At 34.4% G+C, this 115,343-nt stretch carries 85 protein-coding genes, 1 tRNA gene and 2 pseudogenes (1 of these 88 running past the window's edge); 39 read left to right on the forward strand and 49 right to left on the reverse strand.

The window, feature by feature from the left end; genetic code table 11:
• Positions 1 to 140: 140 nt before the first annotated feature.
• Complete coding sequence (locus H0Z29_05365; GenBank protein ID MBO8130932.1) at positions 141 to 482, reverse strand: hypothetical protein; 342 nt, start codon at positions 480 to 482, stop codon at positions 141 to 143.
• A gap of 64 nt (positions 483 to 546) precedes the next feature.
• A complete protein-coding gene (locus H0Z29_05370; protein MBO8130933.1) occupies positions 547 to 909 on the reverse strand; it encodes a hypothetical protein in 363 nt (120 codons plus the stop codon).
• A 211-nt stretch (positions 910 to 1,120) separates the two neighbouring features.
• Here H0Z29_05370 and purE point away from each other — a divergent pair, with 211 nt between their 5' ends.
• Entirely contained in the window at positions 1,121 to 1,591 is a 471-nt protein-coding gene (gene purE, locus H0Z29_05375) for a 5-(carboxyamino)imidazole ribonucleotide mutase (protein MBO8130934.1), read from the forward strand.
• Positions 1,584 to 2,612, forward strand: coding sequence for a phosphoribosylaminoimidazolesuccinocarboxamide synthase (locus H0Z29_05380; GenBank protein MBO8130935.1), 1,029 nt, complete (start codon positions 1,584 to 1,586; stop codon positions 2,610 to 2,612). Before purE ends, H0Z29_05380 begins: the two co-directional genes overlap by 8 nt.
• A gap of 196 nt (positions 2,613 to 2,808) precedes the next feature.
• Here the strand turns inward: H0Z29_05380 and H0Z29_05385 are convergent, their stop codons facing one another.
• The 9 genes from H0Z29_05385 to H0Z29_05425 all read right to left on the reverse strand — a co-directional run bounded on the left by H0Z29_05385 (position 2,809) and on the right by H0Z29_05425 (position 15,865).
• Positions 2,809 to 4,449 (reverse strand): glycosyltransferase family 39 protein, encoded by a 1,641-nt coding sequence (locus H0Z29_05385; protein MBO8130936.1) that lies wholly within the window; start codon positions 4,447 to 4,449, stop codon positions 2,809 to 2,811.
• A gap of 3 nt (positions 4,450 to 4,452) precedes the next feature.
• Entirely contained in the window at positions 4,453 to 5,205 is a 753-nt protein-coding gene (locus H0Z29_05390) for a glycosyltransferase family 2 protein (protein ID MBO8130937.1), read from the reverse strand.
• 927 nt (positions 5,206 to 6,132) lie between these two features.
• Positions 6,133 to 6,750: a class I SAM-dependent methyltransferase gene (locus tag H0Z29_05395; protein ID MBO8130938.1), complete on the reverse strand. Its 618-nt coding sequence runs from the start codon at positions 6,748 to 6,750 to the stop codon at positions 6,133 to 6,135.
• 10 nt (positions 6,751 to 6,760) lie between these two features.
• Complete coding sequence (locus H0Z29_05400) at positions 6,761 to 7,927, reverse strand: esterase (GenBank protein ID MBO8130939.1); 1,167 nt, start codon at positions 7,925 to 7,927, stop codon at positions 6,761 to 6,763.
• Positions 7,928 to 7,944: 17 nt separating this feature from the next.
• The gene (locus tag H0Z29_05405) at positions 7,945 to 8,787 is read right to left on the reverse strand and encodes an MBL fold metallo-hydrolase (protein MBO8130940.1); all 843 of its coding nucleotides are present in this window, start codon (positions 8,785 to 8,787) and stop codon (positions 7,945 to 7,947) included.
• A gap of 10 nt (positions 8,788 to 8,797) precedes the next feature.
• On the reverse strand, positions 8,798 to 11,311 hold the full coding sequence (locus tag H0Z29_05410) for a glycoside hydrolase family 3 C-terminal domain-containing protein (GenBank protein ID MBO8130941.1): 2,514 nt from the start codon (positions 11,309 to 11,311) through the stop codon (positions 8,798 to 8,800).
• Between the two features lie 327 nt (positions 11,312 to 11,638).
• The gene (locus tag H0Z29_05415) at positions 11,639 to 12,838 is read right to left on the reverse strand and encodes a glycosidase (protein ID MBO8130942.1); all 1,200 of its coding nucleotides are present in this window, start codon (positions 12,836 to 12,838) and stop codon (positions 11,639 to 11,641) included.
• Positions 12,820 to 14,043 carry an AGE family epimerase/isomerase gene (locus H0Z29_05420; protein ID MBO8130943.1) on the reverse strand — a complete coding sequence of 408 codons (1,224 nt, stop codon included), beginning with the start codon at positions 14,041 to 14,043 and terminating at the stop codon, positions 12,820 to 12,822. Before H0Z29_05420 ends, H0Z29_05415 begins: the two co-directional genes overlap by 19 nt.
• Positions 14,030 to 15,865, reverse strand: coding sequence for a hypothetical protein (locus H0Z29_05425; GenBank protein MBO8130944.1), 1,836 nt, complete (start codon positions 15,863 to 15,865; stop codon positions 14,030 to 14,032). The genes H0Z29_05420 and H0Z29_05425 overlap by 14 nt, the downstream gene beginning before the upstream one ends.
• A gap of 306 nt (positions 15,866 to 16,171) precedes the next feature.
• On the opposite strand from H0Z29_05425, the gene H0Z29_05430 reads away from it, so the two are divergent.
• The 4 genes from H0Z29_05430 to H0Z29_05445 all read left to right on the forward strand — a co-directional run bounded on the left by H0Z29_05430 (position 16,172) and on the right by H0Z29_05445 (position 21,419).
• Positions 16,172 to 17,275, forward strand: a complete 1,104-nt coding sequence (locus H0Z29_05430; protein ID MBO8130945.1) for a cellulase family glycosylhydrolase — start codon at positions 16,172 to 16,174, stop codon at positions 17,273 to 17,275.
• 26 nt (positions 17,276 to 17,301) lie between these two features.
• A complete protein-coding gene (locus tag H0Z29_05435; GenBank protein ID MBO8130946.1) occupies positions 17,302 to 18,123 on the forward strand; it encodes an RraA family protein in 822 nt (273 codons plus the stop codon).
• A gap of 499 nt (positions 18,124 to 18,622) precedes the next feature.
• Complete coding sequence (locus H0Z29_05440) at positions 18,623 to 19,651, forward strand: hypothetical protein (GenBank protein ID MBO8130947.1); 1,029 nt, start codon at positions 18,623 to 18,625, stop codon at positions 19,649 to 19,651.
• Positions 19,652 to 19,721: 70 nt separating this feature from the next.
• A complete protein-coding gene (locus H0Z29_05445) occupies positions 19,722 to 21,419 on the forward strand; it encodes a peptidylprolyl isomerase (GenBank protein ID MBO8130948.1) in 1,698 nt (565 codons plus the stop codon).
• Between the two features lie 35 nt (positions 21,420 to 21,454).
• Here the strand turns inward: H0Z29_05445 and H0Z29_05450 are convergent, their stop codons facing one another.
• The 4 genes from H0Z29_05450 to H0Z29_05465 all read right to left on the reverse strand — a co-directional run bounded on the left by H0Z29_05450 (position 21,455) and on the right by H0Z29_05465 (position 31,097).
• A complete protein-coding gene (locus H0Z29_05450) occupies positions 21,455 to 24,178 on the reverse strand; it encodes a T9SS type A sorting domain-containing protein (protein ID MBO8130949.1) in 2,724 nt (907 codons plus the stop codon).
• An 86-nt stretch (positions 24,179 to 24,264) separates the two neighbouring features.
• Positions 24,265 to 26,823 carry a T9SS type A sorting domain-containing protein gene (locus H0Z29_05455; GenBank protein MBO8130950.1) on the reverse strand — a complete coding sequence of 853 codons (2,559 nt, stop codon included), beginning with the start codon at positions 26,821 to 26,823 and terminating at the stop codon, positions 24,265 to 24,267.
• A 21-nt stretch (positions 26,824 to 26,844) separates the two neighbouring features.
• Positions 26,845 to 29,922, reverse strand: a complete 3,078-nt coding sequence (locus tag H0Z29_05460; GenBank protein ID MBO8130951.1) for a TonB-dependent receptor — start codon at positions 29,920 to 29,922, stop codon at positions 26,845 to 26,847.
• A gap of 188 nt (positions 29,923 to 30,110) precedes the next feature.
• A complete protein-coding gene (locus tag H0Z29_05465) occupies positions 30,111 to 31,097 on the reverse strand; it encodes a LacI family DNA-binding transcriptional regulator (GenBank protein ID MBO8130952.1) in 987 nt (328 codons plus the stop codon).
• Positions 31,098 to 31,373: 276 nt separating this feature from the next.
• On the opposite strand from H0Z29_05465, the gene H0Z29_05470 reads away from it, so the two are divergent.
• From H0Z29_05470 to H0Z29_05485, 4 genes are all read left to right on the forward strand, one after another.
• Positions 31,374 to 32,729, forward strand: coding sequence for an AGE family epimerase/isomerase (locus tag H0Z29_05470; protein ID MBO8130953.1), 1,356 nt, complete (start codon positions 31,374 to 31,376; stop codon positions 32,727 to 32,729).
• 31 nt (positions 32,730 to 32,760) lie between these two features.
• Complete coding sequence (locus H0Z29_05475; GenBank protein ID MBO8130954.1) at positions 32,761 to 35,256, forward strand: glycoside hydrolase family 9 protein; 2,496 nt, start codon at positions 32,761 to 32,763, stop codon at positions 35,254 to 35,256.
• A gap of 57 nt (positions 35,257 to 35,313) precedes the next feature.
• Positions 35,314 to 35,386, forward strand: a tRNA-Asn gene (locus H0Z29_05480).
• Between the two features lie 273 nt (positions 35,387 to 35,659).
• Positions 35,660 to 35,758: a helix-turn-helix domain-containing protein gene (locus H0Z29_05485; protein MBO8130955.1), complete on the forward strand. Its 99-nt coding sequence runs from the start codon at positions 35,660 to 35,662 to the stop codon at positions 35,756 to 35,758.
• Here the strand turns inward: H0Z29_05485 and H0Z29_05490 are convergent.
• Genes H0Z29_05490 through H0Z29_05505 form a run of 4 tightly spaced genes read right to left on the reverse strand, consistent with a single transcriptional unit; the run spans position 35,738 to position 42,309 of the window.
• Positions 35,738 to 38,260 (reverse strand): N-6 DNA methylase, encoded by a 2,523-nt coding sequence (locus H0Z29_05490; protein MBO8130956.1) that lies wholly within the window; start codon positions 38,258 to 38,260, stop codon positions 35,738 to 35,740. The two genes, H0Z29_05485 and H0Z29_05490, sit on opposite strands and share 21 nt — an antisense overlap.
• A 20-nt stretch (positions 38,261 to 38,280) precedes the next feature.
• Positions 38,281 to 41,325 carry a DEAD/DEAH box helicase gene (locus H0Z29_05495; protein ID MBO8130957.1) on the reverse strand — a complete coding sequence of 1,015 codons (3,045 nt, stop codon included), beginning with the start codon at positions 41,323 to 41,325 and terminating at the stop codon, positions 38,281 to 38,283.
• A gap of 48 nt (positions 41,326 to 41,373) precedes the next feature.
• Positions 41,374 to 42,081: a DNA repair protein RadC gene (gene radC, locus H0Z29_05500; GenBank protein ID MBO8130958.1), complete on the reverse strand. Its 708-nt coding sequence runs from the start codon at positions 42,079 to 42,081 to the stop codon at positions 41,374 to 41,376.
• Positions 42,082 to 42,084: 3 nt separating this feature from the next.
• Positions 42,085 to 42,309 (reverse strand): helix-turn-helix domain-containing protein, encoded by a 225-nt coding sequence (locus H0Z29_05505; GenBank protein MBO8130959.1) that lies wholly within the window; start codon positions 42,307 to 42,309, stop codon positions 42,085 to 42,087.
• Positions 42,310 to 42,602: 293 nt separating this feature from the next.
• On the opposite strand from H0Z29_05505, the gene H0Z29_05510 reads away from it, so the two are divergent.
• The 7 genes and pseudogenes from H0Z29_05510 to H0Z29_05540 all read left to right on the forward strand — a co-directional run bounded on the left by H0Z29_05510 (position 42,603) and on the right by H0Z29_05540 (position 48,037).
• Complete coding sequence (locus tag H0Z29_05510; GenBank protein MBO8130960.1) at positions 42,603 to 43,238, forward strand: hypothetical protein; 636 nt, start codon at positions 42,603 to 42,605, stop codon at positions 43,236 to 43,238.
• A gap of 3 nt (positions 43,239 to 43,241) precedes the next feature.
• Positions 43,242 to 44,054 carry a nucleotidyl transferase AbiEii/AbiGii toxin family protein gene (locus tag H0Z29_05515; GenBank protein ID MBO8130961.1) on the forward strand — a complete coding sequence of 271 codons (813 nt, stop codon included), beginning with the start codon at positions 43,242 to 43,244 and terminating at the stop codon, positions 44,052 to 44,054.
• A gap of 49 nt (positions 44,055 to 44,103) precedes the next feature.
• Positions 44,104 to 45,002: pseudogene (locus tag H0Z29_05520) on the forward strand (branched-chain amino acid ABC transporter permease).
• A gap of 136 nt (positions 45,003 to 45,138) precedes the next feature.
• Positions 45,139 to 45,546 carry a four helix bundle protein gene (locus H0Z29_05525; GenBank protein ID MBO8130962.1) on the forward strand — a complete coding sequence of 136 codons (408 nt, stop codon included), beginning with the start codon at positions 45,139 to 45,141 and terminating at the stop codon, positions 45,544 to 45,546.
• Positions 45,546 to 46,415, forward strand: a complete 870-nt coding sequence (locus H0Z29_05530) for a branched-chain amino acid ABC transporter permease (protein ID MBO8130963.1) — start codon at positions 45,546 to 45,548, stop codon at positions 46,413 to 46,415. Before H0Z29_05525 ends, H0Z29_05530 begins: the two co-directional genes overlap by 1 nt.
• Positions 46,416 to 46,442: 27 nt before the next feature.
• Positions 46,443 to 47,249: an ABC transporter ATP-binding protein gene (locus H0Z29_05535; GenBank protein ID MBO8130964.1), complete on the forward strand. Its 807-nt coding sequence runs from the start codon at positions 46,443 to 46,445 to the stop codon at positions 47,247 to 47,249.
• Between the two features lie 11 nt (positions 47,250 to 47,260).
• Complete coding sequence (locus tag H0Z29_05540) at positions 47,261 to 48,037, forward strand: ABC transporter ATP-binding protein (protein MBO8130965.1); 777 nt, start codon at positions 47,261 to 47,263, stop codon at positions 48,035 to 48,037.
• A 126-nt stretch (positions 48,038 to 48,163) separates the two neighbouring features.
• On the opposite strand, the gene H0Z29_05545 is transcribed toward H0Z29_05540, so the two are convergent.
• Entirely contained in the window at positions 48,164 to 48,415 is a 252-nt protein-coding gene (locus H0Z29_05545) for a hypothetical protein (protein MBO8130966.1), read from the reverse strand.
• Between the two features lie 391 nt (positions 48,416 to 48,806).
• On the opposite strand from H0Z29_05545, the gene H0Z29_05550 reads away from it, so the two are divergent.
• The 8 genes from H0Z29_05550 to H0Z29_05585 all read left to right on the forward strand — a co-directional run bounded on the left by H0Z29_05550 (position 48,807) and on the right by H0Z29_05585 (position 54,236).
• Positions 48,807 to 49,025: a hypothetical protein gene (locus H0Z29_05550; GenBank protein MBO8130967.1), complete on the forward strand. Its 219-nt coding sequence runs from the start codon at positions 48,807 to 48,809 to the stop codon at positions 49,023 to 49,025.
• Positions 49,026 to 49,166: 141 nt separating this feature from the next.
• Entirely contained in the window at positions 49,167 to 49,616 is a 450-nt protein-coding gene (locus H0Z29_05555; protein MBO8130968.1) for a hypothetical protein, read from the forward strand.
• Positions 49,617 to 49,700: 84 nt separating this feature from the next.
• Positions 49,701 to 50,258 carry a hypothetical protein gene (locus H0Z29_05560; protein ID MBO8130969.1) on the forward strand — a complete coding sequence of 186 codons (558 nt, stop codon included), beginning with the start codon at positions 49,701 to 49,703 and terminating at the stop codon, positions 50,256 to 50,258.
• A 9-nt stretch (positions 50,259 to 50,267) separates the two neighbouring features.
• A complete protein-coding gene (locus H0Z29_05565) occupies positions 50,268 to 50,576 on the forward strand; it encodes a hypothetical protein (GenBank protein MBO8130970.1) in 309 nt (102 codons plus the stop codon).
• Between the two features lie 87 nt (positions 50,577 to 50,663).
• Positions 50,664 to 51,029, forward strand: a complete 366-nt coding sequence (locus tag H0Z29_05570) for a hypothetical protein (protein MBO8130971.1) — start codon at positions 50,664 to 50,666, stop codon at positions 51,027 to 51,029.
• Positions 51,030 to 51,230: 201 nt separating this feature from the next.
• Complete coding sequence (locus H0Z29_05575; protein MBO8130972.1) at positions 51,231 to 52,256, forward strand: hypothetical protein; 1,026 nt, start codon at positions 51,231 to 51,233, stop codon at positions 52,254 to 52,256.
• 342 nt (positions 52,257 to 52,598) lie between these two features.
• Entirely contained in the window at positions 52,599 to 53,282 is a 684-nt protein-coding gene (locus H0Z29_05580) for a hypothetical protein (protein ID MBO8130973.1), read from the forward strand.
• Positions 53,283 to 53,435: 153 nt separating this feature from the next.
• Positions 53,436 to 54,236: a hypothetical protein gene (locus tag H0Z29_05585; GenBank protein MBO8130974.1), complete on the forward strand. Its 801-nt coding sequence runs from the start codon at positions 53,436 to 53,438 to the stop codon at positions 54,234 to 54,236.
• Positions 54,237 to 54,757: 521 nt separating this feature from the next.
• On the opposite strand, the gene H0Z29_05590 is transcribed toward H0Z29_05585, so the two are convergent.
• The 4 genes and pseudogenes from H0Z29_05590 to H0Z29_05605 all read right to left on the reverse strand — a co-directional run bounded on the left by H0Z29_05590 (position 54,758) and on the right by H0Z29_05605 (position 57,641).
• Positions 54,758 to 55,444 (reverse strand): DNA methylase, encoded by a 687-nt coding sequence (locus tag H0Z29_05590; GenBank protein MBO8130975.1) that lies wholly within the window; start codon positions 55,442 to 55,444, stop codon positions 54,758 to 54,760.
• A complete protein-coding gene (locus H0Z29_05595; GenBank protein MBO8130976.1) occupies positions 55,434 to 56,120 on the reverse strand; it encodes a DNA modification methylase in 687 nt (228 codons plus the stop codon). Before H0Z29_05595 ends, H0Z29_05590 begins: the two co-directional genes overlap by 11 nt.
• 3 nt (positions 56,121 to 56,123) lie before the next feature.
• On the reverse strand, positions 56,124 to 57,473 hold the full coding sequence (locus H0Z29_05600; GenBank protein ID MBO8130977.1) for a hypothetical protein: 1,350 nt from the start codon (positions 57,471 to 57,473) through the stop codon (positions 56,124 to 56,126).
• Between the two features lie 47 nt (positions 57,474 to 57,520).
• Positions 57,521 to 57,641, reverse strand: a pseudogene (locus H0Z29_05605) (helix-turn-helix domain-containing protein).
• 433 nt (positions 57,642 to 58,074) lie between these two features.
• Here H0Z29_05605 and H0Z29_05610 point away from each other — a divergent pair.
• The gene (locus H0Z29_05610; protein MBO8130978.1) at positions 58,075 to 59,910 is read left to right on the forward strand and encodes a bifunctional homocysteine S-methyltransferase/methylenetetrahydrofolate reductase; all 1,836 of its coding nucleotides are present in this window, start codon (positions 58,075 to 58,077) and stop codon (positions 59,908 to 59,910) included.
• Here the strand turns inward: H0Z29_05610 and H0Z29_05615 are convergent.
• Together H0Z29_05615 and H0Z29_05620 are read right to left on the reverse strand one after the other, a co-directional pair.
• Complete coding sequence (locus tag H0Z29_05615) at positions 59,907 to 60,050, reverse strand: hypothetical protein (protein ID MBO8130979.1); 144 nt, start codon at positions 60,048 to 60,050, stop codon at positions 59,907 to 59,909. The two genes, H0Z29_05610 and H0Z29_05615, sit on opposite strands and share 4 nt — an antisense overlap.
• Positions 60,043 to 60,606 carry a phosphatase PAP2 family protein gene (locus H0Z29_05620; GenBank protein ID MBO8130980.1) on the reverse strand — a complete coding sequence of 188 codons (564 nt, stop codon included), beginning with the start codon at positions 60,604 to 60,606 and terminating at the stop codon, positions 60,043 to 60,045. Before H0Z29_05620 ends, H0Z29_05615 begins: the two co-directional genes overlap by 8 nt.
• A 165-nt stretch (positions 60,607 to 60,771) precedes the next feature.
• Between H0Z29_05620 and H0Z29_05625 the strand changes: the two genes are divergently transcribed.
• From H0Z29_05625 to H0Z29_05670, 10 genes are all read left to right on the forward strand, one after another.
• Entirely contained in the window at positions 60,772 to 61,191 is a 420-nt protein-coding gene (locus tag H0Z29_05625; protein MBO8130981.1) for a YjbQ family protein, read from the forward strand.
• A 13-nt stretch (positions 61,192 to 61,204) separates the two neighbouring features.
• Positions 61,205 to 62,182, forward strand: coding sequence for a Gfo/Idh/MocA family oxidoreductase (locus tag H0Z29_05630; GenBank protein MBO8130982.1), 978 nt, complete (start codon positions 61,205 to 61,207; stop codon positions 62,180 to 62,182).
• Entirely contained in the window at positions 62,179 to 62,337 is a 159-nt protein-coding gene (locus H0Z29_05635) for a hypothetical protein (protein MBO8130983.1), read from the forward strand. The genes H0Z29_05630 and H0Z29_05635 overlap by 4 nt, the downstream gene beginning before the upstream one ends.
• A gap of 5 nt (positions 62,338 to 62,342) precedes the next feature.
• Positions 62,343 to 62,990: an SGNH/GDSL hydrolase family protein gene (locus tag H0Z29_05640; protein MBO8130984.1), complete on the forward strand. Its 648-nt coding sequence runs from the start codon at positions 62,343 to 62,345 to the stop codon at positions 62,988 to 62,990.
• Positions 62,975 to 63,721, forward strand: a complete 747-nt coding sequence (locus H0Z29_05645; GenBank protein MBO8130985.1) for a glycosyltransferase family 2 protein — start codon at positions 62,975 to 62,977, stop codon at positions 63,719 to 63,721. Before H0Z29_05640 ends, H0Z29_05645 begins: the two co-directional genes overlap by 16 nt.
• On the forward strand, positions 63,681 to 63,875 hold the full coding sequence (locus H0Z29_05650) for a PIG-L family deacetylase (protein MBO8130986.1): 195 nt from the start codon (positions 63,681 to 63,683) through the stop codon (positions 63,873 to 63,875). Before H0Z29_05645 ends, H0Z29_05650 begins: the two co-directional genes overlap by 41 nt.
• On the forward strand, positions 63,848 to 64,366 hold the full coding sequence (locus H0Z29_05655) for a PIG-L family deacetylase (GenBank protein MBO8130987.1): 519 nt from the start codon (positions 63,848 to 63,850) through the stop codon (positions 64,364 to 64,366). The genes H0Z29_05650 and H0Z29_05655 overlap by 28 nt, the downstream gene beginning before the upstream one ends.
• A complete protein-coding gene (locus tag H0Z29_05660) occupies positions 64,363 to 65,376 on the forward strand; it encodes a hypothetical protein (GenBank protein MBO8130988.1) in 1,014 nt (337 codons plus the stop codon). Before H0Z29_05655 ends, H0Z29_05660 begins: the two co-directional genes overlap by 4 nt.
• 107 nt (positions 65,377 to 65,483) lie before the next feature.
• Positions 65,484 to 65,975 carry a hypothetical protein gene (locus tag H0Z29_05665; GenBank protein ID MBO8130989.1) on the forward strand — a complete coding sequence of 164 codons (492 nt, stop codon included), beginning with the start codon at positions 65,484 to 65,486 and terminating at the stop codon, positions 65,973 to 65,975.
• Positions 65,976 to 65,985: 10 nt separating this feature from the next.
• Complete coding sequence (locus tag H0Z29_05670) at positions 65,986 to 67,881, forward strand: T9SS type A sorting domain-containing protein (GenBank protein ID MBO8130990.1); 1,896 nt, start codon at positions 65,986 to 65,988, stop codon at positions 67,879 to 67,881.
• Positions 67,882 to 67,927: 46 nt separating this feature from the next.
• On the opposite strand, the gene eda is transcribed toward H0Z29_05670, so the two are convergent.
• Complete coding sequence (gene eda, locus H0Z29_05675) at positions 67,928 to 68,563, reverse strand: bifunctional 4-hydroxy-2-oxoglutarate aldolase/2-dehydro-3-deoxy-phosphogluconate aldolase (GenBank protein ID MBO8130991.1); 636 nt, start codon at positions 68,561 to 68,563, stop codon at positions 67,928 to 67,930.
• Positions 68,560 to 69,558 carry a radical SAM protein gene (locus tag H0Z29_05680; GenBank protein ID MBO8130992.1) on the reverse strand — a complete coding sequence of 333 codons (999 nt, stop codon included), beginning with the start codon at positions 69,556 to 69,558 and terminating at the stop codon, positions 68,560 to 68,562. Before H0Z29_05680 ends, eda begins: the two co-directional genes overlap by 4 nt.
• Before the next feature lie 168 nt (positions 69,559 to 69,726).
• Between H0Z29_05680 and xylA the strand changes: the two genes are divergently transcribed.
• Complete coding sequence (gene xylA / locus H0Z29_05685; protein ID MBO8130993.1) at positions 69,727 to 71,064, forward strand: xylose isomerase; 1,338 nt, start codon at positions 69,727 to 69,729, stop codon at positions 71,062 to 71,064.
• A 30-nt stretch (positions 71,065 to 71,094) separates the two neighbouring features.
• Entirely contained in the window at positions 71,095 to 72,657 is a 1,563-nt protein-coding gene (xylB, locus tag H0Z29_05690) for a xylulokinase (GenBank protein ID MBO8130994.1), read from the forward strand.
• Between the two features lie 84 nt (positions 72,658 to 72,741).
• On the opposite strand, the gene H0Z29_05695 is transcribed toward xylB, so the two are convergent.
• The 8 genes from H0Z29_05695 to H0Z29_05730 form a co-directional block, all read right to left on the reverse strand.
• Entirely contained in the window at positions 72,742 to 74,667 is a 1,926-nt protein-coding gene (locus H0Z29_05695; protein MBO8130995.1) for an alpha-N-arabinofuranosidase, read from the reverse strand.
• A gap of 129 nt (positions 74,668 to 74,796) precedes the next feature.
• On the reverse strand, positions 74,797 to 76,077 hold the full coding sequence (locus tag H0Z29_05700) for a T9SS type A sorting domain-containing protein (GenBank protein MBO8130996.1): 1,281 nt from the start codon (positions 76,075 to 76,077) through the stop codon (positions 74,797 to 74,799).
• A gap of 107 nt (positions 76,078 to 76,184) precedes the next feature.
• Positions 76,185 to 77,321, reverse strand: a complete 1,137-nt coding sequence (locus H0Z29_05705; GenBank protein ID MBO8130997.1) for a T9SS type A sorting domain-containing protein — start codon at positions 77,319 to 77,321, stop codon at positions 76,185 to 76,187.
• A gap of 51 nt (positions 77,322 to 77,372) precedes the next feature.
• Positions 77,373 to 79,943, reverse strand: a complete 2,571-nt coding sequence (locus H0Z29_05710) for a glycoside hydrolase family 9 protein (protein MBO8130998.1) — start codon at positions 79,941 to 79,943, stop codon at positions 77,373 to 77,375.
• A 10-nt stretch (positions 79,944 to 79,953) separates the two neighbouring features.
• Positions 79,954 to 82,299, reverse strand: a complete 2,346-nt coding sequence (locus tag H0Z29_05715; protein MBO8130999.1) for a hypothetical protein — start codon at positions 82,297 to 82,299, stop codon at positions 79,954 to 79,956.
• A 66-nt stretch (positions 82,300 to 82,365) separates the two neighbouring features.
• Positions 82,366 to 84,126, reverse strand: a complete 1,761-nt coding sequence (locus tag H0Z29_05720) for a peptidyl-prolyl cis-trans isomerase (protein ID MBO8131000.1) — start codon at positions 84,124 to 84,126, stop codon at positions 82,366 to 82,368.
• Between the two features lie 155 nt (positions 84,127 to 84,281).
• Positions 84,282 to 86,015 (reverse strand): T9SS type A sorting domain-containing protein, encoded by a 1,734-nt coding sequence (locus tag H0Z29_05725; protein MBO8131001.1) that lies wholly within the window; start codon positions 86,013 to 86,015, stop codon positions 84,282 to 84,284.
• 38 nt (positions 86,016 to 86,053) lie between these two features.
• Positions 86,054 to 89,101 carry a TonB-dependent receptor gene (locus tag H0Z29_05730; protein MBO8131002.1) on the reverse strand — a complete coding sequence of 1,016 codons (3,048 nt, stop codon included), beginning with the start codon at positions 89,099 to 89,101 and terminating at the stop codon, positions 86,054 to 86,056.
• 184 nt (positions 89,102 to 89,285) lie between these two features.
• Between H0Z29_05730 and H0Z29_05735 the strand changes: the two genes are divergently transcribed.
• Positions 89,286 to 91,673, forward strand: a complete 2,388-nt coding sequence (locus H0Z29_05735; protein MBO8131003.1) for an endo-1,4-beta-xylanase — start codon at positions 89,286 to 89,288, stop codon at positions 91,671 to 91,673.
• 83 nt (positions 91,674 to 91,756) lie between these two features.
• On the opposite strand, the gene H0Z29_05740 is transcribed toward H0Z29_05735, so the two are convergent.
• From H0Z29_05740 to H0Z29_05800, 13 genes are all read right to left on the reverse strand, one after another.
• Positions 91,757 to 93,700, reverse strand: coding sequence for a glycoside hydrolase family 127 protein (locus tag H0Z29_05740; GenBank protein ID MBO8131004.1), 1,944 nt, complete (start codon positions 93,698 to 93,700; stop codon positions 91,757 to 91,759).
• 163 nt (positions 93,701 to 93,863) lie between these two features.
• Positions 93,864 to 97,022 (reverse strand): T9SS type A sorting domain-containing protein, encoded by a 3,159-nt coding sequence (locus tag H0Z29_05745; protein ID MBO8131005.1) that lies wholly within the window; start codon positions 97,020 to 97,022, stop codon positions 93,864 to 93,866.
• A 20-nt stretch (positions 97,023 to 97,042) separates the two neighbouring features.
• Positions 97,043 to 98,944, reverse strand: coding sequence for a T9SS type A sorting domain-containing protein (locus H0Z29_05750; GenBank protein ID MBO8131006.1), 1,902 nt, complete (start codon positions 98,942 to 98,944; stop codon positions 97,043 to 97,045).
• A gap of 19 nt (positions 98,945 to 98,963) precedes the next feature.
• Entirely contained in the window at positions 98,964 to 102,005 is a 3,042-nt protein-coding gene (locus H0Z29_05755; GenBank protein ID MBO8131007.1) for a TonB-dependent receptor, read from the reverse strand.
• Positions 102,006 to 102,186: 181 nt separating this feature from the next.
• On the reverse strand, positions 102,187 to 103,218 hold the full coding sequence (locus H0Z29_05760; GenBank protein MBO8131008.1) for a uroporphyrinogen decarboxylase family protein: 1,032 nt from the start codon (positions 103,216 to 103,218) through the stop codon (positions 102,187 to 102,189).
• Positions 103,219 to 103,232: 14 nt separating this feature from the next.
• Positions 103,233 to 105,347 (reverse strand): alpha-glucuronidase, encoded by a 2,115-nt coding sequence (locus H0Z29_05765; protein ID MBO8131009.1) that lies wholly within the window; start codon positions 105,345 to 105,347, stop codon positions 103,233 to 103,235.
• Between the two features lie 9 nt (positions 105,348 to 105,356).
• Positions 105,357 to 107,891, reverse strand: coding sequence for a hypothetical protein (locus H0Z29_05770; protein ID MBO8131010.1), 2,535 nt, complete (start codon positions 107,889 to 107,891; stop codon positions 105,357 to 105,359).
• Positions 107,892 to 107,912: 21 nt separating this feature from the next.
• Positions 107,913 to 109,733 carry a glycoside hydrolase family 3 C-terminal domain-containing protein gene (locus tag H0Z29_05775; protein MBO8131011.1) on the reverse strand — a complete coding sequence of 607 codons (1,821 nt, stop codon included), beginning with the start codon at positions 109,731 to 109,733 and terminating at the stop codon, positions 107,913 to 107,915.
• Positions 109,734 to 109,748: 15 nt separating this feature from the next.
• Complete coding sequence (locus tag H0Z29_05780; protein ID MBO8131012.1) at positions 109,749 to 110,978, reverse strand: carbohydrate kinase family protein; 1,230 nt, start codon at positions 110,976 to 110,978, stop codon at positions 109,749 to 109,751.
• 58 nt (positions 110,979 to 111,036) lie between these two features.
• Entirely contained in the window at positions 111,037 to 112,110 is a 1,074-nt protein-coding gene (locus tag H0Z29_05785) for an endo-1,4-beta-xylanase (GenBank protein ID MBO8131013.1), read from the reverse strand.
• 77 nt (positions 112,111 to 112,187) lie between these two features.
• Positions 112,188 to 113,303, reverse strand: a complete 1,116-nt coding sequence (locus H0Z29_05790) for an endo-1,4-beta-xylanase (GenBank protein MBO8131014.1) — start codon at positions 113,301 to 113,303, stop codon at positions 112,188 to 112,190.
• A gap of 16 nt (positions 113,304 to 113,319) precedes the next feature.
• Complete coding sequence (locus H0Z29_05795) at positions 113,320 to 114,678, reverse strand: MFS transporter (protein MBO8131015.1); 1,359 nt, start codon at positions 114,676 to 114,678, stop codon at positions 113,320 to 113,322.
• Between the two features lie 11 nt (positions 114,679 to 114,689).
• A protein-coding gene (locus H0Z29_05800; protein ID MBO8131016.1) for a hypothetical protein crosses the window boundary here: on the reverse strand, positions 114,690 to 115,343 show its 3' end. 933 nt of this gene lie beyond the right edge of the window; the window shows 654 of its 1,587 coding nt (coding positions 934-1,587); its start codon lies beyond the right edge, outside the window; the stop codon is at positions 114,690 to 114,692.

Below are 115,343 nucleotides of genomic sequence, written 5' to 3' on the forward strand. Positions count from 1 at the left end.
GCAAAATGAAGATTGCAAAGTGTAAAAGTCAAATTTATTTCTGTCTACATTTTGAGTGCAAAAGTCAAATCTGGCAAAAGGCGATTTTGCATTTTTCAATTTGCATTTTGCATTCTGCATTCTGCATTGAGCCATTGCGCTTAACGCTTTGGGAGTTTTATTTCTGTCACTGCTCCATCTTTTAACTTCAACGAAATCTTATTATTATTTCTATTTATACTGAAAATTTCGTTATAACTGATAAAATCCTTGTCATAAAAACCAGTTTTGCACCCTCTTATATAAATACCATTATTATCTGATTTGAAAATATATAAGGGTAAATTCCTGTAATACAAATACCCCATAACAATAGCTATAGCAATAAAAATAGGCGAATAAATATAACCATTATCCACTCTAAAAATTAAAACCAATGAAATTAGGATTATTGGAAATATAAATAGAATTAAACTTATTAGTCGATTTCTTTTTATTTCCATGTTATACACCCCTATTTTTTAAATAAACCACAGGGATTAAAGATTGTTATTTTTTCAGAAAAAATTATAAATATTTACAGGCATCTAAAATTTGCTTTTTGTGATGTTCAATTATGTGCTCCGGTGTCCCCCATGCCTTTGAGATCTTTGCCATCTCATTAACCACTTTACAAATACCTTCTTTTGTAGGATTATCAAAATCCTCATTGAATCTCTTAAACATCATCTTCACCATATTATACACACTGCTTCTAATACTTTCATCATCAGGTTGTTGTCCCAGTTTTTGTTTGGTAAAAGCAATTGTTTCTTTCTGAGCATGAAAGAAACATTCCAGAATTAAATCTCTAAGCTTTACTGGTGTCAGATCATCAAGGCTCTTTTTGGGAATATTCCACAATTCGCGTGAACCAACGTTCTCTGACATATCCCCTACCATAAAAATGTCAGACTTAAATAAGCAAAATAAATAAAAAAAATCAATAAATATTAGAATTTTTGTAACTATTGCTTTACATAAAATTGGCTGTATCGTATATTGAAGGAACCGTAAAATTATCATTGCTACTAAATCCCAAATTATGGTTTAAAACTTACCTGAGATTTTTTTAAATTCCCGCAGCAAACATGGAGGTATTATGTCTGAAGTAATAATATTAATGGGATCAAAAAGTGATATTGAATGGTCTAAGAAAATAGCAAGTTCATGCGAGAAATTTGGAATAAAGGCAACCTTAAGAGTTGCTTCCGCTCATAAAACCCCTCTAAAATGCCTCGAGATAATAAAAGAATATGAAAATAAAGACGTTGTCTTTATTACTGTTGCTGGTAGAAGTAATGCATTGAGTGGGTTTGTAGATGCTCAAACTGACAAACCTGTTATTTCCTGTCCTCCCTATGGTGATAAGTTTGCTGGTGCCGATATATTCTCTTCTATAAGAATGCCATCAGGCGTTGCACCTATGCTCGTTTTGGAACCAGAGAATGCTGGCCTCGCAGCTGCTAAGATTCTGGCTTTAACTGATTCAGATATAAAAAAGAAAGTAATCGAATATCAGAGGAAAATGAAAGAAAAAATTCAAAAAGATGACGAGGAGATAAATGGGTAGCGTAAAAGATTTAATAGTCAAAAAAAGCCCAACTCAAAATGAAATGGGTGTTGGGCAGTTTATTTTCTCCGATAGGTATTCAGTTTTCGATTGGGGAGAAATGCCAGATCATATTCCTGATAAAGGAAAATCTATAGCCATTCTTTCAGCATATTTTTTTGAAAAACTTGAAAATATGGGAATGCAAACTCATTTCATCGGCATTGTAAATGAAAACAATAAGCCGTTAAAATTAGAAGAACTAACCTCGCCTTCCAATATTATGGAAATTAAACTCTTGAGAGTATTAAAACCTAAATATAAAGATGGCAAGTATGATTATTCCATTTACAAATATGAAAAAGGAAATTTTCTCATACCGCTTGAGATTATTTATAGAAACTCTTTGCCTAGTGGAAGCAGTGTCTTTAAGCGGTTAAAAGAAGGGAAAATTGAACCAGAGGATTTAGGTCTCAGCAAATACCCTGAGCCCGGCGAAAAACTAGATAAACCCATCCTTGATGTATCTACAAAACTTGAAGCCTCAGATAGATATATTACCTGGGAAGAGGCATCTCAGTTAGCCTGTCTATTCGACAAAGAAGTTCAAAAAATCAAGGAAATGACTAACACAATAAACAGTCTAATAACCAAAGAATTTGAAAAAATTGGCTTTGTAAATGAGGATGGGAAGATTGAAGTGGGTTTTAACGTAGATCGACAGATCATGCTTGTGGATGTACTTGGAACGCTTGATGAGTGCAGATTCACTTATAAAGGAATACCAATGAGCAAAGAGATAGCCAGAATATATTATAGGAAAACACCATGGTATGAAGCTGTAAACGAAGCAAAATCGAAATATGGACCAGAATGGAAAAAACATTGTAAGATCAATCCCGAACCATTGCCAGAAGAGTTAAAAAACTCTATTGCCGATATTTATAGATACTGTACTAATATAATAACAGGCAAAGAATGGTTCAAACTAACAAATAGCTTGGATAAAAACCTGAGCACAATTGAAAAATATTGTAACTAATTGAGACTGTTTCATTTTGAAATATTACCATACTTTTTAGTCTTCTTTACTCTTCTTTTATCAATTTTTCAAAAACATTATTCGTCCCATATAGATCATTATGGGATATAAAAATAATTCCTGATTTCTATGGGTAAGAAATAAAATAAAAGTTGTGTAAGCGAGAGATTTATAAGAAAATAGAATATTTATAATTTTATGGGAAAGGATTTTTATTAAGTGAATTAGAATTAATAAGATTTTTTGCCCCGCTTTTATTGAATAATAACACATAAGTATCCGGATTTTGTAATCTTAGAACTGGCTTGAATAAAGTGGGATTCTTTTTTATAGCGGGTAGAAGATATATATATGTTGAACTATATCCCAATTGATCCAGAACTACATAATCAACATCTTTATCTACAAGATCTTTTATCAACTTCTTGTCATCACTCGTAAATAAATAATTGTAAATATACCTTTTACAATAGAAATATAAAATCCAAGGTTTTCTTGCACAAATAATCGCACCTTTTGGTGAGTTTTTTTCTAAATACTGAGCGGCTAAAAAATAATTCCTGTATGAAGGAGGATAGGAGCTCTTTGCCTGTAATCGAATCTCTTTTAGTGAGTTTATCATAAACGGTACTAAAATTAGAAACAAAAAAGGTAGGTAATAAAATTGTTTATTTGATGTAGTTACAATTTGTAATAATTTAAAAATACCAAAGTAAAAGCATAAAGATATAAATGGTGCTAACGGGATCACATATCTGGGCCCATTACCACCATGCCATAAGATTAAAATGCCTAAATTGGTAATTAAATAGAATAATAAGAAGAGGTTAATCTTTTTTACTTTTATTGCCCCGTAAAAAATTACGAATAGGACAATAAAGCCAGCTAATATTCCCAAAGCGCTATTGGTGTTGTAATTTATTTTTATAAATGGAAAGATAACATCAATAAAACCCTTTAGTGCTATTTCATTGAAATTATTAACAATTTTGTTTAGGAAATCGGTTATTGTACTGACTTTGCCTGTTTCAGGTCTCCAGGGGTTTGAGATAAAAATAACATTGAAATATCTGGACTTTATTCCAAATATAAAATTTCTTATCATCCATGGTAAATATAGCAATAAAAAACCTGCTGATGCGATAACTGCCAATTTCAGCCTCTTTTTAAATAACAAAAATAATATGATGGAAACTAATAACGAAAGCCCTACTGGTCTTATATAAAATGCTAAAATTGAAGTTACTATAATTAAATAAAACTGTTTTGACCTCTCTGGTCTTTCTTCTGTAACAACTTTATTTAAAATAAAAATGGAAAGCAGTGTAAAAAATAAATAAGGAATCTCAGACATTAAGATAGTAGAAAAACGGCATAAAAATTTATTCAATAGTAAAAGTATAGAAATAACAAAAGATAAATTAGGGATTCCAGTTAATTCTTTGATTAATAGAAAAGTTATCAAAATTGACCCTAAAAATAATAAGCCATTTAATACTTTTAATAATACTACACTATCACCAAAGAGCTTTAACACAAGAGCAATAATTACAGGGTAGCCAGGAGGAAATTTTTTTGCTGGAGGATTATCCGGTTGTAGTGGCACAGTATATCCTTTACCACTTGCTATTTGTTTACCAAGGAAATAGTATACAAAGTTATCTCCATTAAGATCAAACTTTGAATCAAAAATATATGAGTAGATAGCAATAAACACAAAAATCAGGACGAGGAATTTAAAATATTTATTTATATTACTAAAATAGAAAGGTTTATTCTTATTGTATGAGATATTTTTTATTTTGCCTTTTTTTGCCTTTTTTCTTTTATTAGACATTAATCAGTGCCTTAACTTTCTGAAAATTTTGGGTTTAATTATACTCCATTTACTTAATCTATATTGAATAGAGGTTAATAAAACACCAAATGCATAAACAACACTTCTGGAGAAGTTTATGGAGGAGGCTTCTTTAAAATATCTAGTTGGGCATGTTATCTCTGCTATTTCATAACCCATGTAAAAAATTTGACACAGCATTTGATTATCGAACAAGAAATCATCTGAATTTGTTTCAAAGTCTATATTTTTTAAGACTTCAGAGGAAAATGCTCGATATCCTGAATGATACTCTGATAGTTTCTGGTTCAGCAAAATATTTTGTATAAAAGTTAAAACTCGATTTGCAAAATACTTTACTTTTGGCATGCCCCCTTTTATTGCTCCTTTACCAAGAGTTCTGGAGCCTATTACAACTGGATATAAACCGCTTGCTATGATATGTGCCATAGCAGGGATTAATTTTGGGGTATATTGATAGTCTGGATGAAGCATTATTATAATATCAGCACCTATTTCTAATGCTTTCTTGTAACATGTTTTTTGATTTGCCCCATATCCCTTATTTTTATCATGTATTAGAATATTTTTTATATTTAACTCTTTAGCAATTTGAACGGTATTGTCTTTACTACCATCATCTGTTAAAATTACATCATCAACCACATCAAAAGGAATTTCACTATAGGTTTTCCTTAAGGTAAGTTCAGCATTATATGCTGGCATTATAACTACAATTTTTTTCCCGTTTATCATATCAAAAATAAATATTATAACCCAATTATGTAAACAAACTAATACTAATTATCATAATATATAATAATGTAACTACTATTTCAATTATAAAGTTTGATTGTGTCAATAATTTTGTTTTAAAATGTTAATCGAGATGAAAAAGAGACATACCTCCCTTACGTTAAGAGAAAAAATACGTCAAAAGCAAAGAAAGGAGAAAAGGACAGCAAAGAAATCAGTATAAGTTAGTTTAGTGAAGCGAAGAGATTATGAAGTAATTAATACAGAGGGACGTACTTTATGTTTGTAGGAATGATATGTATGGAGTATAGAGAGTACTTACAAAGTGGAAGATGTTATTTTAATATGGGAGATAGCGAAATTGATGAAATATCAAATATGAGGCTGGAGTTTTGTAATGCAGTGTAACCTTCATTCCACTACATTCCATTACGGTTACACTGCATGCTTGGTGTTAAGGAGGGTGAATTTACATAACATCTTTGACTTGACTCTAATACATCATCCTATATTATTGATATAACATTCCTTACATGGATTTAATATATTACATTTGCAATGTTTTTTAGAAATTAGCTTCTCAATCCTGTTTATTACTTTCAGGTCTTTTCCGTTTGCTGTTTTTTCTTTTATCTCACCTGTTGCAATATTAAGACAGAAACACATTAATGCGTTATTTCCCTTCTAATTCTGTTCCAACACTAATCCTCAAACTGTAAAGGCTTATAGCCCTCTCTGACCTGATGTTTAAGCAAACAACCTTACAATCCCGGTCTGGACACCATTCAAACATGATTAATAGAATTAACTCCGCCTCTTATCTTGTCTTCTATAAATACCATAATGGTACTCTTTTTTAATAGTTAATCCATCATTCCTACCAAAACAAGCATAAAGCTTTCTGTTCTGCTATACAAGAGAAATGATTCATGATCTATATTTTTTTAACACCGTATAATTATAAACCCACCTCTTCCTCTTTTCTACAATGGTGAAGTTATTCGATTCAAATAAAATATAAAATTCTTTTTCAGTAACATTATACCCTATTTCCCAATGATGATGCTTTTCAATAATTTTACCTCTTTTTATGGCAAAATGAATTGTTTTTTGACCAACCCTTGGAATGTAAAGCTCCAAATGCAGAATTACCTTTTCATTGTATGGTACACTAACTATTAGAAAATTCCTGCAAGATTTACTAATCTTTTTTATCACATTTTTAAAATCCTCAAAAGGTATATGTTCAAAAATCTCGAAGGCAAGTATAGTATCGTAAATATCAGTAAAATTATACTCTACAACATTAGCAACAATATCCGGATTTTTATTTCTATCAATATCAAGAGTAGTTACTGAATATCCCCTGGATATAAGATAGTTTGAAATAAACCGCGATCCACATCCAATCTCCAGAATTCTGTCCTCTTTTTTTACATACTTCTCTATTAACTTAAGCTGAAACCAGTACTGCCTCCAATGAATCTCTGACTCGAGCTTGTTGATCCAATCACTACTATATTGGTATTTCTTTTCAGAAACCATTTTAATCCCACTATTTGAAAAGTAACAGAACAAAATCTCTTAAATACCTTCTCCAGTTAATCCAGGTATGGCCTCCCTCAGTTTCAACATATGTAACATTAAAGCCATATTTTTTAAACATATCCACTGTAGCTCTTGTAGTTTCTATTAGAAAATCGTCCTTACCAGTTGCAAACCAGAAAACATTTAAACCCTTCTTTAAATTTTTGTTCATCAGAAATCGTCTGTTTATATCTTCAAATTTTGCTCCTTCTTCTGTAAAAGTACTACCTTCTCCTGTAATACCAAATATACCGGAGCTAAAAACTCCAATATAACCGTATTCATCAAGATTCGGAATTGCTATACTTAAAGTCTGATATCCTCCCATCGATAGTCCAGCTATGGCAGTATGGACCCTATCTAATTTTATTCGGTAATGCTTTTCAATGTATGGTTTAATATCGTTATTAAAATCTTCAATAAAAGGTTTAATTGAAAAAGACTCAGGAGGCATTCCAAAATAGAAAGGACCTGTGTGCCCCGCAGGCATCACAACTATCATCGGGGCAGTTTTACCTTCAGCGATTAAATTATCAAGGATAAATCCGGCTCTTCCGACACTTGGCCATGAATCATCACAATCAAATGCTCCATGCAACAAGTATAGCACAGGGTATCTTCCTTTTCCATTCTCATATCCAGGAGGAGTATAAACATGCATCCTCCTGAACCTCTTTAGGGATTTAGAATAGTAATACACCTCAGATATTTGCCCATGTGGTACATCCTTTAGATCCATAAAACTTTCGCCCTGAACGTAAAACAAGCTCCACAAATTCATATTTGATTCACTAGTAGAAGTATTTTTTGGATCAAGTGTAAATACGTTATCGATTAAAAAAGCATATCTATAAGCTCCAGGTGTTACTGGACCAACTTTTATTTCCCACACTCCATCATCTCTTTTTTCCATTTTTGCTGCAAATTCAACACCAGGTATATCACTCCCTATTAACAAAACCTCTTCAGCCCCTGGAGCATATACCCTCAATATAACAGAATTGTCCTCTAAAATCTGGATAGATTTTAAAGTATCGCCTGGTGTAATATCCCGTCTGAAATTTTGAGCGATGAGACTAAAATGCAAAATACTAAAACAAAGCACAAGCAATACAATTATTGAATAATTCCTCATAACAACACCTCTTTTCTTTACAAAATTCTCACAATATTTTTTGATACTTTTTCAAACAGTTCCATTACCCTTTTATCATGGCCAGGTATTATAAACTTGCTATTATTAACTAACCTCTTCATTCTTCTTAAATTCTCCACATATTCCTTTTTACAAAAACACAATGTTACAGAAGGATTATTCCCCCAATTGTAATAATACCAACAGGCATCTGAAGTAATGATCACGGATTCAATTTTACCAGTATGAATTCTAGTGAATACTCTGACATATTGATTTTTAAAGGTATGTTTTTCGCCTGTAAAAACCCATATCCCGGGAATTATTTCAAGACTATCACCATCAATTAAATTTAGTCTATCATTCAGGTTTTCCTTTAAAATTTCAATAACATTACCTTTAATAAATACTAAATTATTTCCACCAGCCTGCCATGCATCACCGACAAAATAGTAATAATCTACTCTCTGCATCCATAATTTTGCTTTTTTGAAAAGTTTTATACCACCTATATGATCCCAATAGGGGTGTGTTATAATTATGTCAGAAATATCGTTAGGACTTATACCAATTTCTAATAATGCACTATCCGGTCTGATATAATTCGCATAATATTTATTAACAGAAACTATTCTCCTGGTATAACCTGCATCAACAAGTATTTTCTTACCATTTTCACCTACTAAAAGCCATATAAAAAAAGAAGTTTGAACACTATTCACCTCATTCCCACCATACGCAACTGTAACTGCTGATACTTTCTCATCAGTACCAGCAAATTCTATTGCATAAACACCGTAAAGATTCTGAGAATAAACACAAATACTGTAAGCTATTAATAAAAAAATTATTTTATTCAATTTTTTAAATCTACTCCATTATTATTTTTCTCCTTAGCCTGATATCATCTGATGAACTACCCACTAATACCTCAAATTCACCCGGTTCAACCATCCATTCATCAATATCTGGATTATAGTAAGCAAAGGCATCTTTACCAAGGCTGAAAGCTACCCACTTTTCTTCACCCTTTTTTAAAAACACTTTTTCAAAACCTTTCAACTCCTTCACTGGTCTTGGCAATGTGGACTTCTTATCAGCTATGTAAAGCTGAATTATCTCTTTACCATTCCATTCCCCCATATTTTTAACCAATACCTTCGCAATTACATTTTCACCTATTTTATACCGTTTCTTATCAGTTTTTATCTTTTTGTAATCAAATTTAGTATAAGAAAGCCCAAATCCGAATGGAAACATCGGTCTTTTATCGCTCTTATCCCAATATCGATAACCAACAAATATTCCCTCTTTATAATAGACTCTTTTATCACCATCTTCATCAAAATAACTATTATAACATGGATTATCCTCTAATCTATATTCAAAAGATGCAGGTAACTTCCCTGAAGGATTTATAATTCCGAATATTGCTTCAGCAACCGCAATATTACCTTCCTGACCGGGATACCATGCCATAATCAAAGCTTTTACATTATCAATCCAATTATTCATATCGACATTTCCACCTGCATTCAGCACAACGACACAGTTTTTATTTACTTCTGCAATCTCTTTAATTAGTTCGTCTTGCTTATAAGGCATTTCAAATGTTCTATCAAATCCTTCACTTTCGGTTTCTCTATTGAATCCTACAGACAAAATAACGAAATCTGCATCTTCTGCAATTTTTTTGGCTTTAGTGAGATATTCCTCTGGACCATGCTCTACCTCGGATTTTTTAATCCCAAATCTTATTCTGGCATCTCCACCTCGCTGGTAGTACTCAATAACTATCTTATACTCTTCCCCCTTTTCTAGGAAACAATCATATTGAGCAGGTGTATCTGCCTGATCTCTCCAGTTCTCGATCACCTCTTTATCATTTAAATAAACTCTATATCCATCATCCCCTGATACTCCCAGAATATGCCAACCCGATTCAGCAGGTATAAAGTAACAGGTATACCTGGCTGAATAATTCTCATCAGGGATATCTGGATCATCCCACATGTCGTTATTTATCAACTTTAATTTTTTATATGTTCTTCTGGCAATCGGTTCTCCCTTAAGTTCTATGTTACTAAAATACTCCGCAATTACTCCGCTGTTTTTCCTACCATTCAGATAATAGTAATAATTTACTGATTCAAATAAATCTTCTTCCCATCTCAATCTTGTGAATAAACCAACTTCATATGCTACCTCCACGTTATCTCCGGCAATTTTTTTTACCGCATCGAAAAGAGAAACAGGATGAAGAGGTTGAACAAATGAACTACCGCCACCCCCAGACACGATAGGGTTACCATTTGGTCCAATAATGGCTATTTTTCTAATTTTATTTTTATCTACAGGTAGAAAATTTTTCTCATTCTTCAATAAAACTATACCACCCCTCGCTACATCTATAGCCGTCTCCCTAATAAAACTACTATCAACTAAATAGTCCTTGCTTAAGTCAGGATTTTCAAAGAATCCAAATCGATTATATAGCGAAAGAATCCTCTTTACTTTTGTATTTATTAAATCTTCAATAATAATTCCCTGTTCTATAGCCGGTATCAGGGTTTCTTTATTCATCATTCTACCGGATGGCATCTCCAAATCAAGACCAGCTTTCGCACATTCAATACCGTCATAAGTTGATACCCAATCCGACATTACAATGCCATCAAATCCCCACATATTTCTCAATACTTCTGTCAATAGATAATAATGTTGTGATGCGTGTATACCGTTAATGAGGTTATAAGAACTCATTATTGCACCGACTTTACCTTCCTTTACTGCATATCGAAAAGCTGTTAAATATATTTCATGCAGAGTCCTTTCATCCATATCGGAAGAAACATTATGTCTATCATATTCCTGATTATTAGCAACAAAATGTTTTGCCGTGGCTACTACCCCTTCATCCTGCATCCCTTTTATATATGAGGCGGCTATTTTTCCAGCAAGGAAAGGATCTTCGCCAAGGTATTCAAAGTTTCTACCACAAAGCGGCATCCTGTATATATTCATACCTGGTCCAAGCATAATATGTACATTTTTAGCCCTTGCCTCCATAGCAATAGCTTTTCCAACTCTGTATGCAAGTTCTTTATCCCAAGATGCTGCAAGACAAATGCTTGCTGGAAATGCAATTGCTTTCCCATAGTTCCTTACTCCGACCGGTCCATCTGCCATATGTATCTCAGGAATACCACACTTTTTATATCCACGAATATTAAAATTCTCATACCCACCTATAATATCAATCTTTTCCTCAAGAGTCATTTGATCTAAAAGACTATCTACATTAACAGCCGGAGATTTAGAGAAAATTATAAAGCCAATGAAAAAAGCAATACTTATTAATCTGCAAATCTGACGACATTTCATCTTTTAACTCCTTATATTATCACTTGAATACTTTATCTCACTAAATGGAATTTTAAAAAATGAAAACAAAAGTATCAATAAAAATACAATTTTAAATATTTGCTCTATATTTTTTACAATCTTAGAAGAATTGTAAATAATCAAATTATCTTACTTTCGGTTCTGGAAAACTACAATATTTTTGGGGCATCTCTGCAAAACTTATAATAATTCGACCAATAACCAACCCTAGGTCAAATGTATAAATTCTCAACCTTGGTATCCAGTCTTTCCTGTTTTTTACTGAATCTTCCTTAAACCCCCAATTCCCATAATATTATATGCGACTTATTCCTTCATCAATTCCAAATTTTTCTCTATTAGCTGGATCCTTTGTCTTAAACATTCATTTGATCTCAATCCGTCTGGAGGCGTATTTTTTGCATAATCAAGAAGTTTTTCAACAGTGGTAGTAGCAACATGTAGGCGTGTATCACTCGAACCATAATAAATATATATAGTTCCATCATCATCCGCTATCCATCCATTACAGAAAACTACATTTGACACATCACCTACTCTTTCTTCATCCGTCGGCGCTATCAGGTAGCCACCAGGTTTATAGATTACTTTCGTCGGATCATCAAGAGATGTAACATAAAGATAGAGAACATATCTCATACCAGCTGCTGTATTTCTTACACCATGAGGTAGGTGTAACCATCCTTCAGGAGTCTTTATCGGAGGTGGCCCCTCACCATTTTTGAGTTCTTTAATCGTATGATACTCTCTTCTTTCAATAATTACTTCTTCTTTTATAACAGGATTCTCTATATCATCTACAAATCCGAATCCTATACCACCACCTCTCCCAGCTTCTATAAAATCATCTTGAGGTCTGGTATAGAATGCATATTTACCGTTTATAAATTCTGGGTGTAATACTGCGTTTCTTTGTTGTTTTGAAGGCGTCTTTAAATCTGGCAGTCTCTCCCAGTTTCTCAAGTCTTTCGTCCTGAGTATCCCGGCTTGTGCTTCTGCTTTTGTAGTATCCCATTCAGGAGCATCAGGATCCCTTCTCTCAGTACAGAATACCCCATATATCCACCCATCTTCATGCTTTGTGAGTCTTATATCATAAACATTAACATCGGGCCTATCAAACTCGGGAATTATTACTGGATAGTCCCAAAATCTGAATCCATCGATCCCGCTTTCACTCTCAGCTATTGCAAAGAATGACTTTCTATCCACTCCTTCAACTCTCACCATTAGATAATATTTATCACCCAGTTTAATTGCTCCCGCATTAAACGTAGAATTAACACCCATTCTTTCCATTAAATGCGGGTTAGTTTGATAGTTCAAATCATATTTCCAAAATGGTGGTATGTGATCTCTTGTCAATACAGGATAAATATACCTATCGTATATACCGTTATAGAACTCGCTCTTTTTATTCTTTCGAGTAATTATCTCTTCATATTCATTAAAAATTTCTTTTAGCCTTTTATTAAACTCTTCCCTACTCACTTTGGATTCCTCCATTCCCTCAAAATTTTATCAACTCTTAATATAATATTCACACAAGCCCTAACATTGTGATAAGGTCCTTTCCACTCTTCCACTTTAAGCTTCTTGAGATTTGGCTTTCCATCCTTTGAAACTTCATAAAACCACTCTCCATAATTCCAATCAACTAAAAAACTTTCAATGAAATCCCATGCAAGCAAAGCCTTCTCAAGATACCTATTATCTCCTGTCAACTGATACGCATTTATAAGGCCTACAACTGCCTCAGCCTGTGTCCACCACTCAACATCATCTTCTAACTCTCCCGTTTCCCTCTGTTCTCTATAAATTGAATTCCTCTCATTGAATGCACTATTTAAAGTGGTTTCTGCAAGTTTTAGTGAAATTTTCCTCAGGTTTTCATACACTTCAGAGCCCAGCACTCCCATAGCTTCCGTCAATAACCAGCTGCATTCAATATCGTGACCAAATGATATATTATTGGATTTTAAATCCCACTTCGAATCAAAAAATAACCCAAGATGTCCTGAGGGCAAAATAATATATCTTTGAAGTAATTCTAAAATATTAATTAGTCGACTTTTAACACTCTTCGCCCTGGTAACCCTATATAGATTAGTATACGCCTCCATCATATGTAGATGTGAATTCATAGACTTTTCTGCTTCCATATCCCTGTCACTTATACGCATCTCAGCAGGTTTTGACCAGTCACGATTAAAGGTTTCAAAATAACCATTATCTGCCACATCAAGGAATTTCTCCTCAATTAATGAATAAAAATTATTTATCAGTTCCAGTAGTTTATCATTACCTTTGATCTCATAGTACTCACTTAATGCATAAATCAGAAAAGCATGCCCATATATTTTCTTTGCTTCGACATTAGGTCTACCATACTTATCTAAAATCCAGTATGCACCACCATATTCTCTATCAATAAAATTTCCCACTAAATAATTATAAGCGGTATCGGCCAGATTTTGATATTTGTCTTCTTTATACATTTTATATAAATAAGAAAATGCCCATAAAATTCTCGTATATAAAATCAAACTTATTCTTGCATCCCGTATAGGATTGCCAAAATTATCTACAGCACCGTAAAATCTATTATTATCTTTATCAAAACATTTTTCAATCCAGAAAGGTAAAATATTTTCAAATAATACCTTTTCAGCTCCCTCTTTTAGTCGACTCATCTGGTTATTCATACTCAATTTCAACCCTCCCGATCTGGCAATCTGTCCTTGCCTCAATACATAAAAATGAAAAGCTATCGTTTAAACTATTGGATATAATATATGGCACACAATATTTGTAATCGAGTTTACCTGCAAAAAAATCAATTATATCAAAGTTACATTTATTGTAATTTTTTCCATCCTTCGATAAACTCAAAATGACAGGAATTTTTATAGGTTTTTCTGTAAAGGCAATAATCTTGAAACTCTTAATATTACCAGGAAAACCATATACAATCTCTTCTCCCTTTTCGAGTCTAAACCGATGGAAATCCTCTTTATATCTCCTCGCATCATCACTTACAATTTTTACCTTCGATGACTTAAAAAACATCTTCCCATAACTATCGCAATTATCAATTAGAAATTTTGACTTTACACAAATGGGACCTACAGTGTTAGAATATTCCGATTCACCCCATTGATTAATTGCTTTTATCCTATAGTAGTAAGATTTTCCTACCTCAACAGTTTCATCTGTAAACTGTGGGTAATAAGGTATTGAGGCATCATCAATATTAAAAGCCACAACCTCCCAGTTATCTTTATTTTCCTCCCTTCTTTCTATCACATAATATTTTGCTCCGGCACTACCCTGCCAGTTTATAAACGCGGGATGATCAAAATGCAATAGTTTTGGTTTATTAGGTCGACTTTTAACACCCTCATCCAAACCATTTATAGAGATCATATATTTTGCAAAAGTATTTAATATACCAATTTCATTATATAAATTGCCCGAGTGGAAACCTGGCCAGTGATAAGCTTTATACAAGCCTCCTCCGCCTGGTTCACTATGCCAGTAAAATCCACCGTCCCTATTATGGAATCTCAAACTCCATAACAACGAACCAGAAACGTTTTTATTATCCGACAAATAATCCATTAATAATTTTATTGCTGAGGTACTAACAAATCCAAATTCACCAATATAATATGGTTTTCTCCCATTTATCAATTTCACATTATTTCTAATGTGATCTATCATATCAATTGGATTTGGTTCATAATGATGTGTTGACAAAATGTCGATATACGGACTGTTTATTACATCATCTTTTATAAAAAATGTCTGCCTGCCATCATTCACAAGATGGTTAGAATCTATAGACTTTACAAAACTTGCCATTTCCTCAATCCACTCAATTGGTGCATTCCAGATTTCATTTGCCAGTTCCCACGCCAAAATCGCTTTATCCTCTTTGTAGATCGTTCCAGTAATTGTATTTTTTCTATTTAAAATAAATCCTATAGTCCTTTTAAAATCTGCTTTTATTTCAGGATCAGTCCAGAATTCATCCCCTCTCTTACCTCTAAACCTCGTATAATCTTCCTTCCCACCCATCCATTTCCAGTTATCAACAAAAGGAATGATCAATCTTACTCCAACCTCGTTGGCTATTGCCAGGACAGTGTCAAGAACCAGAAATGCTTCTTCATTAAAAATCCCCGGACCAACAACATGCTTAGGAGTATTTTTTAAATCTACATTTCTTCTTACTGTAATTGCATAGGTACGCGCTACATTCCCTCCCATCAATCTAATTGTCGATAAAGCATCCTTAATCTCATAAAAATTTGGCAATCTCCAGGCATTGGGATTATCAATCTGCATATTGTCTTCAATCATTAGTAAATTTGGAATATTAAATGAGACAAAACGAAACTCTCTTTTACCATCATAGAGCTTACCATCTTTTACATAAATGAAATCATCAAATACACTTTCCTCAGCATATAGCTTATAATAAAATAAAATTAAAGATAACGATAGAATCACATATTTTTTAAATAACATTACTAAACAATTCTGAGCATTACCGAACTAACATTTCAAATATTTTCGTAAAAAAACGAAATATTTCGAACTAAATATAAGCATAGTATAAACTTTTTTCAATAACATTTTCCGACAATAATTAATTTAAATATCAATTCGAGCAATTCAGCACTGATATAAAATCTTTTCAGGCATCATAAAATTAAAATACGCCCTGATTTTTACGAAAATAGCGAAATTTATAGAAATATTTATTGCTTGTTTGAACTTGTTTCATTATAATTCATAAGTTTAAATTCAATATTTCTATTAAACAGAGGTAATATGAAAAGGCGTGATTTTTTAAAAAGTGCAATAATAATTAGCCTCGTTAGTTCTTCTGGAGTATCTCTTCTCTCCTCACTAAAAAAACAAACAAAAAAGATTACAATACCAAAGTACTATGGATTTAACTTACTGGAAAAATTCACAAATTATGGTGGGAGAAAAAAATTTGAAGAGAAGGATTTCGAAATAATGGCTGAGCTGGGATTCAACTTTGCAAGGATACCAATGTCCTATTGGTGCTGGTCATCTCCGGATAACTGGTATCAGATTGACGAGAAAATTCTAGAAGATATTGATGAGTGTATTGAGTTTGGAAAACAATATGGAATCCACATTAATCTAAATATGCATCGAATCCCGGGTTATTGCATCAATGGAAGAGACAACGAGCCAATGGATTTATTTGATGATACCAAAGAAAATATGCAGAAAGCTCTCGACGCAGCAATTTATCACTGGAAAATATTTGCAAAAAGATACAAGGATATACCTAACAGAATATTAAGCTTCGATTTGATAAATGAACCACCACATATGAAAAATGAAAGCAGATATATAGAAGTCGTAAAAGCACTTGTCAAAGGAATAAGAGAGGAAAGTCCTGATAGATTGATTTTTGCCGATGGAATTAATGTCGGTAGAACCCCCGTGTTTGGTATTGTTGACCTGGGTCTCGTTCAAAGCACACGTGGATATGATCCGATGAGTTTAACTCATTATAAAGCAACGTGGGTTCCACCAGAGGCATTTCAAACAAAATCTCCTCCAACCTGGCCATTAAAAGCAGATAACGGAGAAATCTGGAATAAAGAAACCCTGAGAAAAAAATTAATTGATCCATGGAAACCGATAATGAAAAAAGGTGTCCCGGTTCATGTTGGTGAATGGGGTTGCTATAATAAAACCCCGCATGAGGTTTGTTTAAAGTGGATGAAAGATATTCTTTCTCTATGGAAAGAAGTAAACTGGGGATTTGCATTATGGAATCTAAGAGGAGCTTTCGGAATTTTCAATAGCAACAGACCGGATGTAAAATATGAAAACTATAAAGGATGGAAACTTGATAGGAAAATGCTCGAATTAATAAAGGAATATATGTAAAAACTTTTTCAGCGGGAGGTATAATTATGTATCGAATCTTTATAACAATAATACTTCTAAAATTGGCGATCTTCCCACAAAACTACTCTAAAGAAGATTTGGAAAAGGGGATCAACTTTATAGAAACCAGGGTATATTCCGAAAAGGAAAATCAGGAATTGCTAAAACTATTTGAAGGACTCAGGGTAGCTGATGTATCTGATGCAATGGATATGGTAGGTTTACCGGATAAAGGGCTTGTTGACCCGACAATACATCCCTTATGGCAGGATTTTAAAAACCTTAGCCATCAGATAAGAGGCATAGCAATTACTGTTCGCTATGTCCCGACTCAAAAACCCGACAGACCGGCACCCGGTCAAGACTTCCATGAATGGGAAGGAAATTTTTACTCTAAATATTCCCACGAAGCATTTATGGATATTATTTTCCCGGGTGCTGTTATAGTTATTGACGATGTCGAGGAAGACGATATTGGTAGTATTGGTAGTTATAACATAATGGAGTGGCACAGAAGAGGTGCAGTTGGAGTTGTAACTGATGCTTCTGCAAGAGATACAGATGAGATAACCATTCAAAGAATCCCGTTATATCTAAGGAAAAAAGGCAGAGGCATAAGACCAGGAAGAAATGAAATAGAATCTGTGAATCGTCCTGTAGAGATTGGTGGAGTCCTGGTATGTCCAGGAGATGTAATAGTAGCGGACGGAGATGGTGTTATAGTTGTTCCCAGAGCAGTTGCGAAAGAGGTTGCGAAATATGCTCGTGAAATATTAGAGAAAGATAAAGAAGGCAGAAGATCTCTTTATGAAAAATTAAATCTACCCCTGGATAAAACTGTAAAATAATGTGGTAAAATTATTAGTAAAAAATAAAAAAATAACAATTACATTTGGTATAAAATTAGAAGTAAAACAGATAGTTGCAAAGTCATTTAGTAGTGCAAGTAACGATTTAAAATAAACAAGAATATGAAATTATTGAATATAGATGTGTTTATCTATTTAAAAAATGTGAATGGAAAAGGCATGAATTTTCACTTTTCTAATAGTTGCAAAAATAAAATCAAAATCAAAAAACTATATTTATTACCAGTTTTAATAAAATAGAATGTGAAAAATTTAAAAGGATAATCAGAAGTGAAACCGAAAGAATATAAATAATCTTATAAAACAGACAAGAGGAATCAAATATGAAAATCCCATTAAAACTTCTTATTTCAATTTTTTTATATCAGTTTTTTCTTTTTCCAATGCACAGTTTATAGATGATTTCGAAGACACTTTAAAAATCGATCCCACAGCTCTTAATGGCTGGACCTTTTTTTCAGGTGATGGAAATGTTTCGATGAATTTTGTTAAAAAAGATGGATATGCATCTATTTACGTAGACGCCACAAAGGATAAAATGGGTATCTGGTGGGCACTTATTAGAAGGTGCATATCTAATAATATGGATTTAAGTTTGATACAAAAGAATGAATACGAATTCAGAGTCGAAGCAAGAGTAAGAGTAAGCTCAGCTCCAAAACGAATAAATCTCCACTTGAATACTCAAAGAACAACTGATTTTCACACTCATCTGATGGAATATGATATACCTGACACTACCAACTGGCACGTAATAAGTATGACAACAAAAAATTTCGATGCCAGACCGGGCGATCATGTTTTCGGACAATTAGCACTGATGGATTGGGGATTAGAAAAATACAGAGTGGATATAGACTATTATAAGGTAGATATTGTAAGAATTGATACAATAGTTCCAGATAAAGGTAATCCATTACCCTATCATCCCAAAATTCCAGATCTCAAAACATTTGAATATAAAATACCAGTTTCAAGAGATGGATTAATAAATTTAACTTACCCGGAATTAAAACTTTACGATTGGAAACTGTTCTATAGAAATAAAGAAGTACCCATTTTATCAGTTTCAAACGATCAATATGCAACCCTTGAATGGGATTTAAACAGATTTAAAGGTAAAAAAGTTAAGGGTTTTGGAGTTATTGAATTAACAACTCATAGTGTTATTAAACTTAAAAGAGATTTAAAAGACTTTGGTATAATCAGAGTATCTGAAGTATATAATAATTATTGTCAACATGAAGATTCATTAAGTCTTGAAAATTTTTGTGGGAACAAAAACTTATATGATTTAATAAATTCACAGATGATTATTGATGTTGAAGTAAAAAAGAAAGGGAAAACTCTGATTGCAATTAATAATGCTGTGTTAACAAGAATGATAAATGGAATAACTAAAGGTATAGCTTTAAAACCACTTGGAGCAATAATATATTCGTTCTATCCGCATGAGTATAAAAATGGAAGATATCAACCCTATTTATATCTCAATCTTGAGGAATAAAATTATTTGTGAATTCAATTATTTTATATTTAATTGAAAATTATATTGAATAACCTCTGGAGGTAACCAAATGAGGAAATTAATTCAATACCTATTCTTATCATTCCTATTAATACTAACATCGTGTGCAAAAAGACCTGAGCCCGCTAAAAATATCCTATTGTCAACATCCTTTAAAAATTTTACCATGGAGGATTTTTATAATTATTTTCCTGAAAAATCTTTCAAAAACCTCAAAAAACACCAAAAGAAGGATTACATAATAGAATTTTGCAAAAGAGAACTTTTTTATAAAGATGCACTCGATAAAAATTATGACAGAATACCAGAAATAAAAAATGACTTGGAAATACGCAGAAAAGAAATTCTTTTCAATTTATACTATCAAAAAGTGGTAATTGATACTATAATTAATGATGAGAAATTAAAAGACCTGTATGAAAAAATGAAAAAGGAAATCAATATGAGACAAATATTCATAAAGATTGGGGGAAAGAATGGAAGATCAAAAAAAGAAGCTTATAATCTCGCAATGAGTATATACAACAAGCTTAAAAACGATGCTGACTTTCAAAAGCTGGCAAAACAATACTCCGATGATAAAGCTTCTGCTGCCTATGGCGGAATATTACCACCCAAAAAGTGGGTACGCCTACCAAAAAGCTATCGAGATATCATATACAACATGAAAGAGGGAGAAATTACAGAACCCATTTTCTATAATAATGGTTACTATATTTTTCAAGTCATAAAAGTAGAATTCAAAAAACTTATTCCATTTGAAGAATATAAAGAAACATTAAAACAAATTTATATTATGGACAATCAAAGCTATGTTCGAAATATTCGCAGTAAAATGATTAATAATATTATTAATACACACAAAATAAAATTGAATAAAAATAATATCAAAGTTATTGCAAACTACTATAGGACAAAATTAAGAGAGCTAAAAAATCAAAAGATAACGCCTGAAAAGAAGGTTGAAATCCTAAAAACTTACCCAAAAAACATAGTTTTGGCCGAATGGGATAGTGGTAAATACAGGCTTAAAGATTTACTCAGTGATTACGAATACAAAACCGAAGCATTACTTTATAATGTTCAAATCGAATCCAACTTAGCATACCTACTCAGGGACATAATAATTCGAAATATAGTCGAGAAGGAAGCTGTAAAATTCGGGCTGGATACTACAAAAACCTTTCTAAAAACATTCGAGAGCTATAGTAAAAACGTAATACTAAAAAAATATAAGAAGGAAGAGATTGAAAATAAGATAACAATAAACGACAATGAATTACTGGAATATTATAATAAACACAAGGATTCTTTATACATTAACCCAACAATGGTTCAAACATGGTCAATAGTGGTTCCATCCAGAGATGATGCAAAAAGAATCATTAATATGCTAAGAAATGGGAGTGATTTTGATACACTTTTTAATAACTATTCGAAAAGATTTCAAAAAATCAAAGGATATCTTGGTTATATCAACAAAAACCAATACAGTGTTATAGGACAAATAGCGACAAGAATGAAACCAAACACCATTTACCCGGAACCGGTCTCCTACAGAGGAGATTGGGCTGTTATCAAAGTTGGCAATATAATTCCTGAAGGTCCTTCCCCCTTTGAAGAAGTTAAGGGAAAAGTTAAAATTGATTTAATTAGATGGAAGACAAAAAATACTGAAAATCAGCTCTATATAAAGCTAAAAAATAAATATAGTGCTAAAATAAACTGGGCTTTAGCTGGCTTATAAAAGATGATATTTTATATTTCAACAGCACCGTAAATTTATTTCAACAAAATCATCTTTCTTGTAATTCTCTTATTCGCAGTTATCAATTGATAAAAATAGATCCCGGAGGGCATATTATCCATATCAATTCGAACAGAATAATATCCAGGTTTCACTTTACAATTTAGCACTTCCTTAACTTTTCGACCAACCAGATCGTATACTATCAGTTTGACATTTTCTTCTTCTGGTAAAGTAAAACGTATTACAGTATAAGCATTAAAAGGGTTAGGATAGTTTTGTAGTAATTCATAGTCCAGCGCAACATATTCTTCTTGATTCTCTATAGACTGCTCATACTTCTTATAAATATTAAAAATTTCCTCATCAGACAGTGCTCTGCTATATATTCTAATCTCATCTACCCTTCCTTTAAAGAAAGCATCATTATAGGGAGAATTTATCCCTATACCTAGGTAATCATCATTAATAGATAATAAACCGCTATAGATATATATTGTATCCAAAAGTCCATCTATAAAATTCCTAATGTTATCTCCATCATAAACAAAGCCAAAGTGGTGCCATGATCCTGTCATTTCATCTTTATTAATAGTGTATGGAAATATCCTCCACTCCTGATATCTATCTGAATAAAACACATTGTAAATTCTTGAATTATTTTCTCTTAGTTCAAAGAAACCGTAATTTTTACCTTTTTGAATTAAATTCTGGTTTCCAGACGCATCTTCCAGCATGACCCACGCACATATTGTTATTTGATCAGAAATATCCAGACTGAAATCATCCTCAATTAAGCAATAACTACTACCGTTGAAACTCAAAGCATTCCCTTCTACACCTTCTACAATTTCTGTATTGTATAACTTACCGGAATTTCCTGCACTGGCATCTTTTACAATTGTACTTGTATCAGCAAGCTCATCAAATGTAAAATAAGCAACAAGATCCTCTTCCAGAGTCGTTCTTAAACCGATAATATAAAAATAATCAAAGAGTGTCCACCCCCAGAATGCAACTATTGATAGCGTATTCTTTCCTTTTTTTACAGGAATCATTCCAGCATCTACTATTGACCATTCCTGCCCTGTCTTCGGGAAAAAAATCTCTCCAATTCTATCACCATTTACATATAGAAAATTGTATTTTTCAGTATCATAAGGATTCGAATACCCTATTTTTAGTGGGAAATTTCCTTCCAATAAAGAGTAAAATGTAATACATATACTATCTTCTGGAGGCTCATGGTCCATAAAAACATACCCACTCCCTGAATATCCTTGTTGATCAGTTTTTACCACTGCATCTCCAGATAACTGACCGGACTCCGCTTCTATCTTTACACCTCCAACACCTACATTTATATTTACTTTTTGACTTTCTCTATAATTTCCAACAGAATCATAAGCAACTGCAAAAACAGTGTAAAATCCAGATGGTACTTTTTCCAACAGAAATATGTAGATAGAATCACTATCATCCTCACTATATACAGAATCCACTCCAACTAAACTATCGTTTACATAAAATTCAACAAATGCAAGATTTCCATCTTCATCCCACGCTTTTGCCTTTATTTCGATATCACTACTGTCTTTATATACATATCCTTCTTTTGGATTTAATAAATTAATTTTAGGCCATTGTCCCCATTTACCTTTAATATCCACTTCATCCCTATAATTATTCCAGATATCAAACATATTGTATCGCATAAGTTCTCTTGAAGAAGTTTGCAAATCAGTCCATGACCAAGCAAGTGCACCAGCATAGCCCAGTTTATACAATCTTCTAAATAGAGTGTCGGGTTCGCTGTATCTTGATTCTCCTGTACGATATGCCTTAGTATGAAACTCCGCAATCACCAATGGCTTATCAATCTGCCAGTAGGAAAATGGTCTATAAAAAGGTGAATCAGGATAATAGGGATAATCATAGTAATGAAGACAGTAAAAATCCATGTATCCCAAACTATCACCACCAGCCCCCATTAACTCACTATCTTTATAATAATTTTTACTTACATTCTTATAGTCGCTTGTTTGTAGAACTACATCTGTTAATGCAAATAGCGCCCACGTCCCATTTGTAACTTTTGCATCAGGATCAGTTCGATGAATTGCACCTGCACAGAGATTTACAAACTTTTGTATATCAGCCATTGGAACATGCTCCGTAAAATCCCATCCAAACTCATTACTCATGCCTTCTGCTTCATTAAATATCTCCCAAGCAATAACTGCAGGATGATCTTTTAGTGAATCTACCATTGGAACCAAACAATTTTCTATATAGGAGCTCACATACTCATCATTGGTTAATAATTTCTTATTCCTTTCTTTTATATAATCAGGTAAGTTTTCTCTCAACATATCAAAAGACCATAAACATAAAATAATTCCCACTTCTCGTCTCCAGGCTATATCAAGTATTTTTCTTAAATCTGATATTGCACTATCTCCGGGACCAATTACATATCCATTCTCATCGAACTCAGGTGTTTCCACACCATTTGTATGCAACCATAATCTGACTGCATTTCCTCTATGATCGTGAATATCAAGAAACATATCAGCAAAGGCTTTAAAATCAGTCGGACTTGGTCCGATATCACGAGCAAAGTTTATCCATGCAACATTTACACCATTTAAGAATAAATCTTGATCATTAAATCCAATCCTGTTTAATTGCCCATATATATTTACTGTATGAATTATTAATATAGAAATGATAATAAACCTCAATTCCTTACACAACATAGTTACCACCTCTTACCTCAACAAATAAAAAAGCCAGCAGGTGATTTCTCACCTGCTGGCTTATATAATACAAACCGAAGCATAGCTTACTTCAATACAACCATCTTTCTATTCAGCTTAACTTTTCCAGCTTCCAGCTGATAAAAGTAGATCCCAGAGGGTAAATTACCTGCATCAAAATTAATAGCATGATATCCAGCATTCATATGCCGGTTTAACATAGTAGCTACTCTCTGTCCAAGCATGTTATAAATATTCAGTTTAACATGCTGTGGTTTTTCGATATAGAATCCAATAGTTGTTGTTGGATTAAATGGATTAGGATAGTTCTGGTCAAGTCTATACTGTTTTGCAAGATTATTGTCTTCTTTAATACCAACTTCAATTTCCGTCTTACTTATGATCTGGATAAGGTCTATCTTTGTGGAACTACCGGTAATTGCAATTTCATGGCTTCCAGCATCGGCAGAGAATGCGCCAGTCGTTAAATCTGTCCCAGTTGTATCATACTTAAATGTAACATTTTCAATTACAGTCCCGTCAACTGATATACTACCAGTCGCATCAGCTCCACTGGAATTACAATAGAATACACGAACTTTATATTCTCCCGCATTTTCCAGATTTACTGTAAATGAGACAGTGCCATTTGTACCTAAATCAACAGATTTGAATGAGGATGGTACCCACGCACCTGAACCTCCTGGGGTAGCATTGTAACTAACAGCATCTTTTGCATCTAAGTGAACTATTAAATTTTCTGTGCCTGGTTCGTAAAATTCCACCCACTGAAATGAAATTGGATTCCAAGAATACTGTAATTTTAGCGTATTCTGTCCAGAAACCAAAGCAATATATTCACTTCCATCAAAACAATGTAGTTCAGCTGTCGCATAAAAAGCTTCATAAAATTCATCCGTACTTTTTCCGGTCCAGAATGTCTGTGGATCATCCGAGCCTGTCCATACAACAAGTTGCCCCCATTTACGAGCGGCATCAACAATATTGTGTCCATTTAAAATAAAATCAAAGCCTATATTTACTCCATCAGCCCTAGCTTTCATTTTCATATCTATAGGACCCTCATAATCCGAATCGAAAGTCCACTCTATTGAAGAACCAGGTTCTAATGTATACCATGCTTCACCTTCAAAAGTAGCAACCTCGGCTCCATCACTAACATTACCATCTTCTGCTTCTATTGTGGCAATTGGTTGTTCTATAATTTTATTACCAGGTAGCGCTTCTATCCATGCCACATATGCATCTTTATTTGCTTCCCAATCAGCTTTTTTATCAGGGAACCAGTTCAAATCACCAAGTGGTAATCCATCTGTTCCCTTTGTTAATAATTCGGCTGGCTGAGTGTAATGAAAGTCTTCAGGTAATGGCCATAGTATATCAGTATGTATTACATCACCAGCCTCATCAGTAGGTATCCCCCATGCCCATTCAGTCGATGGAGAGATTCCCTCTCTTAAACCCTCAATACATGCTATCATTGAATCAACTACCCAGTCGTCAACATCGGCATCAAAATTGGGTTTCTCAGCAAGCCATAATGTATCAAGCACCCTCCTCTGTATATATTCTTCACCAAAGTACCATTTTCTTGTGAAATTAGACAGAAATGGTTGTGGCTTATATGGTCCATCAGCTACCCCCTCTTTTGTATAGTATTCTGCAAATTTTGGATCTCTCCAAGCTGCTACAGGACCAAAAAGAATTCTCCTACCTTCTTCTGTACCATATCTGCTTGGTAGATCACCAACAGTGAAGAACCCAACCGCATCTACCCAGTCATCCCTCTCAGGATCATAATTGGTCTCACTTGTATACTCAGTCTTGGTCTGACCATGCCAGAATGGGTTTATCAAAAGTAAATTTGTAAAATAGGCTTCTTTCCACCAGGCTCCTGCATTTAACGAACGTCCCATGTTGACTATAGTATTATGGTTAAATCTCACGTAATTGCCAGCACCACCCTCAAGCTGAAACGGAGTGAACATTATATTAAGATAGGTACAGTTTTCCACAATCACTGTATCCTGGTCTGTTGTTATCCTGATTGTCTGACCAAGCCATTGCTGATCCGGAAACATATCCCCAAAATGCCTGAACTTACAATCTTCGTAGATTATATCATTGTTTTTCCCAGCGTACAGAATAATTCCAAATTTCTCTCTTTCAAATATTACGTTTTTCATATAGAACTTACAATTCTCTGCACTTACATCAATTGGGAAATAATAAGTCTGCACGCCATTTTCATCACAACCCAAGATTGCAACATTCATCAGAGTAAGAGAATTACTTACATTCATTAATTGACCAGCAATTGAACCATCTTCTCTTGAAACCATTTGAATTATCGCAGGATGTAAATCGCTAGTTGGCTCTTCACCTACTATCACCAATGGGAAATCAATATTCATAGTCTCTGTAATCCAGTAGTATCCACCTGCCTGCAATTTGTAAATCTTTGCATCTCCGTATTTCTCAATAGCCTTTCTTAAAGTGTCCACGAAAATTTGCGTCCCATCCGTCCAAGGTACAAGTAGTGTGTCAGCAGCATTAGCCTGTTCTGGAATCATTGTTAAAAACATACAGACTAACAGGGTTAAAATTAAGTAACCTCTCCTCATAATTTACCTCCTTTTTATTTGTTAAAATTTATACCTTAGCCCAACATCCATAGAAAAACCATAATATTCAATGTAAGATGGTCTTGTGTAGTCAGCACCTAAATAAGTTTCATCGGGTTTTTCATTTAAATTGTTAAAATTAGCGTATAGTTCAATCCTATTATTTAGCTTTTGCCTAAAAGTCAAATCCCATCTATAGTAAGGTCCTGTCCTACTATCAAATTCAGGGTATTCGGCAATATAGGTTACTTTGTCAGTCTGATATAGAAATGATAATCTTACAGAAAATCCTTTGTAATCATACCCTAATGTTAAATTTGCAATATATTTCGGCTGATCAGTGATCCTCGATGTCCTGGTAGTATCATATAATGTGTACTCTTTATGTGGCGGTGGAGGAAAAGCAACAACTTTTGACCTTACTTTCCATAACTCCTTTTTTATACTTGAAGTAATATAAGTGAAATTTACATTCAGCACGAGTCCACTAAACATCCCTCTCAAATACCAGAAGTTAGTCTGCCATTCAAATTCAAACCCTCTATAATATCCAGGATATTTATTATTAAGATATGTATCAATCTGTGGTCCCTGTTTTAGCCAGACCTCCGGTATGTTTAAACCTGAAAGGTCTACATCACGAGTCTGGAAATATTTTGAATAATACCTGAAAGATGTAAATAAGATTAGATCATATATTTCCTTATAAAACCCTGAAATTGATAAATATCCCAGATAGTTATTATAAAACGAAAAAGCTAAATCATAATTAATTGCATGCTGTGGCTTTAATTTTGAATTGTTGGCTACACCCCATGTCCCAAATACATTTATAAAGGTCCTTGGAACATATTGAATATAGTCCGGTCTTGATATAGTTTCAGTCCTGGACAGTCTTACCCTCATCCAATCATTAGGTTTGAGATTCATTAGTATCATTGGTAGAGTATATATATTATCCCTTTTAATTGTTAATGTATCATAATCATATAATGTCACAGCCTTTCCTTCTTTTATTGCTTCAAGAATTTCCTCAAGAGTAGGGGGCTGATTATTTATAGTTACTTCTCTATATTTTCTACCATTGTACTTACTAAAATCCCTTTCCCATCTTACCCCAGCTATAACAGATATTTTCTTACCTATATTAAATTCTCCCATTGCATATGCTGCCTGATGTACTTCAAAACCATCGTAATCACGACCGAAATAATCTACCATTGGAACCCTATCGATATCTATCGTATCATTTACATCAGCATTGAATAAAGCTTCCAACAGGTAATCAGCCATATCTTCCTTAATTATATAACCCTGAGGATACCTTCCTCCCAGAAAATCATCCCTTTTATACTTATTATCTATAACTAGATAAAGTGGAAATCCCCCCTCATATTCTGGAGTATCCCAAAATGTACTATCAAACACTGCAGGATATTTTTCCATTAAATAAGATACCATTGTCTGTAAATCGCCATTAAAACCACCGTATTGCTCACCCCATCTTCCAACTCTGTTTTCATCATTTAATCTATCAACATGTCTATATTTACCACCAAACTTAATATAACCATGTAGCAGATTTCCAAAATTATAAGGAACTTTAATATTCAACTGAGAACTCCAGATTTTTTCATATCTATCTATACTATTTTTGTATGCTTCTGAAAACCAGGTTTTTGCTGAATCAGGTGTTAAAAGATCCGGTATATCAAAGGGATCGGTTTTCGGCCCAACCTTGGTGGCATCAAGATTATTTCTCTCACGTATAAATGTTACAATACTATTCCCTGAATATGGCATATCAGCTTCCGAACTGGAACGAGAAATACTAAAATCATAACTTAAAAATCCAAAATTCTGCTCCATTCCCATTGCACCTGTAAAAAGACTCGTTGTACCCTGAGATTTTTCTAAGGAAAAATTTCTTCTATTATCCTGAGTATTCACACCACTTATATTATCAAGCCTGTTCACCGCATCCCATGACAATACATTATAAAAAGCATTGGCAGTTATTTTTCCATATGAGATTCTATAATCAGACAACAAGCTCAAACCTCTTCTCTGACGATAAACATTTTCATCCCTGAGGGTTATGTTACTTGGGACTTTCCCAATTTTAGTAACATTCACAGATTCCCCAATATCCGGATCAAACTCTTTCTCTTCATAATCCCTACGAATATAACCTGCAGAAAATTTATCAGCGCTCCTATCATAATTATCAATATGCCATGTTCCAATTACCCCCAGCCTTTTATTGAAAAATCTATTACTGATACTACCAGTGAATTGATAATTCCCGTAATAATTTCTATTTTTACTATAACCTCCTTGAAAAGCCATATTCATATTAAATCTATCTGGGGCTTCTTTTAACTTTAAATTCACAGTACCACCGAATACATCAGCATCCATATCTGGAGTCACCACTTTTTTCAGTTCAATACCATCAAGAATATTTGAGGATATTAGAGACAAATCCACACTTCTATCATCACCACCTGTTGCCGGCAATCTAACGTCATTCACTGTAATAGCATTGAATTTTGGAGATAGCCCTCTAATAGCAACTTTTGTCGCTTCTCCACCATAGCGTTCAATTGCAACTCCAGGTAATCTACCAATGGATTCTGCAGCATTTACATCTGGTAACTCTTCAATCCTATCTTTCGAAACTACGTTAACTATTTCATTAGAAGTAAATTGCTGGTTAATTGCAGACAACTGACCCTCCACCTGAGCAGTAACAACAATCTCCTCCCCCATAACACCGCGATAATTAAGCTCAGCCCTTACTGTGGCCGTCTCACCCGGTTTTACCGTAACATCAATTTCTTTCTCTTCATAACCTATATACGATATTAATAATGTATAATCGCCAGCAGGAACATTTAAAATGCTAAATCGTCCATCTTTATCAGTGGCGGCACCAATAAATGTTCCTTTTAATAAGACATTAGCATATGCCAGAGGTTCCTTCGTTGAACTATCGTACACATATCCAGATATATTCCCAGTTGCTTGACCAAGTAATCTATTTACAATGAATAATAAAATAAAAATATAAATAGATCCACTAATGATTCTTGTCATATTTCCTCCGTATTTCGTTCTCTTTAATAAACTTTTTCATTGCTAAATTCATCATCCCCTCATTTGATTAAATCACTTTAAAGACAGGATTAATATATAAAAACGGTAACATTATGTCAACATTTTTTCTAAATATTTTCGATTATATTGAAACTTTACGAAAATAAATATAAAGAATTATTGAATCTTTATGCGGATTGCCGCTCAATTAATTTTACGGGAACTATTGTAGTAACTCCTCTGTAGGATTTACCACTTATTACATTCAATAATTGTCTAACAGCGATCGAGCCCATCTCTTCTTTATATACCCTCACTGTAGTCAAAGGTGGATTTGAGAATTTCGCCATATCAATATCATCAAAACCCATGACACTTACATCATCTGGTATTTTCAATCCCTTATCCTTGATTGCTTTGTACCCGTAAATAGCGTTAAGGTCATTTGCGTAGAATATAGCAGTTGGTGGATTCTCATTCTCCAATAAACTAATCGTATGTTCATACCCTCTTTCCAATCCACCTGTTTTTACTAAATTTTCGTCAAACTCTATTCCATAAAAATCAAGAGCTTTCTTGTATCCAATATATCTCTGATTAAAACTGAGCCTTTCAAGCTGTCCTGAAACAAAGGCTATTCTTTTATGCCCTTTATTTATAAGATACCGAGTAGCAATAAAACCTCCGTGCTCATTGTCTATTAATACCTGCGTCTCTTTATCCAAGTAAACTTTAGGGTCTACAAATACCGCTGGTATAATTGAGTTTCTAATGATATTTGTAAACAGCTCATTAAAAACACCAACCACAATAATCCCATCAACTTGATTATCCCTTATCATTTTAGGCAATTTATTTGTTTCTGGATCAGGAATTAATTGCAATATAAGATTGTAATTATTTATAACTATTTCTCCCTCAATTCCTTCAAGAACTCTGGAATAAAACGGATTATTTGATAATGGCCTGCCCTCCCTGCAGAAAATTACTCCTATATTATTAGTCTTCTCAGCTTCTAGCTTCCTCAATCTGTGATGATCATATTTTAATTCTTTTGCTATTTTAATTATTTTCTCCTTGGTCTCCCGACCTATATCCCTTCGGTCATTTAATGCCTTCGAAACTGTCGATATAGAAACGTTAGCTAATTTTGCTATATCCTTTATTGTTACCATATCAGCATCCTTCATATTTCTTAACTTAACGAAAAGCAACGAAAAAATATAAATTGATTAAATTACTTTGTCAAGCCTTTATTTATTGAAAATATCATTTATTAATTTTATTAGATAAATATTTATATATAAATAGTGTTATACAGTTATATTAATATGAATTCGTGTTTAACATTTTAAATATATAGAAATTTAAGTTAATAAATTTTTCTTAAACTCTTGTATATGTAAATTATTTACTTTAATATATCTGACTATTAAAATAGAGAACAAGCCATGTTACCACTAAATTTTCGAAAATTTATCGTACCTATTATAATAACTCCAATTTTATTCCCATTCTGCAGTGAAAAAAATCTTTCTACTCAACTTTTAGAATCTCTAAATAGTAACATAATAAAAATATGGTATCCATTGGCAATAGACACTGCCTATGGTGGATTTTTATCCAATTTTTCATTCGATTGGAAACCAACGAAAATGCAGAACAAAATGGTCGTAACTCAAACGAGACATTTATGGACACTTGCAAATGCAGCAATATTCCTGAACAATAACAAGTTATTGGAACATGCTATCCATGGAGCAAAATTTATAACAACTAAAATGTGGGATAATAAGTATGGAGGCTTCTTTGATCTTGTTGACAGGACAGGGATTCCTCTATATGCTGAAACTTCTCCTCCAAAGACTGCATATGGAAACTCTTTTGCAATATATGGCTTTACTGCATTATATAAAGTAACTAAAAATCAGACCTATCTTGACTGGGCAATAAAGACATTCCGATGGTTGGACAAACATGCTTATGATAATGTTTATGGAGGCTATTTTCAAGCCCTGACTCGCAAGGGAAAACCTATTCCTCAAAATGTAGTTTCTTCAGAATTGAAAGATAAACTTAAAATCTGGAAAGACTATAACTCATCAATTCACCTGCTCGAATCCTTTTCCTCATTGTATGCTGTTTGGAAAGATTCTCTACTTCGCAAAAAACTAGAAGAAATGTTTTATATCGTTAGGGACACCATTGTAGATAAAAGAGGTTTTTTGTTATTACATTTTGCAAGAGATTGGACTCATATATCATTGAAAAGTCAACCCGTTCAAATATTCAGGAAAAATATCTATGTAGACCATGTTTCCTTTGGCCACGATGTCGAAACAGCATATTTACTCTTAGAGGCAGAGAAAACCCTATATGGTAAATTTTCAGAAAAGACCCTGAAAATTTCAAAAAAACTTGTTGACCATGCAATAAAATATGGTTGGGATAAACAAAAAGGTGGATTTTATGATGCTGCCTATTACTTTAATACAGAGCCAGAAGTTGTTAACAAAGCAAAAATCTGGTGGACTCAAGCAGAAGGTCTAAATTCTCTACTTTTATTCTACAAACTTTATCCCAATAATAAGAGTTACTACGAACTTTTTAAAAAACAGTGGGATTATATCGACAACTATTTAATTGATCAAAAATACGGAGGCTGGTATGCTGAAGGACTGGATACTGACTCTCCCCAGGTAAGTAAGCCAAAGGCATGGACATGGAAAGGCAATTACCATAACGTTAGAGCACTAATATGCTGTATAAAATACCTTGAAAATAATCATGAATTATTAAAAAGATAGTAACGTAATTAGAATTAATATGAGGTTAAATATGAGAATTACAGATAACTTTTTACTTATTATATTCATTTTTCTATCCTTTTCAGCTATATTATGCTATGCTAAAACCAAAGAATATGAAATCAAACTTAACGATATGAATTACTTCTCAACTAAGGGATTCGATGTTATAGTTTTTGATGATTTTTATCCCGAGGGTCACCAGAGTGGTATAACCATAATCCATCATGGTGTAAGAGTCGCTGCTAATGGCGATATTCGACTCCAAGCAGCGCCAGGTCAGTGGGAACCTGTTCCAAAACTCATAAATAAAAAAATAATTAAAGAAAAAAACCAGATAATGGTTTCCCTATATTATCCTGATCCCGATAGAAACAGAAAAGGTTTTAATCCAATTATTTATCCTGATTTGAAATTGGAATACAAAATTAGAGTATACTCCAAAGCCAATAAAATAATAATTGAAGTAGCCCTGAATAATCCTCTACCCGATAAATGGGCTGGGAAAGTCGGGTTTAACCTTGAGCTATACCCCGCTGAGTTCTCTGGTAAACACTACATAATGGATAATAAAACAGGTCTCTTTCCACCTCAATTCACCAGCTCAATTAATAAGAAAGATAATAGCGAAGTTGAAGTAATACCAATGGCAACAGGCAAAAGTCTGACTATTGCTCCCGAAGACCCCTATAGAAAACTAACCATAAACGCCTTAATTGGTAATTTGGAGCTAATAGATGGAAGAGCAAGACACAATAACGGATGGTTTATTGTAAGTTCAAAAATAGGCAAAAGAACTAAAAACGTTATTAAGTGGGAAATTATACCAAATATTGTCAAAGATTGGTTTTATAAACCCGTGATTCATGTTTCGCAAATTGGATACCTACCCAATCAACAAAAAATTGCTGTCATTGAAACCGACAAAGATTATAAATCCCAAAAAGAGATTAAACTGATAAAAATAGAAACAGATGGAAACAATAAAATAGTATTTGAATCAAAACCAGAATCATGGGGTAAATTTTTAAGATACAATTATTATAAATTTGACTTTTCAAAAATTAAAGAAGAAGGTATTTATTTCGTAAAATGGGACGATTATAAATCTAATTGTTTCAGAATCTCAAAGAATGTATTTGACAAAGATGTATGGCAACCAACATTATCCTATTTCCTCCCAATTCAGATGTGCCATATGCGTGTAGAAGATAGATACAGGGTGTGGCATGATCTGTGTCATATGGACGATGCCTTAATGGCTCCAACAGATATAATACACTTTGATGGATACAGACAGGGTCCATCTACCCTTACCAGATACAAACCTTATGAACATGTCCCCGGTCTCAATGCAGGTGGATGGCACGATGCTGGTGATTATGACCTGAGGATAGAGTCACAAGCTGGGACAGTAAGGTCACTTTCCATAATATACGAGCTCTTTAAAATTGAATATGACCAGACAACTATCGATCAGGATAAACATCTCGTCATTTTAAACGAACCCGATGGAATCCCTGATATACTTCAGCAAATTGAACACGGGCTTATAACAATAATTAATGGATATAAAAGTCTCGGCAGGTTTTATCGTGGGATTATTTGTCCTACTTTAAAACAGTACGTATTACTTGGTGATGCAAGGTCGATGACGGATAATAAAATTTATAATTCTGACCTGAATGATAAGGAAATTAGGGCAACAGAAAGTCATATCCCCGATGACAGATGGGTATTTACGGAGGAAAACCCCTATCGAGAATTATACGTTGCTGCCTGCCTTGCACAGGCTTATAGAGTAATGAAAAACTATAAACCAAAAATTGCAAATGAATGCCTTGATATTGCAAAAACCGTGTTTGAAAATTATAAAGATGTTGATGGTCGAGCTGTTATCTCCAAAATAGAAGTAGCATCAGAACTATTATTATCGACTGGAGAGGAAAAATATCGTCAGGAAATCATTCAAAGTATGAAAATAATAAAAAAGCACTTTAACAGGATAGGATGGATTGTTTCAAGAATATTACCTTTAATTAATGATAAAGAATTCGAGAAAATAATGAGAAAGACCGTGAAAAAATATAGGATTGAACTTGACAAACAACTAAGTGAAACTCCTTTTGGAATTCCCTTTCATCCACATATATGGGGTGCTGCCTGGGGACTGGAAAATTTAGCTGTAAGATTATACTTTCTCCATAAATCATTTCCTGAAATAATACCAAAGGAACCAGTAGAAAGGACCCTTGATTATCTACTGGGAGTTCATCCAGGTAAAAATACGTCATCACTTGTATCTGGAGTTGGGGTCAAATCTGCAACTATAGCGTACGGCTTTAATCGTGCTGACTGGTCATATATACCAGGAGGAGTAATCTCAGGACCGAATTTGATCAGACCTGATCTTCCCGAATTAAAAGAGTTTCCATACCTCTGGCAGCAATCGGAATACGTAATAGGGGGTGCAGCGTCAAACTTTATATTTCTTATATTCGCAATAAAAGAGTTAAATCAGAAATAAAGCATTTGATTTGTTATTAAAATAAAATTAAATTTGCTTGATTATTTTATAATTGATTCCGGCGTAGCTCAATAGGCAGAGCGGGTGGCTGTTAACCACTAGGTTGTAGGTTCGAGTCCTACCGCCGGAGCTTTCATTTATTTTATCTAACTATCCCTTTTGATCCCCTTAATAAAATTCATAAATGTAAAAGAATAAACTTTTAAGGAAATATTAAACCCATACACTCCTTAAAATATTTTACATTTTACTTGACTTTTGGATTATTTTTTATATAATTACGAAAAATGAGTTACTTTATAGTAAAACTCTGTATTCTAAATAATAAAAGAAGGTATCCTTAAAAAAGTTGAAAGACTCTCCGTGAATATTAACGGTAAAGCAATTGGCGGATTATCTACAGATGGATGAACATACCGTCTATAAACTTGCCCGCTCTGGTCAAATCCCCTCTATCAAAATCGCTGGTCAGTGGAGATTTTTAAATTGCTCCTTCTTGTAATTTTCTTATTTCTTCTACAGCTTTCCACTTTAACTCAAAAGCATTTTGGACCTTTTTACTAATATCAGATCTCACTTTCTTATTTCTATGGATAGGTAAAAGTAATTCTGTCCATCTATCAGCAATGTTAGGAAGAGTAGTTTCAATAAGAACTTTATCTTCTATTTGAAGTTGTACTATTGGATGGGTTAAGAGATAAATAAGGTAATAAGGTGTGATGTCGAAGTCATTTTCTTTCTTAACTACACGAAATATTAAAATTTCTTTTGTTAATAAAACTTTTTTATCAAAAGGTGAAACAAGAGCTACGCTGCCAATTCGATAACTTCCACGTCTGACAAAAAGAAGATCACCCACCTCCAAGTCTATACCCCGCCCCTTCTTTTTCAAATAGATATCTTCTGGAATTAAAGCGGTAGGATTCTTATAAACTTCTAAATTAACAATATCTGCAACCCTTACATAGGGAATAGTCCCTGTTCCCTTATAAATTGCATCAGGTGAACCGTGTCCTTCATAAACTTTCAATATCTCTCGTCTACACAACTCACCTAATGGAATTAACTCGCAATCATTTTCTTTAGCATACTGTTCTATAGTTTTTATATAGGCTCGCCAATAATATCTTGGAACCAATACCTTACGGTTTATCTCATCGTATCTTTTATAAAACAATAGGGAAGTAGGAATAACTTTTTTAGAGGATCTATATTCTCTTAATTTCTTTATTATTAGAGGAATCTCGTCGTCAATCTCATTTGTCCTTTCTTTTGTTATGGGATCGATTTTATAGAGTATTCTACCTGTATGATCGTGACCAACTGTTTTGGCAATTGAAAAGAAAATCTTATGGTTCTCTTTAGGCGCGCTCTTTTCTAAAACTACAACAACTGTCTTTGCGTTATTATGAGGTCTAAAAGTATCATGGGAAAGATCGACTACATGTAGAATTTTATATTGCTGTAAAAATTGTAATATATGTTCGGAGTTCTTTGCGTGAAGATATGTCTCTGGTAAAATAATAGCCATTCTTCCGCCCGGTTTTAATAATTGGATACATCTTTCAATAAAAAGAATTTGTGGAACTTGTTTATCTAATACCTTATCAGTTCTTTCATACTTACCCGTTTTCTTATTTAATTTCCATTTAAAGCCAAGTTCATATTGCTGCAACAACGATTTGCTGGTAATAGGAATTTTTGAACCAAAAGGAGGATTTGTCAAAAGTACATCGAAAGTACCAAGTTTAATCATTTCTCTTTGAATAGGTGGCCATTCTTTAGGATCTACTAAACTATCTGAACAAAAAATGCCTCCTCGGCCATCTCCTACAATTGCCATATAAGCTTTACTTACCTTAGCTAAATCGAATTCTTTATCGATTCCGTAGAAATTTCTTGAGGCAATCTCACTTTTTAAAGCACCTATTTTTTCCTTTGAAAGATGTTTATATTTCTGCTCCACTTTTTTCCAAACATATTCCAAAGCAACTATTAAAAAACCGCCCGAGCCACAAGCAGGATCAATAATTTTTTCGTTTGGTTTGGGATCAAGTAATTCAACACACAACCTAACCACATTTCTAGGCGTGAAAAACTGACCTTTTTCTCCTCTCAATGCTGGTCCTATAAAAACCTCAAAAGCGTCTCCAACAGCATCTTTGTCAGTTCTCAACAAACTATAATTTTGTAACTGGCTTACTACATAAGCAATAGATTTATCATCAAGTAATAGTCTCTCATCTTTCTCAAAAACATCTTGATATTCCTTTTTGACTTTTTCAAATAATTCCTTTATTCTCTCAGCAACTTTTTTGTCTGGCTCTTCTGCCCCAGCCTTGAACTTTAAATCCCTGTAATTATGCATTTCATCGTATATTTTACAGAATATTAGTCGTGTCATTTCTCCTCCAAGTCTTTCTGCTCTTGGAAGATTACTATTAGTGTAAAGATGGTAATAGATAACTTTGAAGATAGACTTTAGATTTTGAGCAGGAATAAGTTCATCACCAGTTTTATACTTTCCAATTTCTTCCCAAGATTGACCTTTTTTGGGGATATTTCTCCATTCAACAAGTTGTGGTGTGTAAGATGGCGGTTTCCTTATAACTCTAAAGTAAGCTATTTCAGTTCCATTGAACCAAACTCCGCCTTCTGCAGGAGTGGGATCGATATAACTTTTGAGTTGTTTTATTCCATCCTTCCTGTCTTTCCTTTTTGTTTCAACAATAAGAAAAATATTATCAAATGTCTTTTTACTATCTATAAAAACTACTATATCTGCTGGACCGATTTTTGTACTTCCTTTTTGAATATAAAATTCTGGAAAAGTTTGAATCTGGTCCTTCGAATACCCATACTCATTTAGGAGCCTTTCAGCAAAGATAAGTTTTGCTTCTACTCTTTCAGGGGTTATTTTTACAAGACGGCCTGATACGGGATCCTTAATATATCCTTCTTTGGTCTCGAACTCTTCAGTCGGCTTAAATTCTTTTTCAGGCATAAATTACACTCCCTCTTAACCTACATGATTTTTACAACTCCCCCAGCGATAAGATTAAATCCTACTGAAACAGCTCTTTTTAATTCCAACTCTTTTATTTTCTCTTCCATAGAAATTTTAAAATTGCGAATCCTTCCATTATGAAGCCTTATTATTGGATCTTTGTCACTTTTTCCTTGTTCTTTAAGTTTTCTAATAATTTCTTCTGCTTTTTTTATTTTAATTGTAGCTGATTGCCTCACACTTTCAATTTGATTATTTACTAATGTATCATTTCTTCTTTTTAATTTTTGCTCTTCTTCTTCACGAATCATTTCAAGATATTCCCCCGCCTCTTTAAATATTCTCTCAAAATCTTTAGTTTCATAAGTTGCAAGATATTCATCATTGAGAGGTTGCGCCTGTACAATTTCACCTAAAAACCAATCGCAAAGTTCATCTACTATATGAACCTTCTCATTTGCTAAATTAACAAGGATTGGTATTAGAATAAGGTCTTTTTTTAAAGCTGTCTTTTCCAATAAATATATAAAAAAGAGATAATTCCCATGGTATTTATTATCTCCTCTTAAGCTAAATTGTGCTGTAGCATGGATTTGTTGTTTATTTTCATCATAAAATCGTTTTATTGCCTTCATAATTGGATGATGAATTGTAATAAATTCTAATGAATCATCTCTACAGGCTTCTTGATCACTAAAAGTCACCAAAAAGCCCCCATCAAAAGACATTTTTCTTTCTATTTCCTTTATATTCTCAGTGCTAGAGGCATACTGCCTAACAAATCTACGAAATCCTTCATCACATTTTAGGACAAATACATTGTCTCTTCCTCTCTTTGGGGGATGTAATGTAGATTTTGGAAAATTTGTTTTAAGGAAAAATTTAAGAAGGAATAAGACCTCATCCGAGGTTATAAATCGCTTTGTTTCCAAAATTCTTGTAACTTCTTGATTAAAATATTCATCTTGTCCTATAAACTTCTGGCATTCTTTCTCAAATTCTTCTAGTTCTTTTTGTCTTCTTTCTATGTTTTCTGCGATTTTTTCAATCTTCTGAACTTTCTGTTCATAAGTAAGTTTTGTGTTAAATATTTCTTTGGTCAATTCTGTTATTTGATCCCCTAGTATAGCATCTAAATCTCCAATATACCTTTCAAACACATTTATTCTTCTATACAAACGGTTTAAAATTTCATCATCTATAGTACCAACCATTGAAAAGTTATAAATAAGAATTTTCTCATGTTGCTGACCATAACGGTCAAGCCTACCAATTCGTTGTTCAACTCTCATTGGATTCCAGGGTAGATCATAGTTAAAAATCACATTACAGAACTCAAAATCCAAACCTTCGCCACCTACCTCTGATGAAAGCAAAATTTTTATTTCGTTCGTTTGGCGAAACTTTTTAATAATTTTCCCACGGTCTTTGGGATGTATGTCACCGTGAATTAAAGCCACTTTTCCTCTATATTCTGTTGAGGTTAATCTTTTCATTAAGTATTCTAATGTTTTCTTAAAAAATGCAAAAACCATTATCTTTGCATTTGGATCTTCTTTGTCTAGTTTTCGCAAAGCTTCTACGAACATATTGAATTTTGTATCAGTATCGCCTACTTTCTGAGCAATTTTTTTTAGTTTCGAAAGGGAAGCTATCTCTCCACTTTCTAATTTCCAAGATGAATCAATATTCATGGAAAGGTCAATCACATCTCCATTGTCTCCAGATGATGTCTTAATAGCCCTTTTTTTAATTATATTATCAAGCCTTTCCTTCATAGCTTGAATACAACTTGCCACCTGTCTTTGAGGCATTATAACAGCAAATGAAATTCCCTGAGAAGAGCCATACTTTGCTGTAAATCGCTCCGAAACAAAGTCGGTTATAGCATTATAGAACTCCATTTCCTCTGGCGTAAACTGCACTCGAATTACCCTTGCTTCCCTAATTGGGAATTGAATTTCAACATCTCTCTTTTTCGTTCTAGTAAAAACATAGGATAGACAATTTAGCTCAATAAGAAGCTTTTGTAGACGAATTGCCTGATCACGGGTTAAATTGTTATTTCTACTTAATAGATCTATTGCTTCTCGATAGAAAGAATTTTTTATAAATTTTTCTCTTTGGGATGTTTCTTCAACTTTTTTAAGTAATTCTAAAGCAGCTTTTGGGTCATATAATCTACGTAATGCATTGTTTATATATTCATTAGGTTCAATGAGCCTATGAAATAAAAGAAAATCTGAAAATTCTTCTGGAATAAGTAAACTAAGAAGATTAAAAAGATCTGGGGTACCTAACTGTAGAGGTGTAGCAGATAAAAATAACATCGCATCTGACAACTCTGATAAAACTTCACCCAGTTCGCTACTTAAAGTTTCAGGGTTTCTCATGTAATGTGCCTCATCAACAATAACGATATCAAAATGTGGACTCACTTCTCTTAACCTTTCTATCATCTTATTCGATCTAAGAGTTTGAAGAGAAATAATGCCTTTCATTTTTTCTGCTTCTCCATATTCTATATATCGCTGTAAGAATTTTATAAAATCATTTCTTGTCAAAATGTCAAAATTTAAGCTAAATCTCTTTTGCATTTCTCTTTCCCATTTAGAAAGTAACATGGAAGGACATACAATCAAAACTCTCGATAACTCTCCTAAACGTGCTGATAATTCTGTAATGATAATGCCTGCTTCAATAGTTTTCCCTAAACCGACTTCATCGGCCAGTAAGAGTCTTTGTTTAAATGTATTAAGTAGTTTAAGTACCGGTTTAAATTGATGAACTTGAAATTCCGTTCTGGAGGCATAAAAGGTATAGAGATTATCAGATAAAGGTTTTTCTAATTTCTTATAAATAAGTGATTGAATAAAACATTCCACATCGGAGAATTCTTTTTCTTTCAATTGTTGTTCTACAGATTTTGGAGGAATAAATTTTTCAAGAGAATCTTCTGGGTAATAGGGGCTAGGTTGACTTGGGTCAACAGAAACAGGATAAAATAATTTACCTTTTGTTTCTTTGGGGTTACCATCGATAATACCTATTTTCCTTCTCAATGCTTTTATTACAACTTTATCTCCTTTAAAAAATTTCGGCTCCACAGTCTATCCTTCCTTAATTAACCCTTCATTATAAAAACTATAGTATTTATTATCTCCTAATATCACATGGTCTAGAACTCTTATTCCTACAAGTTCACAGGCAGAAATTAACCGATTAGTTATTTCAATATCATCTTGACTTGGTTCAGGTTCACCGCTTGGATGATTATGGAGTAGGATAAGGGCAGAAGCTGACTCACTAATTGCCTCCTTTATTACCTCTCTCGGATGGACTATTCCCTTATTTAAAGTGCCTTCTGATATTGTGACATCTTTAATTATTTTGTTTTTACCATCAAGGAGAATGACTTTAAAAATCTCCTTTTTAGCATCCCTCATATAAGGCATAAAATAGTCTACTATGTCTCTGCTCGTCTTGATTTTTATCTTTGTAAGGTTCTTTTCTTTAAGGAATCTTTTACCTATCTCAATAGCAGCTTTTATTTGAGCAATCTTAGCAGTTCCCAAACCTTTAATTTTTTTAAGTTCGGCGACACTTTTAGTATCTATGTTTCTAAAACTCCCAAATTTCTTAATTAACTCTCTCGCCATATCAACCGCACTTTGGCCACTTGACCCTACTCGTAAAAGAATGGCAAGAAGTTCCGTATCAGAAAGTTTATCAGCACCAAATTTTATTAATCGCTCTCGTGGTCGCTCGTCTTCAGGCCAACTATAAATTGCTTTTGGATACTTTTTCTCTTTAGTCATAATTTATCTGTTTTCTCCACTCTTAGAAAATTTGTTCTGTGATATTCTATCCAATGATTTTTCACTTATCCATTTATCGATCACCTCTTTTTTAAACTTCCACTGACCAGCGATTTTGAGGGAGGGGATTTGACCAGAACGAGCTAGCTTATAGATGGTATGTTCATCCATTTGGAGATATTCAGCAACTTGCTTGACCGTCATTATCTCTTTTTCTTTCTCCTTCATAACCTAACCTTTTTATTTTATCAAACCACAAAATATAATAAAATAATACAATATAAACCAAGAGATGTCAACTTTTTGACAATGCAAGGGTTTATGAGTTGATGGGTTGGTGGTTTTTTATCCGACTTGAGATTATTCATTTTCAAAACTTCTATACTCATAACAACTCACAAACTCATTAACTCATTAACTCATTAACTCACTAATCCATTAACCCACTAATTTGCTTGACAAACCGAATTATTTGTTTTATTTTTGTTTCTGTAAATAATAATTTTTTATGACTTACGGAAATGAAATATTTAGAGTTTAAAAATGCGGTTAGGGAGTTCCCCATAATATCATCCACCCATATTTTTAATATCAATAAGGGCACTCGGACTCTTAAAACCCAGTTAGTCGGATGGCAAAAGAAGGGTTTAGTTATCAAATTGAAGAGAGGGCTATACATTTTAAATGAGCGGGACAGGAAACATGAACCGTCCAGAATATTCCTTGCCAATGCCCTATATTCACCATCTTATGTGAGTACAATTTATGCCCTGGGTTACTATGATTTAATTCCTGAAAAGGTGGTTGATGTTACATCAGTTACTACCAAAAAGACTACGAAATTTACAAATCCTTTTGGTACCTTCATTTATCAGCACTTGAAAACCAATTTATTTTTTGGTTTCAAAGAGATTGAAGATGAAAATGGTTTTCCTGTTCTTATTGCAGAGCCAGAAAAGGCAGTGCTTGATTTCATTTACTTAAATTTACAGGATTTTAAAAGTAAAAATGAGGATGTCTTCAGTCTCTCATACAGGTTCCAAAATTTAGATATACTGAGAAGGAGATACCTTGTTGATTTTGCTAAAAAATACGAAAACAAGGAAATGCTTGATGTAGTAGAAAATTTATTAAGCTTTATGAAAGAAGAGAGATAATTTATGCTTGATTTAATAAAGCGAAGTATCAAAGGCATTCCAGACAGTGAGATGAAAGTTCACATCACCAGAGAATTTTTGCAATTACTTATATTAAAGATTATTTCCGATAAAGATTATTTTAAGAATCTCGCCTTTGTTGGGGGAACAGCATTGAGATTTCTTTATAGCCTAAGGAGATTTTCAGAAGACCTCGACTTTTCACTGATTAATAAAGAAGGTTATAAATTTGAGAGTTTTTTGGGAAAAATTACTTATGAATTAGAAAAATATGGCCTTTCTGTAGAGATTAAGAAAAGTGCAAAAGAACCTGTCCAATCCGCCATGGTTAAATTTAAAGATATTTTGTATCTTTTAGGATTATCCAGGCAAAAGGGCCGAAGACTTTCAATTAAGCTTGAAATAGACTCAAATCCACCTGTGGGTTGGAATACAGAGCTTTCTTTAGTGAATAAGCATTTTGTTTTTACAGTCCTACATTTTGATATTCCCTCTCTTTATGCTACAAAGATTCATGCCTGTTTTTTTAGAAAATACATTAAAGGAAGGGACTTTTATGATCTCATATGGTACTTTGGGAAAAAGGCTATGCCTAATTTTGAGCTTCTCAATAATGCCATAGAGCAGACAGAAAAAAAGAGAATGGATTTAAATGCGAAAAATTTTAATGATTTTTTAAAAGAAAGATTAATAGGTATCGATTTTGCAAAAGTAAGGAAAGATGTAGAGAGATTTATAGAGGACAAGAACGAACTCAAATTATTGAACAGGGATGTGATTTTAAAACTTCTGAATAAAGAGTTGATGAGTTTATGAGTTTATGAGTTTAGGAGTTTAGGAGTTAGAGTTGGAGTATTAATAAGAGATGATACAACAACTAATAGTGAATGGAATTATTGCAGGAAGCATTTACGGCTTAGTCGCTATTGGATTCACAATTATTTACCGCACGGTTAAATTTTTTCATTTTGCCCATGGGGTGGTTTATACAATAGGGGCTTACCTTGCTTACACTTTTATTAACTCACTAACCCATCAACTCCCAAACTCATTAACTGTTTATATAACCTCTTTTCTTCTATCCGTAATCCTTGCTGCTATTCTTGGAATCGCTATTGATAGATTAGTCTATTATCCTCTCCGACGGCAGAATGCATCAAATCTGATTTTTCTCCTTGCCTCATTCGGTGTTTTTATCTTTCTTCAGAATCTGATTCAACTCATATACGGGGCACAAATTCTCACGATTAGAACTGGACCCATAAAAGAGGGACACCATTTCCTTGGTGCAGTGATTACCGATATTCAAATCTTAATACTGGTGGTTTCCATCATTCTTATGATACTGCTCTGGTTCTTTATTCAGAAGACAAAACTAGGTAAGGCAATGAGGGCTGTTTCGGATGATCCTTTAGCAGCAAATTTGTCGGTATAAATCCTGAAAAGATAATCATGTCCTCATTTGCTATTGGTTCTGCCCTGGCTGGTGCTGCTGGAATACTTATTTCTTTTGAAACCAATATTGAACCCACCATGGGATTTAGTGCTCTTCTGAAAGGTATTATTGCCTCTATTATTGGTGGGATTGGCAGTATCCCTGGAGCTGTGCTTGGTGGATTCTTTCTTGGACTGGTTGAGAACCTTGGTATCTGGAAGATATCTGCTGGATGGAAGGATTGTATTGCGTTTGTAATACTCATAATCTTTCTATTGATAGGACCATGGGGTTTATTGAGTAATAAAACGGAGAAATTGAGTTTGTGAGTTTGGGAGTTTGTGAGTTTGTGAGTTTGTGAGTTTGGGGGTTTGTGAGTTGGTGAGTTATGGAGTTAGGAGTTAGGAGTTAGGAGTTAGGGAGTTTAGGAGTTTAAGAGTTTAAGAGTTTAGGAGTTAGGGAGTTATGGCGAAAATAGAAAAGTTTGAAGATATTGAGGCCTGGCAAAAGGCAAGAAGTTTAGTTAAAGAAGTTTATAGAGTTTGTGGATTTGAGAGATACAAAAAAGATTATAATCTTATTGATCAAACGAGAAGCTCTGCAATTTCAATTATAGCTAACATTGCAGAAGGTTATGCCAGACGAACAAATAAAGAATTTATAAATTTTCTTGGAATGGCACATGCTTCAGCAGCAGAGCTTCAATCACATCTTTATGTCGCTTTAGATCAGAGGTATATTTCTGATCAGGATTTTAGGATCATTTATTCATTAGCAGATCAAGTTTCTAAAATGATCCAGGGCTTTATTACTTACTTGAAAAACTCCCAAACTCCAAAACTCAAGAACTCTCAACTCAAAAGGAAAAATTAATGGAACATTTACTTCATATATTAGTAATCGCTGGAATATACATCATCTTGACTCTGAGCCTTAATCTCATTGTTGGATATACAGGACTGCCTGCACTGGGTCATGCAGCCTTTTCCTGCATTGGTGCGTATACGTCGAGTCTGCTTGCGCTGTATATTGGGGTATCCCCATGGATAGGATTATTGATAGGGGGATGTTTGGCAGCTCTGTCAGGCATTATAATAGGATATCCTGCAGTACGATTAAAAGGGGATTATCTTGCTCTGGCAACATTCGGGATGGGAGTTATTGTTTACTCCATCGCTAAGAACTGGGTATCCCTTACAAGGGGTCCAATGGGACTTCCCGGAATCCCCGGGTTTTCTATTTTTGGTATCCAGCTATCAGAGATATGGTCTTACCTGCTTCTGGTTTCGGTTTTTGTGGCAATTACCATATTTGTTATTAACAGGATAGTAAATTCTCCATTTGGCAGGATACTTCGGTCTATCAGAGAGGACGAAATTGCCTCAGAGGCTTTAGGAAAAAATACAACCAAATATAAACTCCTGGTTTTTATTATCGGAGCATTCTTTGCTGGTATTGCTGGAAGCCTTTATGCTCACTACATAACCTTTATTGACCCTTCAAGCTTCACTGTTATGGAATCCATAACCATTCTTCTTATGGTTATCTTTGGAGGAATGGGGAGCATATCAGGTTCTATAGTGGGAGCAGTGGTTTTGGTAGTATTTCCTGAACTTTTGAGATTTCTTGGAATGCCGTCTTCAATCGCAGCGCCTATGAGGCAAATGATATATGGATTGTTGCTCGTATCTCTTATGCTTAAAAGACCTCAGGGAATAATGGGGGTTTATAAGTTTAAGTAAGTTTTTGAATTTATGAGTTAATGAGTGATGAGTTATATTTTGCGAATAAAAAATCTTGTTAAGGAGTTTGATGGATTAAGGGCGGTAGATGACCTATCCTTTGATATTAAGAGAAATACTATCACTGCATTGATTGGACCGAATGGTTCAGGTAAGACCACTGTGTTTAACATAATAAGCGGTTTCTTAAAGCCAGAAGGAGGCAAGGTTATTTTTCAACTCAATAACTCATCAACTCATGAACTCACAAAACTTAGTCCTTATAGAATAGCCAGACTGGGTATTTCGCGGACATTTCAGAATATCAGATTATTCCCCCAGATTACGGTAATGGAAAATATGTTACTTTCGACCAGATATGAGAAGGGTGAAGGACTCATACCTGCACTTCTCCAGTCAAAGATCATGAAGGATGAGGAACGGAGAAATAGAGAAAAGGACATGGGATATCTTGAATTGGTAGGTCTTACTGATAAGAAAGATGAGCTTGCACAAAATCTATCGCATGGACAGAGAAGATTGCTTGAGTTAGCACGGGCACTGGCAACAGAAGCAGAACTCTTTTTACTGGATGAACCGACAGCAGGTGTCTTCCCAAATATGAGAATTAAGATTCTGGATGTGCTTGAGAAATTAAAAACCAAAGGCAAGACTATCCTACTCATTGAGCATGATATGAAGGTAGTGACAGGGATTTCCGATAATGTAATTGTGTTGAATTACGGTCAAAAGATTGCTGAAGGGCCTCCAGAGGTGGTAACCAGAGATGAGAGGGTTATAGAAGCCTATCTTGGCAAGAAAAGGAGTTCGGGAGTTGGAGAGTTCAGGAGTTGAGGAGTTAAAAAATGAACTATAATCAAAAAAAATTTGATAATAAATTTCTAACTCAAAAACTCACTAACTCAAAAACACATTTAACTCTTTTAGAAGTAAAAAACTTAACAGTACATTACGGCTCTGTCCTCGCTCTGGATGATATTTCTCTCTCTGTCAATGGGGGAGAAATTGTGGCAATGATAGGTCCGAATGGTGCTGGAAAATCTACAGCTTTAAAGGCAATTTGTGGTCTTGTAAAATCCACATCAGGAGAAATCTTATTTCAGGGAGAAGATATAAATGGCAATCAGCCATATCAACTGGTTGAGAAAGGATTATGCCTTGTGCCAGAAGGAAGACGAGTTTTTACTTCAATGACTGTTTTAGAGAATTTGGAGATGGGAGCTTATACCAGAAATGATAAAAATATTCAGGAAGATATTGATAGAGTATTTACTTTATTTCCTGTTCTCAAGAAAAGACAGAAACAGAGAGCAGGAACATTGAGTAGTGGAGAACAACAGATGCTTGCTATTGGCAGGGCACTGATGCTAAAACCAAAACTGCTTTTATTAGATGAACCATCACTGGGACTTTCTCCAAATTATATGGAAACTGTATTTGAAAAGATAAAAGAAATTAACAAAGAGGGAACTATAATTCTCCTCGTGGAGCAGAATGCCAGGATGGCTCTGGAATATGCTGATAGAGGCTATGTATTTAAAATAGGCAAAATTGCTTTTGAGGATAATGCAAAAAACCTCCTTGAAAATGATGAAATTAAACAGTCATTTTTAGGAGGATAAATTAAGAAAAATATTTATCATACTTTTAAAAAGTAAAGGGAATAGAAAGACACCATAAACTTGTAGATTCAAGTATATAACCAAGGACATTTATATAAATTTTAGTAAGAAGTAGGTGTAGAGGTTTTATCTATTATAATTGAAATAGAATTGGTAGGATGAAGCTTTAACAAGGAAATCTTTTACTGAGCTGAATGATTCTATGCAGTAGAATTCGTCTTCGATTAATCTGTGAGAGGATTCTACATTGGCATTAGCATTGGGGTAATGTGTCCGTAGGATCCCTAATCGGGATAGGTTATGTTTTTTACTTATCTTTGATTCTTTTCCCAAAAATCTCACAGAGAATAGCCAGTCAATGGGGTATGGTCTTATCACTCATTACCCTCAATTTAATCAATTCTATTGTACCATTATATGCATGAAATTTTCAGAAAATGGATAAAAAATATTTTGATTTTTGAAGTATTTTTTATTATACTTAAAAAGTAACATAAGAGAAGTAAATGCGTCAGGTTCATGTTCATAAGGGTAATTCGGGCGGAATTAGGGATTATTTTTTGTATGATCCTTTTCTAACAAATAATAATGAGAAAATGTGATTAAATTTATGAATAATAAACAGTTAACAATTAACGAGCGAAATGAATTAGGTAGCCATGAAGAGCAACTTTTGCTTTTTTCATTAGTACCCCCTAATTTTATGTTAGCCGATCGAAATAGTGGAGGATATGATATGAAAAGATGTTATGAATTGAAGAATTGTGGAATGGACAAGAAGTCCCCAGAAGAAGGTAGTTGTCCAGCCTATGCATCAAGTACAGATTGCTGGTACTATGACTGGGAATCCTTCTGGAAAGAGATGGCAGATGGTCCAGAAAAGGAAGAAGGAAAGAAGGGAATGTTAGCTGACTGCTCTTCTTGTCCGGTGAGAGAAGTACACAAAGAGGAAGTGGATCTGTTCATGTCAAAGGTTCGTCAAGTGTAGAGTGGTTGATCTGAATGTACCGAAGAGTAGCAAATGACGGCTAACAACGCCATGCACCCTGACGCGAATTCCGCTGCGCTCCATTCCCGCCGGTGATGGCGACATTATGTTGCTACGTGTAGCTGATAGGTGCGAGAGAAAATGAAGAGGATGTTGTGGATTCCAATCGCCTACATGGCAGTTTTCGGCGTATTGCTGCTTATTGCCTGGCCCCATCTTGATGCCACGGGAACCATCGGTGTGGTAAGCGTACTCGGAGGCGGCTTAGCCGGCGTGGTCGGCGCATTCGTTGGTGCGGTGGTCGCCCTGCAACGGATAGAAAAGGAGAGCCAGACCAAGATCAAAGAATCTGCCGCCTCCCAAGCCCTGGAGCTCACGAAACTCGAGATTGGCCTACGATTGAAGGAGGGCAAGCAACACCAACTCTTGGCAGCCGCCAAGATCTATCGTGAATTCTACAAGGCTCTCTTCAAACTCTATGACACTAAGAGGTGGCCTAAGGAAATTGAACAGCAAGGGCTCATCAACATTTACGACTTCGGCGGAGGTCATCCATCTGATGCGAAAGGTCAAGACGAAGAGGCCACATAACAATTCACTCCAGCCGACCGCTCGGCTTAGCCTCGCGGCGACTGAGTTAGAGCGTTATGTAAATTATTACAGAAGGAGTTAAAGATGCCAATATATGAAGATTTAAAAAATGAATTACAAGAAATTTCAGAAATATTATCTAAATTTCCTGAATCTATCCAACCTAAAGTTTTTGATATTTTAATAAACAATTTTCTAGGTCGAACAGGAAGTGAAAAAATGAACAAAAAAGAAAATGATATAGACAAAAAAACAAAAGATAAAAAAGGTTCTAAACGGAAAATATCTTCAAAAGAAACCTTCACAATAGTTAAGGATTTAAATTTAATGGGACCAAAAGATAAACCAACTTTTAAAGATTTTTATGGTGGAAAAAAACCAAAATCAAATATAGAATTTAATGTAGTTTCGATTTACTATTTAAAAAAGATACTTAATATAGAAAAGGTAAATCTTAATCATATTTATACTTGCTATAAAGAAGTGGGAAGGAAAATTCCGAGCAATTTAAAGCAGAGCATATATGATACTTCAGGTCCCAAATACGGTTACATTGATGCGAGTAATTCAAATGATCTAAAATTACCCACTACTGGCGAGAACCTCGTTGAGCATGAACTGCCTCGAAAAAAGAAAAAATAGGATATTAAAGTGGATACTAAAATTTTACTTGAAAATATACCTAGTAAGATTCGTGATGAGCTATTTAATGCATTTAATGAAATCTTAAAAAACTATCGTGAACAAAGATGGGAACCATCTGAACTGAATGGCGGAAAACTTTGTGAAATTATTTACACAATACTAAATGGCTATATAAATGGCCAAATTCCTGACAAACCTAAAAAGCCCAATAATTTCGTTGATGCTTGTAGAAAATTAGAATCATCCCCTACGTCTTTTTCACATTCAATAAGAATACAAATACCAAGAATGTTGATAGCTTTATATGAAATTTGAAATAATAGAGGTGTTGGGCATTCTGGAGGCGATGTTAATCCTAATAAAATGGATGCTACAGTTGTTGTTTATATGAGCAAATGGTTAATGGCTGAGTTAATCAGAATATTTTACAAAATTGATTCAGATGAAACACAATTAGCAATCAATAATATTATTGAAACCATTATTCCTGTTGTATGGGAAGTAGATGGAAAGTTAAGAATACTTCACCCTGAATTGAAAATGAAGGATTCTACTTTATTGCTTTTGTATCATTCAAGAAATGGTTTAAGTGAAAAGAAGTTAGTTGAAAATTTAGAACATTCAAACCTGTCTGTGTATCGACGGGATATTTTAACAAAACTTCATAAGAAACGTTTCATAGAATTTAACGAAAAAACCAAAATAGCAAAGATTTCGCCAAAAGGGAGAAATTATGTTGAGAATAATCTTTTAAAAAATTTAACATAACAAAACGCTCCGCCTGACCGCCATTCCGCTGGCATCTTATAGCGGTAGGTGAGATTGGTAGTTAGTAAAAAAGAAGAAAGTAGAAATTGTGAAACTACAAAACCCAATTGATAACACAGGCTATATGCTATTAAAACGACATATAGCCTTAACCGCTAGACGCAACGCCTATTTTGATATCTGAAAATGTTGTGGTGAACTATGACAAATAAAGTAGGTCGTAAAGAGATTGTATACAGAGACAATACTATTGATAGGGAGAATCTTCCACTTCCAATAGTGCTCTACCCTGGATTCTACGGGGCTTTTTTTGGTTTTCGGCAAACAGAAGTTTCTCCCATTATCTTGTGTTCATGCGCGAAAGAGGCAATCGAAAACTATCTGAGGTTCCGGATATCGAAGCCGATTCCACTAAATACAGACCCTGGCAGAATGTTCGTTTTGGATTCTATGTACTTTCCACGAGCTCTAGTTGACATTTTGATGAAGCACAATGTACAAAATAACTATAAAGTAATTAATCACCTTCTATTTGAAAACAATCTTTGTCACGAGTGTAATGGGGTTATCCCAAAATATCGTTACTGTCACGAAATGTATGGAGGCGCATTTAAGCAAAACTATGGGTGGTACATAAATAAACAGGCATACGAATTTGGTATTGAACCGATATCAAACCGTGTACTTCCTGAGGTATGTCCAAGGGAAATACTAGAAATTATCAAGCTCGACCCTATAGAAACACCCAAACGTTATCAGGAATTAGTAGAAACCAACCCTGCTGAGGCAGATAGGTTATGGAAGAAATTTCAAAAACAGAACAGGCGCGTTTGGAATATCATTGAAAACGAGGTAAGACAAAAATTTGGGCATAGAAAAATCGGGGAATCCTGGACTAGCGAAACCATTCTGTATTACATCGTACAGTCTCTTTTCCAAGACATGACTGTTATAAGACACTATCGCTCTGAATTCCTTCAAGGATTAGAACTTGATATATTTATTAAAGAACTAAAAGTAGGTATTGAGTATCAAGGTATACAGCACTTTGAGCCAGTGGATCACTGGGGTGGTATAAAAGCTCTGCAGAAATTAAAGGCACGAGATAAAAAGAAAAGAGATATATGCAAATCTTCGGGCATAGATCTTATCTACTTTAAATATGACGAAGACTTAAGCAATGATTTGGTATTGGCTAAGTTAAAAAAATACATTGAAAAATTTTAAACTTGGCACTGCTTCTAACGGTGAATAAAAGGCTTCGCTATGCTTCACCTAAATTGTCTTCGGCAACTTCTATTATCCGAAAACCTTTATACGCCATTGCTTGTAATGGAATGGAGGTTATAAACCATGATGCATAAAGGGACACGAACTACAGGTGGGAATATGCCTGCAAAACTTAAACAGAAAGTCAATAAACTATTAGACGAATTCGGAACCTTAGTCCAAGGCATTTCACAGGAGCGTCATCTTCAGAGAGCAGTTGTAAGAAGTTTGTTAACTTGTAGCTTAGTAGCGCTTTTGGACAAGAACAACCTTTTCATCCTTGCGCAGCGTCACTTTGGGATGCCGTCCTCTCTATTTATTTATGTTCCTGAAAAGCAACTAACCCCACAGCAAGCATTAGGTAGTGCTCGATGGGAATTTGGCCTTGAGGACCCGTTTCTGATCGTTTTCCCAAGCGCGTTGCTCGAACAAGAGGAAGTACAACGGCGGCCAGCATTAGAGGCAATTGCTGTTGCTCATGTTGATTCCGAATTTCAGAGGGTAATAAAGATGACAAGTCTTATACAAATCAATCCATTATTTGGTCCTGCATCATATAGTGTAGATGAGCGATTAGCTTTCGTACTTATGCCTTTTGCTGAGGATCTAACAAGGGTCTATACTTCCATTATCAAGCCCACGGTTGAGGCGACAGGTTTAGTTTGCCGTCGCGCTGATGATTTCAAAACTAATAAAGCGATAATTCAAGATATTTGGAAAGCAATCTGTGAAGCACGAATCGTTATTGCCGACCTTACTGATTTGAATCCCAATGTGATGTATGAGCTAGGAATTGCACATACAGTTGGTAAAGAGACAATTTTGATCTATCAACGTGGAAGAGGAAAGGATCCCAAGTTCCCATTTGATCTGGCACATATTCGAAGAATACAATACGAGGACAGTGCTACGGGTGGGAAGAAATTAGAAAACGACCTTTCCGATACATTGAAATCTATACTTGAACCAACAGCAGTATCTTAAAATTACCATAAGAATAGCAACGGCGTATACCAGAGTGTATATGGCTTCGGTTTCGCCTCCGTTCAAATTCCTCGCTTTGCTTTAAACTTCGGATATGTCCGGATCGTTATATGACATCTGGCTTCAGTTATTTCACAAAGTAGTGAAGTAAATATGATGATCAATATCGACTATAAAAGCGGAATTAAAACCCTTCTGGATGAGTATAAGGGGGTTCTTAACGAAGAAATTAAAAAGGGATTGGAATGGAGACACAAAATAGAGAGTAGAAAATTGTCCTGTGAAGATCAACAGGAGTTATTGAAAGATGTAATTGCTCAATTACTTGTTCAGGGGAAAAGTGCAAAGGGAGTAGAAATACAGATCAATAACATTAAAGAAGTAATTGGAGAATGGAGTACAAAAAACGTTGAGAAAAACTTGGATACTTTGGGAATGTCAAACAGGAAAATACAGAAGTTGAGAGATATTTTACAGTATTTAAAAAGCAACTCTATTGCTGTTTGGGTAATTAAACTGCATGAAGATAACAATCACATACCTCGTATGGGATTAAAAAGCGATGATGATTTTCTCAAATCCCATGGTTTTTATGAACATTTACCTGTTGACAGGCATACTCAACGTTTTTTATTTAGAACAGGCATAATTCAGTGGTATCTAAAGAAAAATAACGATGATGTGTTAACCTTGTTTTCGGAAACATATGAAAAGAAATATAAATTTTTCCAGAAAATCGTAGTAGCACTTTGTGAAAAGTTCTGTGATGATGTATACATACAGATTCCAGATGTAAAGTTGAGATTAGCAGAAAATCCAGGCATTCTTGACATTGTGATATGGCGTCATTGTGGAGAAGATGAAAATCTGGGTTGTAGAAATATCTGTGGAAATATATCAAGATGTAATGAATGTGTATTTAAGGAGGCTTGTTTATGGCATTTATTGAAATAATCTCGAAGCTCAATGCCTCGCTACCATCATGGTTTGCCCTTATGATTTAGTTCGAAATAAAAATATGGTTACCCTTTATGGACAATTTTCCAACATTGCATTTGAGATTTGGAAATACAATAAATAAGGAAGTATTTGCGCATACGCCCCGTAGTCTCAGTTCTTATTGATTAACATCGGGATTGCCTATGATCCGTGCCTGCTCTCCATTTTACAGGCTCCCAAAGATTCTTACCCTCGTTGGCTTTGTTCCGATTTCTATTATGAAAGACTTTTTATAGTTAAAGAAGGAGAAGAAGTCTTCATTTTAACAGAGCTGGATTTGAATTAAAAAGATAAATCTATTAATGATAAATGTATCTTTTAAAAAAACACACCAGACAGGTGTCATCGTAAGATTGCGTTTTAACTTAGTCGAAACAGGAAAGAGGTATATCTATTCCCACCAATTACCCTAATAAAAATCGATATTTAATTCATTCGCTACTTTTTCCTAAAAATGTAAAATGATTAGGTGGGATTTATTTAATTTTTTGCATTATTATTAAATACTTAAATCCTCTTAAATAGAAATTATACTTTTTAGCTCTTTGATGCCAGATGGGAGTATTTGAAGTCTGATTATGTCTTGCCACACAGACAATATCTACTGGTTTAAAATATTTTTCGAGAATAGAGTACATCTTAAATCCTACTGGTACAAATATTTTCTTTTTTGCTTGATCTCCAATAAGCCAAGCAATATACTTTCCTTTCTTTAAAATTCGATGTGCTTCTTTTGCAACCTTATCTAATTCTTCGAAAAATCTGGGATTTTCACAAGAAATATTACCAATATTGTCTGGGCGGTCATTGTACCTAATGTTGTCTGAATAAGGTGAATCTATAAAAACAAAATCTGCTACCCCGTTCTTTAATGGTAATCTTCTAGCGTCGGCTTGTTTTATATCCTTCCTATAAGGAACAATATCAAAACCTAAAACCTTTCGTTTTTCCTCTTTGCAAACATCAATAGTAGTTCCACTCCCACACATTGGATCTACTACTAATTCACCTTCTTTGGTGTATCTCTGAATTAAATTCCAAATAACGAATGCAGGAGTTACTCCTCTATATTTATTGTCTCCGTGAGGTCTATTACCATAATTTTGTGTTGGATAGTCCCAAAGAGTTGTGGTTTCAAATGGAGGCTTATTATTATTTCTCATTCTCCAGTAATTTTTTTAGATCATCAATGAAATGTTCAAAGAGTTTTACTTTATCACTTTCCTCAACTTCTTCATCAGTTAAAACATAACTTCCATCTAGATCTATCTCAACGATAGCTCTCCCTTTTTTAGGAGGAACTTTTCGTGTTAGAGTTCCATCTTCATCAGGGGTAATGAAGTAAACTTTAACGTGTTCGGTTGCTCTATCCTGTGAAAGTTTAAGCTTCCAATAACCTGTTTGGGCAATCCGTTCTCTCAAGGTCACCTTACTTGAAATAGCAGCCAAAACCTTACAATTCTCTGGATTATAAATAATTATATCAACATCTGGTAGATGCAAGCCAAATTCACCATAATCAATTGCTAAGTTCCTTTTCACTTGACTCAGCTCTTTAGATAAATTTATTGTTCTTTCTAATTTATTTCCATTAACAACTTTTAACCCAAGTTCTTCAACTTCATCAGTAATAATATATTGAACTAACTTTTCTAGATTTTTACCCTTAAATGCTCTCCAGCTTTGTTCATGATCTCCATTTGGGGTAGGATTCTTTAACCAGTCTTGTCTATGAATCTCTTTTGCTTCTTTTAATAATTCCGAAATATGCTTGTATGCGTTTACTCCAAACTTCTTTTTTTTCTTTAAATATAAATTCTTTAAATCTTCGAAATTCATTTTTTACTCCTTTAAGCCAATTATAATATATTCAAAGGGGTAGGCTTCTGAATTTGCTTTATCATTATTAGCAAATCTCCCTGTCTTTTCATCCCTTTTTTGAGGAAGTATTTTTAGGGGGATTTCCCTTTTTATGATTTTATCCAATTTAAACCCTGAATATTGTAAACTCTCTGAAAAAACTTCAGCATTTAAAATGCTTATACCTTTCAATACAGTATTACCAATTACATAGCAACATCGTCCCCCTCTTTTTAAAATCCTATAACTTTCATCAAATACATCTTGCATATCGATAAAAAAAGTCTCGATCTCTTTAGCCATCTTTTTACTCTTTTGCTTCATTTTATCAACGATATTTTTAGCTATAATACTTTTCAATTTTCTCTTTTCTGAAAGCTTGTAAGCAGAACCAATGAACTTTTTTTTATATGCCGTCAAATTATCTGCAAAATCCAACCAGATAGTAGAAAGTTGATGTAAATCAGCGTATTCATAGCTGGTTACATAAGGACTTGAGCTAACAATTAAATCTACACTATTATCCTCAACAGGCTGTTTTTTAGCATCTTGTGCTTTTATGTTTAAATATTTTATTAGATTTTCTCTAACCTCTTGAGGCACTACTTTATAAAATTCTTCATTCCCCTTTTGCATCTTTTTTAAATGTCTTCTAAACACTTCCAATGGATCGGCAGGCTTTTTTTTTAAATCTCTTGTAGGTTTAGTGCTTCCTTGAAGCCATATAGAACAATTCTTTAAAATATGACTAAAAGCTATTAATAAGAAATCTCTTATAATTTCGTCATATTCTTCGTAAATTACCCTCAAAATTTTCCCCAATTCAATTTTGTTTTTTTCATCAAACCAATAATTTATTCTTTCGATATGTCTTTCTGGAATTAATGGAGTAATATCTTTAGAAAATAGTCCAGATAGTCTAATTAAAGTCCGTTCTATTTTCTTTTCTAGATAATTAGGATCAATTGGTGTAGACTTTACCTTTGTCATTAAATAAGCTATTTTATTTATGTCCGTTCCACTTGCTTTAAATCCTCTCGAGATAGCAGTAACAATTGTCGTTCCACTACCCATAAAAGGATCATTAATATGAGCATCTTTAGTAGTTATATATTCATCAATTAACCTTTCTACCAATTGAGGAATAAATTTTGCTGGATATCGATGATAACAATGTGTCCATTTACCTGTATCTTTTGGTTTTAATTCATTAAAGGACCAACTCTTATCAATTTGTAATTCTCTAAAAAGCTGCAAAATATCTGTATGGTTAAAATAATTAACTTGAGATGTTAGCATTTCATTTCGTTTTATTTCGCTCACTAGTTTCACTATACCTATTCCTTTCTATCCATTTATAAATAGCTTTTTTTAAATCTTCAATTGCCACCGACTTTAAAAGAGAGGATTTTTTCTTTCTTTAGCAAGCCTGTAAATAGTCTTTTTGGTCATCTTTAAATAATTAGCAATTTCTTTTATAGTCATAATGTCTGTTTTCATTGCTAATTCCCTATGATAATTCTTTAGAATCTGGATATACTATACAAATCAATTAAAATAAAGTCAAGAAAATTGTATGAAATTTTACAATATTTTCCATTTTAAGGAAATAATAACAAATTAATGAAATATTGATTTTCATTAGGTTAGCAAGTAGGAATAGATATTCCTTTTTGTCCCGGTAATAATCGGGACATAGGCTGACGAAAGCACTTATCTTGAGTAGGCTTTTTACTAAAAAAAGACTTCCTGAAAAATATCTTATCTTTTAAAAACTTTGTAAATTAAAAACTAAAATATTTCTTTCCTTCTCTTAAAAACAAAATATATCTCAATAACAACCAGGGATAAAATCCAAACAATTTCACATAATCCATTTTTTCACTAAAAAAATTTTTATAACTTTGCAACAACTTTACTGGAGGCAGGCTTTATGGGTAAGATTAATTTTTTAGAATATTTAAAAGACAATACAGTTCTCTTCGATGGAGCTATGGGAACAATGCTATATTCTAAGGGAATTTTTATAAACAGATGCTTTGATGAGGTAAACTTAAGCAATCCTGAGCTTGTAAAAGAAATACATAGCGAATATATAAAGGCAGGGGCAGATGCAATCGAAACAAATACTTTCAGTGCAAACAGATATAAACTCGCAAAATTCGGACTTGTAGACAAACTATATGAAATAAATAAAAGAGGAGCAGAGATTGCAAAAGAAGTTGCACAAGATGATACCTGGATTGCAGGATCTATCGGCCCTCTTGGTGTAAAAATAGAACCAATAGGGCCTACACCTATCGATGAGGCAAAAGATGCTTTTAAAGAACAGATAAAAGCACTAATTGATGGTGGCGTAGATTTACTTATTTTTGAAACCTTCTACGATGTAAATGAAATTCTGCAGGCAATCTCTATTGCAAAAGATTTAACTGATATCCCTATTATTGCTCAGATGACAGTGAATGAAGACGGTAATACTCACTATGGGACACCCTCTGAGGTATTTACAAAAAAACTTGAGGAGGCTGGTGCTGATGTAATCGGAATCAATTGTAGTGTTGGTCCTCAACCAATGCTTGAAGTTGTCAAACGGATGCTAAAGGTTACCAAAAAACCTATCTCCGTACAGCCAAATGCCGGAGTCCCAAGGAATGTAGATGGAAGAAACATTTACCTTGTCTCACCTGAGTACATGGCAGAATACGCAAAAAGATACGTCAATATGGGCGCAAAAATTGTAGGTGGTTGTTGCGGTACCACTCCCCAACATATAAAGGAGATGAGAAAAGCAATTCATTCACTAATACCAAGGAAAAGGTTTGTGGAAATTACTGAGGTCAAAAAGGAGATAGCAAGACTGAAGCCTGTACCACTCGAGCAAAGATCAAATTTCGCTAAAAAATTAAAACAGGGGGAATTTGTAACCAGTGTCGAGATGGTACCCCCAAAAGGTATAAACTCAGAAAAGGAAATTGAAAAGGCAAAAAGATTAAAAGAGGCAGGTGTTGATGCAATAAACATTCCCGATGGTCCAAGGGCTCTTGCAAGAATGGGAGCAAGTTACCTTGCAAAAATTTTACAGGATGAAGCAGGGATAGAAACCATACTGCATTATACCTGTAGAGATAAAAATCTCCTTGGGATAATGTCGGATTTACTTGGTCTCCATTCAATAGGAATTAGAAATCTTTTAATAATAACGGGTGATCCACCAAAGATGGGAGATTATCCTGATGCCACAGCAGTATTTGATGTAGATTCAATTGGGCTTGTAAATATAGCTAAAAATTTGAACATGGGAATAGATATTGGTGGAAATTTCATCGGTTCTCAAACTGAATATTTCATCGGTGTCGGAGTCAATCCCGGAGCTGTAGGTCTGGACTATGAACTCGAAAGATTCGGATGGAAAATAAAAGCCGGTGCAGAATTTGCAATTACCCAACCCGTATTCGATCTGGACACATTTTATAATTTCTATAAAAGAATAGAGAATTATAAAATACCAATCATCGCAGGTGTCTGGCCACTTGTAAGCTATAAAAATGCCGAATTCCTGAACAACGAAATACCTGGCATTACCATACCAGACGATATTATGAAAAGAATGAAAAATGCCGAAACTAAAGAGGAAGCTTTAGAAATAGGGCTCCAGGAAGCCATAAAAATAATTAAAAACATCAGAGAAATTGTTCACGGCGTACAGATTTCAATGCCTTTCGGAAGAGTTGAAATCCCAATTAGAATCTTAGAAGAGATTATTTAACATCCCCAAACGAAATATAAAAGTACATAAAAAATAATTCCCGCCAGTAATAGCAATATTGCAGTTTGCATTCCAGGAGAAATTTTAAACTTCCTTCTCTTCTTTTTCTTTACCAATCTGAGGTTTTTTTCTTCAGCCATTTTTACTACCATCTTTTATTGTATTTTTTATCATTTTTAAAAGCTGGCTACTAATATACACAAATAATATCCCTATAAAATATCCTGCGAAAACATCAAGAGGATAATGTACCCCGAGGTAAATCCTGCTAAAACCAACCAATAAGATTATAAGAATAAGCAGAATTTTTATAATAAAATTGAAATGAAAAATAAATGGTACCGTTAAAGCTGTTACATTTGCTGCATGGTTCGATGGGAAACCATATTTACCACCCCTCTTCCCTCTAACTATCGCAGAAGGATACCCATGTGATGGTCTTAATCTTTTTATAGATGGCTTTAATACTCTTGCACAGAAGATGTCTGATAGAGAAACTGATATTATTGTTACTAAGATGGTATATCTAAACCTCTTTCCAAATTTTAAAATACCATAAATTATAAAAAACAGCATAACAGGAATCCAGAAAACCGGGTTTGAAAAAACAGGCATAATAAAATCAAAGAAAGAACTTGATAAGCCTCTATTTATCAGACTAAATAATTTTTTATCTAATAAAATTACTTTACTCATAAAAATTAAAATTCCATTGATTTTAAATTATAAAATATGACAAAGGAAAACAAACTATTTATTACATATTTAACCCACCAGATAGCTTTTTCACTTTTATTTTATCAAAAACAATTTATATTTTTTCAAGTTGACAAACGTTAAAATTTTCAAAAGGAGGAGAAAATGAAATCATATACTAAGTATATCACAGTAAACACCCCCACAAGACGAGCATTTATCAATATAACTCCAGTGGTTGAAAAAGCTGTTGAAGAAAGCGGTGTGAAAGAAGGACTGTGTCTTATTAATGCGATGCACATCACAGCCAGTGTTTTTATTAACGATGATGAAAGAGGTTTACATCAGGACTTTGAAAGATGGCTTGAAGGACTTGCTCCCCATGAACCAATAAGTAGATATATGCACAATCGTACAGGGGAAGATAATGGTGATGCTCACCTGAAAAGAACAATTATGGGCAGAGAAGTTGTCGTTGCTATAACAAACGGTAAACTCGATTTTGGTCCCTGGGAGCAAATCTTTTATGGTGAATTTGATGGCTGTAGACCAAAACGATATTTGATAAAAATAATTGGCGAATAAGTATGAGGCTAAAATGAGTAAAATTAGATTGGGTATTGTAGGCTCAGGTATAGTTGTAAAAGAGTTCCACTATCCAGCACTTAAGGAGCTAACAGACTTATTTGAAATAACTGCTGTAACATCTCGAACAAAGAAAAATGCCGTAGCACTTGCTAAAACGGTAGGCACTGCCCAGGTATTTGATAACATGGAAGAAATGCTCAAATCAGGATTGGTAGATGCTGTTGATCTTGCACTACCTGTTAACTTAAACTATGAATTCATTAAAAATGCTATCAAATACAACGTTCATGTAATTTGCGAGAAACCAGTAGCCCACAACTTAGAATACGGGGAAAAAATTGTTGAGTTATCCCAAAAAACAGATAAAGTAATTTATATAGCTGAAAACTATCGGCATTTTAAATCATTTCACAAGGCTAAAGAATTAATCAAACAGGATAAAATTGGCAATCCATTACACCTGTCATGGATAATCTTTAACGGATTGGATATAAACAACCCATATGCAAAAACTGCTTGGCGCAAGATGCCCAAACACTTAGGTGGATTCATCTCCGATGGAGGTGTACACAATGTAGCATCTATGCGATTGATTCTAGGAGAAATAAAAAATGTTAAAGCTATAACTAAAAATATATCAGGCTATCTCGGTGGATATGACTTCATTACTTCGGTATTTGAATTTGAAAGCGGCGCAACAGGGCATTATACCGTTTTTTATAGTCTAAACAGTGAAGAAGAATTTTTAATATTTGGCGACAGGGGGACACTGAAAATTGGCTATGATTACCTGCAATTCAATGATGATTTAATCAAATTTCCGGAAGAGACCTTTGAAAATTCCTTTAATTATGAATTTATAGACTTTTATAAAATCGTAACCGGGCAGAAACCAAATGACCTTGGTTCCCCCATGGAAGCTTTAAAAGACCTTGAGTTTTTTGAAAAAGCACTGTCAGGTAAAAATAAACAAGAAAGAGAACAATGAAAAAAATTTATCTCGTACCTATAGTTTTAATTTTCCTCTTAACAAAAACTTCAGCTACCGAATTTGTAACTGCATATTCAGATGGCATGATGCTAAACTTCAGAGGAATTGAAAAAGTTTTAAAAGATGAAATGAATTTTATAAAAAGGAGTTAAAAATAATGAAAAATTCTCTGTTCACTATTTCCTTAATGTTTTCATTTATTTTAATGTTTACTCTTTGCTCCAGAAACCCGCTAAAAATTGTTGCCTTCGGTGATTCAATCACTGCAGGAACATACCTCAATGGGAAAAGCTGGGTTTATCACCTAGATAAGCAAAATGACAAAATCACAGTTGTAAATGCAGGCAGAAATGGTAGAAAAACCTCAGACAAACATGAATTAATTCCTGTGATTCAAAATAACAAAGACACCGATATTTTTATGATATTCCTCGGAGTAAATGATCTTAAGGATGGGAATGACTCACTTGTGGAAAATTGTGTAAATAATGTAAGCTGGATGATAGATATGCTAAAGCAATCAATACCCGATGTTAAAATCTATCTTCTATCTCCCTGCGATATAAACCTTGAAACCATGTCTGAATTAAATAAACAGAAAAAATATAATCAGAACACAAAGAATTCTTTATACAAACTGAATAAAGAATATGAAAAGCTTGCAAAAAGAAAGAAAGTAGAATTTATCTCGCTGTTAAAATCAGTATCAACGCAAAATTATACCGATGGATTGCATCCAGATTCAAATGGTCAAACGGAAATAGCAAATACAATCTGGGAAAGATTAAAATGTTGCGTAAAATAGTTGTAATTTCACCTGTATATAACGAAGAGAAGTACTTACTTGAATATTATAAAGCTATAAGAAAGAATTATTTGGGACCCATCCTGTTCGTTGACGATGGGTCTACAGATTTTTCTTCTAAAATTTTAAAAGAAATATGTAATTTAGACACCGACTGCGATTGCATCCGACACCCTTCGAGAAAAGGTTATGGAGCTGCCCTCATAACAGGCTTCAATTATTCTTTAAAAGATAAATTTAACATAGTTGTGACAGTTGATGTAGACCTGCAACATGATCCAAAATATCTACCTGTATTTATCGATAAGCTAAATGAATATGATGTTGTACTTGGTTCACGATACCTGCAGATAGGAAGCTGTCTTAATATACCCAAAGACAGATTAATAATTAATAGGTATATTTCAAGAGTCCTGGAAATAAAGCTTAATAAAAAATTTTCCGATCCCTTTTGTGGATTTCGTGGCTATAAAACCAATTTTCTTAAAAATGCTAATTTAAAAGAAAATAGCTACGGTATAGCTCTTGAAATATTATTTGAAATAGTAAGACAAAAAGTAAATTATGTGGAAATTCCCATTGAGGCTATTTATCATGATATGAATCGAAAATTCCTTGATGGGCTGGACAATCCCAGAAATAGATTATTGTACTATTTAAACATTATACAAAGAAAGCTTGAGGAAATCTATGAAAAGCAGAATAATGATAATAAGTCCACATCCAGATGATGCCGAACTGGGAATGGGAGGAAGTATTATTAAATTTATAGATCAGGGGCATGAGGTAATTGTAGTTGATATGACCAGTGGAGAGCCAACCCCCTGTGGCACCCCGAAAAAAGGAAGAAGGAGACAATGGAAGCTTCAAAGATTCTCGGTCTAAAACGGAGAATCAATCTTGGACTTGAGAACAGGTATCTTATAGACTCTAAAGAAACCAGAATAAAAGTTGCCGAACAAATAAGAATTTTCAAACCGGATATATTATTTTGCCCTTACTATCAGGACGCACACCCGGATCACATAGCAACCCATTCAATAGTAAAAAGTGCAAGATTTTACTCAAAATATACCAGAACCGATATGAGTGGTGAACCACATTATGCATCTAATTTAATTTTCTATTTTTGCACTCATCTAAGAATAAATCATCCATTCAGTTTCTTGATTGATATTTCAAAATATTTTTCCAAAAAAATAAAATCAGTCGCCTGCTACCGGTCACAATTTATAGAAAATATAAAAAACAGGGGCATATTCAGGTCAATATCTTCACAAAACAGTTACTGGGGATCTTTAATCAGAGCAAAGTTTGCTGAAGCTTTCTATTCCGAGGAAGCGCTCAAAATAGAAGATATTGACACAATCTTATGAAGAAAAAACTTCTTAAACCGCCCGATAACGACAAATCAATCTTAATGATCCCTGAATACAATATGATAAAAAACTGGTTAGCTAACTATGATAGAATAATAACAAGCCATCAGCCATACTTCTTCAATCCAGGTGTCTCACTGAAATTTTTATTTTTAGACCTTATAGAAGCTAAAAATAAGAAAATTATATTCCTTGACACTGATACAATTAAACTCGTCGTCAAAATACCAATAGATCAAACTAATACAATTGCGTTCACACTGGTAAATAGTCAGGAAATAATGGATAACTTCAAAACACCTGATATCTCATATATAAAAAAATTCCTGGTGGAAATTGAAGAGATACTTGAAAATCACACAAGTATATATAACTTCTATATCAACAATTTTAAAAGATTTAAAAATATATTTATTGAAAATTCAAAAAAATACTCGTTTTTAAAAGATGTCCTTGTCGAATCATTTCTTGAATATTACAGGATAAATCTACCTGTAGAATTTTTTAGCAATATAATTAAAAACCCTGGCTACGAAAACTTTACTGAATATATAATAAAAAACCATAATTCCTTCAGAAAGATTTTTAATGAATCATTAGATATATATAAAAAAGAATACAGGTTCAGATTTAAAAATTTTCCTTATCCAAAGCTTGATGAAAATGAGTTGCCTTTCTGGATTTTAAAAGGAAATAATAGGCAGAGATGCTTTATAAAGGACATTGATAAAGATGTAATTTTACTACCCAGAAGTGTTCTTATAACAACCTACATGAGATTATATATAACAGATATTTTCATCCATGGAACAGGCGGAGCAAATTATGAACCTCTACACGACTGGATCATCACTAAATTCTTCAAATTTTCGCCTAAACCATACTGCATTATTAGTGGCACCTTCTACATCAGTAATATTCCTTTTCGGGACATACCCTACTTCCTTATTAGTCCCGAAGAAATTAGATCTACCCTATCTTCAGTGATAAAGGAATCCAACCACTAAATAAATAATATCACCGCTTAATAAAATTAAATTGAAGATATAATTCAAATAGGTATAATTAATAATCGAATGTGAATTTGATAAAAACTGAATAATTGGAGACTAACATGAAAAAATATATATGTAAATATTACTTTACCATTACTTCTAACCGTTTTTTATTTTGCCGAAGAAATAGATGCCATTGTAGCTCACAAGACTGCAGTGGGAATTATACATCTATTCAAGAGGCACTTAACGAAGCTCCTTCAAATACCGATGATTATTATGTAATCCTTATTAAAAATGGAATATATGAGGAAAAAATATTCATCGAACGAAGCAAAATTATTTTAATTGGAGAAGGTAGAGAAGGTACTATTATAACACAATCTATTGCCAGAGCATACTGGAAGCAGGAACACAATTCTGATTGGGGTGCAGCCACCATTAATATAAAAAAACAAAGAGTATCCACCCTTGTAAATAGTTTCCAAAATTCCGGATCATATAAATACATTTTCAATGCGTATAAGAAAAATCTTAATAGTGGCATATACCTTGTATCTATTAACACTGAGATGGGCACAAAAAGCATTAAAATTCCATTTATAAAATAGGAGGGGTAAAATGCCAAGGAATCTATCAATCATTTTTATTTTAACTTTTTTCTTAAACCTCCTAGTTGGGAATGAGATAATCATTCAAGAATATGAAACTGGCTTTTGTTCTGTCGACGGCTCCATTCAGACAAGTGTCCGAGGATATACAGGTGATGGATACGCCGATACCGATAGAGGCATTGGGAAAAGCGTCAGTTGGAGTGTATATATAACAAAGGCAGGGACGTATTATCTTAAATGGAGATATGGCAATGGCGGTGGCAGTGGTGATCGTCCGGCCAAGCTACTTATAAATTTGCAAATAGCGATTGATACCGTGAACTTTGCCCATACCGGCACCTGGGATAACTGGACTATATCAGATAGCGTAAGTGTAACCTTAACAGAAGGCTACAACAATATAAGACTGGAGGCATACTCCCAAGATGGACTTGCAAATATTGACTACATCTCAATTTCTGGCGAAGGTGTACAACCAATCGATTGTGTAAATATCTATACATTGAAAGTTAGCCAGAATATTGAAGAAGGTGGTATAGTATCATATGAACCGGTCAGGGATTATTATGAAGAAGGGACAATGATCATATTAACTGCTATTCCAAACCCGGGATACTTTTTCCAGAGCTGGTCGGGTGATGTAACTTCTGCTGATAGTATTTTTTCTTTTAAAATAAACAAAAATGTCACTGTTGAAGCAATTTTTCTGCCTATCGGGACAAAACCCGACCCTGAATTAGTCGGTTATGCGACAGTACAGGATGACAATGGTACCCCATACTATACCATCGGAGGCATGTTGGGAGATAGTGTATTTGTCAATAGTATTGATCAACTCGAGTACTATCTATCACACCCTGATCCCTATATTGTATCATTCTCTGAACATTTTATAGGTGAAGGAGAAATATCTGTATCATCAAACAAAACTATAATAGGTATCGGTGATAATGCACACCTTGAGGGGATTGGTCTTTCAATAAACAGAGCTCGAAACGTAATTATAAAAAATATAAAGGTCTCCCATGTCCATCCAAAAGATGCGGTTGAAATTAATGGTGCATCTAAAAACATCTGGATTCATAAATGCAAATTCTTCTCAGATAGAGAACATGATAAGGATTATTATGATGGTCTGCTTGATATAAAAAACCAGTCATCATTCATAACGGTTTCCTGGTGCAAATTCCATGACCACTATAAAACCATTCTTATTAGTTCTGGAGATCAGCAGGTAGCTGATACCTTAATAAGAGTCACTTTCCACCATAATTATTTTTATAATTGTGAATCAAGACTACCATCGATAAGATTTGGGAAAGCCCATATATTTAATAATTATTATAAAAACTGTGGTACGGCAATTAATTCCAGGATGGGTGCATGCGTAAGAATTGAGAGGAATTACTTTTTTAACGTAGGAACAGCTGTAATGATGGCATATAGTCCAAAAAAAGGTACCGTAGAATTAATAGATAATTATTTTGGAAACAGCAACTATTCTTCAACACCATCATGTCAACTCGAAGTGCCATACGAGTATGAACACATACTCGACAATACAGAGGATATTCCAGCTTTAATTGTAGGTGATGTGGCAATTGATGATAATAATACAACCATGTTGAAACAATTAGAATTAAATGCCTACCCGAATCCCTTTAATAAGAATTTAAAAATAGAATATACTGTTCCTGAACAAATATTTGTAAAAATTGAAATCTATGATATTCTAGGTAGAAAAATTATGGATATCGTTAATGGAAAAAGGAATGCAGGAAAATATACACATATATGGAATGGTAAGAATTATTATGGCAAAGAAATAGAATCAGGAATTTACTTTATTATTTTAAACACAAACAAAAACAAAATCTATAGGAAGGTACTCTTTATAAAATAGCCCTCAAATAATAAAAACATTAATTATAAAAGGGGTCATCGATTATCTATGCCTTTTCTAAAATTTTAAGAGCTTCTTTACATCTATTCTTAATTATATTCCACTTGTGTGCCGATATATCCTCCTTTTTTGCTATCCAGGTACCGCCCACAGCCAGTACAACATTGCAAGACAGATAATCTTTCAAATTACCAGTATTTATGCCACCAGTGGGAATGAATTTAACCCCTGTATGCTTATAGGGAGCTGACATACTTTTTAAATAATTCACACCACCTGCTACCTCAGCGGGAAAAAACTTTAAAATGTTCAAACCATAACTTAAAGCTAACTCTACATCTGATGGAGTCATAACCCCGGGCATAAAATTAAATCCCAGCTTCAAAGCTTCCTCCACAACATTTCTGTTTAAACCAGGTGCCACAGCAAAGGAAGCACCACTATCAATTGCCCTCTTTAAGTTATCCACTGTTAGAACCGTCCCAGCACCAATAATCATCTCTGATCTTTCCCTCTTCAATATTTCAATAACCTTTCCTGCTGCGGCAGTTCTAAAAGTAATCTCTATGATTGGCAATCCTCCCTCAATAAGACTATCCGCAAGCGTAAGTGCATCATCTGCATTTTCAATCGCTATCACGGGTACTATTCTGTATTTTTCAATTTGCTCTTTAATATTCATTTCGCCTCCATTAACTTTTCATATCTTTCAATTTCTTCGTAAAATTTAACAGGTTTTAATTCGCTTAAAAAGTAATTATTTCTCGCAAAAAACCTTCTGATATCCTGGCATAAATCGCATTTATCGAGGTATTCATTTTTTGCTTTATAATTGTACTCAGTAGTAGCTGTCCGATACAGCCCTCTTACACCCTCTTCTAACAGAATATTAACAAGGGGATACTTATTTCTATAAAATCCATAATCTATGTCATTAAAATCTAGCCCAATTCCAGCACATAAACCCGGTATATAATTTCCATACAAATCTATATGAAAATGAGTTGTATTTAAAAGTTCTATACAGGGGCCTGATTTTTCAAGTATTTGATTTACTGAAAAACTTTTCATGTATCTCTTAAAAGTAATCCCTGCTCTACCCAGCATTTTAATCCAGTATCTCTCAGGCAATTTCATTATATAGTCCCTACCATAGAATTTTTCAAAATCTTGGAGTGAATGTTTTCCATATCCCAATTTCTCAATTTCATAATAAAACTCTATAATCCATGGTAGTATCCTTATACCCACATGATCACAAGCAATTATTAACTCCCTGACTCTTTCCAGAGGAATATATTCATTATGAAATGGACTTATTGAAATTAGAATTGTATCAACTCCAGTATCTTTTAATCCCTTTAAGATATCATAATCTCTATCAACTCCCCTAAACCATGATGCATTGGTTTCAACATATTCAACAGAAATCCCCTCCTTCTTTGCAACTTTTAAAACCCTATACAAACTTTCAGGATTCAAAAAAGGTTCCCCACCTCCAATATGCACATAATTACAACCCAAATCCTTTATTTTTCTAAATACCTTTATTTCCATTTCAATGGTCATAAAATCTTTCTCTCTAAAAGGAGATGAATTATATAAGCAATGTGCACACTGAGATAAACAGCTGTAATTTGTTATTATGCCACCAGATGTAAGGTTTTTTATTCTCATAAATACTCAGAATTTCAAAGAGAAATTTAATTTAATAGTCATAAAAGTAAGAAATAACATACTTAATATATTTTTATAGTGACAAAAACAATACATTTCGATAAATTCATCAGATTAATTTTATTTTTAAAGTTGAAAATAGAAAAATTGCAAAAAAGGAGGTGAAAAATGTCAGTTAATGTTGTAATAGGAAAGGAAGAATATTTTAAAGGTATTAAAAAGATCCAATACGAGGGACCCGATTCTAAAAATCCATTAGCATTTAAATACTATGATGAGAACAGGGTTGTTGCTGGTAAACCAATGAAAGACCATTTCAAATTTGCTATTGCCTATTGGCATTCATTCTGCGGGCAGGGACTTGACATGTTCGGAGCTCCAACCAAAGATCTTCCATGGAACCAGGCTTCCAGTCCAATGGAAGCAGCTAAAAAGAAACTTGATGCTGCGTTTGAATTCATTACAAAGCTCGGTGTGCATTACTATTGTTTCCATGATCGGGACCTGGCTCCTGAGGGAGAAAACTTGAAAGAAACAGAAAAAAATCTTAAGGAAATGGTTAAAATAGCAAAGGAAAAGCAGGAAGCCTCTGGTGTAAAACTTCTCTGGGGTACGGCAAATCTTTTTAGCCACCCGAGATATATGAATGGAGCCGCAACTAATCCCGATTTTCGCGTAGTAGCCCATGCAGCATCACAAGTACAAATGGCAATTGACGCAACAATAGAACTCGATGGCGAAAATTATGTCTTCTGGGGTGGTAGAGAAGGCTATGATACACTTCATAATACCGACATCAAAAGAGAACTCGACCATCTTGCAATTTTTCTCCAGAAAGTAAGGGATTATGGGCGCACAGCTGGTTTCAAAGGACACTTTCTAATAGAACCAAAACCAAAAGAACCAACAAAACACCAATACGACTATGATGTGTCAACTGTCATTGGATTTATTAAACAAAATGGCCTCGAAAAAGATTTTAGATTAAACATTGAAAACAATCACGCAACCCTTGCAATGCATACATTTACCCATGAAGTACTTCTTGCCTGTGAACATGATCTTCTTGGTGGACTCGATATAAACCAGGGCGACCTATTCCTGGGTTGGGATACCGATGAATTCCTGCATGATTTATATCAGGCTACAGAATTAATGCTTATACTATTACAGCACGGTGGAATGAAAGTGGGTGGTATGAATTTCGATGCTAAAACAAGAAGAAACTCAACTGACCTTGAAGACCTGTTTATCGCTCATATCTCATCGATGGATACCCTTGCAAGAGGACTTTTAATCGCTAATGAAATCCTTGAGAAATCAGACTATCTAAAAATGAGAAAAGAGAGATATGCAAGCTTTGATTCTGGCGATGGTGCAAAATTTGAAAAAGGTGAACTCAGCCTACCAGAGATCGCAAAACTGGCTTATGAATATGGCGAGCCTGAACTAATAAGCGGGAAACAGGAGCTGTTCGAGGCTTTAATAAACATGTATATTAAATAGGATCACCCTTAAAAAATATAGGGGGTTAAAATGAAATTATTCGCTGGACTAGATGTGTCAACACAGGGTTGTAAACTGGTAATAATAGATACAGATTTATCCAAAGTGGTATTCGTTACAAACATTAATTACGATAATGATCTTCCACAATATAACACTAAAAATGGAGTAATACAGGGATTACCAGAGGGATGTTCAGAATCAGACCCAAATATGTGGATCGATGCAGTGAATATGACTTTTCAGAGAGCAAAAGAAGCTGGAATAACTATGAACGAAATTAGATGCATTTCTGTCAGTGGACAACAGCATGGACTGGTTGCACTTGATAAGGATGGAAATCTTTCCAGACCCAGGTCAAAGCTGTGGAACGATTTCTCAACACTTGAAGAGTGCGAAATACTTACCGAGAAGGTCGGTGGTCTGGAAGAAATGATAAAAGAAGTTGGAAACAGTCAGAGGACGGGCTATACAGCCTCTAAAATATTCCATATGGTAAGACATGAACCGGAAAACTTTAGGAAGTCCACAATACTATTTCTGGTTCACAATTTTATAAATTATTATCTAACAGGTGGCGTAGCGGTGATGGAACCTGGTGATACATCCGGCACTGCTTTATGGAATCCTGCTACAGGTAAATGGTCTGATAAAGTAATAAACGCTATCTCACCAGACCTGAAGGAAAAGCTCCCACCTGTAAAACCTTCCGATCAGACAATTGGAAATATATCAAAGGAACTCGTTGTAAAATTTGGATTTTCACCTAATTGCAGGATAGATGCAGGTTCAGGCGATAACATGTATGGTGCAATAGGCACAGGTAATGTTGAGCCAGGAATAGTGACTGTAAGCCTCGGAACAAGTGGTACAGCTTATACCTTTATGGAAAAGCCCTATATCGACCCTACAGGAGAAATAGCCGCCTTTTGTGACAGCACAGGACATTATCTTCCACTATTATGTGTATCCAATATGGCAAATGGTTATAACGAAATAATTGAAACACAAAAGATAAACCATGATGAGTTCGATGAACTTGTTAATAAAACAAAACCCGGTAATAATGGAAAAGTATTAATACCCTGGTATATGGGTGAAAGAACTCCAGATGTACCACTTGCTTCTCCAATTTATATGGGATTTAAATTATCAGAGTTCACTATTGAAAATCTATGCCGTGCAGTTCTGGAAGGTCATGTATTGAATCTCTACGATGGTTTTAAGAGAATGCCAGTCGAAGTGAAAGAAATAAGACTCACAGGTGGATTATCGCGATCCCACTCCTGGTGCCAGATGATCGCAGACATTTTTGAAGCAGAGACTGTTCCCGTCGAGGGAGAAGGAGCTGCTCTCGGCGCTGCACTACATGCCGCATGGGTCTGGACAAAAGAGAATGAAAAACCTATATCTATCAAAGAAATTGTAAAACCTTTTGTAAAATTCGATGAATCCAGAAGGAAGAAACCTATAAATGAAAATATCCCAGTATATCGAATTATGAAGGATTTATTCAGCTCACTGAGTAAAAGAGTGCGAGGGCTAGAAGCCGAAGACCCGTTTAGACTAAGAGCCAAGCTGGTTAGGAGCTAAATAACAAGTTCAACGTATAAAAAGCCCCCAAATTCTGGGTGCTTTCTTATTTTTTAATAAATATCAAAGAAAACCGTACAAATGTTAATCTAAATCAATTCTTATTATATTAATTGATAATGGAGATATGGTTACAACACTACTTCTCACATCTATAATTTTTTCCTTTATATCCACCCTCATTGGTTTTCCTGGCTCATTATATGCCATCGGGTCGTCATTCTGTATATACCAGACTTTAGCCTCTTTTTTAATTTCCCTATCTCCAAGATTTATCGTTACTTCTTTCTCATTAAATGTTGGATTTACTATACCTATTGTGAGGTATTTTCTATTTTTACCAAGTGCTGCAAAAACATCAAGCTTATCATCATTGCACTTAATTCCAACGGGGACTTTACCAAAAACATTTCGATAAAGTTTTAAGACAATCCCCGTAGCTGCAAATGTTGCGTTCGTCTTCGTTGTCTTTATACAACCGATAACATTTACTGTCTGAGCATAATTTGCCATATAATATACATCATTGTTTCTGAAAAACTCATGAAGTGCTCTTGCCACACCCAAAGCATCTTTCATATGGTATCGACACCCAAGCTCACCATATATATAATCCCCATACCAGTAGTTCCATTCGTCCATAGCTATCATAATCTTTTTCCCACCCAGTATATCTTTATAGTATTTCCTGTATTGCTCAGCCACTCTTCTGATATTATCTGCAAGCTGGCTTGCATGTTCTATAACGTCTTTCTTCTCCTTACAATATATATGCTCACTCATCAAATCCATAAATTTATTACATGTTCTTAGCATTCCCTCAGTCCATTCACCTACATTCCCCACAGCCACAAGCTCTGCCTCCGGATCAACTGACCACATTGCTTTGGCTACAGCAATGTGCTTCAATAAATATTTCTCCAGCGGCATGTGTCCAAGTTGCCATGAGCCATACATCTCGTTACCAACAGCCCAGTACCTTACATTATAAGGGTTCAAATGGCCATTCTTTGCCCTCAGCTTTCCAAAATAAGTGCTGGTATCTCCATTTATATATTCCACCTCCTCCACCACCTCTTCTGGTGTACCAAGACCTGTATTCACTGCAACGTAAGGTTCTGCATTCAATATTTCCATCAGTTCCATAAACTCGTGTATTCCAACATCATTTGGTTCAATACCTCTCCAGGCTGGATTTTTTCTTGGAGGTCTTTTATCTCTATTCCCAATTCCATCTTTCCAGTTATAACCACTCACAAAATTTCCACCCGGCCATCTATATACTGGTGCATTAAGTTCTTTCAACAGATCTACAACATCTCTTCTCCAACCATTTATATTGTCAGCTGGCATCAGTGAAAGAGTCCCTATTTTAAACCAACCTTTACCATTCGATATAATTTCAACTTTTACGTTATCATCAGAAGCTGGAGATATGAAGGAAAAATCATATTTAACCCATCTATCACTGATTTTTTTGAAAGCTTCCTCAATTTTCTCGCCATTTGAATAAACAAATCTTACAATAACTGGTTTAGCTTTCTTATCCCCACATAAGTAAATATATCCTTTGTACTTCCTCCCTTCGACCAATGCTATTTCATACTGCCGAATACCCCTTTCCTTCTTATCACCATCAAGTATCACTTTTGGACTATGTTTACCTGTAAACGGCTTAACAGTATCCATCATTACCGTTCCTTTTGGACCAATTACTTCCCATGGAGAAGCTCCCATAAACCTGAACTTACCTGCATTCCAGAATGGATCCTCGTCATATCTCCATGGATTATATTCATCTTTAATGGGATAATAAAATTTCCTATCCTGGATCATTTCTGCCCATATTCCATTGTAGATACAATTTCCCAGGTGTTCAATGAACTGTCCATAAATGTACTTTGATATTTCCCCTTTTTCTTCTTCTAAATTAATATTTACTTTAACCTCTGGAATAATGAAACTAAACAGTCCAATTAAAATAATTAATACACTTAATGTTTTTCTCATCTTTTGTCCCCCCAATGCCAGTTATTGGTTTAATAAATTAACCTGTTTGCCACATAAAATTCATCTAATTATCACCAATCAAATTAGATTGCATGCTTCCATTTAATATTTTAATATTAAAAATCCATCTCATTTCAAATACAATATCTTTTTTATCTCCCTCAACTCAATATTCTTTAACATACAAAAATATAATCCACTTTCAACAGTCTCACCTCTAAAATTACTACCATCCCAGATTACAATATACTCCCCGGGAAAAACTTCTCCGGAAAATAAATTTTTTACCCTCTTCCCGGTAATATCAAAAATTTCAAGTTCGATATTTGTTTTAATCGACACTTCGAATTTTATATATGTTTTTTTATTAAAGGGATTCGGAAAGTTTTGAATCAACTTAATTTCATAGGAATTTCCATTTTGTAGTCTTATAAAGCTTAAAGAAGGTGTTTTAAACAGACTAAATTTGGTATAAGTAGTATCTATTCCATCAGTTGCTAATACCCTCCAGTGGTAGGTTGTATTATATTCCAGTATACCTGAACCATCAAATGAATATTCAGTTCCATTTATTCCAGTCATCATTGTATCAATATTAGAACCACTGATATTCAATATATACTCAACACTATCCCTATCCGGATCAATTGCCTCCGTCCAACTAAAATAAACATTCATGGATGGTAACGTCATCCCATAGACTGGAAATTTTAATGAAAAAGGAGAAGGAGCATAGTTTATTATAATGTTGGTTTCTTCTGCATCAAATGAAAACCTATTTGTAGTTAACCCTTTCCCATCTATCCATATTTCAAAACCAACTTCTGCAGCAACAAAATACCAATCAGAATACATATATCCACGACTTGTAGCATCTCTAATAAAATCTAAAAGATCAATATCCAAGGTATCTATTGGATTTACAGTCTTATATGCTATGTAATTCCATCCTGCCCAATTTTCTCTCCTGGCAAAATACAAATCCCATTTATGATCTGCAATATCAACCGAAGTAACTTTAGTTCCACTAGGACCAGCACCACCGCCATAGTCTATCCAAATCATTAATTCTGCATCATACTTTTTATCAGATCCAGACCAAATTTCATCCTTATCAAACCATCCATCAAATGCAGCATTCCAAGTACCATCTACATATCTGGTATCTATTATCCATGTAATTGGAGCTTCTTTTATTTTCTTTATTTGAATAGATAAAGGATTATTCTTTCCTGTACAACTTCCCCAATGACAGCCCTTAAAAATTGCAGGATAGGCTGCAGGGGTACCTCCCGTATTATTATGCTCGGAATAAATGACCCTAAAATAAGTGCTATCCTCATAGAACTTAACGCACTGCTTCGTCTTCGCACCCCAGACATTGTTCATTATAATGTATTCACCACCCATTACTGGTATCGCTGTTTGCTCTCCATCACTACAAAGTTGAATTTGAGCACTGAGCAAATTATTACAAAGAAAAATTAAGCTAAATATTTCTATATTTGTTAATAACTTTACTCATTCACCATAAACACTTTTAGAGACCTCTTGAAATTAACCCCATCTATTTTTAAAAAGTAAACACCTGTTGGAATCGAATTATCAGAAATTTTTATATTATAATTCATTCTTAAATCATTTTTTATTACGGTACTATAAAATAATTCCTGCCCAAGTAAATTATACAATTTAATTTCTAATTTACCTGTATATCCATTTTGTATTACCAGATTCATATCATTAACTGAAGGATTAGGGTATACAAAAATACTCTCATCTGGCATTTTATAATTCATCTTTATACCAGTTTGTTTACCAATTAATTTAGCGGTTCCAAACAAGTCGGCATTTATCCAATGATTATTCGAGTCCTCTCTTGCAACCCAGACAGAACCAAAAAAATTATCTCTCTTTTTAGGGAACTCATTAGGATCATCATTTTCACAGTATGCCACCGATAAACCGAATATTTTCCCTTCGCACAGCTTCACCCTCGAATCTTCAGGATTAGAATGTTCATAAGTATCATCATACACTTTTAATGAGAATTCTCTTGTGTACAGATTCCCTTGCCTTCTCAATGCAAATTCAGGAAAATGATCTGCATAATTGGGATCTTCTCTATGACTCCAGTCTGTACCTGCAATATCAGAAACAACTTTTTCATAATTAACACCACCATCATCAGGAAATTTTGAAAATATGTGATACGCAAAAGCGTTTTCTGCATTTGTTCCCCACTCTTCGCCAAAAGAACCTATGCCATCAAAAACATGTAATCCACCAGATTTATCTTCATCAATAAAAACCTCCAGTACATCGTAATTATAGATGCCCTGGACATTGTTTAAATCCAATCCTCCTACAGCTATATCATCATAAATCTCAACCAAGAAATATAGTAAATTTTCCTCCTCAGACCACATTATTTTATATCGACCCCAGTAGTCAGAGGAATCAACCTCAGCATTATATGGCATCCACACCTGATCAATCGGCTGCCATTTTGCATTTCTCCAGCACTCATCGTTCCCATAGCCATCAACTATCGGTGGCATACTAGCCATATATACCATAACTGTATCATCCTGAGCAGAAAACACTACCGCACTAAACAACGCTAAGATAAATAAAATTTTTCCCAAATTCATATCATTTACTCCAATAAATTTTCACTGCAATAGTAATTTCATATAACATACTTAATGAACTAAAAGATCATTTACTGCATTAGCTAGAAAGATATATACAGAGCAGGTACTAATCACATACTCATTTTCTCCCCATAAAAATGGCCAGTCCTCTTTATTTTCAGGAAAATCAGGTTTTAGCATTAAAACTCCAGGGACAACCCCTCCGGCAATAAAGGAAAAATCCGCTCTATTACCACCATAAGCTACTTTCTTCGATTTTACTCCAACAGCTGAAACAAATGAAAGATTTGAATATGGATGCATTCCAAGAACATAATTCAAAGATCGGATAGTATAATTTGGGGATAATAAATCCGGAAAAGCTTTATAAACATGATAGCAGGTAGTTCCCCACTCCATTAGTTCATGATTTCCTGCCCAGGGTCTAAAACCAATTAGTACACCAAAAGGATTTTCTTCTTTAAAATCTTCGCAATACCTACTAAACTTCTCAATATATGATATAAGCTTTTCTTTATATTCACCACTAAAAAAAGGTATAGCTCTAACTGCTATCCCTATATTTGAATTCAATGCTGAGTCAAGAGCTACCCATACCAATTTTTCAAATCTATCAAGATATTGCTTATCCTCTGTGGTCTTATATAACTCAAAAGCAGCCCTTAGTTCATTATTTATCATATATATCCTGTATCTCCTATACCATGGATGTGGAGATTCTGAAATGACATCCCATCCCGTTTCTTCATGCTGACTTATCCATGCACTTTTTGCAATACTTATACATTGTGCTGCTAATTCATCATTGAAATCCTTTAATGCTCTATAAGCAGCAGCTAAAGCAGCTATTGTATGGTAATTTAATGCTGGGTCTTTATTTGTAAAAACCCATCTATCATCCATATTCCCGCTTCTATTACATTTAACTTCACCAGGCGCAAGAGTTGAGTCATACATTAACCCATCAGTAATAGAATGAGCATCTCCCAGATGTGTATACTGATGCAAATTACCTACAACTATCCCCCTTACAGCATGTCCAATATTTTTCATCTGAGCAACAAGCTGCAACGTTCCATGTTCTATTTGCTGAAGTATGTCAGGCTTACCATCAGGTCTGTGAATATCCACATATCTATTTTTTTGGTCAATATATGTTTGATCATAGTCAACTTTAAAAATTTCCCATGTATCTACAAAATTCAAAATTGCCGTACAATGGTGACCAGTCTGTATATCAAAATCACCAGCATCAAACCATCCACCTACATTCAATCCAGGTATACGTTCAAAAGGTTTATACTTGGTGTCTGTAGTATCCCGCATAAAGTAGCCGTCGAAATGTACATGGTTTATTGGTGCCTGTAATGCATCATCCATATAGGGCAATCCATGCCATACCCGATACGCTTCGTTTACAAACATATGATCCATTTGTACGGGGAAAAAGATCCCGAGCGTTGGCTCCCAGATTTTTTTATAAACGTCTCTTGAAATTGGAAAAGGATTTGTAGTGTATTTACCATACCTAATTATAAATAGCCCTGTATCCTGTACCTCAGAAAAATCAAATATACCGTATCTATATCGTAAAAATAATCCCCACTCTTTCACATCTTTTTTAAATACCTTCTTATGAGTTCCATCAGGATTAATTTTGTAAAGTACAGCACTCTTTAATACTTTATCATCTTTATCATGCTCAATCACTGCAATTTTTTCCTGTAGTGGATGATAACCAACCTGAGAAAAGGTTATGTTTGGTTCTCTCTTCCACTTTTTCACTGTATTTGCCCAGAGTGTCCATTTTACTACTTCCCCGGTTTTTTCCGCTGGAAGTACTGTCCTTACAACAAACCATCCATTTTGAGCCAGATTTCTGCCGTCATATAACATCAATTTACCTTTTTCAGATTTTATTCTAATGTGACGATATGGATCTTCAGGAGCGATAACCAATTCATTTCCAACAGCTATTGGTAAAGGTTCAATAAATTCCCCTCTTCCTCTATCATCAAAAGTAGAATGCCCAGCAAACTGACGGATTTTTTCCCTGATAGGTTTTACAACTGTAGGACCTGTTGGATACAGTGGAAATATCCCGGGTTCATTATCCATTAAAAATGTCTTTTCAAAATACGCAGATGGTAAAAATTCAAGGTTTAAGCCGGCATGACCCACCAATCTTTCTGGTAACGGTTCATCAAGATACACCATAATTTTTACCGACTCACCTTCCGACTTGACAACTATTCTTGGGTGAAAATCAAACTGCTCATAACATAACACAACTTCAATACTATTTTCATCACGATTAACTATCCTCTTCTCCACCCTTGGTATTAAATCCCACTGTTCCGGTGTAGGCTGAAGCCTTACCCCTCCTCCTTGAGCAACTCTAACACCATGGTGAATAATTTCTATTCCTGCTGTCTTTTCATCAAAAAAATAGCCTGTATATCGATTGCTAAAGACAAGGATGTTTAATCCCGGTTTTTCAAAATATCCGAGATTATTAATAATTAAATCCTGGCTAAAAACATTTAAAGCAATGATAAAAATAATAACAACAAGAGTCAGAAATTCTACCTTTTTACCAATCCCTTTCCTTTCTAACATACTCCCTCCGTTATAATTTTTTTACTAAAGCTAATAAAAACACTATCATATAAAAACACAATCCGGCTATAAAAGCATGCGTATAGCCATAAACCATTGAAACTGACATTCCAAGTACTGAACCAAAAACTGACATACCTCCGTTTATTCCATACATCCATGGAATTAATCCCACTTGATTCCTTTTATTTAAAATTCTTATAGCTGTAGGGAATGGTGTACCAAGCAAAAAGCCAAGTGGAAACACCAATGTAAAGATCATTAATATTCTCAAAATTAGTGGCAATTTTATCATCGAATAAATCATTGGTATTATAAATGTAGATAACAATACTCCATATAAAACAATTATTAGACTGGCAATTGATATCCTTTTACCATAACCCATCTTAAATAATTTCTCATTACAGTAACTTCCTATTCCCATACTTATTAGAAGAGCGGCCAATAATATCACAAGAGAAATCGTTGGTGAACCCAGAAATAATATTAACTTCTGGAATAGCGATAACTCCAAAAGCATGAAACCAGCACCAAGCGAAATAAAAATAACTAAAACATCCCAGTAAACACTTTTGTGAGCAGACGAACTATTTTTCAAGGAACCCAATTTCAAAAAAACAATTGGGATTACGACTAACAATAAATTGAAAATAGATACACTAATTAGCAATAATTTTAAATCTTCTGGTATGCTCTTCTCTATATTATAGAAATATGGTTTATCATCATTACACGGTAAAATATTATATTTATAATTTTCAATAAAACTCTTTAGATAAATCCGTCCCTCTTTTAATCCTTCCAATAATTTAAAATAAATAGATTTGACATCACCACCATAATACGGTAGATAAATAAAGTTTGCAAAATAATTAGGGTAGATTCGCCTATTCTCAACCCACATATCCGCTTCGGTCTTGCTAAATGGCTTCTTTTTTACCACAACAGTTGGAGCGTCAAATCCCTTTATTATAGAAATATAATAGGGAATATATCTAGTACTAACGCCAAACTCTTTAAAAACCTCTGCCAAAGAGGTAATAATACGTAAAACCTCATGTTCATTATGTAAGGTAAATATCAACATACCTTCTTCAGATGCTATTTTAAAATAATCCTTAATTGCTTCTTTTGTTAATAAAAAATTCTCATTAGCTGCATATACCTCAATATTCTGAGCCTGTTCTGTAGAGGGAAGCGCTAATACTATTATATCATATTTCTTACCAACTCTTTTAACATAATGTCTACCTTCGGTTATATATATATTAACATTTGGAAAATACGAATATATCCCGCCATTATAATCGGAATAATCCTTAACTATCTCAACGAAATCTGGATTTATTTCAACGCAATCTATTTTCTTCACACGATTAAGTAAACCGATTAAAACTTCTTTTCCACCTCCTGGACCTATTACCAACATATTGTCTCTTTGATTTTCCTGCGATAACAATATGGGCATTGCTGTAGAATGCGAAAATAACAGATTTATTAACTCAGGATTTGGATTGGTTATATTACCATCAAAATTATACATTCTCGTACCCGCCGCACCATCAACAAAAAGGTGCATCAACAAATTCTGATGACTATATCTAACTAAATCCGATCGTCCGTATATGCTCCATCGAGATTCAATAATTTCTCTATATACATGTTCACCAGGATAGGCATAATAGAAATCTTTTTCAGGAAATTTCCCTATTTGTACTTCACCAATCAAAACCCTTTGACCGTTTATAAACAAAAAAGTTGCTAATATCCCTATCACAAAATATGTTACTAATACCTCTTTCCAGTTATTTAAAATAAAAAACTCCATAGGGATAAAAATTATTAATATCGAAAAGAGCAGACCATTCGGTCCCCCCATCTCATTCAAGAAGAGGACCGATAGAAAAGCCCCAGACGATGCCCCGATAAGATCAAAAGCATAGATTAGAAAACTATTTTTACTAAAACTCTTAAAAACTATTGAATTGATTATACCACCTGCAAAAAATGGAAAAGACAATATCAAAAAATATAGATAAATATTACTTGTAAGTTTAAAACGTATAAATATTAGGATAAAAATTAGAAGAGAAAAAATCTGAAAAATAAAACTACTAATAATCCATTTTTTAATCGAAACAGCTGTGTTTGCTTTAAATCTGTAAAAAACAAAAATGCTTCCACATGTCAATCCCAGCACTGCAAGAGAAATTATTATGAATACATAATTATAAACAAAAATAACAGAAGTTATTCTTGTAGCTATTATTTCGAAACTTAAGATAAAAAGAGAGTTAAAAAAAACCGCTATTAAATAATTTAGATTTAGCTTCTCACTGCTTTTTTTGCTCATAAAAAATTCTAAGTATCTCCCCTATCATTTCGTTAAACACTTTATTATTAGTAGATACAGAATATTTTAAGCTATTTTTAGCATTTTCAGTATCTTCTGAAATTTATTGTAAAATACTTCAACATTATACTTTGTCATCAGCCTTTCGTGGTTTTCTTTTTTCAGTTTATTAAATAAATATTCCCTATAATCCTTTTTTACTTTTTCTTTTATCTCATCGAATATAAACTGCTTCTCATCTACCTTTAAAACGCACTTTATAAGTGCATACATTTTCCCCTTTTCAGGATCGTTATATTCTATCGGTCCTTTTATCTCTCCTAATTTCATCGAAAATGCAATCTTTCCTACATTAATATCATCACCTTTCTTTTCAGGATAAACAACACCATCTTTTCCACGGAAAAATCTTTTTACATAAACTCTTCGGTCAATCCTTTCAAACCGCTCACCCTCTTTTATCTTCCTTTTGCATTCCGAAATCTTCAAAGTATCATTTGCCAGCACAACATATATATTTACCCTGGCTGGTCGATAATATAGAGAATCCCTATTTTTTTCAAAAAATTCCCTAAGCTCCCGTTCTCTCGGCTCGGGAATCTGCTTTTCTATTACCTCTTTATCATATAACTTCGCAATTTCATCTATTATCACCCAATTTTTCGTATCAGGTCTAATAATTCTAGCATCAATTCCTGCATTTTTTGCTCTCTTTAATAAAATATCCGTCTCTACTGCCCTGATTATATAATTCTTAATTTCATTAACTTCAATCTTATCGCCACCTCTAAACTCGATAATATCACTGATGAAATAAAGATATCTCTTTAAATTAACTTTGTGCCTGGGGGATTTCATAATAACGAAATTATTTCCGGAATTTATTAATTTTTTAAAAGTATCCTTATACGCATTTTGATAAAAATTAGGTATATTAGACCATTCTACTAACTTTTCCAAGGCTAACTTATTCCAAACTATAGAATTCTTATCAACAATTTTGCTTTTATCGTTTTCAAACTCCTTTTGAGCAATTGGTGTATATTTTATACTAAGCATATTCAAAATTTTTTTTCTAACTTTCTCGTATGGCTCTTTCTTGCTATTCTTTATTTTATAAACTTTTACGATGCAAAAAGCATCTTTTGTTTCCAGAACGTTAATTGAATTTAGAGGAGAGCTAAATATTACGCCCTTCAATTCATCAAACTGTGAATCACTCCAATTTATTGAAAGCAAATTATTTGAACTTGTAATCTTCCCCTTATTCTTGGTAATTCTTTCAATAATATCATCAAAATCTATCCAGTATTCTGCATCTTGTTTGATTTTGTATGCTAATTGTCTTAGTGAATCAATATCTTCATCTGTCATACCTTCTTCTTTTTCCAACACTATTTGCTTATAATATACAACTTTCCCAAAGTCCTTATAATATTCTTTTGCAATTGAATCATTAACATATTTTTCATAATAGAATCTTCGATAATATTCATTAATAAACTCGTCATTCAATATATATTTTATCCCACTATGATATCGTATCCTGTAATAAAGATCTTTTTCGATAAAATCTATAAGCCTTAATCTCTTTGATATTATTTGATCCAGTGCAGCATAATAGCCCTTTGAAATTGGTTTATAAAGACGGTGAAAGTGGTAATTGTAAAAGTAATCCTGTATTTCTTTAAAATTTACATTATTCATATTATCAATTTTCACTATTATAGTATTTAAATAATCCTGCTTTTCATCTCTCGATCCTACAATAATGATAACCAAGACTATAAATAATATCATCCCCAATATTAGTTGCAATCTTTTCATATTTGACTCCGTTCCCCTGATAGCTAACAAGAAACTTAGCTAAATTAATTATCCATTTATATTAAATCAAAATTAAAAGAGCAATAAATAGATTTAAAAAAAGGCGGAGGTATAAAACCCCCGCCTATTTTGGATTAAGGTAATCAAATATTCTACTACTTCATTAATACCATCTTCTTTGTGATCTTCTGTCCAGCAAATTCAACGGTATAGAAATAAACTCCACTTGCTAAGTTCGATCCGTCAAAAGTAATATTATATGTTTTCGCAATACCTTCTCCATTCATTAACGTTGTAACTTCCCTACCCAGCATATCAAATACTTTCACAGTAACTTTACCTGAATGTGGTAATGTAAAAGTGATATTTGTTGTTGGGTTAAATGGATTTGGATAATTCTGATTTACTTTAAATCCTTTTAATACATTATTTTCTTCCCTTACTCCAACACCCTGTGGTAATCTACCTTCATCTAATGCTGCAAGTAATTCCTCGTATTGATTATCTCTAATTTGTAACCATGAACTTTTTTGATCAGGGAACCAGTTTAAATCACCTATAGGATAACCATCGGCATCTACTATATCATCATCACTATATGACAAATCTATTGGTACAGGCCAATCTGGATAAACATAAAAATCAGAACCTACAAATACCAATCTCCAGTCTGGTAATATCACTGCCTTAGTAATGTCCATAGTATTAATAGCGAAATCTCTCAGAGTATCTACATAGGTAGTAAGTAAATTCCTTGGATCAGTGAAATTTGGTAATTTCTCATACCAGGTACCTTCTACTAGATATGGCCAGTTGTTATCATCATCAAACATTGCCTTCGTTCTTGTATTCATCTTAATTGTTTGGTCATACCATTCATCTGTATTATTTATATTGTTATCTTTCATATATTGAGCCAAGTTTAATAACCTCGAATCCCAATAAACCAAATTCCTATCAACTAAGACCTTCCTATCAACCTGGTCCATATCAGATGGCAAAGTATCTACATTTATAATACCAAGCGGTAATTTATCCTGATCTACTTCAGGAAAATCTTCATCAATATAAGTATAAGGCTGAACGTTACTGTTTACAAAAATGTTATTCGTCACAACCCATCTGCTTTGAAAACCGTTAGTCTCAAAAATAATACCAGCACAGTTGATAAAAGTATTGTGATTAAACATTAACAGTTTAATAGGATAATTTCTAAATTTGTACATCATACCCTGTGCTACAACATGAGTTGAGTTTTCAACCCATATTGTGTCTGTAGCATTATCTACATTATCATATACACCACCATTTCTTCTACATTCCTGACCACTTAAGTTTACAAAATAGGAATCTCTGATGTAAACTCTCGTCCCAGCCACAGCGTTAGAAGCTATTATCACCCATCTTGTTCGCTCAGCAATACAATTCTCTAAAGTAATACGACAATTTGGCTGCGTGAACCAGAAGAAAGTCCAACCAAGAGTTCCTTCCGCTGATGCCGGTACTATACATACATTTTTAAGAGTAAGGTCTCCCCCAGGATTAATACCGCCTGAGTTACCACCTTTACCACAGATCACCGGAAACATCTTTTGTGGATCACCATTATACAATGGTTCTGTAGCTTCACCTACGATAACAGTATGCCTATCAGATTTTGTAGTTGGATTACTACCTAATTCATACAATTCACCAGCTTTTAGCAGGTATACACGACCTTCTGGTACATTTGCGGTATCATAAGTAATTGCCTCATATAGATACTCTGGTAATACAACTGCAGTATCCCCGCGAAATTCCTCAACATAGTCTGAAATAGGGCTTTCTTGAGCAGCTAGCATTACAACCATTGCTAACACTACTAAGGTAACTAAACTCAATTTCTTCATGCTACACCTCCTTTTTTTAACGAATACATTTATTAATCCTAAAATTTATAGCGTAATACAAGTTCGTATAATGTAGGCGTATACAATTCACCCACCAGAGTTCGTTCTATCTTATCACTTCCAGGCCTCTTGAATTCTCTATAATTTTTAATTGATGTCCCAGTAAGATTTACAATATTAAATTGCACACTTAGACCCTTAACCGGTAATTTTTGTTTTACTGTTAGATCCCACCTTGTAATAATTCCAGTATAAACATCATCTTCAGGTCTTGAACCAATATAGGAAACCTCATCATCCGTTAAATTAAATGATAACCTACCAGAAAAACCTTTATAATCAAACCCCAGGATTAGATTTAAAATGTGATCTGCCTGATGAAGTAGCCTATCTTTATATGTTTTTTCTTTGGTTATATATTTGTATTTCTTTACCTTAATCGGACCTACCTGTTCATAATACGCTGAATCTGTATTTTCTATCCTTAAGTATTTCATACTCGACCAGGTCCTGGTATAGTTCACATTTATAACGAGAGAATTAAATGGCTTGGGCAAATACCACAAGTTTGACTGCCATTCGAATTCTATACCCCTAACATATCCAGGATATTTATTATTTATATATGAATTTATAAGTAATGATTTTTCTGGCAATTTACTCCAGCCCAACTTCTGCATTAATGCAGTATCAGGAAAATTAATCTCATATTTGTCAATATTTTGATAATATACTGACGTTGAGAAAAATACATTCTCCAATTTTTTATAGAAAGGAGCAATAGAAATCAATCCAATATTATGACTATAAATTGAAAGCGCGGCATCGTAATTTGTCACTTCTGTGGGCTTAAGTTTAGGATTTCCAACCCTTGTGTATCCTCCTGGTTCATATAAGACAGTAGGCACAATTGCCAAATAATCTGGTCTTGATATTGCCTCTGTATATGCAAGTCGTAGATCTGCCCACTCTGTAAGCTTATATTTTAGCTGCAAATTAGGAAACCAATTTACATCAGATCTGTCTACTTCATCTATATCTGTCGAATCATCCTGAACTAAAGCATCTCCATCGACAGGGTGGGTAACAATTAGTATATGACCATCATAATTCATCCTATACTCTTCCCATCTAATTCCTCCAAGCAATGTTAATCTAGGCCCTATTTTGAAAGTACTCATAAAGTATCCTGCGAGAAAATCTTCTGTCCCGACAAAATCATCTTGCGTTGACCACTCTTCATGTGTTCCTATACCCCATCCTTTCGGCGCAATTAAGAAAAATGGATCCATTATACCTTTGTCTACTACATATTTAATCGGATATTTACCATCAAGAAAATAATTACCTCGTTCGTAACTACTCCTCACCACCTCCATAAATCTCAAAGGATGTGTCGGGCTTAAAGGCTCACTCTCATCTCTCACGATAGTATAACCGTCTATATAATAATATATCTTACCATCTTTTTTCTCCCGAGGTATTGCATCGTAAAAGTCAGTATTGCCGGTTCTATTATAATAAGCTTCTATATCATTTTTACGATATGAATGATCATATTTCCCACCAAATTTTATATCAGCAGTTACTCCATATAATAGCTTAACTGGAATACTAAAATCTACCTTTGATGTATACAAATGTTGATTAAAATCCTCTTCTCTCGTAGTTGCCCAACCGTGTAACTCAGCCCTATAATAAGAAGAATCATCTATTTCAATTTCATAAACATCATTAAGATCCATAGTATCACCCGCAGTCAAGTAATTAATTCCCGCTCCAAAAGGAGATCTATCTTCAAAATTAAAATTCTGGCCTGGATCAGCGTATCTCTCCACTGTATTTTTATTACTGGATGAATGAGACAAACTAAACTCCATTTTCAGATTACCGAATTTATATTCACCCATTAAAGAATTTATCATCAATTGTCTCTCATGAAAATCTCTAAATATTGAATACTGCCCCAAGTTTTCTGTAAAAGTAAAAATGTTCCTATAATTAGCAAAATCATTTCTGTTATGAGATATGGAATTTTGTAAAATAATCTTACCATTCGGTAATTCATAATCCAGAATAATACTTCCTCCTTTATTGGAAATAATATTCTCTTCATCAGTATAATCAAAACCAGTCATTCTATATATTCCTTCACCAAATGGAACTGTTGGATCATTAATACTGAAAGATGAACCTATTCTATCATTTCCCACATTAGATCTATCCATGTGCCCCTGAATAAAAACTCCTAACTTATTATTAAAAAACCTCTTACTAATACTTGCCCATGACTTATAATTATCAGTTGTTCTATCTAATCCATTATAGAAACCTTGACCAAAGAAATCAAAATGTGAACCCTCTGGTGCCTCCATTATTTTTAAATTAACGACACCACCTATTGAATTAGCATCCATATCTGGAGTTAATACCTTAAAAACTTCTATTCCAGACAACATATTAGAAGAAATAAAACCAAGATTTACTGATCGATCACTTAAGCTTGTAGATGGTAACTGCACCCCATTCATCAGAACCACATTCTGTTTTGCCTGAATACCTCTGATTACTACCTTATCCCCATCCTGTAAAGATATACCTGGCAATCTACTAAGGGCAGCTGCAGCACTTTCGTCAGGCAATTCTTGAATTTTCTCGGAAGAAACTACATTCTTAACGCTTAATGCATTCAATTGCTCATTTATCGCATTTAATTGACCTTTTGCCTGTGCAGTAACTACTACTTCCTGTAGCTTTAAGCCTTTATAATCCAAAAACGCAGTAACATTGGTTTCTTCTCCAGAGTTAACTACAACAGGAATATCTTTATCTTCATAGCCAATGAATCTTATTTGTAAAATATAATTTCCGGGAGGTACCCCATCTATCTCAAATCTACCTTCTTCATTAGAGGCAGCACCCATATATGTCCCTTTTACCACTACATTTGCAAATGGTAGCGGTTTTTTAGTCTTACTGTCATAGACAAAACCTACTATTTTCCCGTTTTCCTGTGGAAAAACTATTTGAAAAAAAGTTAAAAAACAGAGTAATGAAATTGTTGCGAAGCTAATTACCTTATTCATATCCCCCCTCTTATTTTTTGTAGTTCAATTTCGCCAACACGAAATTATTATAATATAATTTATGTTAAATGTCAATAAAATAATTTATATACTAATCATTAAAATTTAACTATTGATTTTTATAAAATTGTTAATATATTTTAACTAAAGCATTTTGAAATTAATAAATATATGGAGGGTTTAAATGACTTGTTCTAACACAATCAAATTTTTTGCGGTCTATTTAATTCTAATTATTTCAATTGCTATTTCACAAACAGTTAAAAACGGTGGTTTTGAAAACACCTCTTTAGGTGAAATAACGAACGAAAGTATCGAAGGTTGGTCTTTCCCTGTGGGATCAAGTGTTTCAGACCCACCCTATTTCGCTATAGTTGATGATACTGTACACAAAGGAAACCACGCTTTAATGGTTGTGGTAAAATCTATTGGTACTAATGACTGGGACATACAGGCAGTAGCCGAAAGCATTAAAGTAGATCCAGCCAAAACTTACATCTATTCAGTCTGGGCAAAGTCAAAAAAAGGAAATGCAAAAGTAAATTTTACAGTCGGTAATTACATCTATCACGAATACGGAAGAATAGGAGGTGTTACCCTTTCAACAGAATGGGAGAATTTTACATTTGAATTTCAATTAGACGACGGCAGTACAACTATAAGAGCTCCAATTCATTTTAATTTTTCTGAAAATATCAGAGATACAATATGGATTGATGATTTCAAAATTATAGATGTTGAAAAAGAATTTGCCTCAAGAGTACCAGTGATCATTGAAGCAGAAGATGGAGAACTTGGTGAAGATTTTACAACTGGTACCGACGGAGACATTACATACATCACTGTCACAACAGATTATGCTGCTGATGTTGCAAAAAGTGCTCCAGATACCCTCAACAGAAACAAGAGAACTGTAAAATACAATGTGCTATTCCCATATGCAGGTACATATAGCTTATATGCTAAAGTAAAGGTGGGTCCAAATGGATATAATGATGATAGCTTCTGGTATTCCAACGGATTTGGAGATAAGGACGCTTCCAATCCCGATGATTGGATAGCTGTAAATGGATTAGCTAACGCAGGTTTTACAAATGCCGAAGATGTAATCTTTGAACGTGGGGCGGCTGGAAACAATGTCTGGAAGTGGGTAAATCTATCGAATAATAAAATGGAAGGTGAGGTACCAATTAATTTTACGGTTCAAGAAGATAGTACCACAGTTATTTTTATGATTGGTGGCCGTGAAGATGGATTATATTTCGATAAGTTTGCCTTTGGTCGCTCTGATTTATATTTCACTGTTGAAATGCTTGATAGTGCCTGGGCAGGATCTCCAGAATGGCCAAAAGAACCCGTTGAAACCTGGCCTGGACCACCATTAGCCACAGGCCATATTAAATTCCTTGGAAACGTATGGAGTAGCCCACAAAAGAAAGATTTTGAAAAGTACTGGAATCAGGTAACACCTGAAAATGCTGGAAAATGGGGTTCTGTCGAGGGAACAAGAGATGTTATGAACTGGACTATACTTGATGAAGCTTACAATTTTGCAAAAGAACATGAATTCCCATTTATGTTTCACGTCCTTATATGGGGAGCACAACAACCTTCCTGGATGAATGATAATACTTTAACTGATGATGAAAAATATGAAGAGATCACGGAATGGTTCCATGCAGTCGCTGATAGATACCCTGATATTGACTTCTTACAGGTTGTCAACGAACCTTTACATCAACCACCTCAATACAAAAGCGCTCTCGGCGGCAATGGAGATACAGGCTGGGATTGGGTAATAAATGCATTTCAATTAGCAAGAGATATTTTCCCGGATACTGTAAAACTAATGATAAACGACTTCGGAATCATTGGAAGTACAAGCTCTACCCAACAGTATTTAAACATAATAAACCTTCTTAAAGAAAGAGGTCTAATTGACGCTATTGGAGTACAGGGGCATGCATTTACCACTTACTATGCTTCCACATCCACTATAAAATCATGTCTCGATTTATTGGCATCCACAGGTTTACCCGTCTATGTTACTGAATTAGATATAGATGGTGTTGACGATCAGGTTCAATTAGAAGAATATCAAAGAGTATTTCCAACACTTTATCAGCACCCTGGAGTTATGGGAATAACTCTCTGGGGATGGAGACGTGGACTATGGAGAGATGAACAGGGAGCATATCTTATAAACAGTGATGGCTCCGAAAGACCAGCCATGAAATGGTTAATTGCCTATATGGATACTGTACAGGATTATGTTTCAATTGAAGAAGATTTAGTTCAAGGGAATCCACTTGAATTTAAATTATACAACAATTATCCAAATCCATTTAACCCAACAACAACTATAAGTTTCTCAGTTCCAATAAATACTCACGTAAAGCTCACTGTATTTAATATTTTAGGACAGTATGTAGAAACAATATATCAAGGTAACGTAACTCCCGGTACATATTCTATTCTTTTTGATGGTTCACAATTAGAAAGTGGAATATATTTCTATCGAATCGATGCGGATGGTTTTAGCCAGACGAAAAAGTTTATACTTCTAAAATAGAACAACACGGAGTTAATAAAAAAGGGGCGGTTATTATCACTGCCCCTTTTTTATTACATTTTAAAATCACAAAAAATCAAAAATCAATTCACTATAGGAAACCATACCTTCATTTTTCCAATACCTCTATTTGACCATACATAATAGGGAATAAGAATGAGACTTTCATTATTAAATGTACTTTCAATAGCTAAAACCTTTTCCGATAGTATCTTCATACCTTTTATATTAAATTCAATATTATTCGGGATTGTAATATCTGAAATATTTTTATTATCAACCTCCTCTGCACAGTATACAAAGGGACCATATTCAAAAGCCACTTTATTTCTATCTTCAATAACATTTTTATTCGCTATCACCATACGTACTTTCATTGGAAAAATCAATTCTACTTTATCCCCCTTTTTCCACCTCTTTATAATTTCAGCATAGCCTTTATTGTTGATTTTTAACTTCTTCTTTTTCTTATTTATCTTCAGAATTATTTTCACTTTTTCCGCATCTTTATAACAGTATAGGTCACCCGGAACAGGTCTCCCTTGAGTCCACCCAGGTATGCGTAATTTTAATGAGAATTTTTTACTCTTTTCTGGATTTACAAAAATTCTTATATGCCCATCCCACGGATAATCAGTCTCTTGCTCAACTATGACTTTGGTATCACCTATAAGTATTTCTGCTTTACTTGAAATGAATAAATTTACATATATACTATTTTTATCATTAGCATAAATGAGACCTGGTATATACGGTATAAACCTAATTAAGTTTGTCGGGCAACAAGAACAGTCAAACCATGGTTTTCGAGTGCAAGTACCCTGATTGAAAGCATATTTACCATCGGATTCCAAAGGATTTGGATAAAAGAATTTTGTACCATCAATTGATATTCCGGATATAATACCATTATATAAGGTTCTTTCTATTATATCATAATACTTTGAATCCCCAAATAGGAGAAACATCTTGTGATTCCATAAAACATTCCCTATTGATGCGCATGTCTCACAATATGCTGTAAGATTTGGTAATTCATAATTCTTACCAAATGCCTCACCCTCATGTCTTGAACCAATTCCACCAGTTATATACATTTTTTTGTTTACAACGTTTTCCCATAACCTGCTAACAGCATTTAAATATGCCGTATCTTCAAAAATTGCTGCAATATCTGTCATCGCAGCATACATATATACTGCTCTTACTGCATGTCCAACAGCCTCAGTTTGCCTTGTAACAGGTTTGTGGTCCTGACTATATTCTCCATAAAGCTTATGAGTCGTTGAATCCCCCCTGATATCTAGAAAAAATTTAGCAAGCTCAAGATAATTTCTATTACCAGTAACTTCATACAACCTGATAAGTCCGCTTTCAACAATCTGATGCCCGGGAGGTACACTCAATTTATCCTGCCCAAAATTTTTCACCAGCAAATCAGCATTCTTTATAGCAATATCCAAAAAATTTCTTTTACCAGTTGATAAATAGTGAGCAACGGCAGCATGAAACAAGTGCCCACTATTGTATAATTCATGACTACTTACAAGATTTTCCCATCTTTTCTTGGAGGGCTTCACCCACCACGCTGGAGGATTCTTTCTATCAATGGTAAACCATGTTGTTATGTATCCATCAGATTCTTGACCTACCTTTATTATGTCAATTACTGAATCCAAATAGGCTTCAAGTTTAGCATCAGGTAATGTAATCAGCGAATAAGACGCACCCTCAATAATTTTATATAAATCAGTATCATCAAAAGGCATTTTCCCCCTGTATTTACCTTTTTTTACACCACCAGCTACTAAAAAATTATCCATTCTGCCTTCTTTTTCACACTTTTCAAAAGCGTAAGGAATGGTTATTTCCTGAATTTTCTTTATCTTTGGAAACCAAAAGTTATCATTAATTTTAACATTTTTTATATCTACCTTTGAAATGGGATATCGTAGATAATTTTTACCACTAGTTACATCGCAAAGCATCAAAAAAATATAAATTAAGATTATTATTACCCCGTTCATTCCTTACTACCTCCTTAGCTAATTAGCCTCATAAATCATTACTATACACTTAGTTTAGGGAGAAAAATTGTCTATACAGTAGACAATACAAAAATAAAGACAGCCTGCTGTATGTATGGCAGGCTGCCTTCATTTTATAACATTTTTACCGTATATAATATTCCTACTTCAGTAACATTAGCTTTTTAACCTTAGTAAATTCACCAGCTACCATTTTGTAGAAGTAAACTCCAGATGGTAATCTACCAGCATCAAAAGTAATTCTATAATAACCAGCTTTGTAGTATCCCTTTGCAAGTGTGGCTACCTGTCTTCCCATAATATCGTAGACCACTATCTTCACATCAGTATCTTTCGGTAATGTAAATTCGATATTAGTCGTCGGGTTGAATGGGTTCGGATAGTTCTGTTTGAGTTCAAATTCCACTGGTCTATTAGCAAAATCAGGTCCTATAGCGACTTCTGGAGTATTTGTTGTATCAGCTTTCAGCCCGATAAATTTTATAGCCGCAACTCTACTATTAGTAGTATTTAGTGCGAACAGAAAGCTATTTATCGTGTCAGTAACCACATTATTATCATATGCAGATGCTTCAAATATATAGCTATTATCTTTCTTGGATAATTTAATTTTAACACATGCATTTCCATCGGCATCTTTACCATAATAAAGTTCGAACTCGTATTTACCTGAATCTCCTATTGCTCCTGCAGGAGATTGAACTGCATCGCTTAAAACATAATTGTCCGGACCATTCGTCGATAACCATACATTATTCACTACTGCACCAATCGAACCACTCACACCGGAAGCAAGCCAGTATGGTAATGGATTGTCACCACTTGGGGGAATGAACAAATATCCAGTTCCAATTTCTGAACCTGTCCAGTGATAATCAACGAGTTCGCCAGCATCTGAATTGAACAATCCCAATCTCATTGCATTGTCATTATCAAAACCACCTCCAATAAGTTCCATTTCACCATATACTTTAACTGCTCTACCAGCTTCAGGTATGATAGGTGCATCAAATTCACCCCTAATAGCTATCCAAGCTGAAGTTTGAACGATAGGATATAAAGTAAAATCTCCAACAAATTCTCCAGGCTGTAATGTCCATTGACCATTACCATTCCTACCACCTACAAATCCAATATCTGATAAGTAATGATTAACAAAAGGAGGTAATGGTATTTTTATTGGATCACCCTTATCTACCTTAACCTCGTAAAGTTTTACCAACTTTGTCTGTGAATCCTTATTGAAACCAAAGCATATTAGATTAAATTTTGTAGTTATCTGTGCTGAATCATAGGCTACGCCGGCAAACCAGTATTTTTCATTTTCTTCAACAAGATACCAGCGGATTTCATTAATACCGCCAGGTAATGCTTTAACCGAAATCGCGAAATCATACATCCCGGCTATCATTTCTGCATTACGTGGTCTTTGCTCAACTTGTGATAGTGCCCATGTTCCAGCACTGTTAGTACTGTACCAACTACCATCAGGCTCTCTCCAAACAACTCCAACTTTGGCATAAGCAGGTACCCCTCTCCAGGTATTTGACATAGTTCCCGTTCCAGTTCGAGGTGTGAATAGGTAGGTATCCCAAGTTCCTTCACTAACCCATCTTGCAGAATCAGTCAGTGCATTCTCTAACTTAGCATCCTCTTGATATGCTAACCCATATCTTATATGGGTATATGCGCTACCACCACCTCCTCCTATGAGCTCAAGTTTACCAGTTACAATAATTGCCTTCTCCTCACTAATCTCAACAGCTTCGCCAAAACCACCTGCTATAGTTGCCCAGTTTGATGGCGGATTCGTAAGTGTTGTGTCTCCAAATATTGCATCGCCAACCAGCGTCGTCGAATCATTAAGAATAGCCCAATTCATATCTGCATTCAATCTATCTTTACCCCACAGATCAACATAAAATGGTTCCCATGGAGCTTCAGGCACCTCTATAGGATCTCCCATGTCTACTTCAACACCATACAATTTTACCAGCTTTGTCTGTGAATCCTTATTAAAACCGAAGCATATCTGGTTAAATTTTGTAGTTATCATCACTGAATCATAGGCTACACCACCAAACCAATATTTATTATTTTCCTCAACAAGATACCAGCGTATTTCGTTTATACTATCAGGTAATACTCTAACAGAAATTGCAAAATCATACATTCCTGCAATCATTTCTGCATTACGAGGTGCCTGTAACTGTTGCGATAAAGCCCACGTTCCAGCGCTATTAGTACTGTACCAACTACCATCAGGCTCTCTCCAGACTACTCCAACTTTGGCATAAGCAGGTACTCCTCTCCAGGTATTTGACATAGTTCCCATTCCAGTTCGAGGTGTGAATAGGTAACTAAACCAATTCTTGGGGCTTTCCCACTTTGCACTATCGGTATTTTGATACTTCAACACAGCGCTATCCTGATATGCAACTGCATACCTCATATGGGTATATGCACTACCACCACCTCCTCCTATGAGCTCAAGTTTACCACGAATAATCACAGCTTTATCGGTAGTTGCCTGTACTTCGTCAAAACCACCTGCTATGGTTGCCCAGCCTGATGGCGGATTCGTAAGTGTTGTGTCTCCAAATATTACATCACCTCTTGGCATTTCAGGTACGTTAAGAAGATCCCAATTCGTATCTGCATTCAATCTATCCTTACCCCATTTGTAAACAGGAATAGGAAAAGTCCTAAGAATAAACTCGATATCATCAGCATACCAGATTGTAGTAACTCCAGTACCTCCGATATTTCCAGTACCGGCACAATTAATTCCAAAAGCTAAATAGATAGTATCTTCGAGTGATGCAAGGTAACCAGGTGACGGATTGGTTAACTTGAAAGCTATCTCTTCCCACTCGGTCGAAGCCTCATTTACATTACGATTATAAGACCCAACCTTTACACTTGAATTATTATAGGCTTGTGCTGTTGGTGAGTCCTGATAGGCTTCTACAATAATATCTTTCCAACCCACATCTCCCTGTTTGAAGAAAAACTTAATTTTAATCGAATCATAATCTGCAAGTGTTTTGCCTTCTTCCAGTACCACCTTAACTACTGGTGCAGCATTGTAATTGTTAGGCGTGAATTTTAACGCCTTATTACCAGGCTCTCCGGGTAATGTGTCGATTACAGCAGTTTCCCCTGTATTCCAACCAATAACATCAAGCGTATCACCTATTTCGTAATCTTCAAAATCAATTACCTGTGCCTGTAATGCTATCCCGCTTAAAAATAGGATACACATTACAAATACGGGCCAAATGTTTCTTTTTTTCTTCATTTTACCCTCCATACTATTATTTATTTAATTAATAATAATTTTCTTGTTAGCATTATGCCATCTGTTTCTAAACGATAAATATATACTCCACTTGGTAAGTCTTTACCATCAAATACTACTTTATAATTACCTTTCTGCTTGAATTCACTGACTATAGTTGTAACCTCTTTTCCAATCATATTATAAACTTTTAGTTTAACAAAACCTGCCTTGGGAAGATAATATTCAATAGTTGTAACGGGATTGAATGGATTTGGATAATTCTGTTTTAATTCATAGGATTTTAACGCAATTTCATTAATATCTTTTATTGCATTACCTTGACTATCAGGATGTACTCCGGTTACCAACCATGTCCATATCTTTTCTCTTTCCTGATCAGCCTGCTGCAACCACTGCGAATAATAATCCTCAGCCCCTTCCCTTAAATCTGGGTTCCACCAATTATACAAATCTCCTAATGGGAATCCACCCATAGCATAGGACTTAAGCAGTTCATTTGTATATGCAAGGTTTTCTGGTAAAGGCCATTCCTGATTTTTACCAGCTTCAGGTTTATAATCCCACATGTAATCAGCATTGGTTGACCATTTTTGTTCAAGAAATAATTTTAGACTATCGAGGTCAAGTGGTGGTTCAAAAAAGCCCGGATTTAAAGTTTCTGTCAAGGTTTGAGGATCGGAGGTAATATCTAGATTATTTGCCCTGTTTATATAGGGAAAAGCTTTCACAACTTCACCAGTTGCAGAATCCACAATTGTTGAATCACAGAAATCCTTTGTCCAGCTATCCAGCATTGGCCTTGGATAAGGAATTTCATCAAATCTCCTTTCTCTATATAAACCTTGAACATAAGGACAGCCTACATCCATTATTCTACTACTCGGCTTCCACTCAGCGTCTTTAGTCCAGCCTCCTCTCATCCAATCTACTAACCAGCTGTCAACATAATAAGCGTTATGTGCTATTAGAATATGTCTATCCTTGTCACTAAAAGGAACTTTAAAATCAATTGAGTCAGCAGGTGTAATTGACATTATAGCACCTGAAGGATCCTCTCCTTGAGCTGGAATAAAACCCAGCATATAAGCATTTACAAATAATGAATTTGTAACATTTGCCCAGTAATATACACCACCTTCAAGGGAAAACATAACAACATTATAAAATGTACAGTGATTAAAATATACTGTATCTGCATAGTTATTCATCTCCTGCATATAAACATATCCCATATTGGCAAAAGTACAATTTTCAAAGGATACATAGTCTGTATGATAGTCCGGCACGTCATAAGGAAACGATACCGCGCGCCCATAATACATATAATGCTTATCTACACAATTACGAAAATAACAATTTTTAAGTTCAAGATGTAAATGTACCGCTCGAACACAGATACTTCCAGAAGCTGTTACTGCAGGACATGGCATCCACTCAAAAACACATCCTTCGAAATAACCATACTGTTGTGTTGTATCCGTTGCATCCTGATCGAAAACTATAGGTGTTCCAGTTTGAACTCCATCTATATCTGCATACCTTACCCATATATTCTTCATAATGAGATGACCGAATACTCTTATATGAAATTCTTTAGTAACAGCACCACTTGCAGTCCATAAAATTTGAGGTGGTGCAGTTTCCTGTGTATTACCAGGAGGTGGAGCAACTAACTCTAAGGTCTCTCCTTCGGGAACTTCTATAGTAGCTGTCAAGACATATTGTTCATAGGGTTTTAATCTAAAGACTGTATTGGATAATGTTCCATTATTTATAGCTTCCTGTACTGCTTCATTCAATGTTCCTTCTTGCCCACCTGATTCCCAGTATCCAGGTACATCTACAGTATCTTTTTGTTGCCCAAATAATAATGGAAATGTAACAACAAAAATAATTAAACTTAAGATAATTTTTTTCATCCTTTCCTCCACTTATTATTTAAAATCTAAACCTTATACCTGCATTCGCGACCATACCATAGTATTTCATATTTGTAAATCCATCAATGGTTATCTGAGCAGATTCATTTATTTCATTATTGAGATTTGTTACATCGAGATATATTTCAGATTTCCATACCGGTAATTTCTGCCTTACAGATAGATCAATTTTAAAATAATCCCTTGTATATCCATCCTGTTCTGGGTACGAACCAACATAACTTGCCATATCGCCCTGATAATTAAATGACAATCTAATAGAAAATCCTTTATGATCATAACCAACGTAAGCATTCAGAATATCATCAGGTTGATATATAAGCCTTCCTGTACGAGTACTATCAACAACGAATGTCTCCGTTTGTCGTGGACCAACAATCACAGTTTTATCTTCTCTTAATGGATATTTAGTCTCTGATTTTATTTTTGCATAATTTATACCAAACACCACACCTTTCATTAATCCAGGCATAAACCATAACCTTGTTTGGAAATCAAATTCGATTCCCTTAACATATGCTGGCCAGATACCATTAATATATGTAGACACTGTAGCTTTTCGTTCAGGTTTGTACACACTTACTGTACCATCTTTATTCACAATAACGATCTGAAAATCGTCTATTGTTTTGATTGTTTCATACTTTTTTACATCATATAATCTATAGTTCGTATGATATATAAAATCTTTTATCTTTTTATAAAAAGCGCCAATCGTTAGAAGCCCCAGCCTGTTTCCGTGAAATGCTATTGCAAAATCATGATTAAAAGATTGGCCCGGTTTTAAATCAGGATTACCAGCCCATACATAGTTTCTTGGATTATTAAAACTTATCTTGGGCGACATCTGATGGTATGCAGGACGTGCCAGACTTTTAGTATATGCATATCTAATATCCATCCAGTCAAACGGAGAAATCTTTATAGAAACCGCTGGCAGTAAGTACTCATTTGGATTTCTTGTTTCAACTGTATCTACCGCCTGGTTCTCTGGATTTCGCATGTCAAACATATTATACACCGTATAATTATTTATTGTCTTTTCATATCGAGCACCGCCAATAAATTTAATTTTCCATAAATTTATCTCAGTCATCAGATACCCGGCATAATATTCCTCACTAAAAATGTAATCATTAGCTGATTGCTGGAATAGCCCATTATACCAGCCTCCTGTCTCATCAGGACCGCCAGTGGCTTTACCAGCCCATCTTGGATCACTATTTAAATATTCTGCTATTTTAAGAAGAAGGTCTGAATCGGGCACCCAGTGCATTCTCCCAAATCTATCATTTAAGAACGGTTCCATCAATTCTGCATCACCCATAAAATTTGTCCCTGGATACCTTGCAACCTGAGGATCTACAAAAAGATTAAATCTTGCAGCAACCGTATCAAGCATACGCTGTTGATAATTCCCAGAATATTGCATACCAGCATAGGGTGCTTCCTGATCATTTATAATCTCTTTAAAGAAATATTCACCTCCGAATTTTACATAACCAGAAATGAAACTACCTATTTTATATGGTACTTTCAAAAATGATTTAACAGATTTCTTAGATTCTTTATATAATGTAGACCATAATTGTATGGTATTTAAATATATCGAATCGGGTCCCGGATAAATCCAGTTGACCTTTAATGACTCTGGTTTAGTATTTTCAGGTACTTTACCGACACCCTTATACGCAACACCTGATCTGAAAGAAACATACGGAGATTCAGGTAAATTATTCTTTGACATTGTATTTGCTAACTTCAAATTAAAAATTACACCATTAAAGTCATTATTAAATTCAAGTGAGTTTAATAATATATCGATATTATTTGATCCTTCCCTCATATTGAATCCAATTAACCTATCATTATAATTCAGTACAGTCCTGTAATCCTCAAAGTCAGAATTACGGCGAGCATAAAGGTTTAACATTTTTATGTATCCATATGGCAATCTGTAATCCAATATTAAGTTTGCTCCATAACGTTCCCTTGTTTCTACATGCCTATTCAAAGTTACATTAGTAACCCTTACAGGCCGATAACCGGTTAATGTATCAATTTCTACACTTGTGGTTATATAACCAGCATTCATAATATCAGCATCTCTATCGTATTTTTCCATATTCCCGAGTAAATAAAAACCCAATCTTTCATTAAAAATTCTATTGCTTACAGAGACAACAAACCTATAGTTACCGTAATTATTTGTCATATAGGTATATCCAGACTGACCTAATATATCATACCTGAATCCTGAGGGTGCTTCCCTGAGTTGCATCTCAACTGTACCGCCAACAGTATTAGCATTCATATCAGGTGTTATAGACTTATAAACCGATATAGATTTAATCATATAAGGAGAAATCATGCTCAAATCTACACTTCTATCAGTATTAACGTGACCAGCTCCACCTGCTATTGCTGTTACTCCCATTTGGGTACTTCCCGTAGATGTTAATCTAACGCCTTCAACTGAAACCGAATTATACTGGGGCGCTATACCTCTGATGACCACCTTATTTGCTTCTCCTGAGCTTTCGAGTGTGGATACGCCGGGTAACCTACTCAGGGCCTGAGCAGCATTAAAATCTGGCAATTCCTGAAGCCTGGCTTCTGAAACAACATTTGCTATTTTATCTGATGCCAACTGCTGACTTATAGCTTGTACCTGTCCCAAAGCCTGTGCGGTTACTACCACTTCTTTACCCCTTACTGTAATAGGACTAAGACCAAAATCTTGTGTTACTGATCCTGTTGTAGGAACTTTAACTTTGATTGTACGTGTTTCATATCCTATATATGAAACTACAACTTCATATTCTCCTTCCGGAACATTTTGTATGTAAAAATTTCCATCTAAATCTGAAGCAGCTCCAAAGTTAGTACCTTTCAAATAAATATTAGCAGCTGGCAGGGGTTTTTCACTGTTTTTATCATATACTTTACCCTTTAAAACACCAGCATTAATACTATTAAATGTAAATAATATTAAAAATGAAAAGATTAATACTCTAATCCTCTTAATATTAGAGTTCATATCTTTTATCTCCCTTTGTTAACATAGACCTCTCATCCCCTCAAATAAAAGCAAGACAATAACGATATAAAAGAAGTTATCAAATAATTCCAGCAAATATATTCATTTTTACCCATTTAAATAACCCTCATCTTTTATAATATATATTTTATATACTAATTATGCAATATCTATATACAATTTATTTATAATTTTTTACCGCATCGATAAATGCACTAATATTTTCACTTGATACCCCAGGAGGCATTCCACCACCACAAGAAAGTATAACTCTCGATCGATCCTTCAGCGAATTCATCAAATCTACTACAGCTTTTTTTACATCTTCTGGTTTACCCTGTGCCAGTACGTCACGAGGTGGTATATTACCCAGGAGTGTAACCATATTGCCTGTCAGCTCTTTCAACTCATTTAATGTTATGTCGAAACCCATATTAAAAAGATTAACCCCAATCTCGGGCAAGTACTTAGCACTGACTTTACATGGTGCGTCATTGTGTAAAAATTTCACTGATACATCAACATCAAACAACTCCTTTAAATAAGGCAATGCAAACTCTTTAAAATGATCTTCGCCAATAAAACCAATTATATCATCAAGAATGAGTATACCATCAATTGTTGGGAATGTTTCTCTTTGAAATTTGTGCCAGTTCTTCAAAAAAATTGTAACTTTTTTTAATAAATCATGTACCTCATCAGGATTAGTCATAATTGCTGTCAAAAATTCTGTCATTCCCATAATATAGGAAGCTACATTCAAAGGTCCACGGCTCACAGAGAACCTGATTTTATGTCCTGTTTCTTCGATTTTATTTTTATACATTTTTAAACGGTTGATCATAAATGGCAATAGCCCATCAGTTGTAACCTCAGGAATATTCAGGTTTCTGATCTCATCAATAGATTTTACGACCTTATGGGCGTGGGGAAAACCATTTTCAGTAAACACACACCTTGCGCCAAATGCGGATGGCTCCGTACACATTCCGAATTCCGACCAAAATCCAGGGAAAAACATAATATCAGGAAAACTTGTTACTGCTTTAAGGTTTGCCTGAAACCACAGTTCAGGTGATGTAAAATAGTCAAGAATGGTTATACCATACCACCCGGGAAGCCATGGACAGTCTATAATAAAACCTATAGGCATAGGTTCTATCAGTTCCCCATTTATTACATCTAATAATACTTGCCATTGTTTATCAGTCATATCTATACCCCCTTTCAATTAAAATCTGGCACAGGTATTTTACTGAATTTACTAAAATATTCCAGACAGGTATCCCTCCAGAGCTTTGCGTCCTCATACTGGATTCGAAGTTTCTTGTTAACGTGATTCCAGATTTCAGGATCTATATCATTCTTTAACTTTTGCCATTCTTTTTTCATCCATTTTACGTATTCAACACCACTATTATACTTAAAACACATCTCTTCCCACAGTGTTCGTCCAGACTTCATTTTATATCTCCACGGTACTTGATGAAACCATAGTAGATATTTTTCAGGACACGTTTCTATATTATCAAAAATTTCACTTAGTGGCGGGCAATACTGGCTTACTGCATTACTTCCGGTTGAGGATCTGTTATATCCAATACCGATAGAATCTGCTCGATGATAATATACAGATGTCCAATCAATCCTTGGCTCATTAGCATTTCCAGGATCTACACCGTAATGTGAACCAGATTCCATCAAATGGTGAAGCCCTAATGGATGTCTGTAATTAACGAGTGCCTCCCACGAGCCTAACATCATCTTTTTTATTCTCTCTTTTACATATTCATTTTTCGTTAAAGTTAATGTTATCCATTCATCTGCTATTTTTTTAGGTTTTAAAGTATGGTCCCAGGCTAATCTTCCAAAAGCATACCAGTTTGCTTGAGCAAATATATAACCACACCAGTTTGAATCATTACCTATATTGGAAACGCCAGCAATCCCTGTCATATGGTAATTATAAACCGAACCATCTATAACTCTTGCAAGTGTTGTACCTTTACCCTCACAATACAGATCAAAATCAAGATATTCTCTCCACATACTCGCAAGGAAAACCAGATGGTTTGAATGACCTAAATATTCTTGCGTAATTTGTAGCTCAAGCATCAATGGTGTATTTGGCATTGCTCCGAAAAGCGGATGAACCGGTTCACGAGGCTGAAAATCAAGAGGCCCATTCTTAACCTGAATAAAAACATTTTTTAGAAACTTCCCATCTAAAGGTACAAACTCTTTATAAGCCCTTTTTACCCTATCTGGATCAGTCTCTGGATTGTATACGAAAGCCCTCCACATAACAATACCACCATATGGTTTAAGGGTTTCTGCCAGCATATTCGCACCATCAGCGTGTGATCTTCCATAGTCCAAGGGACCGGGCATCCCTTCTGAATTAGCTTTTACTAAAAACCCACCGAAATCAGGGATTAATTCATAAATTTCAGCAATCTTCTTTTTCCACCACTTTCTCACTTCAGGTTCAAAAGGGTCAGCTGTATCAAGATTACCAATACCACCATTTTTCAACGGGGAAGCAAAATTTACAGAAAGAAAAACCCGTATTCCATAGGGACGAAAAATTTCTGCAAGTTTAGCAATTTTTATCAAATAATCTCTTATCAAAATTTTCGGGGTTGCATTCACATTATTCAAAACTGTGCCATTGATCCCAATAGATGCATTAGCTCTGGCATAATCATAATAGCGTTTATCAATTTTCTCTGGTAATTCATGCCATTTCCAGATTGATTTACCTGCATAACCTCGCTCAACAGTTCCATCAAGATTATCCCAGTGATTAAGTAATCTATATTTTATCTTAGGTATTGACACTATGTCCAATTCTTTGATACTCTTTTCCATTTGTATATGTCTGATGAACCAGAAAGAGCCATATAAACATGCTATGTCAGTATTTCCAGATATTAATATAATCTGCCTGTCAGGAAGATTAATATTCCTTATAATAAAGTCTTCATCACCAAGATTATTAAAGATGTGCTTTAGCCCTGAAACAATATCTGAACCAACATCCGAGAATTTAGCTACAACAAGGCATTTGTCTGTTATATGATCCGTATTAAGTATGCTTTCTCCTAACAGACCACGGATTGCATCTCCTATTTCTCTTTTTATTATTTCTTGCGTTTCAGAATTTCCAAATACGACAAAACTTTTAATAGCATCCTTATATTCTTTTAATATTTTTTTATTAGCCAATGGTCTATATTTTAGCCAGAGCTCATATCCATCATCTGCAAGCAAAATAGACATACCTAATACTGTATGTATTAATAATATACACAGCGTACACAGTTTATTTTTAAATTTCATGTATATTGCCTACTTCATTAAGTTCTTTATAAAATTTCTCAAATCGTCAGAACTGATTTTAGTCACCCCTTTGTTTTTCTGTATGTCCTTTATATGCTGTAATATAATATGAGTAAAAACTGCACCAGGTCTCGGATAAGCTGCAACGATATAGTGTGGTCTGGGTTCTGATTCACCTTCCTCTAACTCCAGTTCAGCCCTTACATTATCAGGCGATATCAACGAATTACCATATCCAAAAATTAATTTATCCATTTTCTTATAAACCGCTTTGCTTTCCTCAGCCATACCGTAATAATCGAGTAACTCTGCAAAAACGTAATTTGAGGTAGTATACACATCTTGACCCTGCTCTGATTCCACCTGACTACCATCTTCTGTCCTACACATTGCCCATCCCATTAGGGTTTCATTATTTTCAAAAATTGTTTTTAAAATCTTTTTTATCCTGTCTTCAGGTATAAAAGACTCCTCTCCTATGGAAATTAGAAACCAAACAGCGTCCAGTTGATTAAGCCAAACATCGGTATTCATTTCTCCTGTCTTCGTATCATAACAGGTAACATAATACTGGAGATCGATCCCGTTTTTATTCTTCTTTTCCCTCCACAATTTTTCAAACTGTTCTGAGGCTTTTTTAAAACTTTCTTCATATTCTTTTTTTGCTTCGAGATCATTCATCATATCAGCCATAATACTCATGGCACGACAACCAGCCATAAAAATAGTGGCATCATAGGCATCAACACCAAACAAAGGAAGATTATCAAAGGTATTTTTCACCTCACCCGGGTTTCCTTCTGGTATACCATCACCATCATGATCTAATGACCTCAAATATTCAAAACCAAGTTTTAATGTCGACCAATTTTTCCGCAGAAAATCCAAATCCCCAAGAAATTTTACATTTCTTAGAACTCTTGTTGCAAGCTTCGGGAATAGATCAACCCAATAATTATTATTATACCAAGCATATTCGCTAACATTACGGAGAGGATGACCTTTTGGCATAGCACCAAGATCGTGATATACTGAACCCTTTATTTTAACTTTATCCCTAATCTGTGTCAAGGAAATACTTTCATATTCTTCAGGATGCTCCTCGAAATGCTTTCTTGCTTCAACAAAAGAGGCATGATAATGATAAAATCTTAAATTATTATCTTCATCCAGTATTGAATTTATAAACTGCTGACACAATTCCTGTTCAATATCAGGAAACAGCACTAACAGAATCATCGAATACCATTCTACATCTGATGGATCTAAATACGCATAATCAAAACATTCAAGGAATCGCGCAACATCTCTTCCCTTTTTATCTTTTATCCATATCGCAGCGTTTGATATCGGGCAACTAAACTCATTGAATATCAGTCGAGCAAGTCTCAGCGCACCTTCCTCGTCATCCTTATATGACGGTGAATTTCGAATCAAATCATATATCCTTTGTTGAATGGTTAGGGTTCTATCAAACCAAGCCTGATAATTTTTAAGAGCAACCTTTACTAAATCAGTTGCCCTTGTTTTTTTGTTTTTAAAAGACTTTACATATCTTCTTTCAAATTTCGCACCATCAATATAACGCTGAATCGGGAAATCTAAAGCTATTCCAAGAGGAATTTTAATTGATTCCTTTGGACCCAAGGAAAAAGTAAGGCTTATGGCTGAACCATAGTCCTGATTCAATTTAGGTGGCCTTTTCTCATAAAAAGTGCCATCATCGTTTAATAATAAATCCTGTTTCAATCTGTTCAAGCAGAAATAGGGTTGCAGATCTATCTTCACTCGGTCAGTTTCGGGACATGCTATTACCATCCTGTCTTCACACTCTTTACTTGCCATTACTATACCTTTAATTCCATCTTTCTCAAATACAGTGTGTACATGTCCTTTTATGGGTGTAGAGCATATATAAACTGTGTCCTGGTCAAGGGGCTTTAACTCCTTTTCTTGTAGATTTACCAAACTCGGCCTCGGCAGTACCAGAGTAATCTCGTGCAATCTGTCATCATTGTTTTTAATTTCAAACTCCTCAACTCCAATTGGCATGAGTGCCTGTTCCCTATCATATAGGAATGGTGATATAAACTTTCTTGAAACAGTAATACTATCGGTATTATAAACTACTTCGGCAAGTGGAGTAGCCATAGAAATTGAGATATACCTCTCATCAAGGGGAGGATGATAATAGTTCTTAAGGGCAGGAACATCATCGGGTGTCTCAACAAGTGCTGGATTTCTTCTTGTTAGCATGGTAGTCTTCTCGTCAACTCTTATGAAAGGAGCTGATCCAAATTGAATCGCATTCTGATTCAACAAAATTAACCGTCCAGCATTATTAAGGCGGTTATATAGACCATCCGGAGAAATACCTATTGATAACGTAGGTATTCCTTGAAGAGCTATTGTTTGAGGAAATAGAAGTGTTTTCGACATTCCTTGGAAATGAACAGTCATGCGATTTTTTTCATAAACTTCAGATATTTCAGAACCAGAAATTGTACAGATATCCCTGATCCTTAAAGAATACTTTTTATCCATAACAAACCCCTTTGTATTTTTTTAGCAATATGATAGATCAAGTGAAATATCTTTTTTTCTTGGCGCCTCCTGCCTGATAACTTTTCCCTTTGCTACTTGAAGGTTAATCGGGATCTTGGTTGTAGGACATGGCTGAAATTTTCCAAACAATAAATCTGCAGCAGCTCTTATTGAATCGGGAGTAGCACTAAAGTTACATATGACGGCATCGGCTTCCTCAGTTGCCCCATAGGGATAAGGAGTATTTGTAACAACAATAACTGTATGACCTGCCTCTTTCAATTTTTTTACAAGAAGTTGATTATTTCCGGACTTTACTATACGAGCATAGTAATTCGTCATGACTACAAGATTTGCTTGTTTTGCAAGCTCTAGACATTCGTTTATCTCCTCTTCGTAAGCAGAAAAATCTGTATCGGTTAGAATAAGATTCGTAGAATGTGTCGACATAGCTTCGCAAAACATGTGGGTATGATGATATGGATCCTTACCAACAAATTCATAAGGTATGCGTTGTTCAATAACTAGAATTCTCTTATTCTTATCAAGAGGTAACAGTTTTTTATTATCCCACATAATAACAATTGATTTTTTTGCTATATCCCATGAAAAATCTATAACCTTCTTATCCCTTACGATCTTGTGAGTTTTTTTCGGATCTCTTTTTCCAGCAGTTTTAAATAATCCTTGATCATATTTCATTTTTAATAGTCTTGTCACTGCTTCGTCAATTCTTTCCATTGGTATTTCACCTTCCTGAACAGCTCGCTTAATACCAAAGAAACATTGACTTCTTGATTCATCATCAGCCTTAAGCAGGATAGTATCCACACCTGCTTTTATTGCTTTTACGCAGGCTTCTGGCAATGGCCAGTTCTTTAAAATTGCTGCCATACCTATTGCATCGGATACGATAACTCCTTCAAAACCAAGCTCTTCTCTCAGCACCCCTTTCAAGATTTTCTCTGAAAGAGTTGCTGGATACTCTTCATCGTATGCAGGATATACCGAGTGAGCAGTCATTATTGCCTTTACACCAGCATCTATAGCGGCTTTAAATGGTACTAATTCAACCTCGTACATTCTCTTTTTATCAACACGAATCACGTCCAGAACATCATGCGCGTCAGTTGCAGAATCACCTCTCCCTGGAAAATGTTTTGCAGTCGCTACAAGCCCACCATCCTGCAGACCTTTAACCAAAGCAGCTGCATGTTTGGCACAGAGATGCGGATCATCGCTGAATGACCTAACCCCAATTTCGGGATTAGCAGGATTGATATTTACATCACAAACTGGTGAATAGATTTGTGTTACACCAATAGCGGTCAACATTCTGCCTATTGTAAGACCTATTTTATAGGTTATATCAGTATCACCAATGGCTGCCATACCCATAGGTGGAGGAAATTGTCTTATTCCACCAGACATATAATCATTCTTGAAATCACCTTCAAAATCTATTGTCATATGAAGAGGGATACCAGACGGACGGCTAAGGGCTATTCGCTGCAATTTATTCAATCTTTCAGTGTACTCTTCTGGTGTGATACTGATACCAAATGTCCTTCCATCAAAATAAGTGTTTGCTATTTTAAAATAACCTTCTGGTTCAACAAAATTTGGGTCTATTTGTGAATTACCCCAATAAAGATTTTTGCATGTCTCCAGTGCATAAGGCTCAAGACATAATCCACCGCAAAGCAATCTTGTAATTTGCTCTGTACCACTTGGGGTAATAATTGCACCACGCCAGGTAAAAGTTAAAAGTTGACCAATCTTATCATCTAAAGTCATTTGACTTAATTTTTCACTTATAAATTTATCTCTTGCATTTGACATGATTTTCACCTCCTTTTATTTTTTAATTTCACTTTCCCAAACACCGCTGTTATTTGGACCTACCCAGAAACCATTTTCAAACTTCCATCCTTCTTCATTAATTACCATATTCTTTGTTTTCCATCCACTCTCAATTCTCCTAGTCAAATCCTCGAAACCTTTATTCCAGCTCAGGCCATCCGGAACAGTCACATTCATACTGCCAGCAGCGTTTGCGTACCTAAGGCAGGACTCTATTGTATGACCCCATACAAATGCAGCTATAAAACCAGCAATAGCTGAATCTCCACTTCCCAAAGCTCCTACAAACTTTTCCTCCTCGTAGACAGGAAACCATAATTCCCTATTAGACCAGTTATCAAGATTAGCACATTTTGCTGCTCCCAGTTTATCCAGCCTATTTTTATCCGCTGTCCTTATGTATAGACCTCTATGACCGCACTTTATCATCGCTACCGCTGTACCCATTTCAATAAGATCTCTTCCTACATTCGAAATCTCTTTTACAGTTATGTGATCGAGCACGCTTTCACCTGGACCAAGATTAGCTCTTTTTTTAAGAAACTCATCCCTATATAAGAAGAAAAATATCTCTTCCGCACTGGGAACCATCAAATCAGTGAGTAATACCCAATCTTCAAGAATTGCCCTCCAGTCCTGTTGCCCCGCATAACTATCTACATCAGGAAGGGATAAATCAAGAGCAGTTGTAGCATTTAATTCCTTTGTTTTCTTAAGTATTCTGGTAAGCTCAGTTCCCTTATTTTCATAAAGCTTTCTCATCCATGGTGGATATCCAAAAAGCACTAATTTGGCTCTTTCAACTAGATCGAAATCCATATCATCGTATCCAAAAGTATCATTCGCACCACAATGATGTAGATAGAAACGATCAATTCCCGGTATACATATTGCAATTGTGTAAGAAGTTGATTCACCCTCAACCATTCTAATACCAGTGAAATGACCCTCATTTTCCTCATACCATCTCAGAACATCTTCACCAAAATTGTCATTTCCAATCTTTCCGATCAATTCGGTTTTTACACCTAGACGTCTTATTGATACTCCGGCATTCGTAACAGGACCACCGCCTACAACGACGCACTTCCCCATATTAATCATCTTACCAGGAATTAGTACATCCGTAACGCTATTTACTTTTTCTTTAATTGTGAATTCGGGTATAATATCAAGACAAATATGTCCTGCTGCTACGACCTCAATATCCTTTTCTTTTACCACTTTTCCCCCCTATCGTTAAACAAAATTTGTGCACTTTGGATTTTTTCTCATTTTCTAGTCATTTAAAATGTTCAATTAATGATTTTAATGCTAATTTAGGCTTACAATTTCTATCAAATAACATTGGATAGTCTTTTCTGCCTGATATCGGTAAATAATTTCTCCACGTCTGGCGGTCATGAACAGCCCATAGTGTAACTCTCTTTATGTTTTCTCTATACTTATGAAACAGAGAAAATAATTCAACATACCTGTCAGCAAGAGCCTTTTCGACTGATTCAGGTAAACCATCGACGTATGGATTATGAACCCTTTGAAATTCCGGAATAAGTAAAGAAATATCTACTGCTTCAGATTCCACTGGATAAATTGGAAGAACACTTATATCCATTTCAGACACAATAACCTTTACCCCTATTCTTGAAAGAGCAAGTATATAAGCCTCAATCTCTTCCAATCTGGGATATTCCAGAAACCAGTGACCCTGTATTCCTACTCCATCAATACGGATACCTCTTTCTTTTAAACTTTCTATTAATTTCATAATACCTTGGCATTTAAAAGGCTTCTCAAAATTATAATCATTATAATACAATTCTGCATCTGGATCGGCTTCACGAGCAAACTCAAAGGCTTTTTGTATATAATCCTCCCCTATTATTTCATACCATTTACTATTTCTTAAACTCCCCTCCTCATCTACCGCCTCATTCACCACATCCCAGCCATGTATTTTACCTTTATAGCGTTCCATAACAGTAAAAATATGCTCCTTCATGCGCTTCAATAAGCCTTCACGATCTACCCAATTGCCTGATACATCCTTAAAAACCCAATCCGGAGTTTGCAAATGCCAGACAAGTGTGTGACCGATGGTAAAAATATTATATTTTTCACCCAATTCGACATATTTATCCACAGTTTCGAAATTGTATTCATTCGGTTTTGGGTGTACTTCTTCCCACTTCAAAATATTTTCAGGGGTTACACTGTTAAAATGCTTTTTTAAAACATACAACGTCTCCCTTTCTTTGCCGCAGACTTGATCTTTGCTCAATGCAACTCCAATATAAAAATCATCTTTGAAAACATCTTTTAATCCAGGGGAATTAGAATTTCCATCTTTATTCATAACTGTTTCTAAATTCCCTGAATTCTTACTTGAATTACACATATACATTTACTCCTTTCAGCTACTTTAATACAAATTTATTTGTTTATTTTAGCCACCTCTAACACTGCATAAAAAGCTGGTTTCGGCATATAATTGCGGTCAAACAATAAAGGATAATCAGCTCTACCCCTTATTGGCCAGAAGTTCCTGAAAGATTGACCATCCTGCATACCCCATAGAGTAACCCTGCTTATTTTATCTTTGTGTTTTAGAAAAACCTCGAAAAATTCCCTATATCTATCAGCTAAAATCTTCTGCATTGAATCTGGTAACCCCTCGGCATATGGATTCAGCTCTGCCCGCAAATCATATACCTTTGTAATATCCGCGCCTATTAACTCTGGATCAGGAAAAGGCAAGACTGTAACATCAAGTTCAGTAATCATAATTTTCACACCCAAATCTGAAAATGCTTTTATACTTGCTTCTATATCTTCAAGGATCTCAGGATAATCCAATCCCCAATGTCCCTGCATACCTATACCATCAATTTGTATCCCTTTTGACTGCAGTCTTTTTAATAGTCTTATCACACCTTCCCTTTTACCAGGTTTCCACATATTAAAATCATTGTAATAAAGTTCTGCATCTGGATCAGCTTCATGGGCAAATTCAAACGCCAGCTCAATATATTCTTCTCCAATAATTTTTAACCACGGAGATTGTCTATAACTTCCATCATCGTTTATAGCTTCATTAACAACATCCCAACCATGAATACGGCCTTTATATCTACCAACCACTTTGAATATATGATCTTTCATTCTTTTTATCAGAACGTCTTTTGATACAGGATTTCCATTATCATCTTTAAAAACCCACTGTGGCGTTTGATAATGCCAAACCAGCGTATGACCCACAATAAACATATTATTTTCTTCACCCAATCTTACAAAAGCATCAGCTGGGCTGAAATTAAAGCTATCAGGTACAGGATGAACTTCCGACCATTTTAAAATATTCTCAGGTGTAATACTGTTAAAATGCTCTTTTAATATGTCTAATGCAACTCTATCTTTACCAGATATTTGGTCTCTATTGAGAGCCACACCAATATAAAAAGCGTCTTCATAAGCTTTCCAGAGAGATGGCTCCTTTGCACAAGAAAAAACTAATAACAATGAAATTAAAATTATGCTTAATTTTTTCATTACAAATCCCTTTCTTTTATACCTCTGCAAAAGATTTTCTTCTCTCCTCAAGATCCCTCTCTATCTGCTTCATCATTTCCTTGCTTATACCATAGAAGAAAAGAGCTACCACTCCAACGTAAAAAGCAGCTGCAGGAAATACACTCATAAGCATTTTTATCCCTAATAATGCCTTCTCTGTTTGTTCAATATTTGGGACGTATCCAAAAAGTGACAGCAACCAACCTGAAATAGCTCCTCCTACACCGAGACCAAACTTCAGACCAAACGTCGCAGCAGAAAAGGCAATTCCGGTAGCTCTTCTCCCTTTTCTCCATTCTGAATAATCAGCAACATCTGCCATCATCGCCCAGAGCATAGGTATTGTTATACCATATGAAAACTGGGCAATTACCTGAAGTATAAACATTATAGTAATAGCTTCTGGTGGCAAGAATATAAATAGAAATATCATTGTTGCTGTTATAAAAAGGCAAACCCTAAAAGTATTTCTCTTCCCGTATAAGAGGGAAAATTTCTTTGTAAAGAATATTCCAATAAGTGTAGCCACGTTCCCTAATATGTTAAACGTATCAAAATATTTAGGATTACCAACATAATATTTGAAATAGTATAAGGTAACACTTCCTCTTAATGAAAGGCTTATAAAAACAAAAATTGTCAATACAAAAAGTGCCATCCAGGGTTTATTATCAAGTAAATCTTTAACATCTTGCTTTAACGAACTTTTTTGCTTCGGATTTGGTTTTACTCTCTCTTTTGTGGTTAGGAATGTTATAATAAAAAACACAACGGCAATTATAGATAATAAACCGATTGTCATCTGGAATCCCTTTGCCTCATTTCCTTGACCAAAAAGGTCAACAAGTTTTCTACCGAATCCCTGAACAAGAAGTGCTGCTGACATGGCGAAGAAAAATCTGTAAGAGGCAAGGCTCGCTCTCTCTTCGATACTGCTTGTTAATACTCCAGTCATGGCTGAGTAAGGAATATTGTTAGCAGTGTACACTGTCCATAAAAGGAAGTATGTCACGTATGCATAAATTATTTTACCCGTAAGACTTAAGTTTGGTGTAGTAAAAGTTACAAAAAAGATTAATCCAAAGGGAGCAGCAGTCCACAAAACCCATGGTCTAAATTTACCCCACTTTGTATTTGTCCTGTCTGATATTGCTCCCATAATCGGATCGGTTATAGCATCCCACATCCTCGCAAGTAAGAATAATGTACCTGCCACCCCTGCTGGTAATCCAAAAACATCAGTATAAAAATACATTAAGAACATCATTGCCGCCTGGAAAACAAAGTTTGCTGCACTATCACCCAGGCTGTAACCTACTTTTTCTTTAATTGATAATTTTTGTGATTCAGTCATTTATTACCTCATTATTTTAAGTATATCATCTTATTAATCTTACTGCCATATTGAGTTTTTAAACAACAGAAATAAACTCCACTGCCAACCTTTTTCCCTGTATTATTAACTCCATTCCAATTCACTTTATATCCGCCAGGATACGCATATCCCTCAAATGGAATTGATATAATATCCCCATATATATCATAAGAATAATTATTGATTTCAAAGTCAATTTCTGTTTTTATATTGAATGGATTGGGGAAATTCTGAAGAAGACGAAAAACAGGCTGGAAGTTTTTTGAATTCCCCATTTTTGTGGACTCACCTATCATAGAGATCGTTACTATTGCCCCTGATTGAATTTGAAGTGCTAAAGAAGAATGATTGAATCCACTGAAATATGAACCCTTCGAAAACCGATTGGAAACGTAACTCTTTGCGTTATTAATGTTAAAATCCTGAATATCGAGAGTATCTTTTATTGTGCTTGATGAAACATTTAATAACACAATTACAAGAGAATCATTATCCGGAGAAATATATGCTGATGCCCTTAAATTATTATTGTCCGAATGGCAGTAAATCCTGTACCAAGAAGGATTTATAAAGTGTGAATAATGCCATAGAGCATAATACTCATCTTTTATTTCATAACTATTATTATTATCTATAGCTATTAA

It is taken from the genome of Candidatus Neomarinimicrobiota bacterium, assembly GCA_017656425.1.
Classification (GTDB): Bacteria; Fidelibacterota; UBA2242; order UBA2242; family B5-G15; genus JACDNV01.

Bases quoted from the DNA above. Each gene is read 5' to 3' on its own strand.
- H0Z29_05365 (MBO8130932.1), bottom strand. From the start codon at position 482: ATGGAAATAAAAAGAAATCGACTAATAAGTTTAATTCTATTTATATTT.
- H0Z29_05370 (MBO8130933.1), bottom strand. From the start codon at position 909: ATGTCAGAGAACGTTGGTTCACGCGAATTGTGGAATATTCCCAAAAAG.
- purE (MBO8130934.1), top strand. From the start codon at position 1,121: ATGTCTGAAGTAATAATATTAATGGGATCAAAAAGTGATATTGAATGG.
- H0Z29_05380 (MBO8130935.1), top strand. From the start codon at position 1,584: ATGGGTAGCGTAAAAGATTTAATAGTCAAAAAAAGCCCAACTCAAAAT.
- H0Z29_05385 (MBO8130936.1), bottom strand. From the start codon at position 4,449: ATGTCTAATAAAAGAAAAAAGGCAAAAAAAGGCAAAATAAAAAATATC.
- H0Z29_05390 (MBO8130937.1), bottom strand. From the start codon at position 5,205: ATGATAAACGGGAAAAAAATTGTAGTTATAATGCCAGCATATAATGCT.
- H0Z29_05395 (MBO8130938.1), bottom strand. From the start codon at position 6,750: ATGGTTTCTGAAAAGAAATACCAATATAGTAGTGATTGGATCAACAAG.
- H0Z29_05400 (MBO8130939.1), bottom strand. From the start codon at position 7,927: ATGAGGAATTATTCAATAATTGTATTGCTTGTGCTTTGTTTTAGTATT.
- H0Z29_05410 (MBO8130941.1), bottom strand. From the start codon at position 11,311: ATGAAATGTCGTCAGATTTGCAGATTAATAAGTATTGCTTTTTTCATT.
- H0Z29_05415 (MBO8130942.1), bottom strand. From the start codon at position 12,838: ATGGAGGAATCCAAAGTGAGTAGGGAAGAGTTTAATAAAAGGCTAAAA.
- H0Z29_05425 (MBO8130944.1), bottom strand. From the start codon at position 15,865: ATGTTATTTAAAAAATATGTGATTCTATCGTTATCTTTAATTTTATTT.
- H0Z29_05430 (MBO8130945.1), top strand. From the start codon at position 16,172: ATGAAAAGGCGTGATTTTTTAAAAAGTGCAATAATAATTAGCCTCGTT.
- H0Z29_05435 (MBO8130946.1), top strand. From the start codon at position 17,302: ATGTATCGAATCTTTATAACAATAATACTTCTAAAATTGGCGATCTTC.
- H0Z29_05440 (MBO8130947.1), top strand. From the start codon at position 18,623: ATGAATTTTGTTAAAAAAGATGGATATGCATCTATTTACGTAGACGCC.
- H0Z29_05445 (MBO8130948.1), top strand. From the start codon at position 19,722: ATGAGGAAATTAATTCAATACCTATTCTTATCATTCCTATTAATACTA.
- H0Z29_05450 (MBO8130949.1), bottom strand. From the start codon at position 24,178: ATGTTGTGTAAGGAATTGAGGTTTATTATCATTTCTATATTAATAATT.
- H0Z29_05455 (MBO8130950.1), bottom strand. From the start codon at position 26,823: ATGAGGAGAGGTTACTTAATTTTAACCCTGTTAGTCTGTATGTTTTTA.
- H0Z29_05460 (MBO8130951.1), bottom strand. From the start codon at position 29,922: ATGACAAGAATCATTAGTGGATCTATTTATATTTTTATTTTATTATTC.
- H0Z29_05465 (MBO8130952.1), bottom strand. From the start codon at position 31,097: ATGGTAACAATAAAGGATATAGCAAAATTAGCTAACGTTTCTATATCG.
- H0Z29_05470 (MBO8130953.1), top strand. From the start codon at position 31,374: ATGTTACCACTAAATTTTCGAAAATTTATCGTACCTATTATAATAACT.
- H0Z29_05475 (MBO8130954.1), top strand. From the start codon at position 32,761: ATGAGAATTACAGATAACTTTTTACTTATTATATTCATTTTTCTATCC.
- H0Z29_05485 (MBO8130955.1), top strand. From the start codon at position 35,660: ATGGATGAACATACCGTCTATAAACTTGCCCGCTCTGGTCAAATCCCC.
- H0Z29_05490 (MBO8130956.1), bottom strand. From the start codon at position 38,260: ATGCCTGAAAAAGAATTTAAGCCGACTGAAGAGTTCGAGACCAAAGAA.
- radC (MBO8130958.1), bottom strand. From the start codon at position 42,081: ATGACTAAAGAGAAAAAGTATCCAAAAGCAATTTATAGTTGGCCTGAA.
- H0Z29_05505 (MBO8130959.1), bottom strand. From the start codon at position 42,309: ATGAAGGAGAAAGAAAAAGAGATAATGACGGTCAAGCAAGTTGCTGAA.
- H0Z29_05510 (MBO8130960.1), top strand. From the start codon at position 42,603: ATGAAATATTTAGAGTTTAAAAATGCGGTTAGGGAGTTCCCCATAATA.
- H0Z29_05515 (MBO8130961.1), top strand. From the start codon at position 43,242: ATGCTTGATTTAATAAAGCGAAGTATCAAAGGCATTCCAGACAGTGAG.
- H0Z29_05525 (MBO8130962.1), top strand. From the start codon at position 45,139: ATGGCGAAAATAGAAAAGTTTGAAGATATTGAGGCCTGGCAAAAGGCA.
- H0Z29_05530 (MBO8130963.1), top strand. From the start codon at position 45,546: ATGGAACATTTACTTCATATATTAGTAATCGCTGGAATATACATCATC.
- H0Z29_05535 (MBO8130964.1), top strand. From the start codon at position 46,443: ATGAGTTATATTTTGCGAATAAAAAATCTTGTTAAGGAGTTTGATGGA.
- H0Z29_05540 (MBO8130965.1), top strand. From the start codon at position 47,261: ATGAACTATAATCAAAAAAAATTTGATAATAAATTTCTAACTCAAAAA.
- H0Z29_05550 (MBO8130967.1), top strand. From the start codon at position 48,807: ATGGACAAGAAGTCCCCAGAAGAAGGTAGTTGTCCAGCCTATGCATCA.
- H0Z29_05555 (MBO8130968.1), top strand. From the start codon at position 49,167: ATGAAGAGGATGTTGTGGATTCCAATCGCCTACATGGCAGTTTTCGGC.
- H0Z29_05560 (MBO8130969.1), top strand. From the start codon at position 49,701: ATGCCAATATATGAAGATTTAAAAAATGAATTACAAGAAATTTCAGAA.
- H0Z29_05570 (MBO8130971.1), top strand. From the start codon at position 50,664: ATGGCTGAGTTAATCAGAATATTTTACAAAATTGATTCAGATGAAACA.
- H0Z29_05575 (MBO8130972.1), top strand. From the start codon at position 51,231: ATGACAAATAAAGTAGGTCGTAAAGAGATTGTATACAGAGACAATACT.
- H0Z29_05580 (MBO8130973.1), top strand. From the start codon at position 52,599: ATGCCGTCCTCTCTATTTATTTATGTTCCTGAAAAGCAACTAACCCCA.
- H0Z29_05585 (MBO8130974.1), top strand. From the start codon at position 53,436: ATGATGATCAATATCGACTATAAAAGCGGAATTAAAACCCTTCTGGAT.
- H0Z29_05590 (MBO8130975.1), bottom strand. From the start codon at position 55,444: ATGAGAAATAATAATAAGCCTCCATTTGAAACCACAACTCTTTGGGAC.
- H0Z29_05595 (MBO8130976.1), bottom strand. From the start codon at position 56,120: ATGAATTTCGAAGATTTAAAGAATTTATATTTAAAGAAAAAAAAGAAG.
- H0Z29_05610 (MBO8130978.1), top strand. From the start codon at position 58,075: ATGGGTAAGATTAATTTTTTAGAATATTTAAAAGACAATACAGTTCTC.
- H0Z29_05615 (MBO8130979.1), bottom strand. From the start codon at position 60,050: ATGGCTGAAGAAAAAAACCTCAGATTGGTAAAGAAAAAGAAGAGAAGG.
- H0Z29_05620 (MBO8130980.1), bottom strand. From the start codon at position 60,606: ATGAGTAAAGTAATTTTATTAGATAAAAAATTATTTAGTCTGATAAAT.
- H0Z29_05625 (MBO8130981.1), top strand. From the start codon at position 60,772: ATGAAATCATATACTAAGTATATCACAGTAAACACCCCCACAAGACGA.
- H0Z29_05630 (MBO8130982.1), top strand. From the start codon at position 61,205: ATGAGTAAAATTAGATTGGGTATTGTAGGCTCAGGTATAGTTGTAAAA.
- H0Z29_05635 (MBO8130983.1), top strand. From the start codon at position 62,179: ATGAAAAAAATTTATCTCGTACCTATAGTTTTAATTTTCCTCTTAACA.
- H0Z29_05640 (MBO8130984.1), top strand. From the start codon at position 62,343: ATGAAAAATTCTCTGTTCACTATTTCCTTAATGTTTTCATTTATTTTA.
- H0Z29_05645 (MBO8130985.1), top strand. From the start codon at position 62,975: ATGTTGCGTAAAATAGTTGTAATTTCACCTGTATATAACGAAGAGAAG.
- H0Z29_05650 (MBO8130986.1), top strand. From the start codon at position 63,681: ATGAAAAGCAGAATAATGATAATAAGTCCACATCCAGATGATGCCGAA.
- H0Z29_05655 (MBO8130987.1), top strand. From the start codon at position 63,848: ATGGAAGCTTCAAAGATTCTCGGTCTAAAACGGAGAATCAATCTTGGA.
- H0Z29_05660 (MBO8130988.1), top strand. From the start codon at position 64,363: ATGAAGAAAAAACTTCTTAAACCGCCCGATAACGACAAATCAATCTTA.
- H0Z29_05665 (MBO8130989.1), top strand. From the start codon at position 65,484: ATGAAAAAATATATATGTAAATATTACTTTACCATTACTTCTAACCGT.
- H0Z29_05670 (MBO8130990.1), top strand. From the start codon at position 65,986: ATGCCAAGGAATCTATCAATCATTTTTATTTTAACTTTTTTCTTAAAC.
- eda (MBO8130991.1), bottom strand. From the start codon at position 68,563: ATGAATATTAAAGAGCAAATTGAAAAATACAGAATAGTACCCGTGATA.
- H0Z29_05680 (MBO8130992.1), bottom strand. From the start codon at position 69,558: ATGAGAATAAAAAACCTTACATCTGGTGGCATAATAACAAATTACAGC.
- xylA (MBO8130993.1), top strand. From the start codon at position 69,727: ATGTCAGTTAATGTTGTAATAGGAAAGGAAGAATATTTTAAAGGTATT.
- xylB (MBO8130994.1), top strand. From the start codon at position 71,095: ATGAAATTATTCGCTGGACTAGATGTGTCAACACAGGGTTGTAAACTG.
- H0Z29_05695 (MBO8130995.1), bottom strand. From the start codon at position 74,667: ATGAGAAAAACATTAAGTGTATTAATTATTTTAATTGGACTGTTTAGT.
- H0Z29_05700 (MBO8130996.1), bottom strand. From the start codon at position 76,077: ATGGGTGGTGAATACATTATAATGAACAATGTCTGGGGTGCGAAGACG.
- H0Z29_05705 (MBO8130997.1), bottom strand. From the start codon at position 77,321: ATGAATTTGGGAAAAATTTTATTTATCTTAGCGTTGTTTAGTGCGGTA.
- H0Z29_05710 (MBO8130998.1), bottom strand. From the start codon at position 79,943: ATGTTAGAAAGGAAAGGGATTGGTAAAAAGGTAGAATTTCTGACTCTT.
- H0Z29_05715 (MBO8130999.1), bottom strand. From the start codon at position 82,299: ATGAGCAAAAAAAGCAGTGAGAAGCTAAATCTAAATTATTTAATAGCG.
- H0Z29_05720 (MBO8131000.1), bottom strand. From the start codon at position 84,126: ATGAAAAGATTGCAACTAATATTGGGGATGATATTATTTATAGTCTTG.
- H0Z29_05725 (MBO8131001.1), bottom strand. From the start codon at position 86,015: ATGAAGAAATTGAGTTTAGTTACCTTAGTAGTGTTAGCAATGGTTGTA.
- H0Z29_05730 (MBO8131002.1), bottom strand. From the start codon at position 89,101: ATGAATAAGGTAATTAGCTTCGCAACAATTTCATTACTCTGTTTTTTA.
- H0Z29_05735 (MBO8131003.1), top strand. From the start codon at position 89,286: ATGACTTGTTCTAACACAATCAAATTTTTTGCGGTCTATTTAATTCTA.
- H0Z29_05740 (MBO8131004.1), bottom strand. From the start codon at position 93,700: ATGAACGGGGTAATAATAATCTTAATTTATATTTTTTTGATGCTTTGC.
- H0Z29_05745 (MBO8131005.1), bottom strand. From the start codon at position 97,022: ATGAAGAAAAAAAGAAACATTTGGCCCGTATTTGTAATGTGTATCCTA.
- H0Z29_05750 (MBO8131006.1), bottom strand. From the start codon at position 98,944: ATGAAAAAAATTATCTTAAGTTTAATTATTTTTGTTGTTACATTTCCA.
- H0Z29_05755 (MBO8131007.1), bottom strand. From the start codon at position 102,005: ATGAACTCTAATATTAAGAGGATTAGAGTATTAATCTTTTCATTTTTA.
- H0Z29_05760 (MBO8131008.1), bottom strand. From the start codon at position 103,218: ATGACTGATAAACAATGGCAAGTATTATTAGATGTAATAAATGGGGAA.
- H0Z29_05765 (MBO8131009.1), bottom strand. From the start codon at position 105,347: ATGAAATTTAAAAATAAACTGTGTACGCTGTGTATATTATTAATACAT.
- H0Z29_05770 (MBO8131010.1), bottom strand. From the start codon at position 107,891: ATGGATAAAAAGTATTCTTTAAGGATCAGGGATATCTGTACAATTTCT.
- H0Z29_05775 (MBO8131011.1), bottom strand. From the start codon at position 109,733: ATGTCAAATGCAAGAGATAAATTTATAAGTGAAAAATTAAGTCAAATG.
- H0Z29_05785 (MBO8131013.1), bottom strand. From the start codon at position 112,110: ATGAATAAAGATGGAAATTCTAATTCCCCTGGATTAAAAGATGTTTTC.
- H0Z29_05790 (MBO8131014.1), bottom strand. From the start codon at position 113,303: ATGAAAAAATTAAGCATAATTTTAATTTCATTGTTATTAGTTTTTTCT.
- H0Z29_05795 (MBO8131015.1), bottom strand. From the start codon at position 114,678: ATGACTGAATCACAAAAATTATCAATTAAAGAAAAAGTAGGTTACAGC.